At 38.3% G+C, this 101,012-nt stretch carries 93 protein-coding genes, 2 pseudogenes and 1 riboswitch; of the genes and pseudogenes, 30 read left to right on the top strand and 65 right to left on the bottom strand.

Annotation, left to right across the window (positions count from 1 at the left end):
• Positions 1-223: 223 nt before the first annotated feature.
• The 11 genes from gucD to ACSU6B_RS19580 form a co-directional block, all read right to left on the bottom strand.
• On the bottom strand, positions 224-1,696 hold the full coding sequence (gene gucD, locus ACSU6B_RS19630; protein WP_410887892.1) for an alpha-ketoglutaric semialdehyde dehydrogenase GucD: 1,473 nt from the start codon (positions 1,694-1,696) through the stop codon (positions 224-226).
• Between the two features lie 112 nt (positions 1,697-1,808).
• Positions 1,809-2,981 carry a UxaA family hydrolase gene (locus ACSU6B_RS19625; protein WP_410887878.1) on the bottom strand — a complete coding sequence of 391 codons (1,173 nt, stop codon included), beginning with the start codon at positions 2,979-2,981 and terminating at the stop codon, positions 1,809-1,811.
• The gene (locus ACSU6B_RS19620; RefSeq protein ID WP_410887876.1) at positions 2,968-3,273 is read right to left on the bottom strand and encodes a UxaA family hydrolase; all 306 of its coding nucleotides are present in this window, start codon (positions 3,271-3,273) and stop codon (positions 2,968-2,970) included. The genes ACSU6B_RS19625 and ACSU6B_RS19620 overlap by 14 nt, the downstream gene beginning before the upstream one ends.
• A gap of 26 nt (positions 3,274-3,299) precedes the next feature.
• Positions 3,300-4,202, bottom strand: coding sequence for a fumarylacetoacetate hydrolase family protein (locus tag ACSU6B_RS19615; RefSeq protein ID WP_410887890.1), 903 nt, complete (start codon positions 4,200-4,202; stop codon positions 3,300-3,302).
• Positions 4,203-4,260: 58 nt separating this feature from the next.
• A complete protein-coding gene (locus ACSU6B_RS19610; protein ID WP_410887874.1) occupies positions 4,261-5,544 on the bottom strand; it encodes a TRAP transporter large permease in 1,284 nt (427 codons plus the stop codon).
• Positions 5,541-6,071 (bottom strand): TRAP transporter small permease, encoded by a 531-nt coding sequence (locus tag ACSU6B_RS19605; protein ID WP_410887872.1) that lies wholly within the window; start codon positions 6,069-6,071, stop codon positions 5,541-5,543. Before ACSU6B_RS19605 ends, ACSU6B_RS19610 begins: the two co-directional genes overlap by 4 nt.
• A gap of 143 nt (positions 6,072-6,214) precedes the next feature.
• Positions 6,215-7,222 (bottom strand): C4-dicarboxylate TRAP transporter substrate-binding protein, encoded by a 1,008-nt coding sequence (locus ACSU6B_RS19600; RefSeq protein ID WP_410887870.1) that lies wholly within the window; start codon positions 7,220-7,222, stop codon positions 6,215-6,217.
• A gap of 69 nt (positions 7,223-7,291) precedes the next feature.
• The gene (locus ACSU6B_RS19595; protein ID WP_410887868.1) at positions 7,292-8,233 is read right to left on the bottom strand and encodes a fumarylacetoacetate hydrolase family protein; all 942 of its coding nucleotides are present in this window, start codon (positions 8,231-8,233) and stop codon (positions 7,292-7,294) included.
• 23 nt (positions 8,234-8,256) lie between these two features.
• Positions 8,257-9,030 carry an SDR family NAD(P)-dependent oxidoreductase gene (locus tag ACSU6B_RS19590; protein WP_410887866.1) on the bottom strand — a complete coding sequence of 258 codons (774 nt, stop codon included), beginning with the start codon at positions 9,028-9,030 and terminating at the stop codon, positions 8,257-8,259.
• A 16-nt stretch (positions 9,031-9,046) separates the two neighbouring features.
• Positions 9,047-9,820: an IclR family transcriptional regulator gene (locus ACSU6B_RS19585; RefSeq protein WP_410887864.1), complete on the bottom strand. Its 774-nt coding sequence runs from the start codon at positions 9,818-9,820 to the stop codon at positions 9,047-9,049.
• Between the two features lie 484 nt (positions 9,821-10,304).
• Positions 10,305-10,496, bottom strand: coding sequence for a phosphodiester glycosidase family protein (locus ACSU6B_RS19580; protein ID WP_410887862.1), 192 nt, complete (start codon positions 10,494-10,496; stop codon positions 10,305-10,307).
• Between the two features lie 145 nt (positions 10,497-10,641).
• Here ACSU6B_RS19580 and ACSU6B_RS19575 point away from each other — a divergent pair, with 145 nt between their 5' ends.
• On the top strand, positions 10,642-11,805 hold the full coding sequence (locus ACSU6B_RS19575) for a Gfo/Idh/MocA family protein (RefSeq protein ID WP_410887860.1): 1,164 nt from the start codon (positions 10,642-10,644) through the stop codon (positions 11,803-11,805).
• 41 nt (positions 11,806-11,846) lie between these two features.
• On the opposite strand, the gene ACSU6B_RS19570 is transcribed toward ACSU6B_RS19575, so the two are convergent.
• Positions 11,847-12,410, bottom strand: a complete 564-nt coding sequence (locus tag ACSU6B_RS19570) for a TIGR00730 family Rossman fold protein (protein WP_410887858.1) — start codon at positions 12,408-12,410, stop codon at positions 11,847-11,849.
• A gap of 180 nt (positions 12,411-12,590) precedes the next feature.
• Here ACSU6B_RS19570 and ACSU6B_RS19565 point away from each other — a divergent pair, with 180 nt between their 5' ends.
• Entirely contained in the window at positions 12,591-13,424 is an 834-nt protein-coding gene (locus tag ACSU6B_RS19565; RefSeq protein WP_410887856.1) for an RMD1 family protein, read from the top strand.
• 71 nt (positions 13,425-13,495) lie between these two features.
• Here the strand turns inward: ACSU6B_RS19565 and bioB are convergent, their stop codons facing one another.
• Both bioB and ACSU6B_RS19555 read right to left on the bottom strand, forming a co-directional pair.
• On the bottom strand, positions 13,496-14,494 hold the full coding sequence (gene bioB / locus ACSU6B_RS19560) for a biotin synthase BioB (RefSeq protein ID WP_410887854.1): 999 nt from the start codon (positions 14,492-14,494) through the stop codon (positions 13,496-13,498).
• 357 nt (positions 14,495-14,851) lie between these two features.
• Positions 14,852-15,712: an alpha/beta hydrolase gene (locus ACSU6B_RS19555; RefSeq protein WP_410887852.1), complete on the bottom strand. Its 861-nt coding sequence runs from the start codon at positions 15,710-15,712 to the stop codon at positions 14,852-14,854.
• A 338-nt stretch (positions 15,713-16,050) separates the two neighbouring features.
• Between ACSU6B_RS19555 and ACSU6B_RS19550 the strand changes: the two genes are divergently transcribed.
• Positions 16,051-16,446, top strand: coding sequence for a hypothetical protein (locus ACSU6B_RS19550; protein ID WP_410887850.1), 396 nt, complete (start codon positions 16,051-16,053; stop codon positions 16,444-16,446).
• A 79-nt stretch (positions 16,447-16,525) separates the two neighbouring features.
• Here ACSU6B_RS19550 and ACSU6B_RS19545 read toward each other — a convergent pair whose 3' ends face one another.
• On the bottom strand, positions 16,526-16,978 hold the full coding sequence (locus tag ACSU6B_RS19545; protein ID WP_410887848.1) for an NUDIX hydrolase: 453 nt from the start codon (positions 16,976-16,978) through the stop codon (positions 16,526-16,528).
• 164 nt (positions 16,979-17,142) lie between these two features.
• Between ACSU6B_RS19545 and ACSU6B_RS19540 the strand changes: the two genes are divergently transcribed.
• Positions 17,143-18,114, top strand: a complete 972-nt coding sequence (locus ACSU6B_RS19540) for a TRM11 family SAM-dependent methyltransferase (RefSeq protein WP_410887846.1) — start codon at positions 17,143-17,145, stop codon at positions 18,112-18,114.
• 80 nt (positions 18,115-18,194) lie between these two features.
• Positions 18,195-19,262: a 23S rRNA (adenine(2503)-C(2))-methyltransferase RlmN gene (rlmN, locus tag ACSU6B_RS19535; protein ID WP_410887844.1), complete on the top strand. Its 1,068-nt coding sequence runs from the start codon at positions 18,195-18,197 to the stop codon at positions 19,260-19,262.
• Positions 19,263-19,569: 307 nt separating this feature from the next.
• Here the strand turns inward: rlmN and fabF are convergent, their stop codons facing one another.
• From fabF to ACSU6B_RS19505, 6 genes are all read right to left on the bottom strand, one after another.
• Positions 19,570-20,811 carry a beta-ketoacyl-ACP synthase II gene (gene fabF / locus ACSU6B_RS19530; RefSeq protein WP_410887842.1) on the bottom strand — a complete coding sequence of 414 codons (1,242 nt, stop codon included), beginning with the start codon at positions 20,809-20,811 and terminating at the stop codon, positions 19,570-19,572.
• A 171-nt stretch (positions 20,812-20,982) separates the two neighbouring features.
• Positions 20,983-21,264: a phospholipase gene (locus tag ACSU6B_RS19525; RefSeq protein ID WP_410887840.1), complete on the bottom strand. Its 282-nt coding sequence runs from the start codon at positions 21,262-21,264 to the stop codon at positions 20,983-20,985.
• 685 nt (positions 21,265-21,949) lie between these two features.
• Positions 21,950-23,143 (bottom strand): nucleoside transporter C-terminal domain-containing protein, encoded by a 1,194-nt coding sequence (locus ACSU6B_RS19520; protein ID WP_410887838.1) that lies wholly within the window; start codon positions 23,141-23,143, stop codon positions 21,950-21,952.
• A 237-nt stretch (positions 23,144-23,380) separates the two neighbouring features.
• The gene (locus ACSU6B_RS19515; RefSeq protein WP_410887836.1) at positions 23,381-24,601 is read right to left on the bottom strand and encodes an amidohydrolase; all 1,221 of its coding nucleotides are present in this window, start codon (positions 24,599-24,601) and stop codon (positions 23,381-23,383) included.
• 21 nt (positions 24,602-24,622) lie between these two features.
• Complete coding sequence (locus tag ACSU6B_RS19510; RefSeq protein ID WP_410887834.1) at positions 24,623-25,861, bottom strand: amidohydrolase family protein; 1,239 nt, start codon at positions 25,859-25,861, stop codon at positions 24,623-24,625.
• A gap of 93 nt (positions 25,862-25,954) precedes the next feature.
• Positions 25,955-27,532, bottom strand: a complete 1,578-nt coding sequence (locus ACSU6B_RS19505; protein ID WP_410887832.1) for a glutathione ABC transporter substrate-binding protein — start codon at positions 27,530-27,532, stop codon at positions 25,955-25,957.
• A gap of 295 nt (positions 27,533-27,827) precedes the next feature.
• On the opposite strand from ACSU6B_RS19505, the gene ACSU6B_RS19500 reads away from it, so the two are divergent.
• From ACSU6B_RS19500 to ncs1, 8 genes are all read left to right on the top strand, one after another.
• Entirely contained in the window at positions 27,828-28,730 is a 903-nt protein-coding gene (locus tag ACSU6B_RS19500; protein ID WP_214997804.1) for an ABC transporter permease, read from the top strand.
• Between the two features lie 22 nt (positions 28,731-28,752).
• The gene (gene nikB / locus ACSU6B_RS19495) at positions 28,753-29,673 is read left to right on the top strand and encodes a nickel ABC transporter permease (protein ID WP_410887830.1); all 921 of its coding nucleotides are present in this window, start codon (positions 28,753-28,755) and stop codon (positions 29,671-29,673) included.
• A gap of 13 nt (positions 29,674-29,686) precedes the next feature.
• Complete coding sequence (locus tag ACSU6B_RS19490; protein WP_410887828.1) at positions 29,687-30,709, top strand: ABC transporter ATP-binding protein; 1,023 nt, start codon at positions 29,687-29,689, stop codon at positions 30,707-30,709.
• The gene (locus ACSU6B_RS19485) at positions 30,709-31,704 is read left to right on the top strand and encodes an ABC transporter ATP-binding protein (protein ID WP_410887826.1); all 996 of its coding nucleotides are present in this window, start codon (positions 30,709-30,711) and stop codon (positions 31,702-31,704) included. The genes ACSU6B_RS19490 and ACSU6B_RS19485 overlap by 1 nt, the downstream gene beginning before the upstream one ends.
• A gap of 90 nt (positions 31,705-31,794) precedes the next feature.
• Positions 31,795-32,535, top strand: coding sequence for a sensor histidine kinase (locus tag ACSU6B_RS19480; protein ID WP_214997807.1), 741 nt, complete (start codon positions 31,795-31,797; stop codon positions 32,533-32,535).
• Positions 32,536-32,548: 13 nt separating this feature from the next.
• Positions 32,549-33,241: a response regulator transcription factor gene (locus ACSU6B_RS19475; RefSeq protein ID WP_410887824.1), complete on the top strand. Its 693-nt coding sequence runs from the start codon at positions 32,549-32,551 to the stop codon at positions 33,239-33,241.
• Positions 33,238-34,545 carry a hypothetical protein gene (locus ACSU6B_RS19470; RefSeq protein WP_410887822.1) on the top strand — a complete coding sequence of 436 codons (1,308 nt, stop codon included), beginning with the start codon at positions 33,238-33,240 and terminating at the stop codon, positions 34,543-34,545. Before ACSU6B_RS19475 ends, ACSU6B_RS19470 begins: the two co-directional genes overlap by 4 nt.
• 22 nt (positions 34,546-34,567) lie before the next feature.
• Positions 34,568-36,040 (top strand): NCS1 family nucleobase:cation symporter, encoded by a 1,473-nt coding sequence (gene ncs1 / locus ACSU6B_RS19465; protein WP_410887820.1) that lies wholly within the window; start codon positions 34,568-34,570, stop codon positions 36,038-36,040.
• A 28-nt stretch (positions 36,041-36,068) separates the two neighbouring features.
• On the opposite strand, the gene ACSU6B_RS19460 is transcribed toward ncs1, so the two are convergent.
• From ACSU6B_RS19460 to ACSU6B_RS19445, 4 genes are all read right to left on the bottom strand, one after another.
• Positions 36,069-37,292 (bottom strand): amidohydrolase, encoded by a 1,224-nt coding sequence (locus tag ACSU6B_RS19460; protein ID WP_410887818.1) that lies wholly within the window; start codon positions 37,290-37,292, stop codon positions 36,069-36,071.
• Between the two features lie 79 nt (positions 37,293-37,371).
• A complete protein-coding gene (locus ACSU6B_RS19455) occupies positions 37,372-38,937 on the bottom strand; it encodes a glutathione ABC transporter substrate-binding protein (protein WP_410887816.1) in 1,566 nt (521 codons plus the stop codon).
• Positions 38,938-39,063: 126 nt separating this feature from the next.
• Positions 39,064-40,533 (bottom strand): amidohydrolase family protein, encoded by a 1,470-nt coding sequence (locus ACSU6B_RS19450; RefSeq protein ID WP_410887814.1) that lies wholly within the window; start codon positions 40,531-40,533, stop codon positions 39,064-39,066.
• A 245-nt stretch (positions 40,534-40,778) separates the two neighbouring features.
• Complete coding sequence (locus ACSU6B_RS19445; protein ID WP_410887812.1) at positions 40,779-41,942, bottom strand: ankyrin repeat domain-containing protein; 1,164 nt, start codon at positions 41,940-41,942, stop codon at positions 40,779-40,781.
• A gap of 425 nt (positions 41,943-42,367) precedes the next feature.
• Here ACSU6B_RS19445 and ACSU6B_RS19440 point away from each other — a divergent pair, with 425 nt between their 5' ends.
• A complete protein-coding gene (locus tag ACSU6B_RS19440; RefSeq protein ID WP_410887810.1) occupies positions 42,368-44,077 on the top strand; it encodes a PucR family transcriptional regulator in 1,710 nt (569 codons plus the stop codon).
• Positions 44,078-44,361: 284 nt separating this feature from the next.
• Here the strand turns inward: ACSU6B_RS19440 and ACSU6B_RS19435 are convergent.
• A pseudogene (locus tag ACSU6B_RS19435) lies at positions 44,362-44,520 on the bottom strand (alkaline phosphatase); the annotation flags it as partial.
• Positions 44,521-44,702: 182 nt separating this feature from the next.
• Between ACSU6B_RS19435 and ACSU6B_RS19430 the strand changes: the two are divergent.
• Together ACSU6B_RS19430 and ACSU6B_RS19425 are read left to right on the top strand one after the other, a co-directional pair.
• Positions 44,703-45,845 (top strand): glycosyltransferase family 4 protein, encoded by a 1,143-nt coding sequence (locus ACSU6B_RS19430; protein WP_410887808.1) that lies wholly within the window; start codon positions 44,703-44,705, stop codon positions 45,843-45,845.
• A 51-nt stretch (positions 45,846-45,896) separates the two neighbouring features.
• Complete coding sequence (locus ACSU6B_RS19425) at positions 45,897-46,889, top strand: metal-dependent hydrolase (protein ID WP_410887805.1); 993 nt, start codon at positions 45,897-45,899, stop codon at positions 46,887-46,889.
• Between the two features lie 161 nt (positions 46,890-47,050).
• Here ACSU6B_RS19425 and ACSU6B_RS19420 read toward each other — a convergent pair whose 3' ends face one another.
• The 3 genes from ACSU6B_RS19420 to ACSU6B_RS19410 all read right to left on the bottom strand — a co-directional run bounded on the left by ACSU6B_RS19420 (position 47,051) and on the right by ACSU6B_RS19410 (position 49,320).
• Positions 47,051-48,361 carry an ammonium transporter gene (locus ACSU6B_RS19420; RefSeq protein WP_410887803.1) on the bottom strand — a complete coding sequence of 437 codons (1,311 nt, stop codon included), beginning with the start codon at positions 48,359-48,361 and terminating at the stop codon, positions 47,051-47,053.
• A gap of 4 nt (positions 48,362-48,365) precedes the next feature.
• The gene (locus tag ACSU6B_RS19415; RefSeq protein WP_214997818.1) at positions 48,366-48,725 is read right to left on the bottom strand and encodes a P-II family nitrogen regulator; all 360 of its coding nucleotides are present in this window, start codon (positions 48,723-48,725) and stop codon (positions 48,366-48,368) included.
• A 208-nt stretch (positions 48,726-48,933) separates the two neighbouring features.
• Positions 48,934-49,320 (bottom strand): hypothetical protein, encoded by a 387-nt coding sequence (locus ACSU6B_RS19410; RefSeq protein WP_410887801.1) that lies wholly within the window; start codon positions 49,318-49,320, stop codon positions 48,934-48,936.
• 134 nt (positions 49,321-49,454) lie between these two features.
• Between ACSU6B_RS19410 and ACSU6B_RS19405 the strand changes: the two genes are divergently transcribed.
• On the top strand, positions 49,455-49,619 hold the full coding sequence (locus ACSU6B_RS19405) for a hypothetical protein (RefSeq protein WP_168241813.1): 165 nt from the start codon (positions 49,455-49,457) through the stop codon (positions 49,617-49,619).
• A gap of 64 nt (positions 49,620-49,683) precedes the next feature.
• Here ACSU6B_RS19405 and ACSU6B_RS19400 read toward each other — a convergent pair whose 3' ends face one another.
• The gene (locus ACSU6B_RS19400) at positions 49,684-50,118 is read right to left on the bottom strand and encodes an SRPBCC family protein (protein ID WP_410887799.1); all 435 of its coding nucleotides are present in this window, start codon (positions 50,116-50,118) and stop codon (positions 49,684-49,686) included.
• A 371-nt stretch (positions 50,119-50,489) separates the two neighbouring features.
• Here ACSU6B_RS19400 and ACSU6B_RS19395 point away from each other — a divergent pair, with 371 nt between their 5' ends.
• Both ACSU6B_RS19395 and ACSU6B_RS19390 read left to right on the top strand, forming a co-directional pair.
• Positions 50,490-51,572, top strand: a complete 1,083-nt coding sequence (locus ACSU6B_RS19395; RefSeq protein WP_410887797.1) for a branched-chain amino acid aminotransferase — start codon at positions 50,490-50,492, stop codon at positions 51,570-51,572.
• A 312-nt stretch (positions 51,573-51,884) separates the two neighbouring features.
• Positions 51,885-53,918, top strand: coding sequence for a Na+/H+ antiporter (locus tag ACSU6B_RS19390; protein WP_410887795.1), 2,034 nt, complete (start codon positions 51,885-51,887; stop codon positions 53,916-53,918).
• A gap of 148 nt (positions 53,919-54,066) precedes the next feature.
• Here ACSU6B_RS19390 and ACSU6B_RS19385 read toward each other — a convergent pair whose 3' ends face one another.
• The 3 genes from ACSU6B_RS19385 to ACSU6B_RS19375 form a co-directional block, all read right to left on the bottom strand.
• Complete coding sequence (locus tag ACSU6B_RS19385) at positions 54,067-54,918, bottom strand: creatininase family protein (RefSeq protein ID WP_410887793.1); 852 nt, start codon at positions 54,916-54,918, stop codon at positions 54,067-54,069.
• A gap of 56 nt (positions 54,919-54,974) precedes the next feature.
• Positions 54,975-56,339, bottom strand: coding sequence for an MFS transporter (locus ACSU6B_RS19380; protein WP_410887791.1), 1,365 nt, complete (start codon positions 56,337-56,339; stop codon positions 54,975-54,977).
• A 235-nt stretch (positions 56,340-56,574) separates the two neighbouring features.
• The gene (locus ACSU6B_RS19375; protein WP_410887789.1) at positions 56,575-57,333 is read right to left on the bottom strand and encodes a helix-turn-helix transcriptional regulator; all 759 of its coding nucleotides are present in this window, start codon (positions 57,331-57,333) and stop codon (positions 56,575-56,577) included.
• 255 nt (positions 57,334-57,588) lie between these two features.
• Between ACSU6B_RS19375 and ilvA the strand changes: the two genes are divergently transcribed.
• On the top strand, positions 57,589-58,761 hold the full coding sequence (ilvA, locus tag ACSU6B_RS19370; protein ID WP_410887888.1) for a threonine ammonia-lyase: 1,173 nt from the start codon (positions 57,589-57,591) through the stop codon (positions 58,759-58,761).
• Positions 58,762-58,800: 39 nt separating this feature from the next.
• Here the strand turns inward: ilvA and ACSU6B_RS19365 are convergent, their stop codons facing one another.
• The 11 genes from ACSU6B_RS19365 to ACSU6B_RS19315 form a co-directional block, all read right to left on the bottom strand.
• Entirely contained in the window at positions 58,801-59,142 is a 342-nt protein-coding gene (locus tag ACSU6B_RS19365) for a zinc ribbon domain-containing protein YjdM (RefSeq protein WP_410887787.1), read from the bottom strand.
• Between the two features lie 153 nt (positions 59,143-59,295).
• On the bottom strand, positions 59,296-59,844 hold the full coding sequence (gene hxlB, locus ACSU6B_RS19360; RefSeq protein ID WP_214997825.1) for a 6-phospho-3-hexuloisomerase: 549 nt from the start codon (positions 59,842-59,844) through the stop codon (positions 59,296-59,298).
• Entirely contained in the window at positions 59,838-60,479 is a 642-nt protein-coding gene (hxlA, locus tag ACSU6B_RS19355; protein ID WP_410887785.1) for a 3-hexulose-6-phosphate synthase, read from the bottom strand. The genes hxlB and hxlA overlap by 7 nt, the downstream gene beginning before the upstream one ends.
• A 141-nt stretch (positions 60,480-60,620) precedes the next feature.
• A complete protein-coding gene (locus ACSU6B_RS19350) occupies positions 60,621-61,598 on the bottom strand; it encodes a LacI family DNA-binding transcriptional regulator (protein WP_214997827.1) in 978 nt (325 codons plus the stop codon).
• Positions 61,599-61,776: 178 nt separating this feature from the next.
• Entirely contained in the window at positions 61,777-62,409 is a 633-nt protein-coding gene (locus ACSU6B_RS19345) for a bifunctional 4-hydroxy-2-oxoglutarate aldolase/2-dehydro-3-deoxy-phosphogluconate aldolase (protein WP_410887783.1), read from the bottom strand.
• 81 nt (positions 62,410-62,490) lie between these two features.
• Positions 62,491-63,774 carry an MFS transporter gene (locus ACSU6B_RS19340; RefSeq protein ID WP_215017634.1) on the bottom strand — a complete coding sequence of 428 codons (1,284 nt, stop codon included), beginning with the start codon at positions 63,772-63,774 and terminating at the stop codon, positions 62,491-62,493.
• 1 nt (position 63,775) lies between these two features.
• The gene (locus ACSU6B_RS19335; RefSeq protein WP_410887781.1) at positions 63,776-64,735 is read right to left on the bottom strand and encodes a sugar kinase; all 960 of its coding nucleotides are present in this window, start codon (positions 64,733-64,735) and stop codon (positions 63,776-63,778) included.
• Complete coding sequence (locus ACSU6B_RS19330; RefSeq protein WP_410887779.1) at positions 64,723-65,490, bottom strand: sugar phosphate isomerase/epimerase family protein; 768 nt, start codon at positions 65,488-65,490, stop codon at positions 64,723-64,725. The genes ACSU6B_RS19335 and ACSU6B_RS19330 overlap by 13 nt, the downstream gene beginning before the upstream one ends.
• A gap of 251 nt (positions 65,491-65,741) precedes the next feature.
• Positions 65,742-65,975, bottom strand: coding sequence for a hypothetical protein (locus tag ACSU6B_RS19325; protein WP_410887777.1), 234 nt, complete (start codon positions 65,973-65,975; stop codon positions 65,742-65,744).
• Positions 65,968-66,831 carry a ParM/StbA family protein gene (locus ACSU6B_RS19320; protein WP_410887775.1) on the bottom strand — a complete coding sequence of 288 codons (864 nt, stop codon included), beginning with the start codon at positions 66,829-66,831 and terminating at the stop codon, positions 65,968-65,970. The genes ACSU6B_RS19325 and ACSU6B_RS19320 overlap by 8 nt, the downstream gene beginning before the upstream one ends.
• A gap of 369 nt (positions 66,832-67,200) precedes the next feature.
• Complete coding sequence (locus ACSU6B_RS19315; RefSeq protein ID WP_410887773.1) at positions 67,201-68,166, bottom strand: quinone oxidoreductase family protein; 966 nt, start codon at positions 68,164-68,166, stop codon at positions 67,201-67,203.
• A gap of 296 nt (positions 68,167-68,462) precedes the next feature.
• Here ACSU6B_RS19315 and ACSU6B_RS19310 point away from each other — a divergent pair, with 296 nt between their 5' ends.
• The 6 genes from ACSU6B_RS19310 (at position 68,463) to ACSU6B_RS19285 (ending at position 74,644) form a co-directional block, all read left to right on the top strand.
• A complete protein-coding gene (locus ACSU6B_RS19310) occupies positions 68,463-69,215 on the top strand; it encodes an SAM-dependent methyltransferase (protein WP_410887771.1) in 753 nt (250 codons plus the stop codon).
• Between the two features lie 373 nt (positions 69,216-69,588).
• Positions 69,589-70,008, top strand: coding sequence for a MarR family winged helix-turn-helix transcriptional regulator (locus ACSU6B_RS19305; protein WP_410887886.1), 420 nt, complete (start codon positions 69,589-69,591; stop codon positions 70,006-70,008).
• A 13-nt stretch (positions 70,009-70,021) separates the two neighbouring features.
• On the top strand, positions 70,022-71,236 hold the full coding sequence (locus ACSU6B_RS19300) for an MFS transporter (RefSeq protein WP_410887769.1): 1,215 nt from the start codon (positions 70,022-70,024) through the stop codon (positions 71,234-71,236).
• 92 nt (positions 71,237-71,328) lie between these two features.
• Positions 71,329-71,523: a hypothetical protein gene (locus ACSU6B_RS19295; protein ID WP_410887767.1), complete on the top strand. Its 195-nt coding sequence runs from the start codon at positions 71,329-71,331 to the stop codon at positions 71,521-71,523.
• 98 nt (positions 71,524-71,621) lie between these two features.
• A riboswitch (Lysine riboswitch) is annotated at positions 71,622-71,802 on the top strand.
• A 130-nt stretch (positions 71,803-71,932) separates the two neighbouring features.
• Positions 71,933-72,820, top strand: a complete 888-nt coding sequence (gene dapA / locus ACSU6B_RS19290) for a 4-hydroxy-tetrahydrodipicolinate synthase (RefSeq protein ID WP_410887884.1) — start codon at positions 71,933-71,935, stop codon at positions 72,818-72,820.
• Between the two features lie 216 nt (positions 72,821-73,036).
• Entirely contained in the window at positions 73,037-74,644 is a 1,608-nt protein-coding gene (locus ACSU6B_RS19285; protein ID WP_374103820.1) for a ribonuclease J, read from the top strand.
• 61 nt (positions 74,645-74,705) lie between these two features.
• On the opposite strand, the gene ACSU6B_RS19280 is transcribed toward ACSU6B_RS19285, so the two are convergent.
• Both ACSU6B_RS19280 and ACSU6B_RS19275 read right to left on the bottom strand, forming a co-directional pair.
• Positions 74,706-75,221 carry a response regulator gene (locus ACSU6B_RS19280; RefSeq protein WP_410887765.1) on the bottom strand — a complete coding sequence of 172 codons (516 nt, stop codon included), beginning with the start codon at positions 75,219-75,221 and terminating at the stop codon, positions 74,706-74,708.
• 82 nt (positions 75,222-75,303) lie between these two features.
• Positions 75,304-76,335: a fatty acid desaturase gene (locus ACSU6B_RS19275; RefSeq protein WP_214997840.1), complete on the bottom strand. Its 1,032-nt coding sequence runs from the start codon at positions 76,333-76,335 to the stop codon at positions 75,304-75,306.
• 374 nt (positions 76,336-76,709) lie between these two features.
• On the opposite strand from ACSU6B_RS19275, the gene ACSU6B_RS19270 reads away from it, so the two are divergent.
• Positions 76,710-78,155, top strand: a complete 1,446-nt coding sequence (locus ACSU6B_RS19270) for a DEAD/DEAH box helicase (protein WP_214997841.1) — start codon at positions 76,710-76,712, stop codon at positions 78,153-78,155.
• Between the two features lie 169 nt (positions 78,156-78,324).
• Here ACSU6B_RS19270 and ACSU6B_RS19265 read toward each other — a convergent pair whose 3' ends face one another.
• From ACSU6B_RS19265 to ACSU6B_RS19205, 13 genes are all read right to left on the bottom strand, one after another.
• Positions 78,325-79,230 carry an NAD-dependent epimerase/dehydratase family protein gene (locus ACSU6B_RS19265; RefSeq protein WP_410887763.1) on the bottom strand — a complete coding sequence of 302 codons (906 nt, stop codon included), beginning with the start codon at positions 79,228-79,230 and terminating at the stop codon, positions 78,325-78,327.
• A gap of 20 nt (positions 79,231-79,250) precedes the next feature.
• The gene (locus tag ACSU6B_RS19260; RefSeq protein WP_410887761.1) at positions 79,251-80,234 is read right to left on the bottom strand and encodes a polysaccharide biosynthesis protein; all 984 of its coding nucleotides are present in this window, start codon (positions 80,232-80,234) and stop codon (positions 79,251-79,253) included.
• Positions 80,235-80,253: 19 nt separating this feature from the next.
• Positions 80,254-80,895: a DUF1796 family putative cysteine peptidase gene (locus tag ACSU6B_RS19255; RefSeq protein ID WP_410887759.1), complete on the bottom strand. Its 642-nt coding sequence runs from the start codon at positions 80,893-80,895 to the stop codon at positions 80,254-80,256.
• A gap of 158 nt (positions 80,896-81,053) precedes the next feature.
• Positions 81,054-81,953, bottom strand: a complete 900-nt coding sequence (locus tag ACSU6B_RS19250; protein ID WP_410887757.1) for a hypothetical protein — start codon at positions 81,951-81,953, stop codon at positions 81,054-81,056.
• A gap of 40 nt (positions 81,954-81,993) precedes the next feature.
• A complete protein-coding gene (locus ACSU6B_RS19245; RefSeq protein WP_410887755.1) occupies positions 81,994-83,247 on the bottom strand; it encodes a glycosyltransferase family 4 protein in 1,254 nt (417 codons plus the stop codon).
• Between the two features lie 517 nt (positions 83,248-83,764).
• Positions 83,765-84,628: a sulfite exporter TauE/SafE family protein gene (locus ACSU6B_RS19240; RefSeq protein ID WP_410887753.1), complete on the bottom strand. Its 864-nt coding sequence runs from the start codon at positions 84,626-84,628 to the stop codon at positions 83,765-83,767.
• Positions 84,629-84,648: 20 nt separating this feature from the next.
• Positions 84,649-85,788 carry a sulfate adenylyltransferase gene (gene sat, locus ACSU6B_RS19235; RefSeq protein ID WP_410887751.1) on the bottom strand — a complete coding sequence of 380 codons (1,140 nt, stop codon included), beginning with the start codon at positions 85,786-85,788 and terminating at the stop codon, positions 84,649-84,651.
• Between the two features lie 20 nt (positions 85,789-85,808).
• Positions 85,809-87,035 carry a glycosyltransferase family 4 protein gene (locus tag ACSU6B_RS19230; protein ID WP_410887749.1) on the bottom strand — a complete coding sequence of 409 codons (1,227 nt, stop codon included), beginning with the start codon at positions 87,033-87,035 and terminating at the stop codon, positions 85,809-85,811.
• Positions 87,036-87,149: 114 nt separating this feature from the next.
• The gene (locus ACSU6B_RS19225) at positions 87,150-88,379 is read right to left on the bottom strand and encodes a glycosyltransferase family 4 protein (RefSeq protein ID WP_410887747.1); all 1,230 of its coding nucleotides are present in this window, start codon (positions 88,377-88,379) and stop codon (positions 87,150-87,152) included.
• Positions 88,376-88,534, bottom strand: a complete 159-nt coding sequence (locus ACSU6B_RS19220; protein WP_410887745.1) for a hypothetical protein — start codon at positions 88,532-88,534, stop codon at positions 88,376-88,378. Before ACSU6B_RS19220 ends, ACSU6B_RS19225 begins: the two co-directional genes overlap by 4 nt.
• 47 nt (positions 88,535-88,581) lie before the next feature.
• On the bottom strand, positions 88,582-89,553 hold the full coding sequence (locus ACSU6B_RS19215) for a hypothetical protein (RefSeq protein WP_410887743.1): 972 nt from the start codon (positions 89,551-89,553) through the stop codon (positions 88,582-88,584).
• A gap of 87 nt (positions 89,554-89,640) precedes the next feature.
• Positions 89,641-90,354: a glycosyltransferase gene (locus ACSU6B_RS19210; protein WP_410887741.1), complete on the bottom strand. Its 714-nt coding sequence runs from the start codon at positions 90,352-90,354 to the stop codon at positions 89,641-89,643.
• Between the two features lie 224 nt (positions 90,355-90,578).
• Positions 90,579-91,022, bottom strand: a complete 444-nt coding sequence (locus ACSU6B_RS19205; RefSeq protein WP_410887882.1) for a hypothetical protein — start codon at positions 91,020-91,022, stop codon at positions 90,579-90,581.
• Positions 91,023-91,201: 179 nt separating this feature from the next.
• On the opposite strand from ACSU6B_RS19205, the gene ACSU6B_RS19200 reads away from it, so the two are divergent.
• Positions 91,202-92,284 carry a glycosyltransferase family 4 protein gene (locus ACSU6B_RS19200; RefSeq protein ID WP_410887739.1) on the top strand — a complete coding sequence of 361 codons (1,083 nt, stop codon included), beginning with the start codon at positions 91,202-91,204 and terminating at the stop codon, positions 92,282-92,284.
• A 140-nt stretch (positions 92,285-92,424) separates the two neighbouring features.
• Here ACSU6B_RS19200 and ACSU6B_RS19195 read toward each other — a convergent pair whose 3' ends face one another.
• The 3 genes from ACSU6B_RS19195 to wecB are packed head-to-tail and all read right to left on the bottom strand — an operon-like array spanning position 92,425 to position 95,329.
• Positions 92,425-93,258, bottom strand: a complete 834-nt coding sequence (locus ACSU6B_RS19195) for a dTDP-4-dehydrorhamnose reductase family protein (RefSeq protein WP_410887737.1) — start codon at positions 93,256-93,258, stop codon at positions 92,425-92,427.
• Positions 93,259-94,245 carry an SDR family NAD(P)-dependent oxidoreductase gene (locus ACSU6B_RS19190; protein WP_410887735.1) on the bottom strand — a complete coding sequence of 329 codons (987 nt, stop codon included), beginning with the start codon at positions 94,243-94,245 and terminating at the stop codon, positions 93,259-93,261.
• Positions 94,238-95,329 (bottom strand): non-hydrolyzing UDP-N-acetylglucosamine 2-epimerase, encoded by a 1,092-nt coding sequence (wecB, locus tag ACSU6B_RS19185; protein WP_410887880.1) that lies wholly within the window; start codon positions 95,327-95,329, stop codon positions 94,238-94,240. Before wecB ends, ACSU6B_RS19190 begins: the two co-directional genes overlap by 8 nt.
• 253 nt (positions 95,330-95,582) lie before the next feature.
• On the opposite strand from wecB, the gene ACSU6B_RS19180 reads away from it, so the two are divergent.
• Entirely contained in the window at positions 95,583-96,803 is a 1,221-nt protein-coding gene (locus ACSU6B_RS19180; RefSeq protein ID WP_410887733.1) for a glycosyltransferase family 4 protein, read from the top strand.
• A gap of 214 nt (positions 96,804-97,017) precedes the next feature.
• Here ACSU6B_RS19180 and ACSU6B_RS19175 read toward each other — a convergent pair whose 3' ends face one another.
• The 3 genes and pseudogenes from ACSU6B_RS19175 to ACSU6B_RS19165 all read right to left on the bottom strand — a co-directional run.
• Positions 97,018-97,968 (bottom strand): NAD-dependent epimerase/dehydratase family protein, encoded by a 951-nt coding sequence (locus ACSU6B_RS19175; protein WP_410887731.1) that lies wholly within the window; start codon positions 97,966-97,968, stop codon positions 97,018-97,020.
• Between the two features lie 261 nt (positions 97,969-98,229).
• Complete coding sequence (locus tag ACSU6B_RS19170) at positions 98,230-98,559, bottom strand: hypothetical protein (protein ID WP_410887729.1); 330 nt, start codon at positions 98,557-98,559, stop codon at positions 98,230-98,232.
• Positions 98,560-98,688: 129 nt separating this feature from the next.
• Positions 98,689-98,806, bottom strand: a pseudogene (locus tag ACSU6B_RS19165) (transposase); the annotation flags it as partial.
• 754 nt (positions 98,807-99,560) lie between these two features.
• On the opposite strand from ACSU6B_RS19165, the gene ACSU6B_RS19160 reads away from it, so the two are divergent.
• Positions 99,561-100,787 (top strand): glucose-1-phosphate adenylyltransferase, encoded by a 1,227-nt coding sequence (locus tag ACSU6B_RS19160; protein WP_410887727.1) that lies wholly within the window; start codon positions 99,561-99,563, stop codon positions 100,785-100,787.
• Positions 100,788-101,012: the final 225 nt, after the last annotated feature.

Here is a 101,012-nt window from a genome sequence, read left to right as displayed (position 1 = left end):
GGTGAATGGTTAAAGTTATTGTAGAAAATAAGAGGCTGTCGAAAGTTTCTCGACAGCCTGCTAAAAAACCTCGATTAGATCGAGGTTTCTTATTGTTCATTATGATCATCTAATTTTATAACATAACATGTCAGGTATACTGATTTTCTTTAACATACAAACCTAGTCGTGAACCCTTCTAAAAAGCGAACCGAGCTTCACATTCCTGAGCACACCAGATCCCTTAAGCATCCCCTTTTACAAACACCGTCTTAATGGCGGTAAAGAATTCTTTGGCTGCTTCTCCCTGTTCGCGGGAACCTGTACTTGATGCTTTCATTCCACCGAATGGAGCTTGGAGTTCTACACCAGCACTTTCTGCATTGATTCTTACGAGACCTGCTCCAATATCATCGACGAAGCTCAATAATGAATTGATGTTGGATGTAAAGATAGAGGCACTTAGGCCATATTTTGTATCATTTGCAAATTCAATCGCTTCTTCTAATGAATCAGCTTTGATTAACGCGATGACTGGGCCAAAGATTTCCTCCTGGGCAATAGCCATTTGTGGTGTTACATTTTCAAAGATAGCTGGAGTAATAAAAAATCCGTTCTTATATTCTTCTCCTTGTAAAACTTCACCGCCCAAGATTAGGGTTGCCCCTTCTTCTCTGCCAATTCCAATGTATTTTTGTACAGTGTTAAACTGGGCTTTACTTGCACATGGCCCCATCCAAATACCATCTTGTAAGCCATTACCCACTGTTATTTTTTTGGTTTCTTGGATCAGTTTTTCTTTAAATTCATCATATACAGATTTTTCGACAATAACCCGACTTGAAGCCGTACATTTTTGCCCGGATGAGCGAAAGCCTCCACTAATTACGCCTTCAACTGCCAAGTCGAGATTAGCATCTTTGGTAACGATGACTGGATTTTTTCCACCCATTTCCATTTGGAATTTAATTCCACGCTCTGTTGCTGCTTTGGCTACATTTTTACCAACGCCTTCAGATCCAGTAAAGGTGATCGCATTTAATAGAGGGTGTTCAATTAATGCCTGGCCAATAACAGACCCTGAACCTGTGATAAAGTTCAAAACACCTTCAGGAAGACCGGCTTTCACCAAACAATCTATTACTTTAGCCGCTGTCACTGCTCCTTCTGTCGCTGGTTTAAGTACAATCGTGTTTCCATATACAAGGGCCGGCGCGATTTTCCAAATAGGAATAGCCACTGGAAAGTTCCATGGGGTAATGACCCCAACTACACCAAGCGGTGAACGTTTTGTAAACATCAATGCATCTTTATCTGAAGAAGGAATGACATCCCCTTCTTTACGCATACCCTCGCTTGCATAATAACGGAGAATGGCAACTCCCCTAGCAGTTTCCCCTTTTGCTTCAGGCAGTGTTTTCCCCATTTCTCTTGTCATTGTTTCAGCAACATCATCAAGATTTTCTTCCAAGATATTGGCTGCCTTAAAGAGCAGTTGTCCTCTTGCCGCTTGACCAAGCTTTCGCCACACTTTTTTTGCCCGATGTGCAGATTCTACTGCTTTGTCCAAATCCTCTTTTGTAGAATTTTGTACATATCCTACGATTTCCTCTTTGTTGGCAGGATTAATACTTTTAATAACTTCTTGTGAGGCAGAATCTACCCACTCGTTATTGATAAAATTTTTATATGTTTCTATTTTGTATATTGTTTGCATCATTTACATCTCCTTTTTTGTTAGCCTTGATTCGTAAATAAAATGTTTTTTGCGTCGATGAGTTATGTAGGTTCGCTGATAAACCGTGCTCCCACCAACTCCAAAAAACCTATTAGAAAGTTGGTCCGATTCTCCAGATACCGAAATCGTGCTGTTTCAAAATTTCAGCCTTTGTCAATTTACCTGAAGAAACTTTCGTAATTTCATCAAAAATTCGTTGACCCACAGAATCAATTGATTCTTTTCCTTCGATAATCGTTCCTGCGTTCATATCAATGTTTTCTGACATTCTTTCAAAAATACCGGTATTGGTTGATATTTTAATTACAGGGGCAATCGGAGAACCTGTCGGCGTTCCTCTTCCCGTTGTAAAAAGAACAACTTGAGCCCCGCCGGCCACCATTCCTGTCATCTGTTCAATATCGTGTCCTGGGGTATCCATCCAAACCAGACCTTTTTTCGTAGGCTGCTCAGCATAGTCAATAATTTCTTGCAATGGTTTGCTTCCTGCTTTCGTGGCAGCACCTAAGGATTTTTCTTCTAGTGTGCTTAAACCGCCCCTTTTATTCCCAGGGCTCGGATTTCCTGTTCGGATATCGACACCCATTTTTAGTGATCGGTTTTCCATCGCATGAATGATCTGATACGCCTTTTTGGCGATTTTATCATCGACAGCCCGCTCTGCTAATAAATGCTCGGCTCCAATTAACTCTGTCGTTTCAGCTAAAATAGCTGTTCCACCACGCTCAATAATCATATCGCTGACAGATCCAACGGCTGGATTTGCTGATAAACCGGAACAAGCATCAGATCCACCACATTCTGTTCCAATGATAAGTTCACTAATATTACATTGCTCTCTCATTTGTGCAGATGCATCCTGAACCATTTTGGCAGCAATCTTTGCTCCCTCCGCAATCGCGGATAATGTACCTCCATGGTCTTGAATGGAAACTACTTGAACAGGTTTACCGGTTTTGGCTAATTCTCCTGCTACACTTCGAGCTTGGTGCGTTTCACAGCCGAGACCTAGCACAACGACTCCATATACGTTGGGATTGGCTCCCATCCCTACATACGTCCGAAACGTTTGTTCATAATCAACACCGACTTGAGCACAGCCATGCTGATGAATAAATGATACCGTTCCTGAAACCAACTCTGTAATCTGTTTGGCCGCCTGGGTAGCACAAGTAATGGTTGGTAAAATTAATACATGATTCCGAACCCCAACTCTTCCATCCGCTCTTCTATATCCCCAAAATTTATTGTTAGTTAATTCCAACTTGATCACCTCTTCCACGTATTCCTTCAATATTATGAATATGAACATGTTCTCCTTGTTCAATGTCCTTAACGGCTCTGCCAATCACTTCACCGTATTTTACGATATTCGCTTCTTTTGAGATCAGCGTGATGGCAAACTTATGACCAAACTCAATATCCTTTTTTACTATTACGGATACGGTCTTATCTTGACAAGTGAGCGTTACGGTTGCATTAGCAGGAATATTCTCCATGGCAGTTGCCACATTATCTGTTGGTCTGATCATCACAGCTTTATAGGTATTCTCCATTTTGTAAAGGCTCCTTCTTCCATTTATTAATAAAGAGCAGCGTGCTTTTTTACCGGTGCTTTGACCGGATTACTTAACACTCCAATTTCAGGAATTTCGATTTCGATTAAATCACCATCCTGCAACGTAAATTCATTGGGTGGAACTATGCAGGTACCGGTTAATAGGACTGTTCCATCGAAAATCTCATTATCTCTTAAAAGATAAGAAACTAGTTCGTCATATTTTCTTTTTAATTGGCTCGTGTTGGCAAATCCCTCCACTACCTTTTGGTTCTGACGATAAATTCTGCAAATTATATCAAGCTGGTAAGGGTCTGCTACTGCGTCTGCAAGCAAAAGAGCTGGACCAATAGAGCATGAATTCTTCCAAATTTTTGCCTGGGGAAGATACAGCGGATTTTCTCCCTCAATATCCCGAGAGCTCATATCATTTCCAATCGTGTAAGCTAGGATCTCACCTTTCTTATTGATGACTAGCCCCAGTTCTGGTTCAGGTATCTGCCAGTTGGAATCACTGCGGATATACACTTCTGTATTAGGACCTACTAATCTAGCAGCTGTCGATTTCATGAATAGTTCTGGGCGGTCTGCATCATAGACTTTATCGTAAAACGTCGTGGCATCTAGTTTTCCAGCTGTCGCTTCATAATTTCTTGCTTCTTTACTTTTTTCATACGTGACGCCTGCTGCCCATACTTCCGGGGCTGCGATTGGCGGCAGCAAGGTAAGAGACCCTAACTCCAACTTTTCTGGCTGTTCCGTTTTGATTACTTCTTGAATGAGGGACAATGGTGTCTGCTTGGTATTCTGCGCATACTCCACTAACTCCATAAAATCCTGATATGCAAGAGGGTAAACCTCCAATTGATTAGTTAAAGCTGCTAATACAGGTGTTCCCTTTTCATTTTGGTACCGAATAACCCGCATATTCATTCTCCTTTTTCTACTCAATTTCTAGTCGTTTTAGATTGAATATTCTGTAAAATCACATCATTAGACCTGGTAACCACATGGAAATCGTCGGGACAAAGGTAATAAGCAATAACGCGATGATTAAAACTATATAAAATGGGATGACTTCTTTTAAGAATGCCTCTATCTTTACATTAGCTGTAGAGCAAACTGTAAAAATGGCTGTTCCTAGTGGCGGGGTAATCGTCCCGATTCCAATATTAAATAAGAAGATCATTCCTAAATGGACAGGATCAATTCCATATGCTTGACCCATTGGTATAATCAGCGGTGTTAAAATAACAATGGCGACATTTCCTTCGATAAACATCCCTAAGATTAATAAAAAGACGTTCAAGATTAATAGAAAGGCAATTGGTGTACTTACCATATCTGTTACATATTGAGTGGCAATATGCGGGATTCTTTCCCAAGTAAGTATCCAGCCAAAAGCAGAACCTGCAGCAATAATGATTAATATAGAGGCAGATGTAGAAACAGATTCTTTAAGCGCTTCTTTTAAATGAGGGATTTTCATTTCTCGATAAAATAAGAATCCAATCAGTAAGGCATAGACGATTGCCACAGCTCCTGCTTCAGTGGGTGTAAAAACACCGATTCGGATCCCGCCAATGATGATGACTGGCAGTAATAATGCAAGAATAGCGTTCTTCGAAGCAACAGCCACTTCTTTCGGCCGTGCCATCTTTTCTCTAGCGGGAAGATAACCCCTTTTTTTAGCAACGAAATGAACGGCAATCATCATGAGCACACATGTCATCAAGCCAGGAACAACTCCGGCCATGAATAGCTTACCAATCGAAACATTTCCAATATAACCATATAGGATCATACCAATCCCCGGGGGAATTAATGGTGTGATAAGGGATGATGCGCCAATGACAGCTGCAGAAAAGCCAGGAGCGTATCCCTTTTTAATCATTTCCGGATGCATAATTTTCGCTTGCATCGCTGCATCTGCTAAACCAGATCCTGATAGGCCGCCCATGATCGTACTTAACACAATACTAACTTGAGCCATTCCTCCAGGAAGATGTCCGGTAATCACTTCAGCAAAATCAGCGATTCGGCGCGTAATTCCCGTATAGTTCATTAAAACGCCGGCAACGACGAAAAAGGGGATGGCTAGAAGTGGGACAGATTCTATACCGGCAATCATTCTTTGAGCGAGCAGCATTGGCTCGATATCTACAGAAAGTAAAAAATAGAGTAAACAGCTTCCGATAATCGCGTAGGCGACAGGAATACCAATCAAAAACAAGGTGAATAAGGAGATGGATGTAATTGCGATTGTCATAGTTTCGCCTCCTTGTGGGATGCAGTTTGATAATCTTTTATTTGCTCAACATTGATTTTAAATTTCTTCCTCATCTTACTGATACGGGAAGTAATATGTATCGCTGAGAATATACCACATAAAACAACAGCGACATCAATGTAGATATAACTAACTCTGAGTACAGGAGTTAATCTCGATGCCGCCTGTGCTGTCAACTGACTGCCTAAGTAAACAAAGACGAATAAACTAATAAAATTTAGAACAATTTCCCTAAACAAATCGGCAAATATTTTTAATGAAGGATTTAGTTTTTCGACAAAATATTCGATGCCCACATGTCCATTTTCTTTTTCAACAACACTTGCACCGAGGAAGGTAAACCAAACGAATAAAGCCAAGGTCATCTCTTCAGTCCATTGTAATGGTTCCCCTAATACAAACCTCATAAATACCCCGACAACTGAAACGCTAATAATTAAAACAAGGGAAATGGAGGCGAATACGCTATCTAGATTTACTATCCAACGACCTAATCGTTTCACCATTTGTTTTGTCACCTCTTTATTTTGCTATTTATGCTGCTACCTACAATCAGCATGATCCATTGATAAGAAACAACAGGGTTAGATATGTGGGATGGGATAATTGATTCCATCCCTCATAATTAACACCTTAGCCTCGCAATCTATTATTCTTTAATAATCTTTTGAACCTTGTCATACAGTCCTGGACTCCACTCGTCCATTTCTTTATAGACTGACTTTGTAGCTTCTTTGAAGGCTTCTTGGTCTGGCTCAATAACTTCTACCCCAGCATCTTTTAAGTCCTTCAGTACAGATTTCTCAGATTCTTTAACTTTTTCTCCCATGAATTTACCGGCTTCGTCCCCGGTTTCCTTTAACACTTTCGCTACATCAGCAGGCAGTGTGTCCATATAAGACTGACCGGCAACCCACTGGATAATCATATTCGTATGTGCTGATAAAGAAAGAAATTTCGCTTTCTCGTAAACTTTGGACCCCTGGATAACAGGAAGCGGGTTTTCCATTCCGTCTATGACACCTTGAGCGATAGATGGATAAACCTCTCCAAGTGGCAGCGGAGTAGCCGTTGCCCCCATTTTTTCCATGATTTTAATCGATAACGGATTACTCGGGACACGTACTTTAAGCCCTTTCAAATCCTTCGGTTCCTTCACTGGCTTCGTTGTGATTAAGTGACGGTCACCGTATATCCATTTTGTCGAGACGATATGGAGGCCTTTACCTTGTAAATCCTTTTCTAAGCCTTTAAACCAATCACTGTCTGTTACTTTAAACAAATCGTCATAGCTGTCAGTTAAATATGGAGCGGAAAGAATTCCGATATCTGGAACGTAATCCATTAAAAAGCTGGCATCTGCAATATGAATAATATTGGCGCCTGTTTTCATTTGTTCAATAACATCTGCCTTTGAACCAAGCTGGGAACTAGGATAAAGCTCAACCTTAAGTTTTCCCTTACTTTTTTCCTCAGCAAGCCTTTTCCATTCCTGTGCAGCTAAATCTACCGGCTCTCCAGGCTGATTTTCATAGCCGATTTTAACGGTGTAAACATCATTTTCCTTTGAAGCAGTTTTTGATTTCCCACAGCCCGCTAACACCATTGAAATACACAAACATAAAACTAATAGAATCGCTGAACCTCTTTTTTTCATTCCTTCTTCCCCCTAATGTAATAGTAGAATTCCCCTGTAACCCCTTACATTCGTTCGGTAATGAAACATTTAATTCTTGTTAGTGACTGATTGCTTTTGCTCTTCGGTTTTGACACACGGTAATGTCAGCTGGTTTGTTAACACACCAAGTTTCTCAATCTTAATGGTTACTTCATCTCCATCTGTCAGCCAGACCTGTTCTTGTTCTGGCAGTCCAAATATTACTCCTTCTGGTGTTCCAGTGATAATTAAATCTCCTGGCTCTAATGTCATATAGGTAGAAATATAACTAATAATCTCATTGCAATAAAAGATCATGTCAGATGTATTGGAAGATTGTCTAACCTTCCCGTTTACAATTGTTTCTATTTTCAACTGATTCGGGTCGCCGACTTCATCAGAAGTTACGAGATATGGACCAACTGGACAAAAACCATCACAGGCTTTTCCTAAAAGCCATTGATTCGTGCGGAATTGAAGGTCCCTTGCGGATAAGTCATTAGCATTGCAATATCCTGCCACATAATCCAGCGCGCTTTCCTTCGGTACCGCTTTGGCTTTTTTTCCAATCACGATTCCAAGTTCTGCTTCATAATCAACTTGTTTCGCATCCGCGGGAATCTCCACCTTTTCGCCATGACCGGCAAGGGAATTGCCATACTTGTTAAAAAGTACAGGGGTTTTAGGCGGTTCCATTTTTGATTCTTCCGCATGCCTTCGATAATTTAGGCCCACACAAATGATTTTTGCACTTTTCGGTACACATGGACCATATTCAATCTGATCTTCTTGAAGGGTTAATTGGCTGTTATTCTTGTTGGAATTTACAAAATGTTGAAATAAATCTTTAGAGTCTTGATCTGCTTCTAACCACTGTTCTAAAGAAAGAGGAATATTATGAGGTTCATTAGCTGCTTCCCACGCTTTGACAATGTCTACTATACCTGCATCTGTTTTCACACCAAATTTAAATTCATCATTCGAACTAACATTATAATTTACTAGTTTCATATTAATCTCCCTCCCATATTGTTTTAAGCATTTTTTCCAAATGTCACGCCTCCATCAATATACAGAGGGGAACCCATCATAAACTTCGATTCATCCGATGCAAGGAATAGAGCTGCTTTTGCCACATCATCCGGACGCCCTAAATCTCCACTTAGCTGTCTTTTTCTAATGCCATTTAATCCTTCTTCATAATCGTCATAAGAGTTTTTCAAAAAGTCTTCAACAAATGGTGTTAGGATTGTCCCTGGTAAAAGAGCGTTCACCCTAATGTTGTATGGGGCATAATCGACTTGCATGGATTTTGATAAAGAGAGAATGGCTCCTTTTGTTGCAGAGTAAGAGGCTCTGCGCGCCAGGCCAATTTCAGCAATACAAGAGGACATGTTAATGATAGTACCCCCTTGCTGCTGCATCATGTGCGGCAGCACATACTTACATGGCAAGAAGACACCTTTTATATTGACATTTACCACCCGATCCCATAATTCCTCACTTGTTTCATGCACTGCCCCAACACCGGATATTCCAGCATTATTAAATAGAACATCGATCCTACCTTTGTCTTCCACCACCTGACTAATCATTCGTTCTACATCCGTGGCATTTGTTACATCAGCTTGCATAAATGCTGCTTCACCACCTAATTCGATGATTTTCTCCACAGTCTCATTTCCAGCATTACTCGATAAATCATTCACGATTACATAGGCGCCTTCTTTCGCAAAAACAATAGCGGTCGCTTTGCCAATCCCTGAACCAGCCCCGGTAATTAAAATCACTTTATTTTTTAATCTCACTCCGATCCCTCTTTCATCAAAATTTAATTGAAGCCACAAATCCAGCTCTTAAAGAAATTTCTTTTGCTAAATTTATAATTTCTGCTTGAGCTTTCTCTTTTTTCTCGTCCCACTTAGAAATCGGCACCGTCGCACTAACAGAAGCAATCATTCTGTTTTCATGATTTAGAATCGGAGCGGCGACACAATAGAAATTCTCCACAGCCTCTTGGTATTCCATAAAAAACCCTTTTTCTTTGACACTCATTATTTGTTCCCATAGCTCGGCTAAATTTCTTACTGTATATTGGGTTTTCGGTTTCAAGGAATCTTCCGGATATAATCCTTTAAATTCCTCGTACGTAAATTGGGAAAGCTGAACCTTTCCCATAGCAGTGGCATGGGCTGGGTATCTCATTCCGGGGTTGGTGGTAATACTCACGGGAGATGATCCCTCTTTTTTTGCAAGGTACACAATTTCCGTTCCATCCAATATGGAAAGCTGAAGGGTTTCATCCAACCTTTCGAGGGTTGGAAGCGCTGTCAAATTAAACGTATCAATAAAATCAAACTGTTTAAAATATAAAGGAGAAAGCATTCCTAGTCGTGTCCCAAGGGAATATGTACCATCCTTCTCTTTCTTCACCCAATTTAATACCTCCAACGTATTTAATAGGGAAAAGATCGAGCTTTTATTAATGTTTAATTCATTTGCGATATCAATCAATCGATATTTTTCCGGGTGGTGAGCAATCATATCGACTATGTTATCGACACGTTCAATAGCTGGGACCCAATACTTTTTCTCCATGTCACCAAGATCCTTTCAACTTCGTCGGTTTATAATACTAAACCGAGTTTTATAATTAATCTAAAAAATATACTTGGTTTATTAGGATAAACCAAGTTTTATATTTTCTATACATTTAATATATCATGGAGGTTTTAACTAGGCAAGAGGTGTATTTTAAATTTTCCGAATTTTTCAGTACCTCTCACCTCTAAGTTTGCTAGATTTTGTCAAAATATAAAATGACGCTGAGCATAATAGCTGACAACAAACAAAATCCCTTCTGAAAAAATTTTACTAGTAAAGAGTGAAAAATTGCTTGCATGCGTAAAGAATTCAATCATCAAATAATTTCAATACAGCTAAACCATAATATTTGATGATTGTTTTCGAATGGAAGTACTTCTTGGCTTTAAAGACAATATAATTCACCTCTTTTAATTAATGTATAAAATATCGCTTACTCCACGTTCTTGCCCTTTACCAAGCGGGTTATTTACCACTCTTACCTTAAAATACAAGTAGATGAACCGCCGCCATCAAGGTTATATGCCTCTTTACAGCCCAGATCAGCTTCTTTTCCTTTTTCCTTCTTCCTCAATTTCCTGATCGAAAGATTACTTTTTCGATTCAATGCTTTTTGATAATAACAGCAAATAAATGGATAAAGATATTCATTGACATCTGTTTCTACCATTCATTATACTAAAGTTATAAAAACGATACAGCTGTACCACAATGTGGTTAATTATTTTATTATCAATACTATATAAAGAACATTTTCAAATAAATCCTCGGATTTTCATATTAAAAAAGAATCTAAAAGTAGATGAGGGATAGAGATGGGCTTAGTTAAAGTTGGCGTGATTGGAATAGGAAATATGGGCAGTTCCCATGTTCAAATGCTGGATCAAGGACAAATCAAAGGAGCAACTTTAACGTCGATTTGCAGTAGTAATGCAAGTCGAACCGAATGGGTGAAAAATAATACGCAAGGTAATGTGCAAATTTTCCGGGACGTAGAGACCTTTTTTAATGAGTCGGGAATTGATGCCGTCCTTATTGCCACACCACATTACAGTCATCCGGAACTCGCCAAAAAGGCCTTTTCGAAAGGAATACATGTCCTCATTGAAAAACCGGCAGGCGTCCATACAAAAGATGTACTGGAAATGAATGTGGCAGCGAAGTCTAGTGGAAAAGTATTTGGCATCATGTATAACCAAAGGGCCAACCCGCTTTATCAAAAATTACAGGACCTTATTCACTCAGGTGAACTTGGCGATATCAAACGGATCAACTGGATTGTTACGGATATTTACCGTTCACAAAGCTATTACGATTCAAGTAAATGGAGAGCCACCTGGCAGGGTGAAGGAGGCGGTGTTCTATTAAACCAGGCACTACACCATTTAGATATTTGCCAGTGGACAACAGGATTTATGCCAAAGAGCATTCGTGCCATGTGCAGTATAGGAAAGTATCATGATATTGAAGTGGAAGATGATGTAACCGCATTTTTGGAATATGAAAATGGAGCGACAGGTGTGTTTATCGCTTCAACAGGAGAAGCTCCGGGATCGGATCGCTTTGAGGTTGTTGGCGATCGCGGGAAAATCATTGTTGAAAATGAAGAACTTACTTTTTACCGATTAGCACAATCTGAACGTGAATTTAATGCTTCGTATACAGGCGGTTTCGGGTTGCCTGAATGGGAGAAAGTCGTAATTCCTGTAAAGTCTGAAAATGCAAATCACTCCATGATTGTTCAAAATTGGATTGATTCGATTGTTACAGGGTCATCATTATTGGCACCGGGTACAGAAGGCATAAAGGCGTTGGAAATTTCAAATGCCATTTACTTATCTTCTTGGTTAAACGAAAGGGTAGCATTGCCAGTCAATCCAGACCTTTATTATGAAAAATTACAAGAAAAAATCAACACTTCCACATTTAAGAAAAAGTCCGTCACCAACACTACCTTAGATGTTTCTGGGACGCATTAAGTACTACAAGGCGAACAGTACCTGTCACTGTTCGCCTTTTCTCAGTAGGTTTTTATCGTCGGAGGTATATAGTCTAAAAATTTATCTAATAATACATCTGGTTGTTCTGCGATAATTGCCATCGAACGGAATTTCTCTTGGAGGAATCTTTGTTCGATCATATGGTCAAACAGGCTAATCAATGGGTCATAATAATGATTAATATTTAGAAGACCACATGGTTTTTGGTGCAAACCAATCTGACCCCACGTGAACATTTCAAAAAACTCTTCAAGTGTACCGGTTCCACCAGGCAAGACCACATATCCATCAGACAAATCAGCCATTTTTGCCTTTCTCTCGTGCATGGTTTCAACGGTAATTAACTCCGTTAAGCCTTTATGAGATATTTCACGTTCCTCCAATACTTTAGGGATCACACCAATCGCATGACCACCTTCTTTTAATACAGTATCTGCAACTGCACCCATTAAACCATTACTCGAACCGCCGTATACTAAGGTAATATTTCGTTTTGCTAACTCTTTTCCTAATAGAATGGCTCCTTCTCTATAAGCCTCAGAAGCACCGAAACTTGAACCGCAAAAAACTGCTAATCGTTTCATAACCTGCCTCCCTAATTTTTTATCTATTATACAGTATATATTTGTCCTACCGAAATTAGAATATTTCAATAATAGTCCAAGCACTATCCAAATAAATAACTGAAAGAACTGTTCAAGCATGTTTTTTATAGGACAAGAATAAAATCAAGAAAAGGACAAATCACTGGAAAGGTGATAAAAGTGAAAGAGATTACCTTTAAAGCATTTGCCATTACCCATGAAATTGATTTGAACAAAATCGCCATCCATTGCGGTATTCCCAAAAAATTCACCTGGGAACAGCCACTAATCCTAAGAGGCGATATTCTAGAATCGATCCTCCACCAAAATGTAGATGATTCGCAAATGGTATTAGTCTTTTCTTTTGGCAGCATTGTCTTCATTAATCACTCACACGTGGATGAGATAACAGTCCTACTTCACTACATCCATTCCTTTGAACCAGACTTTGAAATCGAACAGTCCGACAGGTATACAGACGACTACTGCCTTCATATTACTGAAACGGAGAACCTTGAATTAACCGATGAATATGTGGTTGTGCCAGAATATGAGGATTTTTACCCTGAATTGATTTCTACTGTCATTGCAAAATCGGTGGCGCTTGAGAAAACAGAGGAACAACTTGGGAAAATCCATGACAAACTCGAAACCATGATCGATAGGCTGGAGAAAGGCAGACTGCGAATCGGCAACAAGGAATTGGCACGGACAACCGCGAAAATCGTGCGTCACGAGTATAATACGCTTGCTTATATCATGATTTTGGATAAGCCTGATATTACATGGACGAGCAGCACGGCCAGCGAATTTTACGACAAGATGGTCGAGTTTTTTGAGTTAAATGATCGCTATAAAATTTTGAAAAGCAAAACGGACATTTTATATAACATCATGGATGGTTTTTCGACAATTAGCCATTCGATCCGGGGACTATTCGTGGAATGGATCATAGTAACTCTAATTGTTGTTGAAATTGGTCTGACGATCTTAGAAATTGGCGGATGGTTGTAAAGGATTTATGTTTTAAAAAAGAGACACCTAATTGTCAGGGTGTCTCTTGCTGTGATTTGGTAATAAACCCTCTAGCTAAGGCTAGCTTTCATTTCTTCTACGGATTCTACTTCAAATCCTACATCAAGTAACATTTTGTGATCTTCCGTTTCATCTTGTCCAGCAGTAGTTAAGTAATCACCGACAAAGATGGAATTGGCTGCATATAAACCCAATGCTTGGAGTGAACGAAGGTTGACTTCTCGTCCACCTGATATTCGAATTTCCTTTGTTGGATTGATAAAACGAAATAACGCCAAAACCTTTAAACAATAAAGTGGGTTCAATTCTTTTACTCCTTCTAATGGAGTACCATCAATTGCATGTAAGAAATTAATGGGAATTGAATCCGCATCAAGAGCTTTTAAGCTGTTAGCCATATCGACTACATCCTGCTTTGTCTCCTTCATCCCTACAATAACACCCGAACATGGGGACATTCCGTATTCCTTTACCGTTTCCACCGTAGTGATTCGATCATTGTATGTATGTGAAGTTGTGATGTTTTCATGATTGCTCGCAGATGTATTGATATTATGATTGTAACGATCTACCCCGGCTTCTTTTAATCGTTTTGCTTGTTCAGGTTTTAACAGCCCTAGACAGGCACAAACTTTCAATCCATATGTTGTCTTTATTTCTTTAACTGCTTCCACCACGTGGTCTACATCTTTATTAGATGGCCCTCTACCACTAGCAACAATACAATACGTCCCTATATTTAAATCATGTGCACGTTTTGCACCTTCAATTATAGTATCCTTATCTACCATTCTGTAAGAATTAATCGGTGCTGTCGAAATCGAAGATTGCGAGCAATAGCCACAATTTTCGGGACAGAGTCCAGATTTTGCATTCATGATCATATTAAGCTTTACTTTTTTCCCATAATAGCGCTTTCTAATTTGAAAAGCAGCATGCATTAGTAAAAGTACGTCATCATCAGGACAATCTAAAATTGAAAGGGCCTTCTGATTTGTTATTTCCTCCCCATCTAACACACGATCTGCAAGTTCCATCCATTTACTCATCTTTATCCCTCCATTTTATTTCATTTACCGTATCTACCCGATAAATACTCACTATCCATAGTTCCAAACTATGTCCCTCTATTGTAAACCAAAATAATTAAAAGGTTAACAATTAAATCATATAATTGTTAAATTATTCCGTTAATAAAGTTCGGAAAATTTTTCTTATGTCCAAATGAAAGACTATTTCTAGATTATTCCGCTAACTACTGCATTGCGCTTTGGGTACGAACGGAGGATATAGAAAGGAGATTACAGTATTAATGTATTGGATCAAAGCGGCAGGAGTTTTTTCCTTCCGCCAAATAAAAAACTCAAATAAAGTCCACCTCCTCATAAAATAGCAGGAAATGGACTTTAAATGATCTCTTTATATAGCACCTTTTGTTTTTTATCCATCTGTTTGTCTAACCAGCCAACCAAATCTCCTAAAAACTTCTCTCTTCCCACTCCATCAAAGGGGCGATGCTTGACTAAAGAGTACTCATATAGCTGTTTATCCTTTGAAGCAACTTGTTGAAAAAATTGGCTCAGCTTTGCTGGTGGTGTAATTCTATCGTCAATTCCGTATTGCAATAAAAACGGAAGACTAATCGACGTTGCTTTATTTACGACGCGTGAAGTCGCTTGGATTAAGCTATGTCCCAAACCAGGTGTAACGATATTGTGACGTAAACGGTCGGAATAATATTTAGCACGCACGGCTGAATTTTTCCTCAGCAATCGAAAATTTCGAGATTTATTGATACAATAGTCTGGTTTAATCTTCCCCATTAAGCTAATGCCTAGCTGCTCTATCGGTGTCACTTCATAAGAGATAGCAGGAGAAATCGCAATAATGCCTGAGATACCTGCGCTATGATCTAAGCAATAGTCGAGGGTAATCAGGCCGCCAATGCTATGTCCGACAATATACAATGGTAATTCGGGCTGATCTAGAGAAACGAGCCTTCGAAACTCGTGTAAATCCCCTCTAAATTCATCCCAAGACCGGATAAATCCCCTTTTACCAGTGCTCTTTCCATGACCGCGCAAATCAAAGGCATAAACAATATATTCTTTTTCAACCAAGCTTCCACTTAGATTCTGGAGCCCTCCGCTATGGTCGCCATGTCCGTGAACTAAAATAACTGCCGCTTTTGGAGCCGTTAATGGTTCGATCACTTGAAAAAATAGTTCTGTTCCATCGACACCATTAAATGTCCCTTCTGTTGTCATGCTATGTAATCCTCCTGTTGCAAACAATATTAAAACAAGTCTTTGTAGTTTAGAAAGCATTTTAAGTTCCTTTTATTATAAAACAATGCAAAAATAACCGCAAAAAAACTTGGACTTTGGAAACCACAGCTATATCCTCCGGCACCTTATGTTTGTTTAAAAAATCGCTTACAAATCTTAATACTTTGAATATTATAAAGTATATATACAAACCTAAGAAATTGTATTATTATTTCAATAATATAAAAATTAAAGAAATTTCGACAAAAATATAAGCAGCCATTTGATAGGAAAAAATGTCTATAAAAATTCGACAGCATGTACGGGAGGTGAGTAAGATGGAAATCCTTGAAAATAAGCGGTATTCAACAAAGGGTATATGTACGGTAGAGGGATGCGGAGAACAAATAAAAGCACGACAGTTATGTAATAAGCATTATGTAAGAATGAGAAGGTCCGGAAAAATAGACACTATTAGGGTAGAAGCTTGCTCAATTGACCATTGTCTGGCTGTAGACTGTTTCAAACCTTATTTTGCAAATGGATACTGTGAACATCATAACTACATTTACAATAAATTAGGCTACCCGCATATGCCAAAAGTAATAAAATTATGCGGAGTTAAAAATTGTTCAAATTACCACTTTCTTAGAGGGCTATGTGAAGGCCACTACAACGAGTGGATATCAAATCTAAAAAAATTACCAGCTTTTGCTGCGAATGAGAAAATGTAATTATTCTGTCTATAGGATGTCCATGGAGACGAATACTATGATTACACCATACCTACAAATAGACCTTCTTATGAAAGGTCTATTTGAGCATATTAGGATATTGTTGAATCATCTTCCTGACTAACGGACTGGTTTGTTCCGGTAACTCGTGTAACGGGAAAAATCCAGCATCAATCGACTCTTTCCCATCAATTTTGATTGTATTCTTTTTTATATCTTTTGATACATAGGCAATCGTGACTGGATAGAATTCATCGCCATTTGTCAGCTTTCGAAAATACTGCTTACCTGAAAATATCTCAACTAACTGAAGTTGGCCAATTTCAACGCCTGTTTCTTCAAAAACTTCTCTTCTTCCGGCCTCCTCGACAGACTCCCCTAATTCTAATAGCCCGCCTGGAAGTCCCCACATGCCTTCAGGTCTTTTTTGTAAAAGAATTTTCCCCTGATCATCAATTACGCACACCATCGCACCTACTAAAATAAGTGGCCGGTTCCCGACTATTTTTCGTAAATCTTCAATGTAGCCCATCATTAACCTCCATAAATTGCCTCATAATCATTATAATCTAGCGAATGGTGCCTGACACTCATTTCGACACCCAATTAAAGGAAATTTTAAAAATGCGTCTTTTCTTGGTATAATAGATTATGTTTTTTAGATAAACTTGAGGTGAAGATGAAATAAATAAATTAATGTATGATAAAGATTTGGATATGACTCTCCAAAAAGGTACGACCTATATATATACTTACGCCTATGCTGAGGATGAACGCTCTTTGTGTGCTTTGGAAAAGCGCTCATTATTCGGTGAGGTGTCTCAATCTAATGTCTTGGAAAGTTTCGTAAAAATCGATCCAAGTCGAAGCCCGTTTATTAAAGAAAGAATCACGGTGCTATATGAGGTGGAAAGCCTTGAGGATCTTTTTATACAGGTAGAAACTTTACAACTAAGCGGAGCAACGTTTAAAGTCACCTATGTAAAAAATAGTGGTCAGGCAAACAGTGAACAAGAAGGATTCGAAAACCGACGTGCCATTGAACGAGAGCTTGGCTTACACATCAATGGTCAAGCAGATCTTCGTCATCCTGATCGATTGTTTGGCGTCATGAATATAGACGGAAGTTGGGTCTTCGGTGAGTATGTAAAAAGTGAGTCGGTTTGGTTTCGGCATCAAAAGAAGCCAAACGGTTATTCCACAGCGCTCAACACACGTGTGGCTAGAGCAGTGGTAAATATCGCCATCCCCAATCCAAACGGAATTAAGGCCATCGATCCTTGTTGTGGAATTGGAACCGTCCTAGTTGAAGCTAGATCGATGGGAATTGATATTGTCGGAAGTGACCGCAATCAGTTGATTCTTCCTGGAGCACGAGAAAATATGATACACTTTGGTCTTAGCGGAGAAATACACTTAGCTGATATTCGCGAGATCACCAATCATTATGATGTAGCCATCATTGATTTGCCTTATAATTTGTGTTCGGTTATAACCCCTGACGAGCAGCTGGAAATGCTCCAAAGTGCACGTAGGTTTGCTGACAAAGTGGTCGTCGTTACCGTTGAACCTGTCGATGAAATTCTTTTAAAAGCTGGTTTTTCGATTATTGATCGAGCGGTTGCTAAAAAAGGGTTATTTATACGAGAAGTGATAGTATGTAATTGATAAGGCTCCATCTTTGCCTATTCATTAATAATATAACGTAATCTTTATTAAGTTTTATCGTTACGAAAAGAGGGGAATGTATGAATAAACAGTCCATATACGGATTAACTATAGATCAATTGGCTACTTGGCTTACCGAGCACGGTGAGAAGAAGTCGAGAGCACAAAAAGTATGGGAATATCTTTATCGAAAGCGTGTAACAGCTTTCTCTGAAATGACAGAAGTAAATCAAGCGTGTCTTCAATTACTGGCAGACAACTTCGAAATCCAATCCTTACAGGAGCATATTAAACAAGAATCAGCTGATGGAACGATTAAATTCTTGTTTAAACTTCAGGATGGCAACTTGATTGAAACGGTTTTAATGCGCCAGAAATATGGCCTTTCTGTTTGTGTGACAACACAAGTAGGCTGTAACATTGGCTGCAGTTTTTGTGCGAGTGGTTTATTAGCGAAGAGCCGTGATTTAACCAGTGGGGAAATTGTCGAGCAAATTATGAACGTTCAATTGCATTTGGACAACAAAGGACAAGGTGAAACGGTCAGTCACGTAGTCGTGATGGGGATTGGTGAACCATTTGATAATTTTATAAACCTAATAGACTTTATCAGGGTGATTAAAGATGATAAAGGGCTTGCGATTGCGGCTAGGCGGATCACCGTGTCAACCAGCGGTCTCGCGGACAAGCTTATTGAGTTCACGGATATGGGGCTGCAGGTAAATCTTGCTGTTTCCTTGCATGCGCCAAATAATGAGCTTCGTACGCGTATTATGAAAATAAACCGTGCGATTCCGATTGAAAGATTAATGCAGGCGATGGAGTATTACGTAGAAAAGACAAACCGTCGGATTACCATTGAATATATTCTGTTGCGTAATGTAAATGATCATAAGCAAGAAGCCGAGCAACTGGCCGAACTTCTTCGCCCTCTCGGACAGCAAGTCTATGTAAACTTAATTCCATATAATCCGGTCGATGAACATAGTCAATATCAAAGAAGTGAACAGGAATCAGTCCTGGCATTTTATGATACGTTGAAAAAGGGCGGGATTAATTGTAAAATCCGCCAAGAACACGGAACAGATATTGATGCGGCGTGTGGACAGTTACGAAGCAAACAAATCAAAAAAGCTGAAGTACAGTAATTTCATTAAAAGGTTATGTTAAACAAGGGGTGTTTGGTTTAACATAACCTTTTTAGTTTTATCCGCATTTTATGTCTATACCGATTTCGACATTCTTTTCTCCATTTCCCGGGAAAAAGTCCTGTTGATAAAAGGGTTTATATAGAATCTAATCAAACGTTTGGTTAGTAAGGAATTATCGGGAAACCTGTCAGAGTGTGATTTATTACCGATGAAAGTCCCATTATCGACTTGTTTTTTATTTTAATAGCGGAAAAACAACATACAAAAAAGGTATCTAAATGATATTTAGACACCTTCGTTTTAGTTATTCGGTAAACTTTTTAAAAATCAATGTGGCATTATGCCCGCCAAATCCTAATGAGTTTGATAAAACCACTTGAACATCCTTCTTCTTTGCTACGTTGGGGACATAATCTAAATCAAGTTGTTCATCAGGTGTTTCATAGTTGATGGTTGGAGGGATGATTCCTTCCTTGATCGCTAAAACAGAAAAAATGGCTTCAATTGCCCCTGTCGCTCCTAACATGTGGCCTGTCATCGATTTTGTGGAACTTACAGATAAAGTATAGGCATGTTCCTTGAAAACCTCTTTAATGGCTAACGTTTCATACAAATCATTATAATAAGTCGAGGTCCCATGAGCATTGATATAGTCGACTTGTTCAGGGGAAATCCCAGCATCCTCTAATGCTAATTTCATTGCTCTCCCTGGTCCATCCCCGTCTGGTGCAGGTGTAGTAATATGATGGGCATCACCCGTAGCTCCATATCCTATCAATTCCCCATATATATTCGCACCACGGGCTAAAGCATGCTCTAATTCTTCTAGGACCACAATTCCTGCACCTTCCCCGATGACAAATCCATCACGATTCTTATCAAAAGGCCGGCTGGCTGTGTTTGGATCTGGATTTTTTGAAAGGGCTGTCATATTAGAAAATCCGGCAACGGTCATCTCTGTAATCGTTGCTTCTGTTCCACCAGCAATTATCATATCTACACTCCCCTTTTGAATCACGCGGAATGCATCACCGATTGAGTTAGCGCCTGACGCACATGCTGTAACCGAACAATTATTGATTCCCTTTGCTCCAAGTGCAATAGAAACTTGTCCAGCCGCCATATCAGGGATAAACATGGGAATAATAAACGGGTTGACTCTTCTTTGACCTTTTTCAATAAATTTCCGATGTTGTTCCTCGAACTCAGCTAGCCCGCCAATTCCTGATCCAATCCAAACGCCCACTCGCTCAGGTTGAATATTTTCGCCGATTCGGATTCCTGCATCATTGACAGCCATTTGACTTGCAGCAACTGCGAACTGGCTATAACGCCCCATTCTTCTCGCTTCTTTTTTATCCATAAATTCTTCTGGTGCAAAGCCTTTTACTTCTGCTGCGATTTTGATATCCACTTTTTCCACATCAAATATGGTGGCTGGACCAACACCTGATATACCCCTTTTAATCTGTTCCCATGTTGAATGAGCATCATTCCCCAAAGGAGTGACTGCTCCAATACCTGTAATCACTACTCTTTTATTCATATAATGCTGTCTCCCACCCATTTTTTAAGTAACTATAAATGATTCTTAATCTATAGTTTAACTAATTCAGAGTGGTAGGACAAATTGATATCGAGCTATCTTTAGATTTAAGTTTATTTTTTGAAAGAAAATGGATGTCGGTTAAGCAAATCACGGTTTAACCACACATCTCTATTTTGGACAAGTGAAGGTTGTTTTCAGTTTCATGAACCCGTACATTAAGCGTGCATTTCTACCTTTTTGGGTTTGAGGATTAATTTTTGACTCAAGGCATTTCATAAATTGCTTATCACAATAACATGGGGAATTCCCTCGGCTCAGACAGCGATCATGCTGGTAGCAGCAGCTATCTACATCATTAATTGGACTACCCGGCCCGCTGCATCCTGGCCCACACCATCGATAACCTGGAAAAATACAAAGAGGCAGCAGGCTCTTTTTACTACGTTTCAATCATTTACACCTCCTAGAAGTTTATTACTATATTAATATGGAAAAATACCACATCTGTTTAGACTCGTTTGCTAAGCATATGTATGTTTTAAAAAATAGATTGTTTTTGCTATGCTTGTTCCTGGTTCTCTTACAAGCTATGGTGGAATACAAATAAACAAAGGGATTTTATGGTTATCAAAAATTTTCACTTGAAAGGGGAATCTATACCTATGGATGTTTGCATTTCTTGTGGGGAGGAATTGTCCAGATTTGAACGGAATAGAAGTGAATGTTGGGAGTGTATGGATATAACCACTGAGGCTTATACAGAAGAGGAATGATTTTTTTAAGTACTGACTATATTATTAAAAAATAAAAATGGCCCCAGTCCTTAAGACAAACTTTTGGACTGGGGCCTTTTTGGTTATTGAGTCAGTACGTCATTGGATACATTTTCAACTACTTTTCTTTAATTTTTGTGGCCAATAGCCTTCATTGGATGCATTTTCAACTTCTTTTCTCTAATTTTTGTAGCCAATCGCCCTCATTGGATGCATTTTCAACTTCTTTTCTCTAATTTTTGTAGCCAATCGCCCTCATTGGATGCATTTTCAACTTCTTTTCTCTAATTTTTGTAGCCAATCGCCAGCAACTAGTTCTAGTCTATTACTATTAATTTCCACTACCATTAATTTCCGCTCCTTTACCAAACAAATAATCCAACTATCATCGCACTCAATAATGATACTCCCACTCCACTGACCAACAGCTTCCAGACATTTTTTCCGATGATACTTGATTTTTCCTCACTAAGGATCGAATTAAACGTTCCATAAATCATCCCGACTGTACTAAAGTTTGCAAAGGAAGTTAAGAACGTGACGGCAACAGCGACTGTATGCGGAGCAAGTCCACTTATTTTACCTTTTAGGTCCAACATCGCAACAAACTCATTGGTCGCTAGCTTTATTCCCATTAGTTGCGCCACATACATCGCATCATCCCCAGCTAAACCAAGCAAGAACGCGAATGGGCTAAAGATAACTGAGAAGATTTTTTGGATGGTCAACCCTTTCACTACGAATCCTAAGATCCCATTTATACCAGCAGTTAAGGCAACATAACCGATTACCATTGCCATGATGACAATGACCATTTTCACTCCGACTAGCATACTGTTTGATATGGTTGAAAAGAAATCTTTTCTCTCCTCCTTCGAAGGAACATAAACGATATCTTCCTCTTTACTCACCTCAACCGGATTCAGCATGTTCGCAATCAAAAGCGCGTTCAAGCAATTCAGCGGAATTGCGACAAATACATATGTCGCTGGAACCATTGTTAAGTAAGCCCCAATAATCGAACCGCTAATGCTGCTCATACTCATGATTCCAAACGTTAGCAGGCGATGCTCCTTTAATACGGTCAGCTGCTGACGAATAACGGCCAGGGCTTCTGTATTTCCAAGAAACATCATCTGGATTGAGAAGAAACTCTCTAGCTTTGGCAATCCAGATACTTTTGAAATGAGCCAGCCCACTTTATCAATGATCCATGTTAAGATTCCAAAGTACGTTAAAATATCAAAGAATGTAATAATGAAAATAATCGGCATTAACGCACTAAAAAAGAAATCCACATGCTCGTTCGCCATCACGGATGGGAATACAAATGAAGTCCCTTCGTTCGCACAAGCAATTAACCAGTTAAAGAACGATGCTATTTTATTAATAATCCATGACCCGACTTTCGTCGATAACATAAACCAGGTGATCGCTAATTCAACAACCAATAACGTTAAAATGGATTTCCACTTAACGTTTCTTTTATTAGGCGAGCAAAAATAAATAAGAACGAGCATTACTAATACTCCAAGTACATTAAACAAAAAATACAAGTTATCAACTCCTTGGGTTTATTATTCCCAAAATGTTTATTTGTATAGAAAAAGTCGTCAACTTTTCACGGGTTTGTTGAAGAGTAAAGCCGGAGAAATATTATTTATGTTAAATAAAAAACAGTGCTAATTCATTTGCGAATTGCACTGTTAATTTAATAGTTGTTTTTTGAGTTGCGGATCATCCAAATGAGAAGGACTTCTCTTCCCAAACTATTAAGTTCTTAAAAACAATGTTTACAGTTGTCCAAATACAACTTTACCTTTAAAAATAACTGCTTGTCGCACTGGCGTTCTTGCAACGGCTTCAGCAGAACATGAGGCATTTACAAGAACAAGATTTGCTTCATCGCCTACCAGAGGCCAGGCTATTTCACCGTCTTTCGTTAATGGGGTAGGTCCCCCAGTAGCATACTTTAGTGTCTGAGCTAAGGCACGTTCGTCACTTTTCCGGTGCAGTTCACTATATCGGGTTGCCTTTTCTAATACATCCCCTGTTCCATATGGTCCCCAAGAGTCATAGAAACCATCACACCCTAAATACACACTTACTCCCATTCTATCTAATAAATCAATTGGAGGCAGAGTATTTGTAATTGGAATCGTAGACATAACCGACATTCCTAACTTGCTCATTTTATTGGCAATTTCTTCTTGCTGTGGAACCGGCACCTCTCCTAGACTGAATGCATGACTTACAGCCACTCGATTGTGCCATTTCGCTGCTTCGACCATTTCTATCAATTTATCTACCGTATAAAAACCAACATGTCCTTTGTCATGTAAATGGATATCGACATCTGCATCAAATTCTGTTGCTAGATTCATCACTTCATAGAGTGATTTTTCGATATTGCGGTCAATTCCAGCCGGGTCTAACCCACCAACTAATTGTGCACCAGTTCTCATTGCCTCTTTCATTAGTGGAATAACATTTTCAGTTAATAATCCATGCTGTGGGAAGGCAACAATCTCGTAGGTTACCTTATCCTTGTTATCCTCTAATGCTGCTTTTACGCCTTCTAAATTTTTCAAACCAATATAAGTGTCAATATTTACATGGGTGCGGATGTGTGTGGATCCATGTGAAAGCAATAAGTCAATCATGGCACTAGCACGCTGTTTTGTTGTTGGCGCCAATTCCTCAAGTTCCATTGCCTCCATACGTAATCGGTCCTTCAAATTTTTTGCAGGTATAGGAGCCTTCCAATCAAGTGAAAGATAGGTTTTATCCAAATGGTTGTGCATTTCTTTAAAGGTAGGTAACGCCAAAAAACTTTTTCCATCCACAGTATTCTCACCAGATGGAATGTTGAAACTCTCCTTTTGCTTTTCAACTATTTTCCCACCCTGAATTTTCAAATGGAAAAGCTCTGTCTTTGTTTCATAAACTCCTTTTTCATCCTGTACATAGCCTGTCTCTAACCGAACATTTGTCAACCAATATGAGGTAGTCATTCTTTCTCCTCCTTTATAAGTTTAAACACGCACCAGGTCTGTGTCTTCCAGTTTACTTTCAACCTTTTTCCCTTTGAAAAACAATGCTTCTACCTTCGCTCTTCTTGCGACTGCTTCTGCTGAACAAGTTGCCTTTACTAGCATCATCGTTGCATCATCGCCAACTTTAGGCCAGACACGCTCACCTTCTTCATTCAGTGGTGTTACACCGCCAGTACCATATTTTAAGGCAGTTGATAATGAATATTCATCACTCAAACGAAATCTTTCGGCGAGAATCCCAAGCTTTTGAATCGTGTTTCCGGTTCCAAAAGGGGACCAGTGGTCTGTAATACTGTCGTGTCCAACAGCTACACGAATTCCTAATTTATCAAGAGCTGGTATCGGAATTGTCGCTCGATTTATAGGTACAGTAGTGGTAATATCCATTTCTTGTTCTTTTAGAATAGCGGTGATTTCTTTAAGTTCCTTACCATCCATGTCACCTAATGCAATCCCATGGCTAATCGTGGCTCTACCTTTGAGTCCAGATTCCCTCGTATAATAAGCCATGCGTTCAAATGTAAATACCCCTAATGTATTCGGATCATGTAAATGAATATCTACGCCCTTATTGTTTTCAACAGCAATATCAAAAATAGTGTTTAAAGATTTTTCAATATTCCGATCCACAGTCGCAGGGTCGACACCTCCAACTAATGTCGCGCCATTCTTCATCGCATCACGAATGAGCTGAACTGAGTCACTTTTTAATAAACCGTGCTGCGGAAAGGCAACAATCTCATAGGTAAGAACATCCACATATTTTTTCAAGGCATTGACGGTTGCCTCAAGATTTTTTAGTCCAATCACCGGGTCCACATTACAATGGGTGCGAATATGGGTATGGCCGTTTTTAATATATAATTCAATCATTTTCTCCGCACGCTCTTGGGCTGTCGGCAGGAGCTTTGGCAGTAATTCTTTTTCTTCTTCTAATCTGGTGAAAATGCCATTTGTAAGGGGCGTACATGCTTTCCATGGTCCACCATAATAGGTTTTGTCGATATGAATATGCATATCTCTTAAGGATGGCAGTAGTAGCTGACAATAAGCATCGTGCTGTTTAACCTTTGTATCAGGAATTTCATTTGTAATTTCAGTAATTTTACCGCCTTCAATTTTTAAGTGGCAAATTTCCGTCTCGGTTGCAACAATTCGATCATCTTCATAAATGAACCCTTTTTCTAAGCAGACATTCGTTAACCAAAAAGTGGTCATTCCTGTTCCCTCCTGTTATAGAACTAGTAAAAGTACTTTTTTTTACGAAAGTACTTTTCCACCTTGGACACTATTCATTTCTTCATAAAGCCTCTATTTAATTACCACATCATCAATCATTAGATAGTTAGCAGCATTTAACCAAAATCCACTTACATTTTTACTATAGGCAGCCAAATGTTCATAATTTCGGATAGGAACATAAACCGCATCGTCAATCTCTTTCTGCATTACCTTTTCATATAGCTTTAATCGTTTTTGCTCATCTGTTTCTTTTCGTGCGGATTCAATCATTTTGTCTACATCTGGATTACTATAGTAGAACGTGTTCCCTGCAGCTCCCTGTGATGCTGAATGGAATAAGTTATACTGGTTGTAATCACCGTCCCCAGTTGCATTACCCCAACCGCCAATAGCCATCTCGTGCTCACCTTTGTCGATCATGTCGATATAAGCGCCATATTCCATTACTTGGATCTTTACATTAATTCCAATTCCTTTTAATTGCGATTGCATCACTTCAGCCATGTTAATACGTTCTTTTCGGTCACTTGTTAATAAAGTGACATCCAATCCCTTTTCATAGCCAGCTTCTTTTAACAATTTCTTTGCTTCGTTCAAATCATAGTCGTAAGCTTTAACCTTATCACTGTATCCAAGCACCTTAGGGCTCATTGCTACATTGGCAAGGGTTCCAACGTTATTATAAACGCCTTTAATAATTGCTTCTCTTTCAATGGCGTGGCTGATTGCCTTTCGAACCCTTACATCATCAAACGGTTTTTTCTTTACGTTAAATCCAAGATATTCAACAGCTAGTCCTTCTGTACGATAGAGTCCCATTTTGTCGGAAGCTTCAATGCGCTCAATCTCGGTTACAGGTACTTGGTCATTAATATTCGCTTCACCAGTTTCAATCATAGCCAGGCGTGTCGCATCTTCGGGAACGACTTTGAATACTACTCGATCAATATTAGCTTTCTTTCCCCAGTAGTTTTCATTTCTCTTTAATGAAATTTCTTGTCCGGTCTTCCATGATTCAAATACAAATGGACCTGTTCCAACTGGATGCTGTGATAATGCATCTGGATTTTCTGTAATCGCTTTTGGACTAATAATACTACCTTCTTGGCTGGCCAAAATAGATAGCAGTGGAGCATAAGAATATTCAAGTAATAATTGAACGGTATAATCATCCACAACTTTTACTTCCTTAATCATGGAGAATTTCTCACGTTGCGGTGATTCCGTTTTCGGATCTAACAAACGATCAAATGTCTTTTTAACAGCTTCAGCATTGAATGGTGCTCCGTCATGGAATTTAACACCTTCTTGTAATTTAAATTCCCATGTTGTGTCATTTACGACTTTCCATTCTTTGGCTAACAGCGGTTGAATTTTGAAGTCTTTGTCTGGTGCAACTAGTGTCTGATAAACTTTTTGATAAATGATATTCGCAGAAGGAATATCTGTAATAAAATGCGGATCAAGTTTTGTAGCATCAGAAAGCCTTACAACTGTCAATGTACCACCTTGTTTGGTTGCTTCTTTTTTGCCTGCCGTATCAGTTGAAGAAGTTGATTTTGTAGAACAAGCTTGAGCAAAAATCATCATTAAGCCGATTAGAACAAATAGTAGTCCCCTATTCATACTGCGTCCATTTTTCTCCATTTTTTTATGCTCCCTTATTTTGTTATTTTGTAAATTCTGACCTTTCATTGGGTGTATCCACCATCCCTCCGCTAGTACATATCTGCATTATAAAAGACAATCAACAATAATATTTACAGAATATTTACTTAAATTTTAACTATATTGACATATTATTTAAAAAATATTTACTTTTCACCTAATTTTGATAATTTGTAATTAACCCAATAAAAAGTCTGAAAGTTTAGAAGGGGGTCTACCGCAACGATCAATTACACCTTATCTTTCAAAAAAATTAAAATAAGGAGGGTTTTACATGTCAGTTGAAGTAAACACTGAAAAACCAATTGTAATCACACAAACAATTAATCTACCGAAACGATCTAAATTAAAAGACTTCCTTTCTATTTTAATGGTTAATAAAGCAGCGATGGTCGGTGCAATTATTATCCTCTTTTACATTTTTATCGGATTATTTGCACCGCTCTTAGCCCCCTACAATCCATATGAAATTATATTAGGAGATAAATTACTGCCTCCATCGAGTGATCACTGGATGGGAACCGATGATAAAGGGAGAGATATATTAAGTCGTATTCTGTATGGCTCAAGACTTTCGATGGGAGTCGGTTTTGCTGCTGTAGCCTTTGGCTCATTCTTCGGAATCATTTTTGGACTAGTTGCTGGCTATTATGGAAAATGGGTTGATTCGTTCATTATGCGATTGATGGACGTCATGCTCGCCTTTCCTGGAATCTTACTAGCATTAGCCATCATAAGTGCTCTAGGACCTGGTCTTATTAATGTTACGATTGCGGTTGGAGCATTTTCCGTTCCGTTATTTGCACGAATTGTCCGCGGTTCTACATTAGAAGTGAAACGTCTCGAGTATATCGACGCCATACGGTCGCTTGGCGCAAATGATTTTACAATTATTTTCAAACATATTTTACCAAATATTCTTTCTCCAATTATTGTCCAAGGGACATTACGTCTTGCGACTGCGATTTTATCAGCTGCAGGCTTATCGTTTCTTGGTCTTGGCGCACAGCCTCCTTCTCCGGAATGGGGAACGATGCTAAGTAATGGAAGGGATTTCTTATTCTCTGCTCCATACATTGCGATTTTCCCAGGTTTAGCGATTTCTATCCTCGTTTTAGGTTTTAATATCTTTGGTGATGGATTACGCGATGCTTTTGATCCAAGAATGAAAAAGTAAAATTTAAGGAGGTTAGCAGACGATGTTGATGTTTATTTTACGCCGTTTAATCCAAATGATCCCAGTAGTAATTGGGGTAACTTTTGTCGTATTTTTTATCATGCAACTAGTTCCCGGCGATCCTGCTGTTTTGCTTGCAGGTGAAGGAGCATCAAAAGAAACAGTTAATGCCATTCGCGAGCAATTGGGGTTAAACCGGCCATTACTGGTTCAATATTTTGACTACCTTTTGAATGTATTTCAAGGAGACTTTGGTAATTCACTTAAGAATAGCCAGCCAGTACTTGATGAAATAATGGTTAGACTACCGATCACAATGGAATTAGCATTTTTTAGTATCATTATCACAATCGTTTTAGGTATGGCAGCGGGAATTATTTCAGCGGTTAAACCTTATTCACTTACAGATACAAGTGTTATGCTAGTTGCCCTACTTGGAATTTCCTTACCGAGCTTTTGGTTTGGTTTAATGATGATGTATTTCTTCTCCGTAAAACTGCAAATTCTTCCGGTTGCAGGATGGGATAGTATCCTTCACGTCATCCTTCCTGCTTTAACATTAGGAGCAGGAGGTGCAGCAATTGTTGCCCGGATGACTCGTTCCAGTATGCTTGAAGTCATCAGGCAAGATTATATCCGTACAGCACGAGCAAAAGGACTGCGCGAACATGTCATTATTTATAAGCACGCATTACGGAATGCCTTAATTCCAGTAATAACGGTGGTTGGGTTACAGTTTGGTGCTCTGCTTGGCGGAACTGTATTAGTTGAATCCATCTTTGCGATTAACGGACTTGGCAGAATGATTGTTGATGCTATCCGAATGCGGGATTTACCAGTGGTTCAAGGGGGAGTTTTAGCTGCCTCGTTAATCTTTGTTATCGTGAACTTATTTGTGGACGTATTCTATCGGTTCTTTAATAAACGAATTGAACTAAATTAACAGGTGGTGAATAATGGTGAGTGAGAAAAACAATCCAATTTTAGAAGTAAAAGGATTAAAAACACATTTCTTTACAAAACATGGTGTAAGTAAGGCCGTTGACGGTATTGATTTTACCCTTCGAAAGGGAGAGACTTTAGGTATTGTCGGAGAATCAGGCTGTGGAAAAAGTATGACATCACTTTCCATACTACGACTAATCCCCTCCCCTCCAGGGAAAATTGCCGGCGGACAGGTTCTTTATAAAGGAAAAGATTTAGTCACACTCTCAGAGGATGAAATGAGGAAAATCCGTGGAAACGAAATCTCGATGATTTTCCAAGAACCGATGACATCATTAAATCCTGTACTTACTGTCGGAGAACAAATTGCTGAAGCATTAAGATTGCATCAAGGTATGAGAAAAAAGGAAGCTTGGATTAAGGCCGTTGAAATGCTTAAGCTTGTGGGAATACCTTCTCCTGAAAAAAGGGCAAAACAAGAACCATTCCAATTAAGTGGCGGTATGCGCCAGCGTGTAATGATTGCGATGGCACTTGCCTGTACTCCAGAAGTGTTAATTGCCGATGAACCAACAACAGCCTTAGATGTAACCATTCAAGCACAAATATTAGAGCTAATTAAAGATTTACAAAAAAAGATAGGTATGGGCGTTATTATGATTACACATGATTTAGGAGTTGTTTCTGAAACATGTGATAAAGTTGCCGTTATGTATGCCGGCAATATTATTGAACATGCACCAACTGAAAAGATTTTTACAAATCCAAAGCACCCCTATACACAAGGGTTGTTAAATTCTTTACCGAAGATCCATGAGGACCAAGAAGAATTGCAAACGATCGAAGGGAGTGTACCAAGTCCGTATAATTTGCCGACAGGCTGCCGTTTTGCTTCAAGGTGCCCCCATCAGAAACCTTTGTGTCACTTACAGAAGCCTGATCTAATTGAACAAAATGATGGTGTTAAAGTACGTTGCTGGATGTACACTGACGAATGGACGAGACATGTGGAAAAAGAGGGGGCTGTTAAATAATGGTGACTGCTACAGAGAAAAAAGTATTATTAAAAGTGGACCATTTGAAACAATATTTCCCTGTTAAATCAGATTCCATTTTTAAACCTAAGGCTTATGTAAAGGCAGTTGATGACATTTCTTTTCACCTATACGAAGGAGAGACATTAAGCATAGTTGGGGAATCTGGCTGTGGTAAATCGACTACAGGACGCGCGATTCTACGTCTCGATGAACCAACAGATGGAACTGTATATTATGATGATAAAGACATTTTAAAGCTCAATAATAAAGAGATGCGAAAGCTAAGAGGAGACTTGCAAGTAATTTTCCAAGATCCTTTTGCCTCACTTAACCCCCGTCAAACGGTAAAACATATTTTAAATGAAGCAATGGCCATTCAAAATGTCGTTGAAAAATCGAAAAGGATGGAAAGAATGATAGAATTATTGGGGTATGTCGGTCTACCCCAAGAAGCACTTGAGCGCTATCCCCATGAATTTAGCGGGGGGCAGCGTCAGCGAATTGGGATTGCCCGTGCACTTGCCGTCGATCCTAAATTAATTATTTGTGATGAAGCAGTATCTGCTTTGGATGTTTCCATCCAAGCTCAAATCCTAAATCTATTAAAAAAGCTTCAAAATCAGTTTCAGCTTACCTTTTTATTTATCTCACATGATTTAAGTGTAGTTAGGCATATATCCGACCGAGTAATGGTTATGTATTTAGGAAAGGTCGTTGAGATTGCTAACAAAAAAGATCTATTCGATTCACCGCTTCATCCATATACAAAGGCATTGTTATCATCAATTCCTGTACCCAATCCGGTCCATAAAAGGGAACGAGTCATCTTAAAAGGAGATGTCCCTTCCCCCATCGATCCTCCAAGCGGATGCCGTTTCCATACCCGCTGTCCGTTTGTAACGGAGAAGTGTAAATTAGAAGAACCTGCCTTAAGAGAATTAGCTGAGAATCACTTTGTCAGCTGCCATTTTGCAGAACAACTTTCACAATAATGTTATATTAGAAATAAAAAACTTTATAATATTAAAATTGGGAGTATTTCTAGACTCCCTTTTTCTACATCTAAAGGAGAATCTCGTTTAATGCTTAATATTGAAGCTTTCTCCATCTACATTATGTTATGTGTCTTAGCCCCTTTACTTGGTGCATTTACTTTGCTGTTTTTATTTATATTTGAAAAACGAATTGATCTTTTAGAAAAGCAAACAAGGGAAATTGCTCTCGAGAAAGAACTGCAAACAGCCCTATATAATCAATTAAATCAGGAAATCCAACCACATTTCCTCTTTAATACATTAAATTCCATTTTAAGTCTTGCAAGGTTGGAGAGGAAAACAGAATTGATTCACTCGATTGAGACCTTTTCAAAATTGCTAAAATTTAAATATAAGACGAATACACCTTTAATAACCATTAATGAGGAATTATCCTATATCAATTATTATTTGGAAATACAAAAAATAAGGTTCCGTGACAGACTTCATTACGAAATATCAATGGATTCAACGGTGGGACAGGCTGTTATCATCCCTTTTTTAATTCAAACCCTTGTCGAGAACGCCTTTAAACATTCATTTGACAGACATATTGGTGAGGCTTTTTTAAAAATAATCATTGAAAAGAACGAGAAGGAAGTTTATGTAACTGTCTGGAACAATGCCTTAGAAGGACAGGTGGTCCAATCTCATAAAGATGGACTTGGTTTAGATAATATTGCAAAAAGGCTTGATCTTCTCTTTCCAGGAGATCAGACTTCAGTAAACTTAATACCTTCAGAAGACGGTACCAGTGTTTTAGCTGTTTTCCCATTTGTACTAGGATAGGGAGTGCATCCAAATGAATATTCTTTTAGTAGATGATGAACCACTTGAATTAGAACTGCTCGAATATTTAATTCAAAAAAAGTTTCCAAACTGGAAGTTTTTTAAGGCTCTAGATGCTTCACAAGCCATTCAAATTATCAAACAACATGAAATCTTTCTTGCATTTCTTGATATCCAGCTCCCAGGTAAATCAGGTTTGGAATTAGCGATGGAACTCACACGAAATTATTCAATGGATATTATCATGGTTACAGCTTTTCAGAATTTTGAATATGCTCAAATCTCGATAAGAATTGGGGTTGTTGATTATATTACGAAGCCTGTCATTGAAGAAGAGCTTTTAAACGTATTAAGCAGGTATGATCGATTGGGGCGATATACGGAACAAATCGTAAACGCCTTACAAATTATACATCAGGAATATAGTGAAAAATTAACATTAAATTATTTAGCTTCAAAGATTCACATTAACCCTGCCTATTTAAGCAGAAAATTTCACGAAGAAGTAGGGATGGGCTTCTCTGAATATTTAAATGATTATCGTTTAAAGGAAGCTCAAAAAATGTTAATTAATAATCCTGATTTAAGCATTAGTACGATTTCAGAAAGATGTGGATTTAATAGCCAGCATTACTTTAGCCAAATCTTTCGGAAATTGACTGGACAATCACCGAGTGACTATCGCTTAAAGGAGACATACCGTTGAATAGAAGTTCTTATCAATTATATATAAGCGGTGCGATTAAATTGGGGGTAAGCTTTGGGGTTGTTAGTCTTTTATCGAGGTGGATAACAGGCAATACGATCCTCTCTTCTCCAGAAACATTAATTAAATACGGATTAACCGGTGGAATTGGCTATTCTTTAATGGGGGCTTTAGCACTCATATTGTTTGGATTTTTAGCCAAAGTCATTAGAGAAAAATTTCCCGATGAGCAAACGATTGGAGATGTACTGAGAAAAAAATTATCACCAAGCGGCTACTGGTATGTCATTACAATTCTTCTCATTACCAGCCTGCACTCCTTATTTATCCAAGCAATGGGAGCGGGAATCCTCATTCATATCCTGTTCCCTATGCCTATTTTTATAGGAATGCTATTGTTTTTAGGCTTTTGTTTTTTTGTAGGCGGTGTTGGTGGAATGCAGCAAATGCACCAGTTATCAGGTGTTAATGTCTCATTGATCTTCGGCGCTGTTTTAGTCATTCCTGTCTATTTTTATATTCAGGAAGGTGTCCATCCTGTTTATGAAGGGATTAAACTTTTTCATCCTTATATTTTATTCTATAAAAATACAGATTCGATTTGGTTTATTTTCACAGCGATTTTGATTGGCTTTGGACAGGTCTTAATTGATCGAGCAACATGGCAGAGATTATTTATCATCAAAAAGGAAAAAATTCAAATGACCTTTACTCTAGCAGGAGTAATATGGGCCACAATCCCACTAGCTCTAACCTCCCTGCTAATGATTATTATGTTTGGCAGAAGCTATAAAGATATTTATTCGTTGCTTTTTGAACTTGTTGATAAAATACAATCAACCATGCTAATTGTTTTATTTGTTTTATTTTGCTTTAGTGCGATTTCGTCAGCAATTAGTGCAGAGCTACATGCGACGACTACCTTGGTTGTAAAAAATATTATTGATTTATTTCGTCCTTTATCTGACCACGAAAGATGGAATTTCACTTATATTTTTTCAGGAAGTATTTGTATATTTTTACTAATAATCGTGAGTATTTTTAAACCTACTCCGCTACAATTATTGTTTTTCTCTGGGAATATTTACGCTGCCATCATTGTACCGATGTTATTTATTATTCTAAGTAACAAATCGATTCCTGCAATCATCCCCTTTTCCTCATTGATTGGTGCCTTGGGGGGCTATATATTTATTCCCCTGAATGATAACTTAACGATCATTTGGATCAGCTTCATAATTTCTGGTTTGATTTGTTTATTGGTTTTTATTTTCCAAACCGTATCGACTAGGATAAAGCTTTAAGGAAGATTGGAGGTAAGCAACCTTGGGAGAAAAGCAAGTCATCCATGATGATTCATTGTCGGATAACACAGATTTATTACCAACAAAACCAGAAGCTAGAACATGGAAGTTTAGCCATTACTTCTCCATTTGGATGGGTTCGGTTCATAATGTTCCATCCTATGTTACCATTGGGGGTTTCTTTGCGTTAGGTTTATCGATATGGCAGGTATTTTTTATCATTATGACTTCATCGATAATACTCGCCGGAATGATGGCATTGAATGGTCATGCAGGGGGGAAATATGGAATCCCTTTCTCAATCCTGCTCCGGACCAGTTTTGGTCGCAAAGGAGCAATTATTCCAGGGGTATTAAGGGGGATAATCGCAGCCATTATGTGGTTCGGTCTGCAAACATATGCTGGAAGCCTTGCCGTAACTATTTTAATTGCAGAATTTTGGGAGCCCTATCCAACATTAGGAGCAGATTGGAGTTTTTTAGGATTAAATTTAGCCAATCTTATATCCCTTCTCCTCTTTTGGGTGATTAATGTCTTTTTTATTTTTGCAGGGGTAGATGCCTTAGGAAAGTTAACTAAGCTACTCTCTCCAATGGTATTTGTCGTTTTTGGCGGAATGTCCATTTGGGCAATTAATTTAGCAGGTGGAATCATCCCAATCTTAAACTTTAGCGAGAAAGGTGTAGAAGGAAATAGTATTTTGATTATCCTAAGCTGTATTTCAGCGATATTAGCAGCATGGGTGGCACAAATACTAAGCGTTTCTGATGTTACAAGGTATTCTCGCACCAATAAAGGCCAGTCATGCGGACAAATTGTTGGAATTCTAATTACCTATTTATTGTTTGCAGTTGCAAGTATTACCATCATCGTTGGGTCTGAAATTGCTTTCGGAGTTCCAATCTGGAATGTACTTGAAGTGATTAATCGATTTGATAGCAAATTTGCCATTATCCTTTCTCTACTTACCATTTGTTTAACGACATTATCTGTAAACATTGTAGGTAACATTATCCCTGCAGGGTATCAACTGGCCTCCCTATCCCCGAAAAAATTAAACTTTAAATCTGGTGCCTTCATTGGTACTATTATTGGATTACTGATTATGCCCTGGAAGCTGATGGAGAGCCCTACAAGCATTTTTACTTTTTTAAATATGATTGGTGGAATGTTAAGCCCTGTAATTGGTGTGATGCTTGTGGATTATTTTATTATCAAGAAAAGAGAAATCAATTTACAAGAATTATATTTTCCAAATAGTAAGGGCCGTTTCTCAAACGGAGTAAACTGGCCTGCACTGCTTACCACTCTATTCGCTGGGTGTACTAGCTTGATTGGTAGATTTATTGATATCCTTGAGCCGATTTATAATATTTCATGGTTTACTGGGATAATCGTTTCAGTCGTCCTATATTTACTATTTATTTATTTGAACAACCTGTTACACGCCAGTAGAAAAGATAAGAATTTGGCAAATATAACAAAAGGGGGATGATGTTTTCATCCTCCTTTAAAATTAATATCTAGCTAATGGAACCTGAAACCAAGTTACCCTGATAAAAAACTGCCTTACGGTTTGAACGTCTAGCAACAACTTCGGCAGAACAACTTGCTTCTACTAAAATCATATTGGCTGCGTCCCCTTCTTTAGGCCATTGCATTCTGCCTTTACTGTCTAAAGGCGTTAATCCACCAGTAATAAATTTTAATGCTTGCGAGAGAGCAACTTCATTTGTCCAACGACACCGTTCAATTAGCCGGCCAAGCCTTTCAAGAACGTCCCCATTTCCAGTCGGCCACCACGAATCAAAAATATTATCGTTTCCAATGGCTACATTCACACCGTATTCTGATAGCAAGCTTACCGGAGGAATATTTCTGCCAATTGGGAGACTCGTAACAATTGAAATACCTGCATCTCTTAATAACTCGGCCATGTCTGCAGCTTCTTCTCTTGATACATCTCCAAGTCCAAAGGCATGACTGATTGCCACTCTCCCTTCCCAGCCTGCTTGCTTCGTTAAATAGGCAAGACGTTTCATTGTGAAAGTACCTAAGTGACCAGGATCATGTAAATGCAAATCAATATCGGCATTACCTTCAACTGCTAAATCCATTAACTGTACCAATGATGCTTCAATATTATTGTCGACCGTTGCTGGATCGACAGCTCCGACAATCCCTGCCCCATTTCTCAAAGCTTCCCTTACAAGCTGTACTGTTCCTGGACGGAGCAAGCCATGCTGGGCAAACGCAACAATTTCAGAGCTTATTTTATTGGAATAAGATTCTAGAGCGTGCTGAACTCCTTCTAAATTTTGCAATTTCACCTCAGGATATATATCAACATGCGTTCTGACATGAGTGGATCCGTATGATAGTAATACTTCAAGCAAGGCTTCAGCACGTTTTTGTGTGCTAGATGAGATAGAAGCTAGAATATTCTTTTCAATATCACAGCGTTCAATTACGCCTGATGCCGGGATACAAGCCCGCCAATTATCACCCATATAGGTTTTATCAAGGTGAACATGCTTTTCGATGAAAGAAGGAAGCAAAAGCATTCCTTTTGCATCTATTAGAGGTAACACAACTTCAAATGGCTCAGAAGGTTTTATTATTTTTGAAATTTTCCCATCCTCTATTAACAGATGACACATCTCAGTCATAGTTCCTACAACAATTCCATTTTCTTCATAGTACCCTGTTTCAATACGTGCATTCTTTAACCAATACTTGCTATTCATTTCTATTCATCCTTTCATTGTTAATCACCACGATAAAAGAGGTTACCCAAAATGGATATCCCTCTTTTTAAGCTGTGTCTTATTTAATTGACACATCATTTATTTCTAAATAGCCTGATGGACTAATAGAAAAACCTTTTACATCTTTTCCAACAGCCGCTAAATTTTCAATAACTCGAACAGGGATATATACTGCCTCTTTCATTTCTATTTCTTGTGACTGTGCATATAATTCTTTTCGTTTTTCTTGGTCTTTTTCACGGCGTGCAGCTTCTATTAAACTATCGACTTCTTTATTACTGTAAAAGAAGGTATTTCCCGCTCCTCCCTGTGAGCTTGTATGGAAAAGGTTATACTGATTATAATCAGCATCACCGGTAGCATTTCTCCAGCTAAGGATAAACATCTCAGAGTCACCCTTGTTTACTTGGTCAACAAACGTACCGTACTCCAACACCTCTATTTTTATTTTGACGCCGATTCCTTTTAACTGTGATTGCAGTACTTCTGCCATGTTCACTCTTTCTTTGCTATCCATCGTTTTAAGTGTAACTTCAAAACCATTTGGATAACCTGCTTCAGCTAGTAATCTCTTTGCTTCATTTAAGTTATATTTATACGATTCCATATCAGGATGGTAACCGAAAACCTTTGAGCCTAATAAGGAATTTGCCTTTTTCCCCACATTATTATAGACACCTTTAATAATGGAATCCATTTCAACCGCATGGGCGATGGCCTTTCGAACCCTTTCATCATTAAATGGCTTCTTTTGAACATTAAAGCCGATATACTCTGTTCCATATCCTTCACTACGGTAAACATCGATTGCTTGTGAAGCCTTTACTGTATCCATCATTGGTACAGAAAGGGGTTCAGCTATTTGAGCTTCACCTGTTTCTAGCATCGAGATTCTGGTTGTTTCCTCAGGTACAACCTTAAAGACGACTTTATCGACCTTCGCCTTATCTCCCCAATAACTATTGTTTTTTGTTAATACAATTTCTTGCCCAGGTGTCCATGATTTGAAAACAAATGGACCTGTCCCATTTGGTTCTTTAATAATGCTTTTCCCGTATTTCTCGATAGTTTTTGGACTAATAATCCCGCCTTCATGACTAGCCAAAATAGAGAGTAATGGAGCAAACGGCTCAGTTAAAATAAACTGAACGGTGTAGTCATCTATTATCTTTACTTCTTTTACCATTTTAAAAACAACAGCTCTGGGTGATGCCACCTTTGGATCTAACAGTCGATCAAATGTAGCTTTTACAGCATTGGCATTAAAAGCTGATCCATCGTGAAATTTAACATCTTCTCGTAATTTAAACTCCCATGTCGTATCATCTAGTTGCTCCCACTTTTCCGCCAGCAATGGTTGGATTTCAGCATTATTATCACGACCAACTAAACCCTCATAGATTTTGCGATGGGTCACACTTGCTGCATTGATTGTTGACATAAAATGCTGATCTAAGTTTTCAGCGTCCGACAATCGGGCAATCACTAATGTACCCCCGTCCTTAGATTCTGTGTTTTTACCATTGCTTTTTGTGCTGACATCTTTACTTGTCGAGCAGCCTGTAATGACAAACACGATCAACAATATCAGAAAAAATCTACCTAACCCCCACTTTTTCACCATGGAATCCACCCCCTGAATATTTTTATAATCTTTCCTTCCGTTTATCTAATTATAAAAAATATTCAGACAATTTTATTTCGAAAATTTTTACTTTATTTTTCAATATCTTTACTACTTTTGATAATTTCAGATAGAATCCACTATTTTGAAGGACGTAGGAAATAATTCTCTTTCTGTCAATTGCTGATAATCTCTTTCTAAATATCCTTTTCTCATTTTGTTAAAATATTGTTGTCCCTTGGTTTTCATTTCTTCTAAATCAAAATTAGGTATTTTTTGGTCCTTCATTACAACCCTTCCATTAATAATGGATAGTTTCACGTCTCTTCCTGTTCCGCTCACAATCATAGTTCGGATGGGATCGTCGAGAACTCCCAGATGATATCCACTTAAGTCAATTGCAATAATATCTGCTTTCGCTCCAACAGCTAAACGGCCGAGGTCATTTCTCCCTAGGAATGTAGCTGCCCCAAGTGTGGCCGCCCGGAAGAAATCGGCGTATGTTGAACCCTCTACTTCTTTTTCAATGAATCGGGAAAACATGCTGCCTGTTCGAATGTTTTGAAATATATCTGGAGGATAGGTATCTGTTCCTAGCGCTAAATTAATACCTGCCCGTTTATATTTAGCAAATGATTCTAATGCCGAAGCATGCCTGCCAATGATTAAAGGACAATGAATGACCGTTGTATTTGTTTCTTTCAGAAGTGCTATATCATCGCCTTTACCTGAATGTGCTTCACTATATCCAGCAATAAAGTGAGCATGCGGAATTCCTGTATTTGACCCTAAAAAACCAAGGTCATATAAATAGCGAATAGGAGTTACACCGTGCTTTTCAACAATGGTATGATATTCATAGGTTCCTTGTGCTGCATGAAGTTTAATTGGCACTCCTAATTTATCACTATAGTATTTTGTTTGTGTCAAACTTTCTGACGTTTGACACTCAATTCGTTCGGGTGCCAGCATCCCCTTAACTAATCCATCAAAAGCTCCGTCAAATTCTTCTACAAACCTTACAGCATCTTTTAATCCTGCTTTTCCTGCTTCATCATCCCAGTACAGTTGGATAGTACCATCAGGTTTTACGACCCTGATTCCAGATTGGTAGCTTGGCCCAAGATAGATTCTTAATCCCAAACTTCCAGCATGGTTTGCTGCAGCAGCAAGCTCCTCATACGTTTCTGCCCATTCTTTATAAAGTACCGATGTAATTGGCATCGCAGTAGTAACCCCATGGAGAATCAGTTGTGAATAGGCATAAAGGGATTTAAAATTTTCTTCTTTAGCTGTCATGACTTCATGGTGTCCGTTTTTTATATATTGTTCAGACCAAAGCAGGTTATTCTGTCTGTTTGTCCTTGCCTCTAAATGTAAAATATCGTGGTCAATATCACCTAATGCATTTAAATCGATAAACCCCGGACTAATGACGGAGTTCCCCATATCGATTACCTTATTCACTGTGCCAAGGTAATTTTTGCCGACAAAGATTATCTTATCATTTTCAAAAACAACTTCCGCGTTTTCAATTAAGACGTGGTCTTCTCCATCGTAACCAATAACGTACCTTCCCTTTAATTTGGTTTTCAATTCAATTAACTCCTTTCATTATTCAGAAGTAAGCTTATTTAGACTCCCATAAATATCATTATAAAAAAAATTACTATTTTATATATTCGAAATCATTACCCTTTTTTATAATATTTCTACTTCTTAGTGCTCAAATAAAATTACACTAGTAAAAAAAGTTTCGTCCAACTCATACGTGGACGAAACTTTTTTAAGTATCGTGTACACTTAGCTATTTCATCATTTTTCCCCTTGGTTTAATTTGCTTATTTCCTTAGTAATTCAAGAGATTGCTCCTTATGCAAATGATATAACGGGTTAGCTGGATCATTTGCAATTGCATTCTCTATTGCTTCAATTGCTTCTTGATGTTTACCAAGTGACCTAAGGCTATTTGCCTTATGAAATGAAAAATCGTAGCGATTTGGCTTTAGTGCCAGCAATTTATCCATTTCAATAACTGCTTCTTCGTGTCTGCCTAGTTCTCTTAAGTAATTTGATTTATGATAACGATAAAAAGTCTCAACAGGGTTTAATTCACAGGCTTTATCGTATTCCGATAGAGCTTCCTCTGGTTTCCTCATTGCTCTTAAACAGTTGGCTGTATAGAAATAGAAGTCTAGATCCATTGGGTCTTGTGATAATGCTTTGTTGTACTCCTCTAGCGCTTCCTCGTATCTCTTTAGTTCTTGTAAGAAATAGCCTTTGTAGTAAATCAAATCAAGGTTTTGATTATCATCTTCTAGACCTTTTTCTATTTCTGAGATGGCCTCTTCATACTTACCAACTCTGGCAAGTTTTTTTGCCTTTTTGATAGATTCACTTTTTACGATATATTCTTTATTCAAGATGTTTACAATCTTTTGGTGCCCCATTTCTTGAGCATGCTGCAGCGCTGACTTCCCGTCCCTATCTGGAAGATTTACATCTGCTCCTGCTTCCACGAGCTCTTGAATAATATCAGAATAAAGCCTGCCGCCATTACCTAATATCACAGACTCTAGTAGGGCGGACCAGCCTAAATTGTTCACATGATTTACCGGAACTCCAGCATCTAAGCAGACTTGGACCGTCTTTAAATAGCCTTTTTCACTAGAAGGTAACAACGCCGTACCCCCAAATCGATTAACACTGTTTAAATCTGCACCAAACTTAAGCATCATACTTAAAATTTCATGAAAACCGTTCGCACCAGAACATATAAATGGAGTTAATTGGGTAAAATCTCTCGTATTGACGTCACTTCCAGCCTCTAGTAACAATTTCACTACGACAATTTGGTTTTTTTGTACAGCCGCCATTAAGGCTGTCCGGCCTGACGCATCCTTATAATCAATTCTGGCTCCTTCATGAAAGAGCTTTTCTACAGCAACATAATCCCCCTGCTCACTTGCATGAATAAGTTCTCTGTCTATGGTATGACTTTCCAAGTTCATTCTCTCCTTTTGTAAATAATTCGCCATTTTCGTTACAATGAATATTAATTTTCCTTTTAAATGTGCTATGAACAAAACCAGTTAAGCCCGAATTATGAATTCTTTCAATAAACTCAAGATCACCTTATGGCATTCCTCAATTGTGATACATCATTGATCTGGAACGTCTGTACATGCAGCCCTTCCAAAAGGATAAATTTGTAAGGTGCAGTATATATAAAGCACCAACTTCTTTTCATTTCTGTGAAAGGAAAAATTCGTTTAACTCTTATTTTAGTTTGACAAGATATGACTATACATGTTTATTTTAGATAGATTGCATAAAAGCATCATCGTTTAAGCAAACCAAAAAAAATAGATATCATTTGTGCATGTTATACAATTAAATGTGTAGATTTTTTGACAAAGGAGTGATAATCTTGCTGACCGTTAAGGATTTATTTGAAATACAAGCGATTGATGGCTTAAAGATTGTTGCTGGGGAAAAAGGAATTGATAATGAAATCTCAATAGTCAATATCATCGAAAATCCCGAGGCATTTGACTGGCTTTCACCTAATGAACTCCTATTATCAACGGGTTATATTTTTAAAGATAACGAGGATTTGCAAATTAGAATACTTAACGAACTTTCAGCTATTAATTGTGCAGGACTAGTTGTTAAAATGAAACGATACTTTGAAAAACTCCCACAGAAAATGATTGATCATGCAAATGAATTGGGTTTTCCACTGATTGAGTTACCCTTTGAATATACCCTATCAAAGGTCATTTCTATTATTAATGAGAAAGCATCTGGCCGTTATGATTTATTAAATAGAAAGACCTTAGACATGCATAATTTATTTTTTCGAATTACACTTGAAGGCGGCGGGATTGAAAGGATTTCTTCCATGTTATCGGGATCTATTAATAATCCAATTATTTTCGTTGACCAGGATTGGAAGCTGCTTCACTATACAGAACACCTAAATAATAAGGTACCACTTTCATACTGCTTTACTCTGGTTAAAAATCGACCTATTTTCAATAAAGAGTTTATTAATTCTGTCCCTAAAGAAATAAGTGAAATGAAAAAGAGTATTCAACGCATTTATTACATAGAAGGAATGGAAATAAAATGCCGCATCCTTCCTGTCGCAGTTGCAAATAATATTTATGGATATATTGTTGTATGGCAGACTGTCCAAGATTTAACGGAGTTTGACTTACTTATTTTAGAGCAGGCGTCAACTAATATGGCACTGGAACGTATAAAAGCAAAGGACATCGAGGAGGTAAAATTAAAAATCAAACAGGATTTCTTTGATGATTTGCTGACTGGAAAAATAACATCCGTCGATACAATTCACTCCTATAGTGAAATGCATGGATTAAATCCAAGTTATAGTTACTACTGTATAGTCATAAATTTAGAATCGGAGGAAGATGACAGTTATGATGATATGGTAGCAAGGAAGGTTCGGTTGGAGAGCAAATCCAGAAAATGTGTGGACTTAGTCTATAATCTTTCGAACTATTCAAAAGCTGAGGTCACATGCTTTCATAGAAACAATCGTATAATTATAATGATTGGTCAAAATAAAAATAAACCTTCTCTATCGGTAAATGAGGTAAAACAATACGGAAATACAATTTACAATGCATTTGAAAAGGAAATAAATAACACAACCTTTTTAATTGGAATTGGCCGTCATTACGAAACCATTCATTCCCTTCATAAAAGCTTTTCTGAAGCAAATGAATCTATTCGACTCATGGAGAAATTTAATATCCGAGGGGGAGTATCTCATTATGAAGATCATTCCATCTATCACTTTTTAGACAGTAATATCAAAGACATAGAATTAGAAGAATTTTTCATGAAAAGCCTTGGAAAAATCTATGAGCATGACCATTTACATGGGACGAGTTATATCATTACGTTAGAGAACTATTTTATTAATAACCTTAATATTAGTGAAACAGCAAAAGCGATGTTTTTACACAGAAATACGCTTATTTATCGAATCGATAAAATCAAGGAAATCTTAAATACCGATTTAAAAAACTCGGAGGAATTGCTGCAAATCCAATTAGCTTTAAAGATATTTAGACTCTTAAATAAAAAACTTCCAATCAATTCTTAAATCAGATGGGTCCCGTTCTCTATGAAACCTCGGGACCCGTCTATTTTATGTAAAAAGAAATCGATAAGCCCTTAATGAGAAATAGGACCTAAGACTTAGAGAAGATTACATATGGGAGTGATATATAATAACCTATTATCTTGATAAACTATTAAAGCAGGATATTCTGAAAGATCCCAAGATAATAAGAGGTACATCAGTGAAAAAGCTAGGGCTGGGGCAATCCCAATGGCGAACAGTAACAGTTGCTGTTCGCCATTTTAAAATAATGGCGATCCGGAGTTACCATTTCGATCAATGCTCATCCCGCCGGTTGAGTGATTAGCTGTCGCAACCAGAATCGTATCCTCTCTATTGAAGGCGAACTGAACTGCATCTTTAAACGCGACTTCAAAGTCTTTAACCTCACTCATTGCCCCTACAATATCATTGTCATGCCCTGCCGCCTGGTTTTTTTACTATACAGAATCTTTACATTTTATTAACAGAATCTTAAGAAGATTGGTTTCCTTTATTTAATACAATAAAGTGGAGTTATAATTTGGAGGGAGTAGATGAGAGTGACGTTTAAGTATCTAAAGTATCCCCAATACGGTAGTTCAATATTGGTCAGAAAGGAAAGGTTATGAGGATCGCCATTTTCACTGATACCTTTGACCCGGATATCAATGGAGTTGCTCGGACGCTTAAATATTTCATTCACTACTTGGATAATAAAAACATCTCGTACAAAGTCTTTGCACCCTATTCTCTTTCAAACGAATATGTTTCTTCAAACGTCCGCCGCATTAAAAGTCTCTCTTTTTTCTTATATCCTGAGTGTCGCCTGGCTTTTCCCAATCTTTCTCGTATTAAATCAGAATTAGAAGAATTCTCCCCGGATATCATCCATGTCGCTACACCATTTAACATGGGACTTTGTGGTGTCTATCTTGCAAAAAAACTAACTATTCCACTTGTCGGCTCCTATCATACTGATTTTGACCATTATTTGAAATTTTATGATCTTAGATTTTTTTCAAAAATCCTTTGGAAATATATGAATTGGTTCCATAAACCCTTTAAAAAATTATTTGTCCCTTCTAATGAAACGTTAACTCAACTCAAATGTCAGGGATTTGTTAATTTAGAAGTTTGGCCCGGTGGAGTTGACTGTCAGCTTTTTCACCCTTATTACGAAAAACAAGCTATTCGTGAGCAATGGGGGATTTCAAAAAAGTACCTCTTAACCTATGTAGGCAGGTTAGCCCCAGAAAAAGATGTACAGACACTCCTAGCCGTAGCAAAAGCACTGCCAGCTGAGATCAATGAGGAAGTTCAATGGTTTGTTATCGGAGACGGTCCCCAAAGGGAAGAACTTCAAATAGAAGCGCCGACGAACATGACATTAACAGGATACTTAACTGGAGAACAATTAGCGGAAATCTACTCCGCATCAGACTTATTCGTTTTTCCCTCTCCTACTGAAACGTTTGGAAATGTTGTGATTGAAGCACTTGCAAGTGGTACACCCGCAATTACCGCCAATTCCGGAGGCGTAAAAAATATTATTAAGGCAGGAGTAACAGGTTATTTGTGTGAAACCGGCAATGTAATGGAGTTTACGAACGCCATCTTGAAGTTATTAGAAAATGATAGCCTGAGAAAGCAATTGGGGATAGAAGGGAGAAATTATGCCCTAACACAAAGCTGGGATAAAATCTTTTCCAATTTACTTTGGCATTATCGAGCCGTTATCGATGAACCAAAGATACAAAAATATGCCTGATTTGTTGTACATTTTTTTCCCAATATATTAATAAAGTAGAGGAGTGATAGAGTGGATACTTTTTCGCATATTGTTATAGGGTTTGGCATTGGTGCTCTTTCTCAAATCGACCCTGCCGTATCATCTAATCAGACCCTATCACAGGCGGTCATGTTAGGGGTGGTAATAGGTTCAAATGCCCCTGATTTTGATATCATTTACAGATTAAAAGGAAAAGGTAGCTATTTCAGGAATCACAGAGGCCTGTCACATTCCCTGCCAGCTCTTCCTTTATGGGGATTACTGGTTTCAGGCTTACTTTACCCACTCTTCCCCGTTTCAGAATTTCTTCCTCTCTTTTTATGGACGTTCTTAGCAGTGATTCTTCATGTCCTTTTTGATTTATTCAATGTCCATGGAACGCAAATCCTGCTGCCTTTTTCCCAAAAATGGATTGCCTTTGACGCTATCCCATTATTGGACCCTTACATTTTAACAATCCATTTTCTAGGGTTTGGATTACTCTTTTTCTACCAGGCAGGGATTATCTTCTTAATCATTTATGTATTCATATTTTTATACCTGGCTGTTCGAACACTGTCAGCATTATTAACCAAAAGGCACCTACAGCAACATTTTATTAGAGCTGACCGTATAAAACTAATCCCGCGCATCACCCTATTTAAATGGGATATTTTTATCGAGACGAGGGAGGACTTTTTATTTGGAGTTTATTCAGATAATACACTCGACATAGAACATACTCTTTCCAAAAATATTGACTTTCCAGTATTGGTTTCTGAGAGTACAAATGACGAGTCCGTGTCAGACTTTCTTGCCAGTACATCGTTCGCTTATCCTTTTGTTGCTGTTAGAAAAAACGGCTACTTTGTTTATTGGAAGGACCTTCGTTTTCGTACCAAAAAATTCTTCCCGTCCCTTGCCATCATGTTTATTTCCTCTGATTTCAAAAGAAAGAATAGCTATATAGGCAAGGTAAGCTCTTTAAAACAATACAAAAAAGTGCTTCGCAGCTTAACGAATTCCTCTTCATCAATCAAATAAAAGTTTATAAAAAATGACCCTGGTTCAAATACCGAGGTCTTCCTTTAATATTGGGGGACGCATTTATTTCTTAGCTGCATCTTACCTGAACGATTCGGAGGTCAACGAAACAAATGTTTGCATAAAATAAGGAATCCCTCCGTGAAGGGATTCCTAGCTAACTACATTACTTCCTTCTCTTTCCTAATGGTAGGAGATGCAACGGTGATCCCCGTTGTTTCTTCAAAATTAAATAGGCTAGTTGGGATATCGGTAAAACGCTCTAATTCATTGTACGCAGGAATACCGTGATAAGACATATCTAAGCCCTCGTCTTCTTCCCGTTCTGTTGCTCGGAAACCAACTGTCATTGTGCATACCTTCGCAATAAAAGTTCCAGCAATTAGCCCCCAGACAATGACTACCACTGCACCCAGTAATTGCACCTTTAAAAGCGAGAATTCACCAGTCGTTAAAAAGCCTTGGGACCGATCAAGCAATCCAACAGCAATCGTTCCAAACACTCCGCCGAATCCATGAACAGCCACAGCGCCTACAGGATCATCCACCTTTAAATAATCGACTAACAGAGTAGCATAAATAACAAGCAAACCACTTAAAGCTCCAATCAGAATTGCACTCCATTCAGAGACATAGGCACATCCGGCCGTTATGGCTACCAAACCAGCTAATACACCATTTATCGTCATACTTGGATCGGCTTTTCCGAACTTTCGCATCGTCAAAAAGAGTGCTGCTGACCCGCCGCTTGCTCCAGCTAACATTGTATTAATAGCAATAGGCGCTAGCGCTGAGCTAGAGGCATCTAATGTACTTCCTGCATTAAAAGCAAACCATCCGAACCACAAAATAAAGGCTCCCGCTGAAGCTAACGGGATATTACTTGGGGCAAACACATTAACGCTGCCATCCGAATTAAACCTTCCTTTTCTCGGTCCCAATAGCTTTGCCATAGCCAAAGCAGTAAATCCACCGAGTGCATGAATTGCTGCTGAACCCGCAAAATCCTTCATTCCTAACTTTGCTAGCCATCCGTCGCTGTTCCAAATCCAATGTCCAGAAAGTGGATAGATAATCATACAAATGAGCGCAGCAGTGACTACATAGGCTTTAAAATTCATCCGTTCTGCTACTGCACCTGAAATAATCGAGACACATGCCACAGCAAACCCCATTTGAAAAAGAACAAAAGCAACACTTGGCAATTCAAGAGAAAGTACAATTTTCTCTGGACTTCCAAGAAGACTGGTCCCAATGAACCCGAAGGCATCTTTTCCAAACATTACCCCAAATCCGATAATCCAAAACGCCAAAGCTCCAATCGTTAAGTCCACAAAGATTTTCATCGTAACATTAACCGCATTTTTCGTCCGGACAAATCCAGCTTCCAGTAAACTAAATCCACCTTCCATAAACAAAACCATGGCTGCTGCAAGGACGACCCACACGGTATTTATATACATTAATTCCATAAGATCACCCCTTATCATTCACTAGATCATCAATATCATAGTCAATTGTCCCGGTCCGAATATTATAAGCTTCTAGAATTGGATAAATATATATTTTACCGTCCCCATCTTCACCGGTCTGGGCAGAATGAACGATGGTCTGGATTGTAGACTCTACCAAATAGTCCGAAAGAACAATTTCCATTTTTACTTTTGGATGGAGTGTCACTTGATAATTTTTTCCACGATACACACCTTGCGTATCTTTTTGTTTCCCTCTTCCAACCACCTGTGAAACAGTAAAACCCGTAATTCCTAATTTTTTCAAACCCTTAATTGTATCTGTGAGCCTCTCCGGTCGAATGATTGCCTCAATCTTTTTCAAAGAATCAGCTCCTTATGTTATATTTCCTAACATCAATATGTTAAAATATATAACAGGTTAGTATTCTTCGTCAATATTAATTTATGGAAATCGGAAAATTCTAAAAAGATACAGGTTTATAAAAAAAAGAAGGAGGCGGTTACATTACCGGCATCCTTCTTTTTTCTATACTAATAATTTTTAATTTGTCTGAGGAATAGTACGTTTTTTATTTCAATGTCCCCTTAGAAACCGTTAATTCCCTTATTTTAACAATCCAATCCTTGAAACTCCCATATTCACTTGAATCGAAGCCGAAGTACGACTTTATGAATTGGATGGTTTCGCTTTCTTGATCATGAAAAACTCCATCTGAATAGATGAGTTGAAGGAGTTCGGTTACGACGATGTTTTTTGAGCGTTCATTCTTAAATACTTTAAGGATTTCCCCAATTTCAAGACCCTTTATTTTATAATCCTCAAGTCCCATTTCCTTTTGGCACCTGATAAGTACGGAATTCTCAAATATAGATATTTTTCCATCAATTTTGGCAATCAGAGCAGCAAGTTCAAGAAACGCCTTCCTCTCCTCTGGCTGAAGTTCTGCTAGGAACATTCCTTCACATCTCCTTTAAGGGTTTGTTCTAAGTATACGAAAAAAGTAGGAGAAAGTTTCAAATTGTTGTTTCTCCATTGAATAATTACATCCACACTACATATACTACTCTTTGTGTTTAGGAGGTGAAGATCATGCCAAATCAGCAAAACAACCAGCAAAAAGGGAAATCCAATCCTAATCAACAAGGTTCAGGGTCACAGTATCACAAAGAGCATGCGAGCAATGTTCCAGATTACGGAGCAAACACGGTCGACCCCAATGCATTTACTAATACCACTGAAAACAATGAACAGTAATTATGAATTTTTTAGACGCCCTATTGTGGCGTTTTTCTTTTTTACCCTCTATTAACACACTATTTCAAGACTCAAGAATATCCTTAATATTTTTTAAATCTTTCATGTTTGCTCGCCTCATCATTGGAGCCATAAACGGTGCAAACACTTTTGAAAAACCGCTCGGATTTCCATTGTTCCTTAAGGTCATTCTTGTTTGATTGTCTTCTAAGGCTTCCCAAGTATAAATCGTCTCCATCGGAAAAGGCCCCTGTGCTGTTTTCATAACTAACTTTTTTTCGGGAATAAATTCTGTAACCTCATAGATATAGGCTAGCTCTCTACCAAGAAATTGTGCTTTAAAAGCTACTCTTGAACCCAATGTTAATGGTTTTTCGGTTTGCCATTCGGCTGATTGAATATTTACATACCATTCAGGGGCGTTGTCTGGATTGGCTGCATATTTTGAAACTTGTCCAACTGGGCGTTCGATAATTATTTCTGTAAAGACATCAACCACATGTTTGACCTCCGTAACCTTCAACTTTTAAGATCTATTTTTTTCTACATAATTTTTAAGCAACGTGCCAAGCAAATATTCCACGCCTCGGTAGGGGACGCTAATTCTCCTCCTGTTTACATTTAGTTAAATATTACCACAATCATTCTCCCTTTAGTCGTGCCCATTTTAAATAGGTTCAATTACGCAAGATTTTGTTCAACTTAATCTTAGAGGATGGCAGTTGGTACTACTTAAGTGTTATAGTTAGATAATACAGTTAATTTCAATTCGGCTCCCCATTTGGATTTTACGTTTCAAAAGTTTAATATCGAATGAATATGGCCTACTTTTCAACAAGGTAAAGTAGAGAATCGACAAGAGGTGTAATCATGAAACAAGAAGTTGGATTTGTTCAAAGAGAAGTTTTAAAGGAAAAGCCTGATTTTGCTTCACTTGGTTTTGGTAAGTATTTTAGCGATTATATGTTTGTTATGGATTATCAACATGAAATCGGATGGTATGACCCGAGAATTACTCCCTACGAGCCATTAACGCTCGATCCTTCTGCGATGGTTTTTCACTATGGACAAGCAATCTTTGAGGGAATGAAGGCCTATAAGACAGCAGATGGAACGATCCAGCTCTTCCGCCCTGAAAAAAACATGAGGCGATTGAATGATTCATGCGAAAGACTGTGCATTCCCCAAATTGACGAGGATTTCTTATTAAATGCCATTAAACAATTGATTTTAACAGAAAAGGATTGGATTCCTGATGGAGAAGGGACTTCTCTATACATTCGTCCGTTTATTTTCTCAACCGAGCCTTATCTTGGTGTTCGTCCTGCGAAACAATATAAATTGCTAGTCATTCTCTCTCCATCGGGAGCATATTATGGTGACCAATTAAGTCCTGTGAGGATTTATGTGGAAGAACAGTATGTTCGGGCAGTTATTGGCGGAGTGGGCCATGTGAAGACTGCTGGAAATTATGCGGCTAGTCTGAAAGCACAGGAAAAAGCTGATGAAAATGGTTTTGCTCAAATTCTCTGGCTTGATGCAAAAGAGAAGAAATATGTCGAAGAAGTTGGCAGCATGAATATCTTCTTCAAGATCAATGGTAAAGTGGTAACACCAAGATTAAACGGAAGCATTTTACCAGGTGTTACCCGTGATTCGGTTATTGAATTACTAAAATATTGGAATATTCCTGTACGCGAAGAGCAAATTTCAATTGAAGAGGTTTTTGCAGCACATGCGCGCGGCGAGCTTGAAGAAGTTTTTGGTGCAGGAACAGCTGCTGTTATTTCCCCTGTTGGCGAATTAACTTGGAATGACCAAGCGATTACAATAAATGACGGTCAAATCGGCGAACTTTCTCAGCGCCTCTATGATGAAATGACCGGAATCCAACTTGGAAAAAAAGAAGATCCATTTAACTGGACAGTGAAAGTTGCCCAAGTGGAAGTTTAAAAATAAGGCGGACAGTGCCATTCACTGTTCGCTTATTTTTTGGGGCTATGTTAAAGCTCATTGTTGATTTTGGCACATGTTGATTGGAGCGGAAGGCGCGAAGACTCCTGCGGGAGGACGGGGCAGGGGAGACCCCGCAGGCGCTTAAGCGCCGAGGAGGCTCCCCGGACCGCCCGCGGAAAGCGAAGCGCCTGGAGCGGAAATCAACAGACCAGTTTAACTGAGCCTTTTTTTTTAAAAAGTGAAATTTCCCTCTCTAATGTGTTGAAAAATATCTTTGTTACACAAAATACTTAGGAGAGGAGACATGAAATGGAATTTTTTCTACTTACACTTTTATTGCTCGCTGTTATCGGCTTGTCTAGTTTCATCCATCATTTTATGCCATACATACCAGTGCCGCTGGTTCAAATTGCACTAGGGGTTTTACTTGCGGCACTTCCAATAGGAATTCATATCCCAATGGAGCCGGAATTGTTCTTCGTTTTATTTATCGCTCCCCTGCTTTTTCATGATGGAAAAAATGTTTCACGGCACGCATTATGGAAATTACGAAAACCAATCCTATTGCTAGCTCTTGGGCTTGTGTTTGTTACCGTATTCGCAATTGGATACTTAATCTATTGGCTCATCCCGTCGATACCATTGCCTGCTGCTTTTGCGTTAGCGGCCATCCTTTCTCCTACTGATGTTGTTGCCGTGAGTGCCATTTCAAGCAGGGTAAAGATACCGCAAACAATTATGCATGTCCTTGAAGGGGAAGGGCTCATGAATGATGCCTCCGGTTTAGTAGCGTTTAAATTTGCAGTAGCCGCCACTGTGACGGGTGTTTTTTCATTGGCTGAGGCAAGCTGGAGCTTTTTAATTATTTCCATTGGAGGTTTAGTAGGTGGTGCCATTCTTGCCGTCCTTATTATCCAATTGAAAATCTTTATTCGACGGCTGGGGATGGAGGATGTAACGATTCACATGCTCATCCAACTCCTCACTCCTTTTGTGATTTTTTACCTGGTTGAGCATTTCCATCTCTCTGGCATTTTATCTGTCGTAGCAGCAGGCATTGTTCATACCATCTATCGCGATCGTGACCAATCCCCTGCAATGCAATTGCAAGTGGTTTCTCAAAGTACCTGGACCGTACTTATCTATATTCTGAACGGATTGGTATTTGTGCTGCTGGGCTTACAAATACCAAGTGTCATTAGTGAAATTTTTCAAGACCCATTGTTTAATAATTGGGAAGTGAGTAAGTATATTTTCATCATTTCTGCTTCACTTTTCGTCCTTCGCTTCTTGTGGATCGGGGCTGCCTGGCATTGGGGCTGGCTGAAAAAGCAAATCCAAATGCCTTCGATGAGAGCGATTGGCATCATTACGATTTCAGGTGTACGAGGGGCTGTGACACTAGCCGGTGCATTTACAATTCCCTATGTACTGGCGGATGGAAGTCCCTTTCCTCAGCGCTCGTTATTCATCTTTATTGCTGCTGGGGTAATACTTGTAACACTAGTAGCAGCGAGCACTTTCTTGCCGATTCTCGCCAAGCCGGATAAAAGAAATACGGATAAACTTAAGGAGGAAATGGAACAGGTTGCTATGCTCCGGACAATTGACTCCGCGATTCGTTCGATTCGGGAATTGATGAATGATGAAAATCGTGGAGCAGCTGTCTCCGTTATTTCAGCATACACTCAAATTCGGAATCGCCTTACTAATGTAAGTGATGAAAACTCCGAGCGACTGAAATTAGTAGAAAATGAAATTCGGATGAAGGCCCTTGATGCCGAAGCCAACTACATCGAAAAATTGAAAAAAGAGGGACAAATTGACCGTGAAATGACTTATATGTCTGAAGAACATATCCATCGGATGAGGCTCGCGGTTACAAACCGAATCCACTACCGTAGATTATTTATTTGGACCTTGGTTAAAAGAAGTTTGTATCAGGTTGTTCATCTTTTTCTGCCAAATAACAAAGAACGGCTTATACATCGCCAAGCACAAATAAAAAAGATCATCCGACTAAAAGTAAACATGGCGAAAGCAGCTATTCAGTATTTGAAGAATCAAATGACTTCTGAAAATGCCAATATTTATTTAGTCATTATCGGAGAATATAGCGAATTAATCATGAAATTAAAACTAGCCAAAAAAGGCGCAGATTCTACTCACTACACACAATTACAAAGAGAATTACGAGTGAAAGCCTTTCAAGCAGAACGTGATGAAATACAGAACTTGTACGAAGAGGGTGAAATCACTATCGATGTCACACGGAAAATTCGTAAGCAGATCAATATACGGGAAGCTTATTGGATGGAAGAAAGTAGTTTGCATTCTCATTAACGGAACATCAAGTTGATAACAAAGGCAGCAGGAACTATATCCCTGCCGCCTCTTTATCTTAATATAAATACCTTAGCAAAGTCGATATCATATATTCTAGTGCTTTTCGGTATTGGTATTACAATTGGGAATATTTATTTATTGTTTTTTACGCTTTTCCGCCTGACAGATGTCCCCCGTATCTAGGAAGAATCATATCCTTCGTATAAACATCCACTTGATGAAGTGTTTCAACGATTGTCGGCATATCCAATGCCTTTACAAGTTTAATAATTGCTTGAACACCCGCCTCTGCATGTGCTTCTCTTTCTTCGGGTGTTTTTAATAGCGGTGTAGCCATATGATCAGATGGTTCATCAAAGTAAGAACCAACCGCGCCGGATTGATAAGCGTATTTTCCCAATGTATTACCAGGATTTTTACCCATCCCGGCTAACATATGTTGAACATCATACGTAACAGAATGGGATACAGGTACATTCAATGGAACATCTTCTATTCTGCCTAAAACTTTATAAGCACCGATGGTCATATCATGAAATGCATTCATCAGATTGAAATTAGTTGCCTCTGCTGCTTTTAATACATCCATATACAAAGCAGGCACTTTTGTTTCGTCAAAGAAATCGCGAACCATGCCGCTAACTGTCAAATATGCTGGACCATGACTGGTGATATAAATTTGTCGTCTAAAGCCTTGATTTAGTAATGACTTTGCAATCTTATCTAAATAAGCCATGCCGTCTTTTATGCTCATTTGAATCGTTCCCCGACCAACGATTGTTCCGCCTGGGAAAAAATAAGGTAAGTTATGCAAAACAAGTCCATCTGATGCCTCAGCCATTTTTAAAGCAATTGCTTCCGCCAAAACAGTTTCAGAATCGAGCGGTAGAGCTCCATGAGTTTCCGTTACTCCAACTGGAACAAAAATAATATCATTTCGATCTAAATATTCTTCAACTTCCCCATTTGTCATTTTTGATAGGAATCTAGTACGCATATGAACCTCTCCTATTATTCTATTTAATAACGATTCACTATAAAGAGCTCTCCTTATTACGACGCTCTTCTTTCTTTTAATACTGCATACATTTCATTTGTGCTCTTTGCATTTAGGTTAAAGATTAACCCTACACCGATTAGTATGAGAATAAATGCCACAACTGGCATACCTGTGTACATTTTTAATATACCTTCTGCAACTTCTTGTGACTGTGATTTTGCACCAGATACAAATCCAACCCAACCTAAAGAGTAACTTCCCACTGCTGCTCCTAATCCCATTCCTACTTTACGAGCGAAAGAATAGAGGGAGTAAAGGGTTCCTTCGATTTTCTTTCCAGTTTTGTATTCTGTATAATCGATACAGTCTGTAACCAATGCCCAAACAAGCATAACGAACACGGATGAACCGATTGTTGCGATATTGTATAATGCTGCAAATACATATACATTTTCAAACGTAACAAAAGTCATTAAAGCGGATGCAACTAAACTGAATGCTGAAGAAGCAAGAATCAAGTTGCGTTTATTGAATTTTGCTACGAGTTTTGGAATGACAACGAATAACGCAAGTATAATTCCCATGCTAATGAAAGAGTTGATAGCAAATGCACTAGGCATGTTATAATACTCAGCAAATACATAAGCAGCTAACGTAGCAACACCAGAAATAATTAAGGTAGAACCGAGAGTTGCAACCATCATACCGATTAATGGTCTGTTGGAAAATGCTACTTTAAATGCATCCTTGAAATCGTAATCAGGCTTAGCTCCAGCAGACTTTTCGTCACGGATACGTTCAGTTGTTAATTTTACAAGCCCTGTATAAGAAAATAATGATAAAATACTGAATACAATAGCGATATAGAAGAATGCTTCTGGTACGATATTTCCAGCTTTATCATAGATGAACATTGGAACAAAGGATAAGAAACCAACTCCTACAATCATGCCACCGATCGAACGGGCACGAGATAATTTTGTACGTTCAACAGGATCATTTGTAATAACAGATGCTAATGAACCATATGGAATGGCATCAGCAGTATAAGCAACACAGAAGAATAGGTAAGCAGCTACTACCCAAATGTGAGTAGCGGTAGATTCCCAATTTGATATGTTAGCAAAAGCTATTAAACTTGATGCCGCTAGTAACCATTTAGAAAAGCTGATCCAAGGCAAGAACTTATCTCCGCTTTTTCCTATTCTAAAACGGTCAGTAATTGTCCCCATAATTCCAGTGACAAGGGCATCGAATATTTTTCCGACTAAAAACATTGTCCCCATAAAGTAAGGGCTTACACCTAATACATAGGTACAAAAGACAATAAAGAAAGAACCAATATATAAGTTAACGAAACTTCCTCCAACATCCCCCAGCGCATATCCAACTTGATCTCTTACTCCGAACTTTTTCATGTGTAACCCTCCCCTGAATTTTTTCTCTTTTTGTAAACGCTTTATCTAGTACGTGATTAGTATACATCGAATCGCAATTACACATTTGCACTATAATTGCATGTTTTTATAGTATAATTGCATGAAATTTTAAACAAATAAGGGGATAAAATAATGCAGCTAGAATAAGACGGGCAAAATAAATAGGCACATGATTTCCCATGTACCACTAAAAAGATCACATAATTCTCTTCATTTATTGAGGTTTCTTCCTCTTCTTTTTAAACTCTACAGGAGTTACTTCTTCTATCTCTTTGAAAAATTTAGAAAAATACTGAGGGTTGCTGAACCCCACCATATATGCAATTTCAGTCATCGAAAGATTTGAAAATAGGATCAGCTCTTTTGCTTCTCTTATTCTTCTCAGATTTCGATAATTACTGATAGTGATTCCTTTTTCTTTCTTAAAGGTACGCATTAAATGTGAAGGATGAACATGTAATTTCTCCGCCATTTCCTCCATGGAAATGTCCTCCGAAAAGTTCATCTCTATATAGTTCTCTGCTTTCTCTACAATGGTTAAGTTGTCACTGTTCGATTTTCGGATGGCAGGGTCGGAATACTCTGTTACCATATTTAAATGTATTTTTTCTAGTTCAGAAAAGGTTTCGGCATGCTCGATCATAATTGCATACTTTTCTGATATAAAGTGGCTTTGCCAGGGACTTAATCCGCCCTTTTCAGCCGCATAGCTATAAAGGGTATTGTGTGATAATAAAATATTTTTATAGGATCGGACTTTATCATTTGGGACTCTGTTAAGGATCTTTAATTGATCATCTTTAAAATGCAGAGACGCGTCTCCTTGATATTCGGCTACCAAATCTCGATCAGCATGTTGAATTCCGGAGAGTAATTTTTCCCTTAGCTTATGGAGAGTTTCAATATATTCAGGCGTAAGCCCATTTCGATTTATGTGCGAATTTGGAGTATCTGCTTGCGGTTGTTCCTTCATTTAAAGTCCCTGCCTTATGCATTCTGTCTTAAGTCCTATTATATTATCTTTTGGGACATATTGCATTTGATTCTAGAGGCCGCAAATCCATTAACACGATAAATCCCTTTCTGTAACCGACTGAACCATCGCTTTTTGGCATTTTGTGAAAATTGGACATAGTTTATTTTCTCCAGTACATCCTAAAAAGAAGAACCTTGTGGACGGAGGATGAAAAACTTGAACATCGATGATATCATCATTGCACGGGATAAAATGAAGGGAATTGTCCATATGACACCCCTTGATTATTCCAAAACATTTAGTCAGCTCGCTCATAATGAAGTCTATTTAAAGCTTGAGAACCTTCAAAAAACAGGCTCCTTTAAAGTAAGGGGCTCTTACAATAAGCTTAATTCACTATCAAAGGAAGAACTAACAAAGGGAGTAATCGCTGCTTCTGCTGGAAACCATGCTCAAGGAGTAGCGTATTCAAGTCAAATGCTTGGCGTACCATGCAAAATTGTGATGCCTAAAGGCGCACCACTTAGTAAAATTCTAGCCACAAAACAATATGGCGCTGAAGTAATTTTAGAGGGTGCCACATTCGATGATGCTCTCTCCTATGCATTAAAACTGAAAGAGCAACTCGATGCGACCTTTATTCATGCTTTTGACGATGAGGCTATCATGACAGGACAAGGTACGGTCGGGTTAGAAATCCTCGACCAGCTTCCAGATGTGGAAGCGGTTATTTGCCCAATTGGCGGCGGTGGACTCATTGCTGGAGTTTCTATGGCAGTAAAGGAAAAAAATCCTCATATATCTGTTTACGGTGTTCAAGCCCTTGCCTGCCCAAGTATGAAGCAGTCCTTGTTTGAAAATAAACCTGTAATGGTTGACTCCACACCCACAATGGCTGATGGGATCGCGGTTAAAAAACCAGGGTTGAGGCCCTTTGAAATCGTTCAAAAATACGTGGATGATGTTTTTTGTGTCGATGAAATGGAAATTGCCAGGACCATGCTAATGGTTTTGGAGAGGAATAAGCTTTTAGTTGAGGGGTCGGGCGCCGTCTCACTTGCTTCCTTACTTTATGAAAAATTGAATATTAAGGAGAAAAAAGTGGTTGCTGTATTAAGCGGCGGAAATGTAGATATGAATTTTATTTCAAGAATTATCGAACGCGGTTTAGTTGAATCTGGAAGGTATGCTAATTTTACGATTACTTTAAAAGATAAACCTGGTGAACTTCAACGAGTATTGAGTTCAATAACCGATTTAGACGCCAACGTTCAATCTGTTAATCTCCATCGGATTGGCAAAGATATTTATCCTGGCTTTGCCCAAATTGAGATTTCAGTCGAGACAAAGAATCACGATCATATTGAACAGCTGCATAAAGTTCTTACCGAGAAAAACTATCATGTGGAAATGGGGAATTACTAGGAGCTAGGCTTTATACCTAGCCCTTTTCATTCTTAGACACTATAATAACTTCTTAACAAATTCAGATTTTAAACTCATCGCGCCAAAACCATCAATTTTACAATCAATATTGTGGTCGCCATCCACTAAACGGATGTTTTTAACCTTTGTACCTGCTTTTAAAACAGATGAACTTCCTTTTACTTTTAGGTCTTTGATGACTGTAATAGAGTCCCCATCGGTTAAAATATTTCCATTTGAATCTTTAACAATATTTTGGTCTTCATTTTCTGTATCTGATTCTACATTCCATTCATGAGCACATTCCGGGCAAACAAAAAGACTTCCATCCTCGTACGTGTATTCGGAATGACATTTTGGGCAATTTGGCAAATTAGACATATGTTCATTTCCTCCATTCATCCCTGTTATTCTAATACATACGTGTGTTTCTAGTCTAGGGGGTTAAAATTGGTTTTAAAACACTTTCAAAAAAAGAGTGCCTGACACCAATTCGGGGATTACCGAATTGGTGTCAGGCACCATTTATTTTTTCTATTCTAAATTGCTATGTCGGCCGAAAGCTAGGGTGTGGTCCACTTCGTTCAGCTGGCTGAAAAGCAGGCATAAGGTATCAAATAGAATATGAGCGCATTGATCGAATAAAGATCCAAGCGGTTGGATCGTTTTCAACTCATTCTCGCGGCGATATTTTGTCGCTGCGGGTACATGAAGAATCTGCGTTGCCGCCATAGCTAATGGAGACTCTGGATTTGTAGTTACAGCTATTACCGAACAACCAAGTGAATGCGTTTTTTCAGCCGTCCAAACCACATTTTTCGTTGTACCTGAACCCGAAATCGCGACTAAAAGGTCACCTTCATCAATGGACGGAGTGATCGTTTCCCCTACAACAAAGACCGTTGCTCCCAAATGCATTAAGCGCATCGCAAATGATTTTGCCATTAACCCGGAACGTCCTTCTCCAATGACAAAAATCCGCTTGGCTTTTTGCAATTGAACCGCTAATTCTTGAAGCTGCTCCTCTTCGACTTGACTGAGGACCGTTTCCACTTCTTTTAATATAGTAGGAATGACTAACATGTTCTATTTCCCTCCGTTTGTAAAATAAGTTGTTTAAATTGTGCCGCTGCCGCTGACGGATTATCCGCTTTCGTAATAGCAGAGCCAATAATCACAACGGCTGGGTTTAAAGACCCTACGAGGTCTTCGATCGAATCTAGGGTAATCCCACCAGCTGCCGCTACCTGAAATCCTGAAAAATCACTTGGCTTTGTTCCATGATTTTGACTGCCTAATTCCTCTTGTTGGTCCTTACTTACGTGCTCGCAAAATATGGCGTCCTTATATTTCCTTAAGTCTCTTTTTTGTTGATCAGACGTATTTAACAGATCAATCATGACCTTTTTTTGATAACGATGGGCTACTTCCATGCAGGTATCAATTGTTACAAGGGGAGAAACTCCCATGACGGTAGCAATATCAGCCCCAGCATCAAAACACAGTTCAAATTCATAACGGGCATTATCAATCGTTTTTATATCAGCTACTATTTGTTTATTTGGAAATGCTTGTTTCATCTCTTTTATGCTAGCCACACCGAATTCTTTTATTAGAGAAGTACCCACCTCAATCCAATCAATGGAATCCTCTACTCTCCTTGTTAACTCGATAGCTTCAGCTATTTCCATCCGATCCAAAGCAAGTTGTATTTTCATAATCAAACTCCTTTACATGGGGTTTAGATAAATCGGTTTACTAAATCGGTTTATGAATTGATTATACTTCATTTGTAAGCGTTTTTCAATGAACAATGTGTGCCCGAACCAGTTTTGGTGTCAGGCACTAATGAATCGTTTCTACACCAACTTGCTTGGAAAAACAAACACTCCCGGAGAAGTGTTTTCTTTATTAATCTGTTCAAATAACAGCTCTGCAGCCTTGTGTCCCATTTCTGATGCCGGCTGACTAATGAAGGAAATGGGGTCCTCTAGTAAATGAGCAAATGGAATATTATCAAATACTATCAACTCAAGCTCTTTCCCTAGCTTTATTCCCTTTTCCTTAATAAATTCTGTAACCGCGAGAAAAACACGATCATTTGCTGCAAATATTGCTGTTGGTTTAACCTCTAATGAAAAAAGCTTTTCTAATTTGCTTTTCATTTCCGAGATACTTGATTCGATAATGAAATCTGAATTTACCTCTAATCCCGCATCTGTTACGGCCTTTTTATATCCAGCCAATCGATCGATACGAGTACTAACCGATAGCGGCTGCACCACAAAGGCAATATTCTTGTGACCCTTCGCTATGAAATGCTGCAAGGCCTTGTAAGTGGAATCGGTATTATCCGTAATTACTGAAAACACATCAAGATTCTCGACTCTTCTATCTACAAACACTACAGGATAGCCTTGACGCACCATGGTTTTATATAAATCATTATTTTGTCCAGTAGGAAAAATGATCAGACCATCTACCTGCTTTGCTCTCAACATTTCAATATATTTCTTCTCTTTTTCGGGATCATCATCTGCGTTACAGACGATGGCATGCAAATCATGTTGATGACAAAAATCCTCAATGGCACGGCTGATTTCAGTTGAAAAAAAATGCGTAATATTTGCAACAATGATTCCAACCATAGAGGTCCGCTTTTGCTTTAGACTTCTTGCGATAAAATTGGGCTGGTAGCCAAGTTCTTCAATTGCCGCTTCAATTTTAAGCTTGGTTTTTTCCCCCATATATTCAAACCGTTTATTTAAGTATTGAGAAACGGTACTTTTTGACACGCCTGCCGCTTTTGCTACGTCGGCCATTGTTACTTTTTCCATGCCTATCTTCCTCTTTCCTCTTGGTTCACTGACTTCATTTTAGCGGCAAATCTACTAATTTTCCAGTAATGATCGATTCAAAGTCGCCCACATGTAAACAAAGGAGGATGACCCCCTAAATGACAATGCACTTGTTTATAACCAAGTACTCGCCACTATGGTCATCCTCCCCTTATGCTTACCGAGCTGACTGGACTTCTTCCATTAACTTCCTTGCATTCTCGGTTATCAAACTTAAATAATCATCCGTTAATGCTTTTTTCGGATTAACCAACGAACTTCCGACACCAACAGCAACCGCTCCAGCACGGATATAATCCTTGGCATTTTCCATGTCAATCCCGCCTGTCGGCATTAACGGAATATGCGGCAGTGGACCCGCTAGATTTTTAAAATAACCAGGGCCTACACTTCCTGCAGGGAATACTTTAATCACATCGGCACCATACTCATAGGCAGTTAGAATTTCGGTTGCGGTAAATGCACCAGGGACACTAATGACCCCATACCGTTTCGTCATCTCAATCGTTTCCTTCCGAACAGTTGGTGAAAAAACAAACTTTGCTCCTGACAAAATGGCTGCACGGGCAGTCTCAGCGTCTAAAACTGTTCCGGCCCCTACAAAAATCTCATCACCAAACACATCGGCCGCTTTTTCAATAATCGCTAATGCTTTTGGGGTTTCCATCGTAATTTCCAGAGCTGTGACTCCGCCTTCTTTTAGGGCATGAGCCATTGGAATGATGGTTTCCAAACTGGCACCGCGAATGACCGCAACAACCGCCCGTTTTTTGATTTCTTCTACTCCCATATTAAAAACTCCTTTTATCTCTTTTATGTTATATACAATTGGTAACAGCCTTGGAAAAATCCCAAAGCTGTTGACAGTTTTTTATGCACTCATATTTACATCAGATGGTTTGTTTCTTTCTTTTTTTGCCGCTTTTACCGCCAAAATGGTTAAAATAGCGGAAAGGAATAAAGATCCTGCCATGAAAATGTAAGAAGCACCGAATCCACCAGTCGAATCATTCAAATACCCTACGATATAAGAGCCAACAAACGATCCTAATGCACCCATGCTGTTAATAAGGGCCATCGCGCCGCCAGCCACGTTACGAGGGAGGATTTCAGGAATGATTGCAAAGAATGGACCATATGGAGCATACATGGCACCACCGGCAATAACTAATAAGACAAATGAAATCCAGAAATGGTCCGTTCCAATAGCATAAGAGGCATAAAATGCGACTGCACCAATTAATAGGAATGGCCAAACAAAGGCGTTTCGGTTCAATGTTTTATCAGAGAAATAAGAAGCTACTAACATAAGAATAATGGCTAAAATATAAGGTACAGAAGACAACCAGCCTGTTTTTACAATATCCATATTTGGTGCTGCTTTAATAATAGAAGGAAGCCACATTACAAACCCATATACACCAATGCTCCAAAGGAAATATTGAGCACTTAACAAAATAACGGGTTTCGATTTAAAAGCTTCACCGTAATTTTTAACCGGCTTAATACCTTCTTGTTCTTTTGCTAATTGTTGTTCAAAATCATTCTTTTCTTGTTCTGTTAACCATTTTGCATCTCTTGGTTTGTCATTTACAACTTTCCACCAAATAAATGCCCAAATAACGGCAGGAAGACCTTCAGCAATAAACATCCATCTCCAGCCCACAGAGTTAACTAAATAACCAGAAACAATTGACATCCATAATACGGTTGCTGGATTTCCTAAGATTAAGAACGTATTCGCACGAGAACGCTCTGCTTTCGTAAACCAGTTACTTAAGAGTACAAGCATGGACGGCATTACCGCACTTTCCACCACCCCGAGGGCAAAGCGTATCACAAATAATAATTTAATATTGGTGATCATCCCTGTGAAAGAAGCTAATAACCCCCAAGCAATTAATGACCAGAAAATAAGGACTTTTGCACTCTTTTTCTCGGCAAAAGCAGCACCAGGCACTTGGAAAAAGAAATAACCTAAGAAGAATAGCGACCCAAGTAAGGAAGAAGTACCCGCTGTAATGTGAAGGTCCTCAGCCAATCCTGAAGCTGCACCGAATCCATAGTTAGCACGGTCAAGGTAAGCAAGACTGTAAGTGATAAAAGCAATTGGAATCAGACGTAACCATCGTTGTTTGGCAATCGTTTGTTTCATGTTATTTCACTCCCTGTAAGTTTTTTTCTATATATTTTGCTAACTCTTCTTTGGTTGGATAGCCATCGTTATCACCGGGTGATTGAACTGCTAACGAACCAATTGCATTTCCCCTTGAAACCGCATCATGAACGTGGAGACCTTCGAGTAATCCACTGATCACCCCAACCGCAAAGCCATCTCCCGCACCAACGGTATCAACAACCGTTTCGACATGAAAACCGCGAACGGTTCCTTCTTCAGTTGCTGTTTTATAAAATGCTCCCTCTGCACCAAGCTTTATGACAACAAGCTCGACACCTTTTTCCAAGTAAAAGGAAGCGATTTCACGAGGTTCCTTAAAGCCGGTTAAGATTTCACCCTCAGCGATTCCTGGTAACACGTAATCAGCTAGGAACGCGGCTTCATTAATTTCCTTCACCATTTCTTCTTGTGATGCCCAAAGTGTTGGCCTTAAATTTGGGTCAAAGGAAACCTTTTTGCCATTCTTTTCCATAAACGATAGAGCATGTCTTGCAAAGGCTCTGGCGCTTTCCGAGAGGGCTAATGGAATTCCTGTCATATGCAAGTGCCTTGCATTTTGAAAATAATCTTCATTGAAATCCTTACTATTTAGATGGCTCGCTGCCGAACCCTTGCGAAAATATTGAACCTCTGGGTCGCCTTCTAATACCATTGACTTCAATTGAAATCCAGTCGGATAACTTTTGTCGATCAACACATGGTCAATGTCAACGTTTTCATTTTTGAGCCTTTCGATTATAAATCTTCCAAACGCATCATTTCCGACTTTGCTTGCCCAACCAGAGCGGAGACCAAGCCTGGCAAGCCCAATTGCCACATTGGTTTCTGCACCGGCAAGCTCACGGGTAAATTGGCCAACTTCGTGTAAGGAACCCGGATGATTAGCCATAAACATCGCCATCGCTTCTCCAAATGTAATCACATCTAACTGTTGCATGATAAAGCCTCACTTTCTGTTATCATCTGAATAAACTCTTTTGTTTTCTCCTTTGGTTCGATAGGAAACTCAAGCGCCTTTGCGATTTCAGATGGTAAACTATTCATAACCTTCTCCCAGCTGTGACTCCCATCTTTTTGAAGAGGCACAGTGATGAACTCGCCATGATCATCTTCTACCTGTTTCAAATGCAGATAATGGACATATGGTGAAAGCTTGCTTAATGCATCGTCCACATCCTGACCGGAATAGTACCAGTTCCCTGCGTCAAATGTCATTTTTACTGGTGTGTCCTGCTCGGAGGCGCTTTCAAAAAAGGACGTTAATTGGTTGATATTCCCACCATGAAGCGTCTGATCATTTTCAACTAGCAATTGAATTCCTTGGTGCTGGTTCAAAAAGGTATTCAGCTCGATGACATTTGATTGACCTTTATGAAAATGCCCTAGTGATACTTTTATCCATTTAGCTCCAAGTGCTATTCCTTCGTGAAAGATCTCGTTTAATTCCTTTTCATTTAAACCGGAATCTTTTTTCCATAATTCAATCGGAGCCGAGTACACGGTAAAAAGTTGATATTGTTCTATTTCTTTTCTAATGCTATCTAGAGGTAGATCTTGGTCCGACATTAATTCACGGCGAATTTCAATTCCGAAAGCACCGGACTCGGCAATGTGCCTAATGAATGAAGTTTGCCCCTTCTTCAACACTTCAAATCTATCATAAGCATTTAACGGGACAATTACATTTTCCATAACGAAGACCCCTTTTTAAAAAGTAATTCTGATAAATCGTTTTAGTAAATCGGTTTAGTAAATCGATTTATTCATATTATAATCCCAATGAAAGCGTTTTTGCAAGAAAAACTTTTTTTCTTTAATTGATAATCCATTGTGGTGCCTGACACCATAAAATGGATTCAAATGACTTTGAGGAAAATGTAGAAAAGGTAAAAGGGACGGAACCCCTAAGTATAGAATCCAAAAAAAAAGACCCCATATAGGAGTTAGAGACCGAAGCTTTTCAACTTAAACTTGTCGATAGATTTTTCTAGTTTCATTTCTACCTTTTCATATTCTTTACGAATGACACCGACACCCTGTTCCATATCTCGTTGGATCAGTCGTTTGATATATGTCGCAAAGTGGATGTACTGGTTACAATGTTCTAGAAGCTCTCTTTCATAAGGGTCATCGAGGTTGAAAGGGACGGACTTGATCTTTCGATTCAGTTCATTCATCAACAAAGACCGCTTTCCCCATAGAATAAAATCCGAAAGCATTAGCATATTGCGGACTGTATGCTTTGTGTCCGTTTGTCCGGTAGAGGACGGGTCTGATTAGCTTGATATTACTAAAATGCTCTTTTATATATGGCAAAAGATATTCAGCAATTCCTCCGCAAAGATAGGTCGGTTCGTATAAGTTCCATTTGCCCCGAAGTTCCGCCAGGATGGCTACTGCCATTTGTTTTTCTGTCATTTCCATGTCTGTTTCAGCACCGAAAGCAAGGGTCCCGCTTTTCCTGTCAATAAAGTAGCCATCTTCCACTCTTAAATAGTTGAAGGTACCACTTCCAGCGTCGATGATGTTCGCAATGTCCTCCGGCCTGTCTTCCATGCTGAAGTATGCCCCAGACCCTTCAGGAGCGACTTTTACTTCCTCGATGTAAAACGTCTTCCTAACATTGTTCACCGTGATGGTGTGTTCCCCTTTCAGCATCTTCTCCATACTTTCCCTGTCTCTATTCACCATTCCACGGATCGGCTGCCCAATCACTACACAGTTCCCTTCCGTTTTACCATACTGATGAACTGCCACCAGAACCCTGATCTTTGTTTCTTCGTGCGCCTTCGAAATATCTCTCGGCTCTCTTATTGCATGACATTCCCGCCAGGCGATATTCCCCACAAACAGCTTCTCGTCCCCGTACTCGACGATGTAGTCGCCGGCTTCCATTTGGCTGCTATCTGCATTCACCAAATGAAGATGGCGGTAAGGTCCAATTGTTGACCTAAACTTAAACACATCGTCCCTTGTTCTTCCTTTCACCTCGTATGCGCCGGCATCAATCGCTAATATCCATTTGTGAGTCATTTTTTCTACCCCTTTTAACAATATTTTGAAAGTGCACCTATGTCATACAACTAATCTTTTTCAAACTTAGTATATGAGTGGAGGCCCAAATGTGACACACACAAGTCATACAATACTGTTGATTGGAAAAAAGAAAAAATAATAAAGCAGGATATCCCTCAATCATGAAAGGCTTAGATTCTTACATCTTTGAAATACCGAAAAGGAATTTTAAAACTTAAAATCTTAACATAATCTTCCTATCTAACGCGCAAAAAGCAGTGTGATTCATCTGAGAAACACACCGCTTTTATAGTTGTTTTTATTTTATATTCGCCTTTTCCTATGGTTAGTTGGCCATAATACTGATACCTGACCCTCTTTTTTTCTTTAAGGAATTAATAAAATTTTCCCTATGCTCTTACGGCTTTCTAGATAACGGTGTGCTTCTTGGCCATCGTGCAACGGGAAGACTGTTGGTTCGGAAACTATTAATTTTCCTTCCTCCATCCACCGAAACAGCTCATTTGAACGAGCTATTCGTTCTTCTCGGGACGTCAGCACATTCCATAAGTCTCCGCCTGTCAAAGTTTTTGATGTATCCATAAGCATCCTTGGGTCAACCAATGCTGGGTCGCCCCCTGCCATTCCGTAAAATACGACCGTTCCACCGGTACGAGTAACCTCAAAGCTATCTTGAAGAGTAGAACCTACAGATTCGTAGACCACGTCTACGCCTTTGCCATTCGTCTCCTCGAGTACTTGTTCCTTCCAGTCATCCTTGTATAAAAAGACTTGATCCGCACCCGCTTCTACTGCTGCAGCTCTTTTTTCAATGGAAGAAGTTAAGCCAATTGCCGTGCCTCCAAGTAATTTTACAATTTGAACAAGAAGCTGCCCCACACCGCCTGCTGCAGCATGTACCAGCACGGTATCATTCTTTTTCACCGCATAGCTATCCTTCGTTAAATAATGAGCCGTTAATCCTTGAAGCAATACGGACGCCGCTTCTGCAAATGAAATGGTGTCAGGCACTGGTATAGCTTTTTCAACGGGAACGGCTACTAGCTCGGCATTTGCATATGGTACATCGGCAAATGCCATCCGGTCGCCAATGCTGATACCTTGGACATCTGATCCCGTCTTTGCTACGATTCCAGCCCCTTCATACCCTAAGATATAGGGTGGCTCTCCGGCTAGATGATAGTTTCCTTTTCTTCTATATATATCAGCAAAATTCAGACCAATTGCTTTCATGCTTAGCAGTATTTCGTCCGAACCAATCACAGGTTCCTCTATATCACCATATTCGAGGACTTCTGGGCCGCCAAATGTTTTGAACATAAGTGCTTTCAAATGAATTACCTCATCTTATTTATATTTTTATGACTCGCTTATATTAAATAAGATCGTGAAAGGTAATGCAAATAATCGTTACCGTTATTTCTACTTTTCCGCGCTTAGGGGCACAATTCCCTCCCAACCGTGTGCTATTTATTATAGTTGAAAATAAACTTCAAAGAGTTCGCTGTCTTCTAAAACATGAAGATTACATTAATATGTTGACATTCAAGGGATAAAGATAATAAATGAAATAGAATAGCGTTAAATATAATCCACATCCACTTGTAGTAGAAAAGGAGACATTATCTATGGATAGAAACAAATTTTCAGCAATTGCTCATCGTAACCATGCATTTAGTAATCCAATTAGCGAAGCAAAGATCATGAAGATGCTCAGAATTGTATCGCCTAAAGCATCAGATAAGGTGATTGATATTGGGGCTGGGAAATGCGAATTGTTAATTCGGTTGGTGGAAAACTACCAGGTAACCGCCACTGCAATAGAATTGTATAACGGGTCCATTGAGGAAGCAAAGCGGAATGCTAGTAATAGAATTCCTGATGGCAGTATTGAATTTATCGTGGAAGATGCCAGTACGGCGGTCGAGAGATGTGAGCCAGATGGGTATGATTTTGGGATTTGTATCGGATCTACCCACGCCTTGGGCGGAATGGACCCCACACTTAAAACACTTAAACGTCTTGTAAAGAAAAATGGCCATATTTTAATAGGTGAAGGCTATTGGAAGCAGACTCCCAGTCCTGAGTATTTAGAGGCGCTTGGCGGTGCAGACGAGTCGGAATGTAAAAGCCATGCAGATACTGTGAAGGCTGGTGAAGAATTAGGTTTAATCCCACTTTGGTCTTATGTTGCTAATGATGATGACTGGGATGATTACGAATGGCTTTATTCGATGTCGGTCGAGAATTATTGTCTTGAAAATCCAGATGATCCCGATTGTGAAGCGATGCTGCAGCGAATTCGTACATGGCGCCGGACCTATTTGGCATGGGGCAGAGATACCTTAGGCTTTGGTTTGTATTTGTATCGAAATAACTAATAGGAAAAAACAGAGTAATACCAAGGCTTCATCCACATTTAATCAAACGTATGATTATTTTTTTCAGGTAAATTTTCTGCTCTTTTTAATCAAACGTTTGATTAGTTTTTTTTCATAAAAAATTACCCACCTCATAAAAACCTTATACACCAAGGACCCAGGCCCTTTTAATCAATCGTTTAATTAGTTTTTCCAGAAAAAGTCTTTACTCCAAAAACCCATATACTCCAAGTCCTTATCCCGTTTCAATCAATCGTTTGATTAGTATCACCCACCTCTATCATTAGACATTTTATTATCATTTCTGTTATACTATAATAGTTACCTAAGGTAATCATTACTCTAACTAACCATTTAACAAGGGGTGTTTCAAATAAATACTTCTCAAAAATTTTTCCACCAATTCCTGATGTTGTACCGTCCGTTTGAGAATAAACTAAATTTCCATCTCGCCGAGCATAATCTCCACAGAGCGCAATGGTCCATATTTTACTACTTATTCAATAATGGCCCGGCAACGCTAGTGGAACTCTCTCATTATTTATATGTAGAGAAGCCCACGGTCACCCGTACCATGAACCGCTTGGAAGAATTGGGATATGTCGAGCAGGTTCCGAGCAATGATAAACGTGAAAAAAGAACACAGCTGACAGAGCTTGGGAGAAAAGTATATACGGAAGTCCGTGTGACGATTGATCAGTATGAAACGGACATTTTAAAAGGCATCTCAGAGCATGAACAGCTCGAGGCTATCCGCATTATGGGGGAAATTCGTAAAAATATTATTAAATAAGGGGTTTTAAAAAGTGACTCAACCTAGAGCTAAACTGTGGACAAAGGATTTCACTATTGTTTCTGCGGTCAATTTTTTCGTAACTTTAGTCTTTTATTTATTAATCGTAATCATCGGTGTTTATGCAGTCGATGAATTTGGTGCTTCTACAAGTCAAGCAGGGCTTGTAACAGGAATATTTATTGTCGGGTCTTTAATTGGCCGGTTGTTGATTGGCCGGTTTATTGAGTCAATTGGCCGAAAGAAAACGTTATTCATTGGTGTCATTTTATTTATTTTGACGCTTCTTTTGTATTTTGTGAACTTCGGGATTACCTTCCTGCTTATTACCCGCTTACTCCACGGGATTGCAGGGGGAATGGTCGGGACTGCTACAGGTACGATTGTGGCCCAGATTATCCCGGCTGCTCGAAAAGCGGAAGGGATTGGCTACTTCAGCATGAGTGCAACACTCGCTACCGCTATCGGGCCATTCATCGGACTCTATATGACCCAACATACAGATTTCCAAATGATTTTTATTTTCTCCCTTGCTTTAGGGGTAATTAGTTTGATCACTGCATTCTTTGTTGATGTGCCTGCATTAACTGTATCGGTGAAAACATCTGAAGTAAAAGGATTTAAGCTTTCCAACTATATTGAGCCAAAGGCACTGCCCATCGCTGTCATTACACTGGTAGTAGCTTTTTGTTATTCCAGCGTTCTTTCTTTTATTAACTTCTATGCGATTGAAATCGACTTAGTTAGTACGGCGAGTTTCTTCTTCCTAGTCTATTCTATCGCAGTATTGTTATCACGCCCGATCACAGGCCGCTTAATGGACCTGAAGGGTGCAAACTATATAATGTATCCGGGCTTTGTCCTCTTAGCAGCCGGCTTATTTCTATTAAGTTCAGCAAGTATTAGCATCACTTTATTGGTAGCAGGTGTTCTAATTGGCCTTGGTTTCGGTAACATGCAGTCAAGCACCCAGGCAGTGGCCGTTAAAGTAACTCCTCCGCATCGGATGGGTTTGGCGACATCGACCTTCTTTATCTTTCTTGATGCAGGACTTGGATTCGGTCCATATATCCTTGGATTCATTATTCCATTAACCGGCTTTAGCAGCCTGTATGTAATCTTAGGTATTGTCGCTCTGGCCACCTCAATTCTTTACTATTTTCTGCACGGCAAGAAAGAACGTTCAGGAAGGACGATTATGACTGGACCAACCCCCGACCCTAATTGATTTCAGGTAACCGGCCGATCGAAGGCACGCATAAAACCGGTTTATAGCCAATATGATAAACATAAGAATCCTAATTAAAGGGGTCGGTAGATATGATAATTTTTAATAAAATTGCATTATCATTTGTTGTCTTTTTTTCCTTCAGTATTATCATAAATACTTATTTGGGAGAAAAGGAACGGGTCCAATCTAATGTTATTTACTTTGTTATGAACGGGTTTGCTTATATTGTATCTGCCTTAGAAGTTGAAAAGGATAAACTGAGTTTAGAAACGGTAGAAATATAGTGTGAATTTCAAATAAAGTTCCAATTGCCCTTGAACCAAAAGGAATATTCTGATATATTTACTATCAATTAAATATTTTCTTACTTCATGTTTTTTGAAGTGAGGATAGAGGCGCAAAGACCATTAGTACACAATATGAGGATAATGAGGTCCAATGATGATTGTGAAAAGGGGAATTTGCCGAAGCTTCAATGAATCTCATTGGTCTTGAAGCTGGTTCTGCTATTGAAAAAATACAGAACTGTCATATAGGAAACTATATGGAGGGCTATCTTACGCACGGGAACTTATTTTTCTTATGTTTCTACTGCAACAGCGAACCCTCGTTGTTGCTTTTTTGCGTTAAATTATGAATGGCCTTTACCCACCTCTAAATTTTATAAAAATTTTAATTAAAGGGTGAGAAATGATGAATTTTGGCCAAGTTTTAACCGCAATGGTTACGCCATTTGATCAAAATGGTGAAGTAGATTTTAACGCAACAAGAATACTTGTAGATTATTTAATCGAAAATGGTACCGATGGAATCGTAGTTGCTGGTACAACCGGAGAATCTCCTACATTAACAACGGAAGAAAAAGTGGCATTATTTAAATTGGTTGTCGACGCTGTCAATGGAAGAGTTCCGGTTATCGCTGGAACTGGCTCAAATAACACGAGAGCTTCCATCAGCTTAACAAAGCTGGCTGAAGAAACAGGAGTCGATGGGATTATGCTTGTTGCTCCTTATTACAACAAACCATCCCAAGAAGGCATGTATCAGCACTTCAAAACGATTGCTGAATCTACACCATTACCGATTATGCTTTATAATATCCCCGGCCGAAGTGTGGTCAACCTGTCGGTAGAGACCATTGTTCGACTTTCACAGATTCCAAATATTGTCGCCTTAAAAGAAGCAAGCGGTAACTTAGATGCTATGGCTGAAATTATTAGCCAAGCACCAAGTGATTTTACCCTTTATAGTGGTGATGATGGCTTAGCATTGCCGGTTTTAGCCATTGGTGGAGCTGGAGTGGTTTCCGTTGCTTCCCATGTCATTGGTAATGAAATACAAGAAATGATAAATCATTTTAAAAATGGGAATGTCCAAGATGCAGCTAGTGCCCATCGCCGTCTTCTCCCGATTATGAAAGCATTATTTGCGGCACCAAACCCAGCACCGGTAAAAGCCGCATTGAATATGAATGGAGTGAACGTTGGAGGTCTTCGTCTGCCATTGCTCCCGTTAACCACCGAAGAGCAAAGAATACTACAAGGTGTTCTACCAGCGAGCAATGTTAAAGTATTAATCTAAATACCGATAAGAATAGCTGCCAAACTCCGTAAAAAACCGGGTATTTGGCAGTTTTTTTTTGATCGACAAAAGTTTTACCTCCCTTATCCGATAAAGTAAATCCAAAGGGGCATACTATTCTTATTTACTTGGAATAAGGAGGATATTAACTTGCGAACTAATGATAATAAATTATCTATTTTCGCCTTAGGCGGCATAAATGAAATCGGTAAAAATATGTATGTGGTTCAGTACGCAGATGATATTTTTATCATTGACTGCGGCGGTAAATTTCCAGATGAAAGTTTGTTAGGAATTGATTTGATTATCCCCGATATTACTTACTTGGAAGAAAATCAGGAGAAAATCCGTGCTCTAATTGTGACCCATGGGCACGAAGATCATATTGGCGGTATTCCTTATATCTTAAGAAAATTGAATATCCCTATCTACGCTACCCATTTTACACTTGGTTTAATTGAATTAAAAATTGACGAGCATCGTCTCCATGGAAACACCAAACTCATGACAATTGACTCTAATTCAAAACTTGAGTTTGGAGAAACCACTGTATCTTTTTTCAGAGTAAGTCATAGTGTTCCTGATTGTCTCGGTATTGTCTTTCATACACCTGAGGGTAATGTCGTTCATACCGGGGATTTCAAGTTTGACTTAACGCCCGTGAATAATCAACATTCAGATATTCATAAAATGGCCAATATCGGTCAGCAAGGTGTGTTAGTTTTAATATCTGAAAGTACGAACGCTGAGCGTAAGGGGCTAACACCGTCCGAGCAAATGATTGGTGGCAATTTGGATGAAGCCTTCATGAAAGCTGACGGGAAAATCTTTATCTCCACTTTTGCATCGAATGTTAATCGGGTTCAACAGGTCGTTGCCGCGGCGATAAAGGCCAATCGCAAGATCGCTCTTCTTGGCAGGAGTATGGTAAATGTGGTCTCTGTTGCGATTGAACGTGGTTATTTAACTATTCCCGATGGGATGATCATCGAACCACGTGAAGTCGATCGACTTTCTCCTGAAAAGGTGGTTATCCTTTGTACGGGGAGTCAAGGAGAGCCAATGGCTGCCCTATCTCGTCTAGCGAGCGGAAACTTTCGTGATGTCTCCGTTTATCCCGGAGACACGGTTATCTTAGCCGCATCTCCAATACCAGGAAATGAAAAGGACGTTTCTCGGATCATAGACAATTTATTTCAACTGGGAGCCAAAGTTATCTATGGATCCGGAAGTTCAACCGGTATGCATGTTTCTGGTCATGGCTATCAGGAAGATTTAAAACTGATGCTTACCTTAATGAAGCCGACCTATTTCATTCCGATTCACGGTGAATATCGAATGCTGCACCACCACCGTTTGTTAGCTGAGTCCGTTGGAGTAGAGAAGGGAAATACCTTCATTATCAAAAATGGTGATGTCGTCGATGTTGAAAACCAGGTGGCCCGTCAGACTCGGTCGATTCCAGCCGGAGATACCTATGTGGACGGGATGGGAGTTGGCGATGTCGGGGACATTGTATTACGAGACCGTAAACAGCTTTCTGAGGATGGCATGCTCGTAATTGTGATAACCATTAGTAAAGGTGACCGAAGGATTATATCCGGACCTGACACCATTACACGTGGTTTCGTGTACGCAAGAAATTCGGATGAACTTCTAAAAGAGATTAACCGCCTTGCTAAGAAAACCATTAATGACCTGCAAAGCGAGAATATCCGGCAATGGAATGTAATCAAACAGAACATAAAAAAATCAGTCGGACAATATGTATTCACCCAAACAAAGAGAAAGCCAATGATCCTCCCTATTATTATTGAAATATAAAACAAAAAAATGGTGTCAGGCACCATGTGAAGATTTCACATGGTGCCTGACACCTCATTTTTTATCCTGTTGGTAATTTTATTCTATCTAAGATGGTTGTCAGGTAATTTCTAACTGTGCTAATTTTTGTCTTTCTCTCGGCTAGCGGTTGGAACTCTTCGATGTTCTGTTCGTTTTGGTTTGAGTCTTCATCGATTAGTTCGGGGCAGTATATTCGCAGTCCATTGATGATGCTGCGAATCGATCCTGCTAATTCCTCACTCGGGCTATCCTTCAATAAATACCCGCTTACATCCGCTTGTAAGGCCCTCCCATAATACCCACTCCTGGCAAAGGTAGTTAGGATTATAACCTTACAACCAAATGCCTTTAAAGACTCCGCTGCCTCCAGACCGCTCATTTCAGGCATCTCAATATCCATGATACAAACATCCGGCTGCAACCGGTGCACTAGTGCAAGGGCCTCTTCCCCATTGCTCGCCTGCCCGACTACTTCCATATCCTCTTCCAAATTGAGGAGAGAACCAATTGCCCCTAGTAGCATTTCCTGATCCTCAGCAATAACAATTCGAATCATATAAGTTCCCTCCTTATCTGTCAGCTGTTATGTAAGTAACAACTCCCCTTAAATTAAGGGGAGCAAGCCTTGATTGATCTAGTTAGATTTCAGGTTTAACTTGTACGGAAAACCTCTTTTTAGCTAAAGCTTTGACTTCTCTAAAGCTCACAAAGTTCTTTCTTTCCTCATCCCACAAGCGGAAACGTATTGACTTTAAGCTTGTAGCAAGAGAAATGGTTGGTACGTTTTGTAATGGAGGCGTATTATTATGTGCTTCCTCCAATTTATAGTTAGGCACCCGTGGGCTTAAATGATGAACATGGTGGAAACCAATATTCCCAGTGAGCCATTGCAAAACTTTTGGAAGCTTATAGAAAGAACTACCCTCTACTGCGGCTTTTACATATTCCCACTCTTTGTCCTCTTCAAAATAAGAATCTTCAAAAGTGTGCTGTACGTAAAACAACCAAATACCAGCAGCTCCGGAAATCATAAAAATTGAACCTTGTACTAGTAGAAACGCCTGCCATCCGATTGCCCAACAAAGCAAGGCAATCAAAGCAACGATTAGAACATTCGTTAAATAAGTGTTGTTACGTTCCTTCTGTTTTGCACCTTTGCGGTTAAATCGATTTTTAAGAAGGAACACATAAATCGGACCTAATCCAAGCATGACCAATGGATTACGGTAAAAACGGTAGGCTAGACGAAGTCTAATTGGTGCAGCTAAATATTCATCTACAGTAAGTGTCCAAATATCACCGGTTCCGCGTTTATCCAAGTTACCACTTGTCGCATGATGGACAGAATGCTCATGTCCCCATTGATCAAACGGGAAAACCGTTAACACACCCATCGCAGTTCCAACGATTCGGTTGGCCCGGCGGCTTTTAAAGAAGGAATGATGGGTACAATCATGAAAGATGATGAAAATTCTCGTTAAAAATCCTGCCGCTACCACAATTGGAACTAATGCTAACCAATAGGAAACGGATAGACTTAAATAGGCAAGGTACCACAAGCCAATAAATGGTAGAACCGTGTTAATAATTTGCCATACACTTTCTTTTGTCGTTGATTGTTCAAAGGGAGCAACTTGTTTTTTTAGAGTTTTCGTATTTTGTAAGGTCATTTTATTTGAATTCCCTTCCTTCGTTTCGTTAATAACCAAAGTATAAACGAAGGAATTTGTCCATGTTAGTAGCAGGTGTCATGTACAGGGTATGACAAATGTCACATTTCGATAATTTTTTCATCAAAAAAGTGCCTGACACCAGACGCAGCAGCACTTCTGGGTCATGACACTTTTTTTGATAAAATAAATTTTTCCTTTTCATTGGCCAGAAAATTCGCTTCCCAACTTAAATTAGAGCGAACAGTGCTAGTCACTGTTCGTTTTTTACAGTATATCAAGTATAATGGAGCATATTCAGATTATGCATACGATATTTCTTTGCGAGAAATCCTATAGATAAGCCGGATAATACAAATAAACGAGGTTAATATATGAGCGAAAAAAGTTTTACGGATTATAATTTAAGTGAAGAAATCACAAGAGCACTTGCCATTTTAAAATACGACACTCCTACTGACGTTCAAACCGAAGTCATTCCATTAGCTTTGAATAATCAGGACCTGGTCGTAAAGTCGCAAACTGGCAGCGGCAAGACCGCCTCCTTTGCGATACCTATTTGTGACATGATGGAATGGGAAGAAAGAAAGCCACAGGCCTTAATTCTTACCCCAACTAGAGAGCTTGCAGTACAAGTTCGTGAAGATGTAACCAACATCGGCCGTTTTAAGCGAATTAAAGCGATGGCCGTTTATGGAAAAGAACCCTTTTCGAAGCAAAAAGAAGAATTGCAGCAAAAAACGCATGTCGTGGTTGGTACACCCGGACGTGTCATGGACCATATTGACAGAGAGACCCTCGTTCTTGACGAAATAAAGTATCTTATTATTGATGAAGCGGATGAGATGCTGAATATGGGTTTTATCGACGAAGTGGAAGCCATCATAAAAGAGCTTCCATCAGACAGAGTCACGATGGTATTCTCGGCTACCTTACCAAAGGATGTTGAAAACCTCTGCCATAAATATATGAAAAATCCTGTGAATGTCGAAATTGCTTCTACCGGGATCACAACAGAAACGATCGAACATCTGTTAATTGAAGGAAAAGAAGAAGACAAGCTATCGCTTCTAAAAGATGTGACGGTCGTTGAAAATCCAGACAGCTGTCTTATTTTTTGCCGAACAAAAGAACATGTGGATACCGTATATTCGGAATTGGAAAGCTCCAATTATTCTTGTGAACGACTCCATGGTGGATTGGAACAGCAAGATCGATTTGCGGTTATGGATGGCTTCAAAATGGGGAATTTCCGTTACCTCATCGCAACGGATGTTGCCGCACGAGGAATTGATATTGATAATGTAACCCTGGTCATCAATTATGACGTCCCAATGGAAAAAGAAAGCTATGTCCACCGAACAGGAAGAACGGGCCGTGCGGGTAATGAAGGAAAAGCGATTACGTTCGCCACACCGTATGAAGGAAAATTTGTCCGAGCAATTGAAAGATATATTGGCTTTGAGATCCCTAAAATGGAGGCTCCAAAACCGGCTGAAGTGGCTAGAGCAAAAGAGGCTTTCGAGGAAAAAATCAGCGGGCGACGCGTCGTAAGAAATAATAAAACCGCTCGGATTAACCAAGGCATCACGAAACTCCATTTCAACGGTGGAAAAAAGAAGAAGATGCGCGCGGTTGATTTCGTTGGAACAATCGCAAAAATTCCAGGAGTTACTGCCGATGATATTGGCATTATCACTATTCAGGATCAAATGACCTATGTTGATATTCTTAATGGAAAAGGCTCACTCGTCTTACAGGCGATGGAGAATGCAACGATTAAAGGAAAGAAGTTAAAGGTTAGCAAGGCAATTAAATAATAAATGCTTTATTATGGACGATTATGGGACCATAATTGTCCTTTAGAGTTTTATAAATCCCTGCATGAAAAATTTCATGCAGGGATTTATAAAACAGAATATGAATACTCTATTTAATACCACGGCTTCAACCTGATTTAATCATACGTTTGATTAGTTTTTCCTTTTTTTAACTTTTTTGTCGAAAATAATTAAGAGTATCAATTAAGGAAGAATTAATAGAAAATATTGGATTCCAGCCTAATTGGATTAGTTTTAAAGGTTTTTCTTCAACAACCAGATCATCAACACCATCGGTTAGCGCTCTAACCTCAAAGTCTATATCTGTTAAGTTTTTATATATTTGAATCAATTCCCTAATTGAATGGCTTTTTCCTGAGCATATTTCATAAACTTCCCCTGCAATCCCTTTATTAAAGAGCACTTCATAAGCGCTTATAACATCGCGAACATCTATGAAATCACGTTTAGAATTTAAATTGTTTACTACCAACACTTTGTCTAACATGTTCTTTTCCATTTGAGCAATTTTATTGGCAAAAATGGAATTCACACCATTAGAACTACCTGGTCCTATTATATTAGATGGTTTTGCAATTACGATGTTCATTTTGTACAATTTTACCCAAGCTTGTGAAATTAGTACCTGAAGTGTCTTACTAAGGCTATAGGGATGTGTGAGATTTGATATTTCGTTGGGGCTAGTTTGGAGAGAAGAACCGACCATGACAATTTTACAAGTTGGATTTAGCTGCCGGGCAGCATCAATGATATATAGTGATGATAACAAGTTGGTTTCTAATGTTGTAATCGGGTCATTCCAAGAATCACCAACATGGTTGAGTCCTGCTAAATGTAATAAGAAATCAGGTTTTACTTTTTTTATTAAATGATTCACATCATTCTTATTTGTTAGTTCACAGTATTCTGTTTTTATCCCTTTACATCCATCAAAAGGTCGGTTTCTAGTAACAGCTGTTATGTCATATCCTAATCCGGAAAAATGTTTACATGCATGTTCTCCGGTAAAACCACTTGCCCCAGTAATTAGCAACTTTGGCCTCTGATTCATCATTCTGCCTCCATATGATAAAATTACTGTAAAAATTTTGATTTAATCAACAATTTTTTTATTTCCTCATGGTTCATTAAATCATCATTCGAACTATAAGATGACATATTTATTGGTTGACAGTTTGAGTACAGCTCCCTTACTTCTGAAATGTTTACCTCAGGAAGAACAACCAAATATTCTTGGTTATAAACAACTGTATCCTTTATTTCATGGTCTGATACAAGTACTTCATGCAGTTTCTCTCCTGGTCTTGAACCAGTTTCAATAATATTGACTTCTTTTCCAAAATGCTCAATTAAAACTTCGGCTAAATCAATTATTCTGCATGCTGGCATATTTATGACAAAGATCTCCCCGCCCTTACCATCAGTAGCGGCCTTTAATAAAAGCTTGATTGCATCTTCTTTAGTCAAAAAGAATCGTGTCATCCGTTTATCCGTAATGGTAATTTCATTTTTAATTTTTATTTGATCGATAAATAAATGGAGAACACTTCCGTTTGTTCCGAGAACGTTACCACCTCTTACACAAACAAACTTCGTTTTTGTACTAAATAGATTTGCATGTATAATTAATTTTTCACTTATTGCTTTTGTAAAACCATAGAAATTTGCTGGATCTGCCGCTTTGTCAGTTGATACATTAATCACCTTTTTTACTTCATTAAATATAGCTGCATCAATCACATTTTGAGTGCCAGTAACGTTTGTTTTAAGTGCTTCCTTAGGGAATTCTTCACAAACTGGAACATGCTTCAAGGCCGCAAGGTGGAAAACATAATCGACACCTTTACAAGCCTGGAATAAAGCATCCTTATCCCGTATATCCCCTATCCGATAACTTAACCTAGAGTCTTCAATTTCTCTTCTCATCTTAACTTGACTATCTTCGTTACGGGAAAAAATGATTATTTCTTTGGGATTATAGGTTAATAATTGGAGTGTAAGCTCCTTCCCCCAGGAACCTGTCCCCCCAGTTACTAAAATGACTGCGTCTTTAAACATCTATAAATCCTCCTATTAATTAAGCTTTAATATTAATACCTTTAAAAATGGCTTCCCAGTAATGGTCATTGCCATGCCATTTTTCTTCATTAGGAAGCTCTATGGCACATACATTTTTCACAGGCCAGTCTTTTTCGATTAGGTCTTTGGTATTCGTATGGTTTACAAGAAGAATATGGAATTCATTTTTCACCAATTTCGATAACGCTGACTCAAGTTCCAGCAATTCTTCAAAGGTTCCTTCTGTTCTAATAAACAGGATACGTTTTCCGTTGGAAAGTTTATCTAAGAATCTCTGAATTCTTCGGTCAAATTTGGCTCTTACCTCAGGGTAAGTGACTAAATTAGTAAATGTATTTTTGTCTGCAATAAAATCATGACTTGAAACGATCTGATAGGCCATATCAGTTACAACAATATGGGGTTCGGAGCTGTCTACACCAGTAGCATAGCCTGAAGGTATTAAATTTGGCAGGTCCATATAACCAATGAATCGATTTTTCAATAGACTACTAACGCTAGACAATGATGGGGATGACATCCAGTCCAATGGTCCCGCGAAAGGTCTTAAATTGTTTTGTCTAAGTTGAAGGGCTGCAAGGCACAAATCCCCCAAACTATATATCGCATCGTAAGTTCCTTTTAAATCTTCTAATCTCATAAAAAGTAATCAGCTCCTTACATTAATAAAATATTAAATATTTACCTGTGTTATTAAATGCAAAAATAAAATAAATGATAGGGCTAATACGCTGTATTCAATAAATTTAATCTAAAAAATATAAGACCGTTATCACTTTATAGTGATAACGGACCTTTTTAAGGATTAAATTTTTTCGTGTTTTGATTAATATGTTTTCTAATAAATTTTCTACTTGTTATCTCCATAATTAATGGGTTAGGAAGTCGATAATCAACAGGTACGGTATCTTTAATTTGCTGAAGGACCTGATGATCAACTACGACTTCTGGATTGAATACTTTTGATTCAAACAAAGAATTATATTGGTCGGCTTTCATGGGCTCAAAGATTTGTAGGGTCTTTGGATTAGGTAACTTAAAGTCTTCAGTCAAGACTCCCTTAATTGGTTCCCAAACTTTAGAATCCACAAATATATTTGGTGTAGGAGTATTTGTGGAAAATAATAAATGATACAAATCACTGTTCATTGGTTTGAACGTCATCTCCGCAAATGGGTTGGGAAGTAAATATTTTTCAGGCACAGAATGTTTAATGGTTTTCCAAACCTCTGAATCCACGAATATTTCAGGTGATTTTATAGGTGTTGAAAACATCGAAGAATAGGAATCGGCTTCCATGGATTTATAGGTTCTCTCAATAAAAGGATTGGGCAGTATATAGTTATCAGGAGTAGTATTTACAATAGATTCCCATATTTGAGGATCTACAAATACTTTAGGAGAAGGTACCCTTGTGTGAAAAAGGGAATGATAAACATCGCCTTTAAATTTTTTAAAGGCATTCAATGTGTCTGGATTAGGGAAAACTAATTTTTGGGGAACCGAATCGATAATTTTTTCCCATTCTAGGCTGGAAACAAAAACATTTGGACTTGAGACTGGGATAGAAAACAAAGAATTATATTCATCCGAATTTATTAAAAATATTTTGGAGTTACCATCGAAAGGCTGACTAAATTGCACCGTTTTTTGGGTTCTTGACCAAGTTTTTTGAGACTTTGACCAGATTTTTTTCAACCAAATCTTACAATTGGAGAAACAAACGAGTAGATATTGATTAATTAATAGGTTCAGATGCTCCATTACTCTCGTCCTTCCCACGTTTGGAAATCGCACTCTTATAAATTTCGATTAAATGTTTAACTCCTTTATCTAAAGACCAATGAGTCATACCCCATTTTTTGGCGTTGGCCCCAAGTCTATTTCGATATTTTTCATCTCCAAGCAACAAATTTATTTTTTTGCAAAGGATTTTAATATCTCCTGCAGGAGTAATCAACCCTGTAACTCCATCCTCAACAATTTCTGGCAATCCACCTACATCATTAACAATTATGGCTTTACCAGCAATTTGGGCTTCTATTACAGATAAAGGCTGATTTTCTAGGAGACTAGGCAGAACAAAGATATCTGATTTTGCTAACAAGGATGGAATATCATCTCTTTTTCCAAAAAACAAAATGTCATCTTCCAAACCAAGGTTTTTACTTTGTACTTTTAATTCAGCTTGTTTATCGCCGTTACCAACAATCCAGCATACCCAGTCTTTACGTATTTCTTTTAATTCACCTAAAGCAGATATTAAATGATCGACTCCTTTAAGTTCTACCAACCTGCCCGAATAAATAATTACTTTTTTGTCCTTCGGACGTATTATTGATGATTTTTGCTTCGACCGTTTAATAAAATTCTCAGTATCAAAACCATAATGCAGTACTTTAATTTGTTCATTTGGAACCTGAAATTCATTTGTTAATATATTTTTTAGCCACTCATTTGCAACAATGGTGACTTCTCCAGATGTAGCTCCTAGCCGCTCTAGCTCATCATAATATACTCTAGCCATATACGATGTATTTGATTTATGAATTGTATTCAATTGATACCTTATTTCATGAGCTACAGAACCATGAAGAGTAGCAACCAGAGCTGTTTTTTCAGGCCTAACCCTATCTATGGAGGCAGTTGAGATTACGTCATGTGTATGAATCACATCATATTTTTCCAACCCTAAATAGGCAGCGCTTAACTCATAGACGTATCGGTGAAATTCAGTATATTTTACTAAATCATTTGCATAAATCGCGGGGTAGGTTTTTTCGTTTAGTTTTGCATTTAATAATGGGAGAAGCTTATCGCTATCTACTTTTCGGTTTTCATTTACAATGTAAACAGAAATATTATCCTCATCATAACCAAGCATATCAACCTCATGACCCAATGATTCAAGCTTTTTCCTAAGTTGAACCATATAACTCCATACTCCTCCTACATGTGGAATAGGCCAATAGGTTGCAAGCAGTATTTTCATTTACATCTCTCCTATATCTATTGATATATCATAACAATATGGGAAGATACTCAATATGGTATAGGCCGTTAACTTAGTTTAGTTTTATATTATATATTTTTTATTTAAACGACTTATAAAAACGATGTCCCTTTTTAATAATCCATTATTTTTATTTCAAAGGGAATAAGTGCAAAATGGGCATATGTATTAACTTAATAAAATTTCAACTCGTCTATCTATATCTCATTTTATATATTTTACATATGTTGTATTGAAATATTATAAGGAGGAAATATAATGGGCCTAAAAATTATTAAGCTTGCCGTTACATCTGATAAACCCCTCCCTTAAGACCACTTTTGAGACATAACTTTTCACAAGATGACATTAAATAAATAAATGAATAGGAAATAAAGGCTACTAAAAAAAGCGTTTTAAACACCTTTTGAGTTAGCCTTATTTTTTTCAAAAATATTAGACTATTAAAGTATTTTCCTACGGGTCTTCTGCGTTAGACTTTACCATGATCAGTTATTTATGAAGTTCTTTTGTTATTTCGCACTGTATAGATAATGGCTGATGTCCAACAAATTAATATTAAAGAGTAAATAATAATCATCCATACTTTCATTATTGAAAATGCATTAACTAAAACATGAACATTGGTCAGTATAATAAACCCTCCGACAATGACTCCTAATAAATACGAAGGTAATTTTCTTACTATCCATGCAGCAATGGGTGCTGCAATGACTCCTCCTAACATAAGCGTTAATACCCAAAACCAGTCAACTTCATCCCAACCTATTGAAATGAGAAAGCCTAAAGTGGCTGAAACAGAAACGGCAAACTCACTTGTATCCACAGTACCAATAACTTTCCTGGCTGAAATCCCATTTCTAGATAACAGAATTGGAGTTGTGATTGGTCCCCAACCGCCACCGCCAGTGGCATCTGCAAACCCGGCAACCAACCCTAAGGAAATCGATTGTGTATGGGAAAGTGAAATTGATCTATCCTCGCCAGTATAATTGAACTTAAACATAAAGCGGAAAAGGACATAACCTCCAAGAAATAATAAAAACAAAGAGATATATGGTTTTATTATTTCCCCTGGCAGGTTGCTTAAAAAACAAGCCCCAGCAAATGCACCAATAGAACCTGGTATTATCAATTTAAATACAGCCCGGTGATCAACATTACCAAATTTTATATGGGAAATGCCAGAGGCTGCAGTAGTTACTACTTCTGCCAAGTGTACAGATGAAGATGCAACTACAGGGGTTACTCCAAAGGCTAACAACAATGAAGTTGAAGTAACCCCATAAGCCATTCCTAAAGATCCATCTATAAGCTGCGCTAAGAAGCCGATAAAAGCGAAAATTATGAGTTTTTTCAATTTCTCCTCCTCTCAAAGTGTCAAATCCCTTTTTGTAAACCTCTTATCAATACCTCGATAACCTCTCTTCGGCTAAATGTGCTTGGTGGAAATTCACCATTTCTTAACAACTCTCTTACCGCAGTCCCTGACAGTATGTCGTGATCTTCTGAGGGATGTGGACATGTCTTGGTAGAAGCCATACCTTCACATTTTTTGCAGTAAAAGCTATGCTCGAAGAAGAGAGGGGTGATACCGAGCTCTTCATTTTCAAAGTTACTAAAAATTTTTTGGGCTTCATATGTTCCGTAATATCTTCCCACCCCTGCATGGTCACGGCCAACAATAAAATGGGTACATCCGAAATTCTTGCGTACTAGCGCATGGAAAATCGCTTCACGAGGACCAGCGTATCGCATTGCTGCTGGAAACACTGACAGGAATACCCTGTTTTGAGGGTAATATTTTTCTAATAAAACTTCATAACTTTCCATTCGAATATCGGCAGGAATGTCATCTGCCTTCGTTTCACCAACAAGAGGATTTAAAAAAAGTCCATCGACCGTTTCGAGCGCTGATTTTTGAATGTATTCATGTGCTCTGTGAACGGGATTTCTTGTTTGAAATCCAACTATGGTATTCCATCCATGTTCCTTGAACTTATTTCTTGTTTCTGCGGGATCTAGATGATAAGAAGCGAATTTTCCCTTTTCAGTTTTCCTCACAAGCCGGATTTGACCAGCCGCATAAACAGTAGGTCGTGCAAATAGTTTTTTAACACCTGGATGAGCCAGGTCGCTCGTCTTATAAACTTGCTGAGCCTCTTTCTTCTTGTCAGGAATATATAATTGTTCCAGTTTTAACACGCCATATACAGTCTGATCTTTCACCAATTTTACCCATTCACCTACCATTAGCTGCTCTGCTTTCTCATTGCTTATAGGCAGGGTAATTGGGATGGTCCAAACAGTTCCATCAGCCAGACGCATACAGTTTACAACTGAGTTATAATCTTTTTCATTAAAAAAACCCTTTAGTGGACTATAGGCTCCATTTCCGATTAGTTCCAGATCACTTAAAGCCATATTATCCATTTCAATTTCTTGATTAATAGAATCATAATCAAAAGTTGGATTGAATAACTGTACCAATGTTCCCCCATGTGGAGCAATTTGGCTCATGTATAGCCCTCCAATCATAGTTATTTATGGTCATTTGATGAAATAGCGAGCGTATACAAAACAAGGAAATTTTTCACCATTTTATCCATTGACCATCGATCTTTTGCCCATTCCTTCGCGCGGTTTGCAAACTGTGTCCTGATGTCGGGATTGTCGAGCAGATAATTTATGTGTAAGTATAGTTGATTGCTGTTTCCTGCCGCTGCCACCAATCCATTTTCCCCGTTTATAACCATTTCAGGCAGCCCTGCTGCATCGCTGACAATTACCGAAACACCGCTAAGCTGTGCTTCCATGACAGAATGCGGCTGAGTATCCTGCAGGCCAGGGAGTACAAAAATATCAGATTGGCTAAGAAAATGCGATATGTCATCTGTTAGGCCTAAGAACTTGACTACATTTTCTAGACCCAATCTTTGACATTGGCATTGCAGTTCACCGTTTAAATCTCCTTCACCAAGTATCCAGCACTCCCAATCATTTCTATCCGCCTTTAACAGCGCAAGGGCATCAATAAGGTGGTGTATACCTTTTAAATAAACAAGGCGTCCCATAAAAAGAATAATTTTCTTATCTTCTGCAGGTAACTTTGTTGAAGATGGCTGTAAAAATCCTTCCACATCCATACCATATGGAAATGTAAACAGTTTATCAGGGGAAACTGAAAATTCGTTAATTGCATTATTACGCATCCATTTTGATTGCGTATGGATAAAGTCACTTGATTGGTACCCTAGAAATTCCAGTGTTTTATGGTAGTGGTACTCAAACGAGTCTAGAAGCTGATCCTCTGTTTTATGGGGATACAAGGTCTTTAGAACATAGAAAACTTCCCTTGATAGAAAGCCATGGGCACTGGTTACTAAAGGAGTATTTTTGGGCTTAACTCTACTCATCGCTCGTGCAGCAATTACATCCTGTGCATGAATGAGGTCATATTGGTCAAGTCCATAATACAACGAAGATAATTCCAAGCTGTACCTGTAAACCTCAGTGTGAAAAATCCAGTAGTTTGAATGTAATGTAGGAAATGTTAGAGTGAGGTGTTCATTAATATAGGAAGATAATTGTGAGATTGAGATTTCTGGTTGATGGCCTATTATGCGGTATTTGGTCGTGTCAGGAGTATGGCTAAGTATATCAACTGTATGCCCTAAACGCTCTAAACGATCTTTTAGACGTGATACAAATGTCCAAATCCCTCCTGAATAAGGAAGCGGATAATAAGACACGAGTAAGATTTTCATCTGCAGCCTTCTTTCATCAATATTGTCATCGAAACTTTCTCTGTTTGGAAGGGACCTGTTAAATAGCTAACACTCCATTGTAAGAAATGTCTCTGTTTAATTTATGGGATACCATTAGTTACTTGATGAAATCGCGTGCTTATACAAAGCAACGAAATTGTTCACCATTTTATCGATTGACCATCTGTCCTTTGCCCATTCCTTCGCGGAGTTTGCAAACTGTGTCCTGATGTCGGGATTGTCGAGAAGATAATTTAAGTGCAAGTATAATTGATGGCTGTTTCCTGCCGCTGCCACTAATCCATTTTCCCCGTTTATAACCATTTCAGGCAGTCCTGCTGCATCGCTGACGATTACCGGAACACCACTAAGCTGTGCTTCCATGACAGAATGCGGCTGAGTATCCTGCAAACCGGGAAGAACAAAAATATCTGCTTGTCTAAGAAAATGCGGGACATTATCCGATACTCCTAAAAACTTGACATCGCCCTCAAGCCCCATGTTAATACATTGTGCTTGTAACTCATTCTGTAACAATCCTTCACCAAGAATCCAGCACTCCCAATCACTTCTGTAGAGTTTTAAAATAGCAAGTGACTCTATAAGATGCTGTAGTCCTTTAAGGTAAACCAGGCGGCCTGTAAAAAGGATTACCTTTTTATTAGGTGGACGGCTAATGGACGTTTCGACTTCTGAACGTTTAAAATAGCCTTCAATATCCATTCCGTATGGAAAAGTAAACAGCTTGTCAGCTGAAATGGAAAATTCATTTATAATTTTTTCACGCATCCAGTTTGATTGAGTATGGATATAATCACTACAATGGTAACCCGAATATTCTAAAGCTTTATGATACTCATACTCAAACCTGTCTTTAATTTGATTATCGGTTAAATAGCGGTTCCCCGTTTTTAAATGGTAGAATATTGCCCCTGAGAGGTTGCCGTGTGCACTGGTAACTAAAGGAATATGCTTTGGTTTTACCCTGCTAATGGCACGTGCCGCGATGACATCCTGTGCATGGATAATGTCGTATTGGTGAAGTCCGTAATACAAGGATGATAACTCCAGGCTGTAACGATATAACTCTGTATGGTAAATCCAATAGTTGGAGTGTAATATGGGGAAGGCTTCCGTTAATTTTTCCTTAATATAAGGAGACAGCTGGGAGATTTCTACTTCTGGCTGACGTCCAATGATACGATACTTGGTAGCTTCAGGATTATGGCTGAGTACATCCACTGTATGCCCTAAATGTTCAAGCCGATTTTTTAATTGCGATACAAACCTCCAAATCCCGCCAAGTGCAGGAAGTGGATAATAAGAAACCAGTAAGATTTTCATTTTATTAACCCTTCTTTTGGGGGACAAAACTTTTTGATCGTTTCTGCTAATTCAGGATCAGGAATAGTAAGCTCCAATGCCGAACTTTCCTTTAAATGTTTCCAAAGGTCAAAATCCTTTACGGATGAATTCGCAGATTGCTGCTGTTCTGTCATTTAAGCCACCCTTTCAGTATAATAAAGTTTGTATATTTTATTATTGGTCATTCATTGACGCTGTGAATGGAGTAAATAGCATTCATATCATAATCCTCAAGTTGCTGTTCCCATAATAATTTTTCATTCTTTAAATCATAGCAAGCAATTCTGGTCGGAAGAACTCCGTACTCACCTTCCCAAAATACTTTCCCGTCAGGTGCAGTTTTTCTCACCGGCCGTATTCTTGTAAAGCCGACAACCACTTTATCAGAATTCAACACTTTAATTCCTCTGCACCAGCCGAGTGGATTATTTGTGTTTGTCATATTGTTTAAGTTATACGTTTGTTTGGCTTCATGATTATGAAGGTCAACTTTGACGACATGTCCATCAACCTGGGTAAAGTAAAGGGAATCTTCGAAGACAACGCCATCATGTACCAGCGCTCGTCCAATATCGATGCGCTTATTGGAGTTAGTTAAGCATATGGCATCCTTTTGTAAACAGCGGGTGGCCCAAATATCATCATTGATTTTAAATACATAATTTGGGTGTGATTGATGGGGCTTTGTAGATGCGACTTTACGATAATCAATGTTACGGGAGAATCGCTCCCAGGTATTTCCGCCTAATACATTCCACTCGTTTAAAATTTCTCCTGTAAAAGATACTTCAAGAACCGTATCTAAGCCGGTAATGACAACCAATAAATTCCCTTCTGCAGTCGGACGGACATGATGAACATCATTAAAACATGGGAGCGAGAGGTAGTTGACTAGTTTAAAATCAGGAAGAGAGTATACTAAAATTTCTGTTTGCGTGCCCACATATAATAAATTATTATGATCTGTACCAGCTGAAAATAAGACAGAGGGGTTTTCTTCGCTGCAAACTCCTGAAGGAGATATATATTTAACACATTTTTCAGCTATATCTTGTTCTGGACATACTTTCAAGATTAATCCCATTTTGTATTGTTCCCAGTCTTTAAGGATTTGGTTTTTTTGCTTCGCTCCGACAATATAGAATTTTTCCAACAATCTCACCTTTTTATATTCGTATATTTTACGTATTGCTTTATTTTTTAGAAGGTCACTTGTGTCCGCAAGTGAACGAGCTTTATCTTATAAAAAATCACGGATGTACTCCTTGAGGAGGGGACGATATTTGTTGTTAAGAAAAGCAATTTCTTTTTGTATTTGTGGTTGATATTTTTTTGTTCCTGCCTCTTCGTGTGACCTGAATTTAAGGAGAACTTCATCTAAATAGTGGATTGGATAACCATTTAAAAACATCCGAAACCACATATCATAATCATGTGTATAACGCATGTCGGGATTGAAATATCCAATGTGATCAAATATCTCTTTCTCCATCACCACACTACAGCCATTTACAGGGTTCAATCTGAGGAAGGCCTCATAGACCTCTCTTACATTTGAAAAGCGCGGGCATGTCCACGAGATTAGAGTGTTATTATTTTTGTCAACGTAATCATAATTTGTAAAGCTTGCCTTTGCATTGTGTTTTTCCATGAAAGCGACTTGATGGGAAATCTTTTCTGGCAGAAAATAATCATCTGAACTCAACCATGCGATATATTTCCCCGAAGCAACACTTATACCAAGATTTAATGCTGTAGCCGTACCTCCATTTTCCTTTTTCAGATAATAAAAATCCCCTTGGAATGGTTGAAGCTTTTCCGTGTATTTCGTCGAACCATCATCAACAACAATAATTTCGATATTCGGGTACGTTTGATTCAGCGCACTTTGTATGGCCTGATCTACGTAAGAGCAGTTATAAAAAGGAATAATAATCGAGACTTTAGGTTCCATTTCTCCCCCTCCTAAATACATGTATTTAACTCAAAACTAAGGAAACATAACCATTGCTAACTTGCACAGACAGTGTCTGATAAAAGGGGCATGCTTAACTATTTGATGAACCATGCCCCTGATGAAAAGTAAGTTGAAAAATAATTGGACTATTATTGTGAACAGAGTTATATAATTTATTTTTGTTACTACACCTTTTGCTTCAAAGTACTAAAAACCCGTAATTATCCTAATGGCTGGTCCGAATAAACAGCAGCATTAAAACTTTCAGGGCCAACACGTACAGTTCCCACTACATTAGCGCTGACAAAAGCTGTATAAGCTAGTCGATTATCTGACGGAATAGGCACTCTAAAATCAGAAGCAGTAAAAGAAATAACTTGTGGTCCTAATATAGATACCTCAAGAGCTTCACTAGCAGAATAAATGACTAAATCAGTCGGGGCCAATCCCCTTACTATAGTAACGGTAACAGTGGTTGCAACTGGAAGAAGGGGTAGTTGAACAGTGACTGTTCCATTTAATTGAGTCCGAAGCAGCCCGGTTGCACCGTTTGTTAAAAGTACTACTCGTCCAAAAAGTTCTTGTTCTCCTAGTAAGATAGGAACTGAAATGGAATTAGCATAGCTTGCGTTTTGTGACGTTCTAGCGTCTATCAATCTAGTGATAAAATCACCCCCTTTCAAAAAGTTTTAATACTCTAACATGGTATGAGCAGAAGCTAAAAATGCATGGACATTTGTTTGAATAGGATAAAAATATATTTTATTAATGTGTGGGTGTCTTAAACCCTTGTCTCAAATGAAACATATACATACCATATGTTCGAAGATCAGGAGGAAAAAATATGAATATACTTTTTGTTTTTTATGTGCCAAGTGGTGGAGTAGAAACATTGAATCGTCAGAGATGTTCCGCACTCAAGAAATTGAACATCACTTGCCACTTCTTGTATTATCGGAAACAGAGAGAATTGGTAAATAATCATGATGCACCAACCTTTATTACAGATGACGACAACGAAATAAAAAAAATAATAGATGAAGGAAAATATACAGCAATTATTATTATTTCAGATTATCGGGCGATAAAAAGATTTAGGGACCTAGGGTACACTGGTAAAATAATTTTAGAAATTCAAGGATATGGCCCCAAACATGTTGCAAGGTCAGAGCTTCAGAATGCAATACCTTTTGTTACTGGTTATGGTAATGGAGTATTAAACCCAAAAACCCCTCATATCGTGGAAATTTTTAATGAGTTTTATCCAACCTTTCCAAAGTTCGCCTTCAATAATTGTTTTGATACAAGTCAATTTAGCTACCAATCACATCCGGTTAACAGTCAACCCATCATTGCTTGGACAGGAAGAATTGAGGATAATAAAAATTGGAGAGAATTTCTTCAAATTGGCTATCAACTCATTAACCAATATCATCCTAATTTACAATTGTACATGTTCGAAGACCCTACGTTATCAACAGCAAAAGATAGAGAGGATTTTCACCAATTAATTCAAGGGTTGAATCTTGGAAACAATCTTACAATCCATTCAAATATTCCCCATAAAAAAATGGCTGACTACTTTTCGATTATTGGAGATTCAGGCGGCTTTCTTTGTTCGACCTCTAAAGTAGAAGGTGCCCCGTACGCAATTCTCGAAGCAATGAGCTGCAGATGTCCGATATTAACCACAGATTCTGATGGAGTCAGAAGCTCCATTATTCATAACCAAACTGGCAAGTATTACACCATTGGGAATATTGAAGAAGCAGTTCGAGAGGCTAATGAACTTATGACAAATCAATACTTGCGGGAATATATACGTGGGACAGCACTTACACATGTAAAACAAGAATTTAGTCCAGAATTATATAGCAGGCATTTTGCCGAAATGTTAACCAGTTTAGGCATCGTCCTTAAAAAATAAAATAAATAAGTTTCTCATGCCCTTTTTAGGTCAGTGTTTAGGAAAAAGTGGAATGTAGTTAATCCTTAAAAAAAATGAACCGGTTTAGTACGGATGATGTAATTCACCCTGCTAAACCGGTTTTTTAATATTAACGGGAATCATTTATTTTTGTGTTCCATCCAATTCTTTAATGCTAATAACATCGGTTTATAATCTGGAATTACATATTTAAAATCAGTTCTAGTGTTTTTAATCGTCCGATCAAGCACGATAGCTTGATCAGGGATGATTTCAACATCATTTTTACCAAAAACATCCTGAATCAATTTTAATAATGAATACTTTGAAATTTTTTGTTCTGAACCCAACTGATATAAACCTGTAATCTGGTTCGTGATTAATTCTTCTGTTACCTTAGCTAGTTCAAGAGTTGTTACTCCATTCCATAAAACGTTTTTATACCCTTTTATTTTTCCTGTTTGTTTCATGAACCATAAAAACAATCCAATTCCATCCTCTTTCATTTCTGGACCAATTATGGAAGTGCGTATTGTCAGGTGTTTATTACTAATAATTTCACCCAATTGTTTAGATTGGGCATAGACTGAAGTACCATCCGGAAAATCATCCTCTGTATATTCTCCTTTTAATCCCGAAAACACACAGTCTGTACTAATATGAATTAATTTCCCATGTTGGCGCTCGATTAATTTTGCTAATTGATGAGGAAGCAAACTATTTACCTGGAAGGCAAGAAGAGGGTTATTGGCTGCATGATCATTTAAAATACCAACACAATTGATGATGATATCAGGTTTTAACCTTTCAATGGTTTCTTCAACTCTTTTAAAATCAGTGACATCCAAATAAATACTTTTTTTATCATCGGTATCCCTTGAAGTATAGTGTACCTCATATTGTGGTTTGTCCATAAAATATTCAGTCATTATATGTCCGGCCATACCTTGTCCACCAAGTATGAGTATCTTCATTTAAATAAACCCGCCATTAAGTAGCATTTCTTTAATTTTGTCTTTACTTAATAATCCTGTGCTGGAATTATAACTCTCTAAATTAACACGTTTATATCCAGTATAATGCTCCTTTAGACCTTCTATATGAATGGGAGGTAGAATAACAAAATACTCATCATCATAAATGTAAGTCATATTACTTTCATACTTAGAAAGAAGTTGTTCATGGATTTTTTCGCCAGGGCGTATACCTAATGTTTCAATCTGAACATTTTTCTTAGCTGAAGCATCTATTAAGACATGGGCAAGATCGAGAATTTTGCATGCAGGCATCTTCATGACGAAGATTTCCCCGCCAACGCTGTCAAGGGTTGCCTTAAATACAAGTTTTATAGCCTCGTGGACTGTTAGGAAAAAACGAGTCATTTTTACATCTGTAATCCCAATCTTTTGCTTCTCATTAATTTGCTTTTTAAACACATGTATCACACTACCGTTTGTTCCTAATACATTACCTCCACGTATACATACGAACCTTGTATTGGTATTTCGCAAGTTTGAATGAATAATAAGCTTCTCTCCCATAGCCTTTGAAAGTCCGTAGAAATTGGCAGGGTCTGAGGCTTTATCAGTAGAAATATAAATAACTTTCTGGACTTTACATTCTATAGCTGCATCAATAACATTTTGTGTTCCGGTAACATTCGTTTTCATTGCTTCAGCGGGCTGATCCTCACATACTGGAACATGCTTTAAAGCCGCAAGGTGGAACACATATTTTACATTCTGACATGCCTCAAATAATGCATCCTTATCTTTAATATCGCCAATGATAAAATTCAATTTTGGATTATTGTCAAATTCTTGCTTCATCTTGAATTGATTGGATTCATTCCTTGAATAAATTCGAATTTCTTTCGGATTGTGTGTTAATAGCTGCCTGACTAATTCATGGCCCCATGAACCAGTACCGCCTGTCACCAGTACTATTTGGTTATTAAACAACTTTTATGCCTCCTAGTAATAGTTTAATAATTTTGTCTGCCACATTTTTATAAGCATAACCCTCTGGAAAGGACCATGTTTTCGGCAGATTTACCATAATATAAACACAGGCTACAATTTGATTCGCATCAATACCCGAGAGGATATTGCTTCCACACTCGATCGTTTCAGGTCTTTCAGTAGATTTGCGAATTGTAACCGTTGGAACATGAAACAAACAGCATTCCTCTTGAACAGTACCGCTGTCAGTTAATACGCAAAAAGCATTTTTTTCGAGTTTTATAAAGTCAAAGAAACTAAATGGCTCATGGAATTCCACTAAAGGATGAACGGTTATAGCTGAGCTGCTTTGTATGCGAGATTTAGTACGGGGGTGTAAACTGCATATCACTCTTTTTTTATAGGCTTCTGCTACAAGATTGATTCCTTTAATAATCTCGAGTAAACGATCTTCATGATCCACATTTTCAGCTCGATGGATGGTAACTAAAAAATAACTCCCTTCTTTTAAATTTAATTTCTCAAGGATTTTACTTTGCTCTATTTCGTCCTTGAAATGCTCTAAAACCTCATTAATGGGATTTCCAGATACAATAACCCGATTTCTAGGGATTCCTTCATTGATTAAATTCTCTTTGCTTTGAGGAGTATATGGGAAATTAAAACTCGATATTGTATCAATAATACGACGGTTTTTTTCTTCTGGTACTTCAAGATCGAAACAACGGTTTCCGGCCTCCATATGAAAAACAGGAATTCCCATTCTTTCAGCTAGGATGGAACTTAACCCACTGTTTGTATCACCTAGTACTAATACTTTATCAGGCTTTTCTTTTATGAAAATTGTCTCTAAATTTTTATACATGGTTGATAATTGCTGCCCAAGGGACATTTGTTCATCAGACAAAATATAATCGGGGTCTCTAATCCCTAATTGCTGGAAGAATATATCACTTAATGAAGATGTATAATTTTGTCCTGTGTGTACTAAAATATGCCTTTCAGCATACTTATCCAATTTTTTTATAATGAGACTTAAGCGTATAATTTCAGGCCTTGTCCCTAAAATGGTCATGATTTTCATCATCCACCCCCTACATATAATTAGTTCTTACACTATGCCCCTTTTGATAATTACTTTATAGATTATTCATTTATTTTATATTTGCTATAGACATATAAATTAATTAATTTACATCGATATCCATAATCAATATTCCTCTCAAAAAATCCAGGGAGATAAATAAATTATTGTTGTTCAAAAGGACAAGTACCCTATACCAATTTATTCTTCCAAAATACAATATTAGATAGTTATTTTTAAGGGAGATGTGGTAATGAAAGTTTTGCTTGCAACGTACTGGGCTGTTCCACACCTAGGTGGAGTTTGGACCTATATGGTTCAGCTGAAAGAAAAAATGGAGTCTTTAGGACATGAAGTGGATTTACTGGGTTACGGTCATGATAATTCCTATGTACACATGGTAAATAAAGAACGAAGGGTAGAAAAAAGTGAGTGGTTTTCCCTGCTTAGCGACAACGCTGAAAGCTTTATTAGTTTCCATATAAATCCCTTGGTGCAGTATACTGAAACTCAACAAAATTTTTACACGAAAGCCGTTAGCTACTTGGGTTTAGAAAAATACGATATAATCCATACACAAGATGTTATTTCTACAGCAAGTATTAATCGAATCCGCCCCGCACATACAGCATTAGTAGCTACACTTCATGGATGTGTAGCGCATGAGATAAGGCAGCAACTAACTACTATTCATAACTCTCCAACTTCTTACTTGGCAAGGGCATATTTTGATGAACTTGAACATATTGGGGCTACATCCCCAGAGTATACAATTGTTGCGAATAATTGGTTAAAAAATATTTTAACAAATGAGTTTAATGTACCAGATGAACAGCTTAAGCTATCTAACTATGGATATGATACAGAGTCCTTTATTAAACAAATGAAAGAGGAAAATTCCTTTCAAAAACCTAGTGACAAAAAAGTAGTCATTTATACTGGAAGACTTGTAGAACTTAAAGGGGTTCAGTTCCTAATATCTGCTCTTTCCAAGCTGAAAGAAATTCGTACTGACTGGGTGTGCTGGATTGTTGGAGAAGGTGATAAACAGGCAGAGTTACAAATTCAAAGCCGTACTTTGGGGTTAGAAGAGAACATTATTTTTCATGGAAAGAGAGATGATGTACCTTTTTTATTAAGTCTTTCTGATATTTTTGTTCTTCCCAGTCTAATCGAAAACCAGCCTCTGGCTGTCATAGAAGCACAAATTGCCGAAAGAGCTATAATAGTTAGTGATACAGGTGGATTGCCTGAAATGGTGGAGCATGGGGTAACAGGTATAGTAACTCCTGCTGGAGATTCAGAGGTCTTATGTAAAAATTTGAATTTATTACTCAGTAACGAAAAGTACAGAAAAATTATAGGATCCAATGCCCAGAAATGGGGAATGAAACATTGGATTCCGGAAGAGGCCGTTGAGAAAGTATTGAATGTATATCAAAGTGCAATCTCTAAAAGAAAAAAGACTAAGTAATTTATAAACGGCTGGAAACAATACGAGTAGATATTGTTTAATAACAATGTGTCCCTTTTTTAATCTTATTTTTTTCATTAAAATTTATATTTGCACCAAAAGGAATAAGTGTGTAAAAAAATGGGTATATGTATCAGATTTAAAGGATGACTCTAAAAAAGTGGTTTATAGGCCACCTTTCGAGTCAGCCTCGGTTTTTATTAAAAAACACAAGCTATTGAATTTTTTCACTAAATTGGCATGTTTTTGTTAAACCTTCGATAATTGAATATTTTGGTTGCCAGTTCAGTTCCATTTTTGCTAATTGATTATCAAGACAACTGTGATTGATGTCTCCTAATCGTTCCTGTTTATATTCAGGGACAACTTTTTTATTTAAGATGGTATTTAATTTTTCAATAAGTTCATTGATGGATATTCGTTTGTTTGTGCCAATGTTATATGTTCCATTTTTTTCTGTTTTTAGTGCGGCTAGATTCGCTGCAACGACATCCTCCACATAAATGAAATCTCGTGTATGTTCTCCATCTCCAAATACAACTGGGATATCATTATTCATCATTTTATTAATAAAAATGGAGATAACACCACCTTCGCCCTTTGGCATTTGCCGAGGACCATAGACATTTGCATATCTTAAAATTGTATATTTTACGTTATAAAGGTGTGCATAACAACGGATATAAAGTTCTGGTGTATACTTGGATATACCATAATTGGAAAGAGGATGAATCGGATGTTGTTCACTAACCGGCAAATTTAGTGGTGTACCGTAAACGGCTGCAGAAGATGAATAAATGAGTTTACTATTATACTTTTTGCATAATTCAATAATGTTAATAGTGCCTAAAATATTTATTTGTGAATCAAGGTTCGGATTGTGTATGGATGTTTGTACGTCTATTTGAGCAGCCAAGTGAAACACAGCCTTTGGTTTCACTTCTTCAAAAACTCCTATCATTTTCTGTGCGTCTAAAATGTCTGACTGATAAAACTTAGCCCTTGGATTAAGGAATTGTCGTTTTCCGGTCGATAAATTATCGATAACATACGTATCAAAACCTTCATTTATTAGCCTATCAACTAGATTCGAACCAATAAATCCTGCGCCCCCAGTGACGATTACATTCATTTCTTCTCCTTCTTTCATACTTTGCTTTTTCATTCCTCCTATTGTTATGAAAAAAGATTGTACATGGTTCCTCGGTTTTTGCAATTTTCACTTAAATAAATGCGTGAAAAAAGCAGATCCCTTAAATGGACCCTGCTTCTTATAGTCTCTCCTGGTTATAATTCTCTTTAGTCTGAAATAGTTGCCCCATTATTAGTTGTACCAAATGGTATAGGAGAATGTTAGATATAAAATCCAAGCTGTGGAACTTCAATAGCTTCATCAATTCAGATACAGTTTGAGCATTATTTCATATTAAAAGGAGTTGCTGCCAGAGATGACGTAGTCTGTTAGTTCTTTAGTGATCGTTATAACATTGTTTGTGTTGAGTAGATTATCAAGCTCACTTCTCCTTACAGTGACAAACTGAATTTTACTATAAAGATCACCTGCGAAAATAGTAAACAATAATATTCCATTTAGGAATATATTTTGAGTATCCCCATAGGTAACCGTTAGAGTTTGTGAAGGATTAAGAGTAAATGAGATTGTCCCATCCTGATTAACAGGACTTTCTCCTTGACGAATAAACAGTGTGATCTGTAGAGTGGCGGGACTATTATTTATAAATATTTTTTCAGCCAATTATTGGTTCCTCCTATTATATAATTTAGTTTTGTAACAATAAAAAATATATTAGAAAGATTAAAAACTCTTTCTAATATATTTATATGGTGAAGTAGACACGAAAGTGGTAATAAATAAGCCCTTTTATTATAAAAAGGGCTTCAGATTGTAGACAAAAGTAAGCATCGCTTGCATGGTCAATTTTTTTTAAGCCTCTTAAGGTTGTCCAACGCATACCATGCTTTTCCTTAGCATCCGCAAAGACCCATATCTTGAACAAGTGAATAGATAATTGAAAAATCAATAGCTGCTTCTATCTTACGAGACCGTGGACTGATTTAAAGGTCATTATTGATTTTATAACTTGTTGATTGGAACGGAAGGCGCGAAGACTCCTGCGGGAGTACGGAGCAGGGGAGACCCCGCAGGCGCTTAGGCGCCGAGGAGGCTCCCCGCTACGCCCGCGGAAAGCGAAGCGCATGGAGCGCAAATCAACAAACAAATTAACAAAGACATAAAAAAGACTGCCGGCAAACCCAAGTTTTTCGGATTTGTCGACAGTCTGAAGCCCTTTTATTATAAAAAGGGCTTTTGGAATAGCTTAGCTTTTTTAAAAGAAACCAAGAAATAAAATATCAATTATGGAAAATAAAGCTAACTTTTTGAAGCTCTTATCATATATTATTTTGTGGCAAGTTGGACTTTTCTTACTCTTTATTGAAAGGTGTGTAAAGATGGCAGACAACAGCTTTTTTAAGGATTGATTTTAAAAATCTTTATAAAAAACCTGTTCTAGAAATATACGATTACTTCATACAATGAAAAGATAATAAGGGGTAGAAAACACAGTAAATATTATTACATTGCAAAGATTGAAACTATGAGAATAAAAATAAAATATATAATTAATTAAAATATGAATTTATATCCAAAAAAAGAAATAGCCCTCTTCTACAAGCCATGAGAAGATGATCGTTTATAACATTAATAAAGGATATTCCTTTACTATGGAGGTAACTATGACTAAAAAACAATGTATAGCGATGCTATTAGCTGGGGGAAGAGGGACTCGATTAAAAGAATTGACCAATTATATAGCAAAGCCAGCAGTTCCATTTGGTGGAAAATATCGAATTATTGATTTTCCATTAAGCAATTGCAGTAATTCTGGCATTGATACTGTTGGTGTTTTGACACAATATCAACCTCACACTCTTCAAAATTACATTGGCGATGGCAAGCACTGGAATCTAAACCGAAAAAATGGAGGGGTCACTATTCTTCCATCTTTTCAATGTGAGTTGGGTGAAAGATGGTATGAAGGCACCGCCCATGCTATTTATCAAAACCTTCGATTTATTGAAAGTTACAATCCAGCGTATGTTCTAATTATTTCAGGTGATCACATTTATAAGATGGATTACAGTAAAATGCTTAAGCAGCATATAGAAACGTCGGCGGATGCCACCATTTCAGTCATAAACGTACCGTGGAGGGAAGCCAATCGATTTGGAATTATGAATATCGATCCCGACTCTAAGAAAATATTAAATTTTGAAGAAAAGCCAGAACAGCCTAAATCAAACCTTGCCTCTATGGGCATTTACATTTTTAATTGGAAACTGTTAAAAAAGTATTTAGAACAAGAAGAAAGAAAACCATTTTCAACTAAGGATTTTGGGAAGGATATTATACCTTCTTTGATAAATGATAATTGCAAACTATATGCATATAGCTTCAAAGGTTATTGGAAGGATGTCGGAACCATTCGTAGCCTCTGGGAAGCGAATATGGATTTACTTTCATTTAAAAGCAATCCAATTTTACAAAATGAAAACTGGACTATTTATACTCATGAAACTTCTCAGCCGCCATTGTATTTGGACGGAAAAGCTAGCACACACAAATCTTTAGTAAGTGAAGGCTGTAAGGTGTTTGGAAGTGTAGAAAATTCGGTTCTTTTTTGTGGAGTAACCGTGGGTAAAGGAGCTGTTATTAAAAATTCTGTTATTTTGCCCAATACTATTATTGGCGAAAATGCGGTGATTAACCAAGCAGTTGTGGGTAGTGGAACTGTAATTGAAGCCAATGTTAAATTGGGAGAAGAACAGCCGTTTAGTGAAATTACCTTAATTGGGGATAATCAAACCATTCAAGTTAATAAAATAAAAAAGGCTTTACTCCTTAATTTAAGTAAAGCACCCTTTAGTCATAATGAACGAAACGACTCCCATCGCTTAACGTAGATTGCACTTGGTCATAATGTTACTATCCATATCAAAACCAGGTGTAGAGCTACACACGAATAGGAGCTGATTATTATGAAGGATTGCCAAAAAATTTGTTTGTTTAGACGCCTCAAACATACATAAGTTAAATGTCAGAAATATTTAAAGCAGCCAAATGGCTGTCAGGCTGTCGAGAAACTTTCGACAGCCTCTTATTTTCTACAATAACTTTAACCATTCACC

The sequence above is a fragment of the Neobacillus sp. C211 genome, assembly GCF_051842875.1.
In the GTDB taxonomy this organism is placed as follows: domain Bacteria; phylum Bacillota; class Bacilli; order Bacillales; family Cytobacillaceae; genus Neobacillus.
This window is presented reverse-complemented; position numbering and strand designations above follow the sequence as displayed.

What these genes read in the sequence shown, in the direction of transcription:
- ACSU6B_RS19260 (WP_410887761.1), bottom strand. Translation starts at nt 80,234, where the DNA reads ATGTTTAAAGACGCAGTCATTTTAGTAACTGGGGGGACAGGTTCCTGG.
- ACSU6B_RS19430 (WP_410887808.1), top strand. Translation starts at nt 44,703, where the DNA reads ATGAGGATCGCCATTTTCACTGATACCTTTGACCCGGATATCAATGGA.
- ACSU6B_RS19455 (WP_410887816.1), bottom strand. Translation starts at nt 38,937, where the DNA reads ATGGTGAAAAAGTGGGGGTTAGGTAGATTTTTTCTGATATTGTTGATC.
- ACSU6B_RS19200 (WP_410887739.1), top strand. Translation starts at nt 91,202, where the DNA reads ATGAATATACTTTTTGTTTTTTATGTGCCAAGTGGTGGAGTAGAAACA.
- ACSU6B_RS19320 (WP_410887775.1), bottom strand. Translation starts at nt 66,831, where the DNA reads ATGACTCACAAATGGATATTAGCGATTGATGCCGGCGCATACGAGGTG.
- ACSU6B_RS19285 (WP_374103820.1), top strand. Translation starts at nt 73,037, where the DNA reads ATGTATGTGGTTCAGTACGCAGATGATATTTTTATCATTGACTGCGGC.
- ACSU6B_RS19460 (WP_410887818.1), bottom strand. Translation starts at nt 37,292, where the DNA reads ATGAATAGCAAGTATTGGTTAAAGAATGCACGTATTGAAACAGGGTAC.
- ACSU6B_RS19475 (WP_410887824.1), top strand. Translation starts at nt 32,549, where the DNA reads ATGAATATTCTTTTAGTAGATGATGAACCACTTGAATTAGAACTGCTC.
- bioB (WP_410887854.1), bottom strand. Translation starts at nt 14,494, where the DNA reads ATGAGTAAATGGATGGAACTTGCAGATCGTGTGTTAGATGGGGAGGAA.
- ACSU6B_RS19175 (WP_410887731.1), bottom strand. Translation starts at nt 97,968, where the DNA reads ATGAAAAAGCAAAGTATGAAAGAAGGAGAAGAAATGAATGTAATCGTC.
- ACSU6B_RS19340 (WP_215017634.1), bottom strand. Translation starts at nt 63,774, where the DNA reads ATGAAACAAACGATTGCCAAACAACGATGGTTACGTCTGATTCCAATT.
- ACSU6B_RS19220 (WP_410887745.1), bottom strand. Translation starts at nt 88,534, where the DNA reads ATGACAGAACAGCAGCAATCTGCGAATTCATCCGTAAAGGATTTTGAC.
- ACSU6B_RS19350 (WP_214997827.1), bottom strand. Translation starts at nt 61,598, where the DNA reads ATGGAAAAAGTAACAATGGCCGACGTAGCAAAAGCGGCAGGCGTGTCA.
- ACSU6B_RS19555 (WP_410887852.1), bottom strand. Translation starts at nt 15,712, where the DNA reads ATGACAACAGAAGGGACATTTAATGGTGTCGATGGAACAGAACTATTT.
- sat (WP_410887751.1), bottom strand. Translation starts at nt 85,788, where the DNA reads ATGAGCCAAATTGCTCCACATGGGGGAACATTGGTACAGTTATTCAAT.
- ACSU6B_RS19605 (WP_410887872.1), bottom strand. Translation starts at nt 6,071, where the DNA reads ATGGTGAAACGATTAGGTCGTTGGATAGTAAATCTAGATAGCGTATTC.
- ACSU6B_RS19510 (WP_410887834.1), bottom strand. Translation starts at nt 25,861, where the DNA reads ATGACCACTTTTTGGTTAACGAATGTCTGCTTAGAAAAAGGGTTCATT.
- fabF (WP_410887842.1), bottom strand. Translation starts at nt 20,811, where the DNA reads ATGAATAAAAGAGTAGTGATTACAGGTATTGGAGCAGTCACTCCTTTG.
- ACSU6B_RS19580 (WP_410887862.1), bottom strand. Translation starts at nt 10,496, where the DNA reads ATGGTAGAAACAGATGTCAATGAATATCTTTATCCATTTATTTGCTGT.
- hxlB (WP_214997825.1), bottom strand. Translation starts at nt 59,844, where the DNA reads ATGTTAGTCATTCCTACTATATTAAAAGAAGTGGAAACGGTCCTCAGT.
- ACSU6B_RS19210 (WP_410887741.1), bottom strand. Translation starts at nt 90,354, where the DNA reads ATGGAACCTAAAGTCTCGATTATTATTCCTTTTTATAACTGCTCTTAC.
- ACSU6B_RS19545 (WP_410887848.1), bottom strand. Translation starts at nt 16,978, where the DNA reads ATGGGCTACATTGAAGATTTACGAAAAATAGTCGGGAACCGGCCACTT.
- ACSU6B_RS19270 (WP_214997841.1), top strand. Translation starts at nt 76,710, where the DNA reads ATGAGCGAAAAAAGTTTTACGGATTATAATTTAAGTGAAGAAATCACA.
- ACSU6B_RS19610 (WP_410887874.1), bottom strand. Translation starts at nt 5,544, where the DNA reads ATGACAATCGCAATTACATCCATCTCCTTATTCACCTTGTTTTTGATT.
- ACSU6B_RS19500 (WP_214997804.1), top strand. Translation starts at nt 27,828, where the DNA reads ATGTCAGTTGAAGTAAACACTGAAAAACCAATTGTAATCACACAAACA.
- ACSU6B_RS19295 (WP_410887767.1), top strand. Translation starts at nt 71,329, where the DNA reads ATGATAATTTTTAATAAAATTGCATTATCATTTGTTGTCTTTTTTTCC.
- ACSU6B_RS19385 (WP_410887793.1), bottom strand. Translation starts at nt 54,918, where the DNA reads ATGCGTACTAGATTCCTATCAAAAATGACAAATGGGGAAGTTGAAGAA.
- ACSU6B_RS19195 (WP_410887737.1), bottom strand. Translation starts at nt 93,258, where the DNA reads ATGAAGATACTCATACTTGGTGGACAAGGTATGGCCGGACATATAATG.
- ACSU6B_RS19420 (WP_410887803.1), bottom strand. Translation starts at nt 48,361, where the DNA reads ATGGAATTAATGTATATAAATACCGTGTGGGTCGTCCTTGCAGCAGCC.
- ACSU6B_RS19265 (WP_410887763.1), bottom strand. Translation starts at nt 79,230, where the DNA reads ATGATGAATCAGAGGCCAAAGTTGCTAATTACTGGGGCAAGTGGTTTT.
- ACSU6B_RS19365 (WP_410887787.1), bottom strand. Translation starts at nt 59,142, where the DNA reads ATGTCTAATTTGCCAAATTGCCCAAAATGTCATTCCGAATACACGTAC.
- ACSU6B_RS19505 (WP_410887832.1), bottom strand. Translation starts at nt 27,532, where the DNA reads ATGGAGAAAAATGGACGCAGTATGAATAGGGGACTACTATTTGTTCTA.
- ACSU6B_RS19575 (WP_410887860.1), top strand. Translation starts at nt 10,642, where the DNA reads ATGGGCTTAGTTAAAGTTGGCGTGATTGGAATAGGAAATATGGGCAGT.
- ACSU6B_RS19230 (WP_410887749.1), bottom strand. Translation starts at nt 87,035, where the DNA reads ATGAAAATCTTACTCGTGTCTTATTATCCGCTTCCTTATTCAGGAGGG.
- nikB (WP_410887830.1), top strand. Translation starts at nt 28,753, where the DNA reads ATGTTGATGTTTATTTTACGCCGTTTAATCCAAATGATCCCAGTAGTA.
- ACSU6B_RS19255 (WP_410887759.1), bottom strand. Translation starts at nt 80,895, where the DNA reads ATGAGATTAGAAGATTTAAAAGGAACTTACGATGCGATATATAGTTTG.
- ACSU6B_RS19330 (WP_410887779.1), bottom strand. Translation starts at nt 65,490, where the DNA reads ATGGAAAATGTAATTGTCCCGTTAAATGCTTATGATAGATTTGAAGTG.
- rlmN (WP_410887844.1), top strand. Translation starts at nt 18,195, where the DNA reads ATGAATAAACAGTCCATATACGGATTAACTATAGATCAATTGGCTACT.
- ACSU6B_RS19615 (WP_410887890.1), bottom strand. Translation starts at nt 4,202, where the DNA reads ATGCGGGTTATTCGGTACCAAAATGAAAAGGGAACACCTGTATTAGCA.
- ACSU6B_RS19225 (WP_410887747.1), bottom strand. Translation starts at nt 88,379, where the DNA reads ATGAAAATCTTACTGGTTTCTTATTATCCACTTCCTGCACTTGGCGGG.
- ACSU6B_RS19540 (WP_410887846.1), top strand. Translation starts at nt 17,143, where the DNA reads ATGTATGATAAAGATTTGGATATGACTCTCCAAAAAGGTACGACCTAT.
- ACSU6B_RS19180 (WP_410887733.1), top strand. Translation starts at nt 95,583, where the DNA reads ATGAAAGTTTTGCTTGCAACGTACTGGGCTGTTCCACACCTAGGTGGA.
- ACSU6B_RS19335 (WP_410887781.1), bottom strand. Translation starts at nt 64,735, where the DNA reads ATGCAACAGTTAGATGTGATTACATTTGGAGAAGCGATGGCGATGTTT.
- ACSU6B_RS19570 (WP_410887858.1), bottom strand. Translation starts at nt 12,410, where the DNA reads ATGAAACGATTAGCAGTTTTTTGCGGTTCAAGTTTCGGTGCTTCTGAG.
- ACSU6B_RS19585 (WP_410887864.1), bottom strand. Translation starts at nt 9,820, where the DNA reads ATGGAGAAAAAGTATTGGGTCCCAGCTATTGAACGTGTCGATAACATA.
- wecB (WP_410887880.1), bottom strand. Translation starts at nt 95,329, where the DNA reads ATGAAAATCATGACCATTTTAGGGACAAGGCCTGAAATTATACGCTTA.
- ACSU6B_RS19245 (WP_410887755.1), bottom strand. Translation starts at nt 83,247, where the DNA reads ATGAAAATACTGCTTGCAACCTATTGGCCTATTCCACATGTAGGAGGA.
- ACSU6B_RS19160 (WP_410887727.1), top strand. Translation starts at nt 99,561, where the DNA reads ATGACTAAAAAACAATGTATAGCGATGCTATTAGCTGGGGGAAGAGGG.
- ACSU6B_RS19310 (WP_410887771.1), top strand. Translation starts at nt 68,463, where the DNA reads ATGGATAGAAACAAATTTTCAGCAATTGCTCATCGTAACCATGCATTT.
- ACSU6B_RS19515 (WP_410887836.1), bottom strand. Translation starts at nt 24,601, where the DNA reads ATGACTACCTCATATTGGTTGACAAATGTTCGGTTAGAGACAGGCTAT.
- ACSU6B_RS19480 (WP_214997807.1), top strand. Translation starts at nt 31,795, where the DNA reads ATGCTTAATATTGAAGCTTTCTCCATCTACATTATGTTATGTGTCTTA.
- ACSU6B_RS19345 (WP_410887783.1), bottom strand. Translation starts at nt 62,409, where the DNA reads ATGGGAGTAGAAGAAATCAAAAAACGGGCGGTTGTTGCGGTCATTCGC.
- ACSU6B_RS19410 (WP_410887801.1), bottom strand. Translation starts at nt 49,320, where the DNA reads ATGTTCCTAGCAGAACTTCAGCCAGAGGAGAGGAAGGCGTTTCTTGAA.
- ACSU6B_RS19275 (WP_214997840.1), bottom strand. Translation starts at nt 76,335, where the DNA reads ATGACCTTACAAAATACGAAAACTCTAAAAAAACAAGTTGCTCCCTTT.
- ACSU6B_RS19375 (WP_410887789.1), bottom strand. Translation starts at nt 57,333, where the DNA reads ATGAAGGAACAACCGCAAGCAGATACTCCAAATTCGCACATAAATCGA.
- ACSU6B_RS19490 (WP_410887828.1), top strand. Translation starts at nt 29,687, where the DNA reads ATGGTGAGTGAGAAAAACAATCCAATTTTAGAAGTAAAAGGATTAAAA.
- ACSU6B_RS19405 (WP_168241813.1), top strand. Translation starts at nt 49,455, where the DNA reads ATGCCAAATCAGCAAAACAACCAGCAAAAAGGGAAATCCAATCCTAAT.
- ACSU6B_RS19280 (WP_410887765.1), bottom strand. Translation starts at nt 75,221, where the DNA reads ATGATTCGAATTGTTATTGCTGAGGATCAGGAAATGCTACTAGGGGCA.
- ACSU6B_RS19380 (WP_410887791.1), bottom strand. Translation starts at nt 56,339, where the DNA reads ATGAAAAAGTTCGGAGTAAGAGATCAAGTTGGATATGCGCTGGGGGAT.
- ACSU6B_RS19620 (WP_410887876.1), bottom strand. Translation starts at nt 3,273, where the DNA reads ATGGAGAATACCTATAAAGCTGTGATGATCAGACCAACAGATAATGTG.
- ACSU6B_RS19600 (WP_410887870.1), bottom strand. Translation starts at nt 7,222, where the DNA reads ATGAAAAAAAGAGGTTCAGCGATTCTATTAGTTTTATGTTTGTGTATT.
- hxlA (WP_410887785.1), bottom strand. Translation starts at nt 60,479, where the DNA reads ATGAAAATACAACTTGCTTTGGATCGGATGGAAATAGCTGAAGCTATC.
- ACSU6B_RS19390 (WP_410887795.1), top strand. Translation starts at nt 51,885, where the DNA reads ATGGAATTTTTTCTACTTACACTTTTATTGCTCGCTGTTATCGGCTTG.
- ACSU6B_RS19550 (WP_410887850.1), top strand. Translation starts at nt 16,051, where the DNA reads ATGGAAATCCTTGAAAATAAGCGGTATTCAACAAAGGGTATATGTACG.
- ACSU6B_RS19485 (WP_410887826.1), top strand. Translation starts at nt 30,709, where the DNA reads ATGGTGACTGCTACAGAGAAAAAAGTATTATTAAAAGTGGACCATTTG.
- dapA (WP_410887884.1), top strand. Translation starts at nt 71,933, where the DNA reads ATGAATTTTGGCCAAGTTTTAACCGCAATGGTTACGCCATTTGATCAA.
- ilvA (WP_410887888.1), top strand. Translation starts at nt 57,589, where the DNA reads ATGAAGGGAATTGTCCATATGACACCCCTTGATTATTCCAAAACATTT.
- ACSU6B_RS19325 (WP_410887777.1), bottom strand. Translation starts at nt 65,975, where the DNA reads ATGAATGAACTGAATCGAAAGATCAAGTCCGTCCCTTTCAACCTCGAT.
- ACSU6B_RS19395 (WP_410887797.1), top strand. Translation starts at nt 50,490, where the DNA reads ATGAAACAAGAAGTTGGATTTGTTCAAAGAGAAGTTTTAAAGGAAAAG.
- gucD (WP_410887892.1), bottom strand. Translation starts at nt 1,696, where the DNA reads ATGCAAACAATATACAAAATAGAAACATATAAAAATTTTATCAATAAC.
- ACSU6B_RS19595 (WP_410887868.1), bottom strand. Translation starts at nt 8,233, where the DNA reads ATGAAACTAGTAAATTATAATGTTAGTTCGAATGATGAATTTAAATTT.